Annotated in this window: 83 protein-coding genes, 1 tRNA gene and 5 pseudogenes; 46 read left to right on the forward strand and 43 right to left on the reverse strand. The window is 70.9% G+C overall.

What is annotated here, in order from left to right:
• Positions 1 to 42: 42 nt before the first annotated feature.
• Complete coding sequence (locus tag WD794_06760) at positions 43 to 750, reverse strand: hypothetical protein (protein MEX2290011.1); 708 nt, start codon at positions 748 to 750, stop codon at positions 43 to 45.
• A gap of 190 nt (positions 751 to 940) precedes the next feature.
• Here WD794_06760 and WD794_06765 point away from each other — a divergent pair, with 190 nt between their 5' ends.
• The 4 genes from WD794_06765 to WD794_06780 all read left to right on the forward strand — a co-directional run bounded on the left by WD794_06765 (position 941) and on the right by WD794_06780 (position 9209).
• The gene (locus WD794_06765; protein MEX2290012.1) at positions 941 to 2266 is read left to right on the forward strand and encodes a molybdopterin-dependent oxidoreductase; all 1326 of its coding nucleotides are present in this window, start codon (positions 941 to 943) and stop codon (positions 2264 to 2266) included.
• A complete protein-coding gene (locus WD794_06770) occupies positions 2263 to 2748 on the forward strand; it encodes a hypothetical protein (protein ID MEX2290013.1) in 486 nt (161 codons plus the stop codon). Before WD794_06765 ends, WD794_06770 begins: the two co-directional genes overlap by 4 nt.
• A 314-nt stretch (positions 2749 to 3062) precedes the next feature.
• Positions 3063 to 6569: a replicative DNA helicase gene (gene dnaB / locus WD794_06775; GenBank protein MEX2290014.1), complete on the forward strand. Its 3507-nt coding sequence runs from the start codon at positions 3063 to 3065 to the stop codon at positions 6567 to 6569.
• A 336-nt stretch (positions 6570 to 6905) separates the two neighbouring features.
• Positions 6906 to 9209 carry a DUF6351 family protein gene (locus WD794_06780; protein ID MEX2290015.1) on the forward strand — a complete coding sequence of 768 codons (2304 nt, stop codon included), beginning with the start codon at positions 6906 to 6908 and terminating at the stop codon, positions 9207 to 9209.
• A gap of 185 nt (positions 9210 to 9394) precedes the next feature.
• Here the strand turns inward: WD794_06780 and WD794_06785 are convergent, their stop codons facing one another.
• From WD794_06785 to WD794_06795, 3 genes and pseudogenes are all read right to left on the reverse strand, one after another.
• Positions 9395 to 9493, reverse strand: a complete 99-nt coding sequence (locus tag WD794_06785) for a type II toxin-antitoxin system RelE/ParE family toxin (GenBank protein MEX2290016.1) — start codon at positions 9491 to 9493, stop codon at positions 9395 to 9397.
• A gap of 233 nt (positions 9494 to 9726) precedes the next feature.
• Positions 9727 to 9915, reverse strand: a pseudogene (locus tag WD794_06790) (type II toxin-antitoxin system Phd/YefM family antitoxin).
• 602 nt (positions 9916 to 10517) lie between these two features.
• A complete protein-coding gene (locus WD794_06795; protein ID MEX2290017.1) occupies positions 10518 to 11774 on the reverse strand; it encodes a YibE/F family protein in 1257 nt (418 codons plus the stop codon).
• A gap of 66 nt (positions 11775 to 11840) precedes the next feature.
• Here WD794_06795 and WD794_06800 point away from each other — a divergent pair, with 66 nt between their 5' ends.
• The 5 genes from WD794_06800 (at position 11841) to WD794_06820 (ending at position 16830) form a co-directional block, all read left to right on the forward strand.
• Complete coding sequence (locus WD794_06800; GenBank protein MEX2290018.1) at positions 11841 to 12152, forward strand: EthD family reductase; 312 nt, start codon at positions 11841 to 11843, stop codon at positions 12150 to 12152.
• Positions 12153 to 12275: 123 nt separating this feature from the next.
• A complete protein-coding gene (locus WD794_06805) occupies positions 12276 to 13223 on the forward strand; it encodes a hypothetical protein (protein ID MEX2290019.1) in 948 nt (315 codons plus the stop codon).
• 162 nt (positions 13224 to 13385) lie between these two features.
• Positions 13386 to 14498: a pyruvate dehydrogenase (acetyl-transferring) E1 component subunit alpha gene (gene pdhA, locus WD794_06810; protein ID MEX2290020.1), complete on the forward strand. Its 1113-nt coding sequence runs from the start codon at positions 13386 to 13388 to the stop codon at positions 14496 to 14498.
• Positions 14499 to 14512: 14 nt separating this feature from the next.
• Entirely contained in the window at positions 14513 to 15475 is a 963-nt protein-coding gene (locus WD794_06815; protein ID MEX2290021.1) for an alpha-ketoacid dehydrogenase subunit beta, read from the forward strand.
• Positions 15475 to 16830, forward strand: a complete 1356-nt coding sequence (locus WD794_06820; GenBank protein ID MEX2290022.1) for a dihydrolipoamide acetyltransferase family protein — start codon at positions 15475 to 15477, stop codon at positions 16828 to 16830. The genes WD794_06815 and WD794_06820 overlap by 1 nt, the downstream gene beginning before the upstream one ends.
• A 30-nt stretch (positions 16831 to 16860) precedes the next feature.
• Here WD794_06820 and WD794_06825 read toward each other — a convergent pair whose 3' ends face one another.
• The 3 genes from WD794_06825 to WD794_06835 all read right to left on the reverse strand — a co-directional run bounded on the left by WD794_06825 (position 16861) and on the right by WD794_06835 (position 19448).
• A complete protein-coding gene (locus WD794_06825; GenBank protein ID MEX2290023.1) occupies positions 16861 to 17055 on the reverse strand; it encodes a hypothetical protein in 195 nt (64 codons plus the stop codon).
• 184 nt (positions 17056 to 17239) lie between these two features.
• The gene (locus WD794_06830) at positions 17240 to 17455 is read right to left on the reverse strand and encodes a DUF6458 family protein (protein MEX2290024.1); all 216 of its coding nucleotides are present in this window, start codon (positions 17453 to 17455) and stop codon (positions 17240 to 17242) included.
• Between the two features lie 157 nt (positions 17456 to 17612).
• Entirely contained in the window at positions 17613 to 19448 is a 1836-nt protein-coding gene (locus WD794_06835) for an acyl-CoA dehydrogenase (protein ID MEX2290025.1), read from the reverse strand.
• A 130-nt stretch (positions 19449 to 19578) separates the two neighbouring features.
• On the opposite strand from WD794_06835, the gene WD794_06840 reads away from it, so the two are divergent.
• From WD794_06840 to WD794_06850, 3 genes are all read left to right on the forward strand, one after another.
• Entirely contained in the window at positions 19579 to 20289 is a 711-nt protein-coding gene (locus WD794_06840) for a pirin family protein (GenBank protein MEX2290026.1), read from the forward strand.
• A gap of 109 nt (positions 20290 to 20398) precedes the next feature.
• Positions 20399 to 20767, forward strand: coding sequence for a CrcB family protein (locus WD794_06845; protein ID MEX2290027.1), 369 nt, complete (start codon positions 20399 to 20401; stop codon positions 20765 to 20767).
• Positions 20764 to 21123: a CrcB family protein gene (locus WD794_06850; protein MEX2290028.1), complete on the forward strand. Its 360-nt coding sequence runs from the start codon at positions 20764 to 20766 to the stop codon at positions 21121 to 21123. Before WD794_06845 ends, WD794_06850 begins: the two co-directional genes overlap by 4 nt.
• A 24-nt stretch (positions 21124 to 21147) precedes the next feature.
• Here the strand turns inward: WD794_06850 and WD794_06855 are convergent, their stop codons facing one another.
• The gene (locus WD794_06855; GenBank protein MEX2290029.1) at positions 21148 to 22821 is read right to left on the reverse strand and encodes a VanW family protein; all 1674 of its coding nucleotides are present in this window, start codon (positions 22819 to 22821) and stop codon (positions 21148 to 21150) included.
• A gap of 126 nt (positions 22822 to 22947) precedes the next feature.
• On the opposite strand from WD794_06855, the gene WD794_06860 reads away from it, so the two are divergent.
• From WD794_06860 to WD794_06870, 3 genes are all read left to right on the forward strand, one after another.
• Positions 22948 to 24060: a hypothetical protein gene (locus WD794_06860; GenBank protein MEX2290030.1), complete on the forward strand. Its 1113-nt coding sequence runs from the start codon at positions 22948 to 22950 to the stop codon at positions 24058 to 24060.
• Positions 24061 to 24139: 79 nt separating this feature from the next.
• Positions 24140 to 24898, forward strand: coding sequence for a sulfite exporter TauE/SafE family protein (locus WD794_06865; protein ID MEX2290031.1), 759 nt, complete (start codon positions 24140 to 24142; stop codon positions 24896 to 24898).
• 1196 nt (positions 24899 to 26094) lie between these two features.
• Complete coding sequence (locus WD794_06870) at positions 26095 to 27231, forward strand: MFS transporter (protein ID MEX2290032.1); 1137 nt, start codon at positions 26095 to 26097, stop codon at positions 27229 to 27231.
• Between the two features lie 65 nt (positions 27232 to 27296).
• On the opposite strand, the gene WD794_06875 is transcribed toward WD794_06870, so the two are convergent.
• Positions 27297 to 27370 (reverse strand) — tRNA-Gly (locus WD794_06875).
• 77 nt (positions 27371 to 27447) lie between these two features.
• Between WD794_06875 and WD794_06880 the strand changes: the two are divergent.
• Positions 27448 to 27753 (forward strand): annotated as a pseudogene (locus WD794_06880) (dCTP deaminase).
• Positions 27754 to 28692: 939 nt separating this feature from the next.
• Positions 28693 to 28968 (forward strand): annotated as a pseudogene (dcd, locus tag WD794_06885) (dCTP deaminase).
• Positions 28969 to 29040: 72 nt separating this feature from the next.
• Here dcd and WD794_06890 read toward each other — a convergent pair.
• The 3 genes from WD794_06890 to bluB all read right to left on the reverse strand — a co-directional run bounded on the left by WD794_06890 (position 29041) and on the right by bluB (position 33130).
• A complete protein-coding gene (locus tag WD794_06890) occupies positions 29041 to 31515 on the reverse strand; it encodes a (Fe-S)-binding protein (protein ID MEX2290033.1) in 2475 nt (824 codons plus the stop codon).
• Positions 31516 to 31831: 316 nt separating this feature from the next.
• Complete coding sequence (locus WD794_06895) at positions 31832 to 32413, reverse strand: serpin family protein (GenBank protein MEX2290034.1); 582 nt, start codon at positions 32411 to 32413, stop codon at positions 31832 to 31834.
• A 90-nt stretch (positions 32414 to 32503) separates the two neighbouring features.
• Positions 32504 to 33130, reverse strand: a complete 627-nt coding sequence (gene bluB / locus WD794_06900; GenBank protein MEX2290035.1) for a 5,6-dimethylbenzimidazole synthase — start codon at positions 33128 to 33130, stop codon at positions 32504 to 32506.
• A gap of 328 nt (positions 33131 to 33458) precedes the next feature.
• On the opposite strand from bluB, the gene dnaK reads away from it, so the two are divergent.
• The 7 genes from dnaK to pyrE all read left to right on the forward strand — a co-directional run bounded on the left by dnaK (position 33459) and on the right by pyrE (position 41791).
• Positions 33459 to 35282, forward strand: coding sequence for a molecular chaperone DnaK (dnaK, locus tag WD794_06905; GenBank protein ID MEX2290036.1), 1824 nt, complete (start codon positions 33459 to 33461; stop codon positions 35280 to 35282).
• On the forward strand, positions 35279 to 35932 hold the full coding sequence (grpE, locus tag WD794_06910) for a nucleotide exchange factor GrpE (GenBank protein MEX2290037.1): 654 nt from the start codon (positions 35279 to 35281) through the stop codon (positions 35930 to 35932). The genes dnaK and grpE overlap by 4 nt, the downstream gene beginning before the upstream one ends.
• Positions 35933 to 35947: 15 nt before the next feature.
• Complete coding sequence (dnaJ, locus tag WD794_06915) at positions 35948 to 37084, forward strand: molecular chaperone DnaJ (protein MEX2290038.1); 1137 nt, start codon at positions 35948 to 35950, stop codon at positions 37082 to 37084.
• The gene (locus tag WD794_06920; GenBank protein ID MEX2290039.1) at positions 37084 to 37482 is read left to right on the forward strand and encodes a helix-turn-helix transcriptional regulator; all 399 of its coding nucleotides are present in this window, start codon (positions 37084 to 37086) and stop codon (positions 37480 to 37482) included. Before dnaJ ends, WD794_06920 begins: the two co-directional genes overlap by 1 nt.
• 44 nt (positions 37483 to 37526) lie before the next feature.
• On the forward strand, positions 37527 to 40124 hold the full coding sequence (gene clpB / locus WD794_06925; GenBank protein ID MEX2290040.1) for an ATP-dependent chaperone ClpB: 2598 nt from the start codon (positions 37527 to 37529) through the stop codon (positions 40122 to 40124).
• Positions 40125 to 40240: 116 nt separating this feature from the next.
• Positions 40241 to 41017 (forward strand): SDR family oxidoreductase, encoded by a 777-nt coding sequence (locus WD794_06930; protein ID MEX2290041.1) that lies wholly within the window; start codon positions 40241 to 40243, stop codon positions 41015 to 41017.
• Positions 41018 to 41248: 231 nt separating this feature from the next.
• A complete protein-coding gene (gene pyrE / locus WD794_06935; GenBank protein ID MEX2290042.1) occupies positions 41249 to 41791 on the forward strand; it encodes an orotate phosphoribosyltransferase in 543 nt (180 codons plus the stop codon).
• 73 nt (positions 41792 to 41864) lie between these two features.
• On the opposite strand, the gene WD794_06940 is transcribed toward pyrE, so the two are convergent.
• On the reverse strand, positions 41865 to 42548 hold the full coding sequence (locus tag WD794_06940; GenBank protein ID MEX2290043.1) for a VTT domain-containing protein: 684 nt from the start codon (positions 42546 to 42548) through the stop codon (positions 41865 to 41867).
• Positions 42549 to 42580: 32 nt separating this feature from the next.
• Here WD794_06940 and WD794_06945 point away from each other — a divergent pair, with 32 nt between their 5' ends.
• Entirely contained in the window at positions 42581 to 43987 is a 1407-nt protein-coding gene (locus WD794_06945; protein MEX2290044.1) for an FAD-dependent oxidoreductase, read from the forward strand.
• Positions 43988 to 44069: 82 nt separating this feature from the next.
• Here the strand turns inward: WD794_06945 and WD794_06950 are convergent, their stop codons facing one another.
• Positions 44070 to 46304: a hypothetical protein gene (locus WD794_06950; protein ID MEX2290045.1), complete on the reverse strand. Its 2235-nt coding sequence runs from the start codon at positions 46302 to 46304 to the stop codon at positions 44070 to 44072.
• A gap of 204 nt (positions 46305 to 46508) precedes the next feature.
• Here WD794_06950 and fbaA point away from each other — a divergent pair, with 204 nt between their 5' ends.
• Positions 46509 to 47531 carry a class II fructose-bisphosphate aldolase gene (gene fbaA / locus WD794_06955; protein MEX2290046.1) on the forward strand — a complete coding sequence of 341 codons (1023 nt, stop codon included), beginning with the start codon at positions 46509 to 46511 and terminating at the stop codon, positions 47529 to 47531.
• A gap of 179 nt (positions 47532 to 47710) precedes the next feature.
• A complete protein-coding gene (locus WD794_06960; protein MEX2290047.1) occupies positions 47711 to 48613 on the forward strand; it encodes a transglycosylase family protein in 903 nt (300 codons plus the stop codon).
• Here the strand turns inward: WD794_06960 and WD794_06965 are convergent.
• Positions 48521 to 49201 carry a class I SAM-dependent methyltransferase gene (locus WD794_06965; protein ID MEX2290048.1) on the reverse strand — a complete coding sequence of 227 codons (681 nt, stop codon included), beginning with the start codon at positions 49199 to 49201 and terminating at the stop codon, positions 48521 to 48523. The genes WD794_06960 and WD794_06965 overlap by 93 nt on opposite strands.
• A gap of 31 nt (positions 49202 to 49232) precedes the next feature.
• Here WD794_06965 and WD794_06970 point away from each other — a divergent pair, with 31 nt between their 5' ends.
• Positions 49233 to 49652 carry a DUF3151 domain-containing protein gene (locus WD794_06970; GenBank protein ID MEX2290049.1) on the forward strand — a complete coding sequence of 140 codons (420 nt, stop codon included), beginning with the start codon at positions 49233 to 49235 and terminating at the stop codon, positions 49650 to 49652.
• Positions 49653 to 49790: 138 nt separating this feature from the next.
• Complete coding sequence (locus tag WD794_06975) at positions 49791 to 51005, forward strand: phospholipase D-like domain-containing protein (GenBank protein MEX2290050.1); 1215 nt, start codon at positions 49791 to 49793, stop codon at positions 51003 to 51005.
• A 3-nt stretch (positions 51006 to 51008) separates the two neighbouring features.
• Here WD794_06975 and WD794_06980 read toward each other — a convergent pair whose 3' ends face one another.
• Positions 51009 to 51902 carry a diacylglycerol kinase family protein gene (locus WD794_06980; GenBank protein ID MEX2290051.1) on the reverse strand — a complete coding sequence of 298 codons (894 nt, stop codon included), beginning with the start codon at positions 51900 to 51902 and terminating at the stop codon, positions 51009 to 51011.
• 76 nt (positions 51903 to 51978) lie between these two features.
• Here WD794_06980 and WD794_06985 point away from each other — a divergent pair, with 76 nt between their 5' ends.
• The 4 genes from WD794_06985 (at position 51979) to purB (ending at position 56912) form a co-directional block, all read left to right on the forward strand.
• Entirely contained in the window at positions 51979 to 53280 is a 1302-nt protein-coding gene (locus tag WD794_06985) for an adenylosuccinate synthase (protein MEX2290052.1), read from the forward strand.
• A gap of 120 nt (positions 53281 to 53400) precedes the next feature.
• Positions 53401 to 53928 carry a Uma2 family endonuclease gene (locus WD794_06990; protein ID MEX2290053.1) on the forward strand — a complete coding sequence of 176 codons (528 nt, stop codon included), beginning with the start codon at positions 53401 to 53403 and terminating at the stop codon, positions 53926 to 53928.
• 354 nt (positions 53929 to 54282) lie between these two features.
• Positions 54283 to 55608: a phosphoribosylamine--glycine ligase gene (gene purD, locus WD794_06995; protein ID MEX2290054.1), complete on the forward strand. Its 1326-nt coding sequence runs from the start codon at positions 54283 to 54285 to the stop codon at positions 55606 to 55608.
• Positions 55605 to 56912 (forward strand): adenylosuccinate lyase, encoded by a 1308-nt coding sequence (gene purB, locus WD794_07000; GenBank protein MEX2290055.1) that lies wholly within the window; start codon positions 55605 to 55607, stop codon positions 56910 to 56912. The genes purD and purB overlap by 4 nt, the downstream gene beginning before the upstream one ends.
• A 14-nt stretch (positions 56913 to 56926) precedes the next feature.
• On the opposite strand, the gene WD794_07005 is transcribed toward purB, so the two are convergent.
• The 3 genes from WD794_07005 to WD794_07015 all read right to left on the reverse strand — a co-directional run bounded on the left by WD794_07005 (position 56927) and on the right by WD794_07015 (position 59091).
• Positions 56927 to 57769 (reverse strand): hypothetical protein, encoded by an 843-nt coding sequence (locus WD794_07005; GenBank protein ID MEX2290056.1) that lies wholly within the window; start codon positions 57767 to 57769, stop codon positions 56927 to 56929.
• 40 nt (positions 57770 to 57809) lie between these two features.
• Positions 57810 to 58382, reverse strand: coding sequence for a sigma-70 family RNA polymerase sigma factor (locus tag WD794_07010; GenBank protein ID MEX2290057.1), 573 nt, complete (start codon positions 58380 to 58382; stop codon positions 57810 to 57812).
• A gap of 82 nt (positions 58383 to 58464) precedes the next feature.
• Positions 58465 to 59091, reverse strand: a complete 627-nt coding sequence (locus WD794_07015) for a hypothetical protein (GenBank protein MEX2290058.1) — start codon at positions 59089 to 59091, stop codon at positions 58465 to 58467.
• Between the two features lie 176 nt (positions 59092 to 59267).
• Between WD794_07015 and WD794_07020 the strand changes: the two genes are divergently transcribed.
• From WD794_07020 to WD794_07055, 8 genes are all read left to right on the forward strand, one after another.
• Positions 59268 to 60164, forward strand: a complete 897-nt coding sequence (locus tag WD794_07020) for a phosphoribosylaminoimidazolesuccinocarboxamide synthase (protein MEX2290059.1) — start codon at positions 59268 to 59270, stop codon at positions 60162 to 60164.
• A gap of 25 nt (positions 60165 to 60189) precedes the next feature.
• Positions 60190 to 61566: a glycoside hydrolase family 3 N-terminal domain-containing protein gene (locus tag WD794_07025; GenBank protein ID MEX2290060.1), complete on the forward strand. Its 1377-nt coding sequence runs from the start codon at positions 60190 to 60192 to the stop codon at positions 61564 to 61566.
• Positions 61567 to 61588: 22 nt separating this feature from the next.
• Complete coding sequence (purS, locus tag WD794_07030; protein ID MEX2290061.1) at positions 61589 to 61846, forward strand: phosphoribosylformylglycinamidine synthase subunit PurS; 258 nt, start codon at positions 61589 to 61591, stop codon at positions 61844 to 61846.
• Between the two features lie 35 nt (positions 61847 to 61881).
• Positions 61882 to 62562, forward strand: a complete 681-nt coding sequence (gene purQ, locus WD794_07035) for a phosphoribosylformylglycinamidine synthase subunit PurQ (protein ID MEX2290062.1) — start codon at positions 61882 to 61884, stop codon at positions 62560 to 62562.
• Positions 62563 to 62641: 79 nt separating this feature from the next.
• Positions 62642 to 63187 (forward strand): Uma2 family endonuclease, encoded by a 546-nt coding sequence (locus WD794_07040; GenBank protein MEX2290063.1) that lies wholly within the window; start codon positions 62642 to 62644, stop codon positions 63185 to 63187.
• 23 nt (positions 63188 to 63210) lie between these two features.
• Positions 63211 to 65541, forward strand: coding sequence for a phosphoribosylformylglycinamidine synthase subunit PurL (purL, locus tag WD794_07045; protein ID MEX2290064.1), 2331 nt, complete (start codon positions 63211 to 63213; stop codon positions 65539 to 65541).
• A 167-nt stretch (positions 65542 to 65708) separates the two neighbouring features.
• The gene (locus WD794_07050; GenBank protein ID MEX2290065.1) at positions 65709 to 66248 is read left to right on the forward strand and encodes a Uma2 family endonuclease; all 540 of its coding nucleotides are present in this window, start codon (positions 65709 to 65711) and stop codon (positions 66246 to 66248) included.
• A 98-nt stretch (positions 66249 to 66346) separates the two neighbouring features.
• Complete coding sequence (locus WD794_07055; protein MEX2290066.1) at positions 66347 to 67087, forward strand: sterol carrier family protein; 741 nt, start codon at positions 66347 to 66349, stop codon at positions 67085 to 67087.
• 198 nt (positions 67088 to 67285) lie between these two features.
• Here WD794_07055 and WD794_07060 read toward each other — a convergent pair whose 3' ends face one another.
• Entirely contained in the window at positions 67286 to 67924 is a 639-nt protein-coding gene (locus tag WD794_07060) for a hypothetical protein (protein ID MEX2290067.1), read from the reverse strand.
• A 248-nt stretch (positions 67925 to 68172) separates the two neighbouring features.
• Here WD794_07060 and purF point away from each other — a divergent pair.
• Both purF and purM read left to right on the forward strand, forming a co-directional pair.
• Positions 68173 to 69618 (forward strand): annotated as a pseudogene (gene purF, locus WD794_07065) (amidophosphoribosyltransferase).
• 155 nt (positions 69619 to 69773) lie between these two features.
• The gene (gene purM, locus WD794_07070; GenBank protein ID MEX2290068.1) at positions 69774 to 70823 is read left to right on the forward strand and encodes a phosphoribosylformylglycinamidine cyclo-ligase; all 1050 of its coding nucleotides are present in this window, start codon (positions 69774 to 69776) and stop codon (positions 70821 to 70823) included.
• Between the two features lie 82 nt (positions 70824 to 70905).
• On the opposite strand, the gene WD794_07075 is transcribed toward purM, so the two are convergent.
• Both WD794_07075 and WD794_07080 read right to left on the reverse strand, forming a co-directional pair.
• Entirely contained in the window at positions 70906 to 71109 is a 204-nt protein-coding gene (locus WD794_07075) for a DUF3073 domain-containing protein (GenBank protein MEX2290069.1), read from the reverse strand.
• Positions 71110 to 71306: 197 nt separating this feature from the next.
• Positions 71307 to 72425 carry a Glu/Leu/Phe/Val dehydrogenase dimerization domain-containing protein gene (locus tag WD794_07080; protein ID MEX2290070.1) on the reverse strand — a complete coding sequence of 373 codons (1119 nt, stop codon included), beginning with the start codon at positions 72423 to 72425 and terminating at the stop codon, positions 71307 to 71309.
• A gap of 53 nt (positions 72426 to 72478) precedes the next feature.
• Here WD794_07080 and WD794_07085 point away from each other — a divergent pair, with 53 nt between their 5' ends.
• Both WD794_07085 and bldC read left to right on the forward strand, forming a co-directional pair.
• On the forward strand, positions 72479 to 73330 hold the full coding sequence (locus tag WD794_07085) for a hypothetical protein (GenBank protein MEX2290071.1): 852 nt from the start codon (positions 72479 to 72481) through the stop codon (positions 73328 to 73330).
• A 128-nt stretch (positions 73331 to 73458) separates the two neighbouring features.
• Positions 73459 to 73665: a developmental transcriptional regulator BldC gene (gene bldC / locus WD794_07090; GenBank protein ID MEX2290072.1), complete on the forward strand. Its 207-nt coding sequence runs from the start codon at positions 73459 to 73461 to the stop codon at positions 73663 to 73665.
• Positions 73666 to 73722: 57 nt separating this feature from the next.
• On the opposite strand, the gene WD794_07095 is transcribed toward bldC, so the two are convergent.
• The 13 genes from WD794_07095 to WD794_07155 all read right to left on the reverse strand — a co-directional run bounded on the left by WD794_07095 (position 73723) and on the right by WD794_07155 (position 88217).
• Entirely contained in the window at positions 73723 to 74907 is a 1185-nt protein-coding gene (locus WD794_07095) for a ZIP family metal transporter (protein ID MEX2290073.1), read from the reverse strand.
• Entirely contained in the window at positions 74904 to 75965 is a 1062-nt protein-coding gene (locus WD794_07100) for a multicopper oxidase domain-containing protein (protein ID MEX2290074.1), read from the reverse strand. Before WD794_07100 ends, WD794_07095 begins: the two co-directional genes overlap by 4 nt.
• On the reverse strand, positions 75965 to 76621 hold the full coding sequence (locus WD794_07105) for a metal-dependent transcriptional regulator (protein MEX2290075.1): 657 nt from the start codon (positions 76619 to 76621) through the stop codon (positions 75965 to 75967). The genes WD794_07100 and WD794_07105 overlap by 1 nt, the downstream gene beginning before the upstream one ends.
• A gap of 130 nt (positions 76622 to 76751) precedes the next feature.
• Positions 76752 to 78470 (reverse strand): asparaginase domain-containing protein, encoded by a 1719-nt coding sequence (locus WD794_07110; protein MEX2290076.1) that lies wholly within the window; start codon positions 78468 to 78470, stop codon positions 76752 to 76754.
• Between the two features lie 113 nt (positions 78471 to 78583).
• On the reverse strand, positions 78584 to 79036 hold the full coding sequence (locus tag WD794_07115) for a hypothetical protein (GenBank protein ID MEX2290077.1): 453 nt from the start codon (positions 79034 to 79036) through the stop codon (positions 78584 to 78586).
• A 221-nt stretch (positions 79037 to 79257) separates the two neighbouring features.
• Positions 79258 to 80685, reverse strand: coding sequence for an aldehyde dehydrogenase family protein (locus tag WD794_07120; GenBank protein MEX2290078.1), 1428 nt, complete (start codon positions 80683 to 80685; stop codon positions 79258 to 79260).
• Between the two features lie 61 nt (positions 80686 to 80746).
• Complete coding sequence (locus WD794_07125; protein MEX2290079.1) at positions 80747 to 82492, reverse strand: thiamine pyrophosphate-requiring protein; 1746 nt, start codon at positions 82490 to 82492, stop codon at positions 80747 to 80749.
• A gap of 670 nt (positions 82493 to 83162) precedes the next feature.
• Positions 83163 to 83810 carry an MFS transporter gene (locus WD794_07130; GenBank protein MEX2290080.1) on the reverse strand — a complete coding sequence of 216 codons (648 nt, stop codon included), beginning with the start codon at positions 83808 to 83810 and terminating at the stop codon, positions 83163 to 83165.
• Between the two features lie 180 nt (positions 83811 to 83990).
• Positions 83991 to 84338, reverse strand: coding sequence for a type II toxin-antitoxin system HicB family antitoxin (locus WD794_07135; GenBank protein MEX2290081.1), 348 nt, complete (start codon positions 84336 to 84338; stop codon positions 83991 to 83993).
• A gap of 5 nt (positions 84339 to 84343) precedes the next feature.
• The gene (locus WD794_07140; protein MEX2290082.1) at positions 84344 to 85351 is read right to left on the reverse strand and encodes a zinc-binding dehydrogenase; all 1008 of its coding nucleotides are present in this window, start codon (positions 85349 to 85351) and stop codon (positions 84344 to 84346) included.
• Positions 85352 to 85467: 116 nt separating this feature from the next.
• Positions 85468 to 86676, reverse strand: a complete 1209-nt coding sequence (locus tag WD794_07145) for an FAD-dependent oxidoreductase (protein MEX2290083.1) — start codon at positions 86674 to 86676, stop codon at positions 85468 to 85470.
• Positions 86677 to 86883: a ferredoxin gene (locus tag WD794_07150; GenBank protein MEX2290084.1), complete on the reverse strand. Its 207-nt coding sequence runs from the start codon at positions 86881 to 86883 to the stop codon at positions 86677 to 86679.
• Positions 86880 to 88217 carry a Rieske 2Fe-2S domain-containing protein gene (locus WD794_07155; GenBank protein ID MEX2290085.1) on the reverse strand — a complete coding sequence of 446 codons (1338 nt, stop codon included), beginning with the start codon at positions 88215 to 88217 and terminating at the stop codon, positions 86880 to 86882. The genes WD794_07150 and WD794_07155 overlap by 4 nt, the downstream gene beginning before the upstream one ends.
• A gap of 159 nt (positions 88218 to 88376) precedes the next feature.
• Here WD794_07155 and WD794_07160 point away from each other — a divergent pair, with 159 nt between their 5' ends.
• Positions 88377 to 89165: an IclR family transcriptional regulator gene (locus WD794_07160; protein MEX2290086.1), complete on the forward strand. Its 789-nt coding sequence runs from the start codon at positions 88377 to 88379 to the stop codon at positions 89163 to 89165.
• A 67-nt stretch (positions 89166 to 89232) separates the two neighbouring features.
• Here the strand turns inward: WD794_07160 and WD794_07165 are convergent, their stop codons facing one another.
• From WD794_07165 to WD794_07200, 8 genes and pseudogenes are all read right to left on the reverse strand, one after another.
• Positions 89233 to 90255 carry an amidohydrolase family protein gene (locus WD794_07165; protein MEX2290087.1) on the reverse strand — a complete coding sequence of 341 codons (1023 nt, stop codon included), beginning with the start codon at positions 90253 to 90255 and terminating at the stop codon, positions 89233 to 89235.
• A 293-nt stretch (positions 90256 to 90548) separates the two neighbouring features.
• The gene (locus tag WD794_07170; protein MEX2290088.1) at positions 90549 to 92540 is read right to left on the reverse strand and encodes a TRAP transporter fused permease subunit; all 1992 of its coding nucleotides are present in this window, start codon (positions 92538 to 92540) and stop codon (positions 90549 to 90551) included.
• A gap of 98 nt (positions 92541 to 92638) precedes the next feature.
• On the reverse strand, positions 92639 to 93715 hold the full coding sequence (locus WD794_07175) for a TAXI family TRAP transporter solute-binding subunit (GenBank protein MEX2290089.1): 1077 nt from the start codon (positions 93713 to 93715) through the stop codon (positions 92639 to 92641).
• Between the two features lie 899 nt (positions 93716 to 94614).
• Positions 94615 to 94941, reverse strand: a complete 327-nt coding sequence (locus WD794_07180; protein MEX2290090.1) for a ribbon-helix-helix protein, CopG family — start codon at positions 94939 to 94941, stop codon at positions 94615 to 94617.
• Complete coding sequence (locus WD794_07185; GenBank protein ID MEX2290091.1) at positions 94934 to 95245, reverse strand: transposase; 312 nt, start codon at positions 95243 to 95245, stop codon at positions 94934 to 94936. The genes WD794_07180 and WD794_07185 overlap by 8 nt, the downstream gene beginning before the upstream one ends.
• Positions 95246 to 95516: 271 nt before the next feature.
• On the reverse strand, positions 95517 to 95849 hold the full coding sequence (locus tag WD794_07190; GenBank protein ID MEX2290092.1) for a hypothetical protein: 333 nt from the start codon (positions 95847 to 95849) through the stop codon (positions 95517 to 95519).
• Between the two features lie 101 nt (positions 95850 to 95950).
• Positions 95951 to 96190 (reverse strand): annotated as a pseudogene (locus WD794_07195) (hypothetical protein).
• Complete coding sequence (locus tag WD794_07200) at positions 96187 to 96420, reverse strand: ribbon-helix-helix domain-containing protein (GenBank protein ID MEX2290093.1); 234 nt, start codon at positions 96418 to 96420, stop codon at positions 96187 to 96189. Before WD794_07200 ends, WD794_07195 begins: the two are co-directional and overlap by 4 nt.
• Positions 96421 to 96541: the final 121 nt, after the last annotated feature.

A 96541-nucleotide genomic window follows, 5' to 3' on the forward strand; every position in this document is an offset into this window, starting at 1 on the left:
GGGCAGCAGTGCTGCCCGGCCCTCCGGTGGTCGTTCGTCGGACTAGCTCTGCGGCACGTCGACGGTGATCTCGGCGATGCCGACCTTGAAGAACTCGGCGAGCGCGTCGGTCTCGAAGACCATGTTCAGCGCGTCGGCCGCGGTCTTGGTGAGGCTGACCGTGGTGCCCTCGAGCACCGCGGTGTTGGGCGCGGAGCCCTCGGCGAGCGGCTTGAGCGTGCTGCCGTCCAGGAAGAACAGCGGCACCTCGTCCCCGCTCTCCGGGAACGGCTGGCCGTTCACCAGGACCTTGCCGAACAGCATGCTCTCACCGGGGTCGACCACGAAGTTCCGGAGCGTGACGGTCGTGTCGCCCTTGCTCAGCGTCATGCCACTCTGGAAGTGCTCGATCCGGCCCTGGACGTAGGGCTCGACGCCGGAGGCGGGGTCGTAGTAGGTCACGTTGCCGCCGGTGATGGGGAAGGCCACCTTGCCGGCGGTGCCGTCGAAGGTGGCGTCACCGACGACACCGGGCGCCAGGCCCAGGCCGGTGATGCCCTCGACGAAGCCGGCGTCGAGGGTGACGGCCGTCTGCTGGCCGCTCAGCTGGTCGATCTGGGCGACCGGCTCCTTGCTGACCGACTGCTGGGCTTCGCTGCCGGTGCCGGTGCTCCCGCCGTCGCTCCCGCCGTCGCTCCCGCAGGCGGCGAGGACGAGGGCGAGACTGGTGGACAGGGCCAGGACGGCGGACTTCTTCTTGAGGCTGAGCACGAGGGGTGTCCTCTCGGGTCGGGGGTGAACGATCTGGCGGAGGTTCGTGCCGGGAAGCCGCCCGGTTCATCGCTGTTGCCGGCAAGCCGGTTTCGCCCGCCGTGACGCCGAGCACAGGCGGCACGCGAACCGCTGCGGACCGGGCGCCGAACCTCCCGGGACAGCCGCCGCCCGAACGGATACTGCTTGCATGACCGTTTCCCCCGAGATTGCCGAGCCGGCCGGTGACCGCTCGGGCCTGCTGCGCTCCGGGCCCGGTGGCCCGTTCGATCCGCGTGTGTGGCGCAGCCCGCTGCGCGGCCCGTGGCTCACCTCGGTGCTGGCGCTGGTCCTGCTCGTCGGCCTGCTCGTGATGATCGTGACCGGGCTGCTGTCGTACGCGGCCTACGACCCCCGCCTCGGCGGCAGCAACGACCAGACACCGCAGGCCGAGCTGCTCGCCCGCTACATCTGGTTCGACTGGTTCACCTCACCCAGCTGGCTCTACCGGCTGACCCAGGGCACGCACGTGCTGCTCGGCATCGCCCTGGTGCCGGTGGTGCTGGCCAAGCTCTGGTCGGTCGCGCCGAAGCTGTTCCAGTGGCCGCCGGTGACGTCGGCCGCGCAGGCGCTGGAACGGGTCAGCATCCTGCTCATCGTCGGCAGCATCCTGTTCCTGATGATCACCGGCGTCATGAACATCCAGTACGACTACGCCTGGGGCTTCAGCTTCTACACCGGCCACTTCTACGCGGCGTGGGTGTTCATCGCCGCCTTCGGGGCGCACGTGGCGCTCAAGCTGCCGACGATGGTGTCCGCGTTGCGCAGCCGGTCGTTCCGGCAGGAGCTCCGCATTTCGGCCGACGCGACCGTTCCGGAGCCGCGCGACCTGGTCGGGCTGGTCTCGCCGGACCCCGCGCCGCCGACCATGTCGCGGCGTGGCGCGCTGGCCCTCGTCGGCGGCTCGGCGCTGGTGCTGCTGGGCCTGTCGCTCGGCCAGTCGGTGGATCCGCTGCGCCGCACCGCGCTGCTGTCTCCACGCGGGCAGCGACAGGGCTCCGGCCCCAACGACTTCCAGATCAACACGACGTTCGCCGAGATCGGCGTGGATCCGGCCCAGACCGGAGCGGCCTGGCGACTGCGGCTGACCGGCCCGACCGGGCGCGAGGTCGTGCTGCGGCGCGAGGACCTGCAGGCCATGCCGCTGCACACCGAGGAGCTGCCGATCGCCTGCGTCGAGGGCTGGTCGACCTCGCAGTCCTGGACGGGGGTGCGCCTGCGTGACCTCGCCGCGCTCGTCGACGGGGCGGACGCCGACGCCGTGTTCGTCGAGTCGCTGCAGCGGGGCGGTGCGTTCTCCACCATGTCGCTGACCGGTAAGCAGATCCGCGCCGACAAGACGCTGCTGGCGCTGCAGGTCAACGGCGTCGACCTGTCCCTCGACCACGGCTTCCCCGCCCGGATGATCATCCCGGCGGCTCCCGGCGTACGGAACACCAAGTGGGTCGAGCGCCTGACGTTCGGGTCGGGCGCATGAGCGGGAAGCCGGCGGCGGCCCGCGTGCATCGGGGGTTCACCCGGGCGTACGGCGCGGCGCCGTGGCACCTGCTGGTCCTGCTCGGCTGCTTCGCACTCACGGCCTACACCGTGGGCCGGCTGCTGGACGACCTGCCGGTGCTGGTGCGCATCACGATCTGGTTGGTCGGTGCCGCTGTGGTCTGGGACCTGCTGCTCGGGCCGGCGCTGGCGCTGGCCGACCGGGGACTCCAGCCGCTGCACCGGGTCCGGGTGCGCGGGGTCCGGGCGCTGAACTACGTCCGGGTGCCGGCGCTGCTGTCCGCCCTGCTGCTGGTGGTGTGGGCGCCGCTGATCCTGCAGCGCGCCGCACCGACCTTCGCCGTCAAGTCCGGACTGTCGCCGGACCCCTACCTCGAGCGGTGGGCCGGGGTGACCGCGGCGCTGCTCGTGCTGTCGGCCACGGCGTACGCGCTGGCGGTGCTGCGGGCCGGTCGCCGCTGACGGGAGCCGGCCCGACGACGTTCGCTGCTGACGGGGGACCGGCCCCGGCGACGTTCGCTGTCCACTTTCTCTGTCCACAGGCGGTGCACACAGCTGTGGGCAGGTGGCGCGCGGCGCGCCGCCCCGGATCTCGAGGTTGTCCACAGCTTCGTCCCCAGCCCTCCACAGCGACAGGCCGACTCACCCACACCCCTTCCCCAGCACCCTCCACAGCCGGCCGCGGCAACACGCCGGAGAGCTCTTTTTCCGTCAGTCGTCCCCGGTAGAACTTGCGGCGACGGCGAGGCGCGCCGCGTGCAGAGGGAGGCGAGCGGGTGTCGGAGCGGGTCGTGGAGCTGCCCTCGCAGGCCGGGCGGCCGGCGCAGGAGTTCGAGCGCACCCCGCCGCAGGACATCGCCGCCGAGCAGTCCGTGCTGGGCGGGATGCTGCTCAGCAAGGACGCCATCGCCGACGTCGTCGAGGTCGTGCGGGCCACCGACTTCTACCGGCCGGCCCACCAGATGATCTTCGATGTGGTCGTCGACCTCTACGGCAAGGGTGAGCCGGCCGACCCGATCACCGTCTCTGCGGAGCTGACCCGGCTCGGCGAGATCGGCCGGGTGGGCGGCGCGCCCTACCTGCACACGCTGCTGTCGAGCGTGCCGACCGCGGCCAACGCCGGTTTCTACGCGCGGATCGTCGCCGAGCAGGCCGTCCTGCGGCGGCTCGTCGAGGCCGGCACGCGCATCGTCCAGCTGGGCTACGGCGCGGCCGGAGCGGGTGGCGTCGACGACGTCGTGGACCGCGCGCAGCAGTCGATCTACGACGTCACCGAGCGGCGGTCCTCGGAGGACTACACGCTGCTCGAGGAGTTGATGCAGCCGACGATGGACGAGCTGGAGGCCATCGGCAGCCGCGGTGGGTCGATGTCCGGCGTCCCCACCGGCTTCGCCGACCTCGATGGGCTGACCAACGGCCTGCACCCCGGTCAGCTGATCGTCATCGCCGGCCGGCCGGGGCTCGGCAAGGCGCTCGCCCTGGATACCCCGCTGCCGACTCCCACCGGCTGGACGACCATGGGCCAGGTCCGGGTCGGCGACCTGCTTCTCGGCGCTGACGGGCGCCCGACGCGGGTGACCGGCGCCACCGAGGTCATGCACGACCGGCCGTGCTTCGAGGTCGTCTTCTCCGACGGCACCCGGGTGGTGGCCGACGCCGAGCACCAGTGGCTGACGCACACCCGGGCCTCCCGGCGCGGCCGCAACGCTGCGGCAGCGGTGCGTACCACCGCGCAGATCGCGGAGACGGTGCGCTGCGCGACAGCCGACGCCCGCGCCAACCACTCGGTCACGAACGCTGCCCCGCTGCAGCTGCCGGAGGCCGAGCTGCCGCTGCCGCCGTACGCCCTGGGCGTCTGGCTCGGCGACGGGCACGCGGCGGAGGCGCGGGTGACCACCAACGACCCCGAGATTGTCATGCACCTCGAGGCGGAGGGCCTGGTGGTCACCAAGCAGAGCGGCACGATGCTGTACGGCTTGGCGCTGCCGGTGGAGCCGGTGAAGGAACGAGAGTGCGTCGTGTGCGGCGCCGTTTTCTTGCCGCGGACATCTCAGGTCATCACCTGCGGGCGGTCCTGCGGAGGCCGCGCCAAGGGCTTCGGGGGATCGGCGAGTTGCCCCGACTGCGGAGGAGCGTCCTCCGGCCTCGCACGCTGCGCCGAGTGCCACGCTCACCACGGCACAGCGCAGGCGTTGCTGCGTCAGCTCGGCGTGCTCAACAACAAGCACGTGCCGACTCCCTATCTGCGGGCTTGCGAGGCGCAGCGGCGCGACGTGCTCGCCGGGCTGATGGACACTGACGGCACCGTCACCTCCACCGGCAACCTGCAGTTCGCGGTCACCCACGAAAGGCTGGCGCGGGACGTCCAGGAACTCGTCCTCAGCCTCGGCCACCGCTGCACCATGACCCGCAAGCGGGTGCGAGGCCGCACCGAAGCCTCCTCGATCTGCTTCACGTTGAACTGGACCACCGATGAGCCGGTGTTCCGGCTCGAGCGAAAGCACCTGCTGCACAAGGAGCGCTCTCGTGTGACCGCGGCGCGCACGGGCCGGCGGTGGATCACCTCCGTGACCCCCGTGCCGTCGGTGCCGGTCCGCTGCGTGGAGGTCGACAGCGCCGACCACCTCTACTTGGCGACCCGCGGGATGGTTCCCACACATAACTCCACGATGGGCCTCGACATCGCGCGAGCCGCATCGGTGAAGCACGGCCTGCCCAGCGCGATCTTCTCACTCGAGATGAGCAAGACCGAGATCACCATGCGCCTGCTGTCGGCCGAGGCGCGCGTCCCGCTGCACCACATGCGCTCGGGCACGATGACCGACGACGACTGGGCGCGGCTGGCCCGCCGGATGGGCGAGGTCGCCGAGGCACCGCTCTACATCGACGACTCGCCGAACCTCACCATGATGGAGATCCGGTCGAAGGCCCGGCGGCTGCGGCAGCGCAACGACCTGAAGCTCGTGGTCATCGACTACCTCCAGCTGATGACCGGCAACAAGAAGGCCGAGAGCCGGCAGCAGGAGGTCTCCGAGCTGTCACGTTCGTTGAAGCTGCTGGCCAAGGAGCTCGAGATCCCGGTCATCGCGATGAGCCAGCTGAACCGCGGCGCCGAGCAGCGCACCGACAAGAAGCCGCAGATCGCCGACCTGCGTGAGTCCGGCTGCCTGCCGGCCTCGACGCGGGTCCTGCGCGCCGACACCGGCGGCGAGGTCACGCTCGGCGAGCTGTTCCGCTCCGGCGCGCGCGACGTGCCGGTGTGGAGCCTGGACGACTCGCTGCGCTACGTGCGGCGGCATCTCACCCATGTCTTCTCCACCGGCCGCAAGCCGGTCTTCCGCCTGCGGCTGGCCTCGGGCAAGCAGGTGACGGCGACGGCCAACCACCCCTTCCTGACCTACGACGGGTGGCGCCCACTGGCCGACCTGTCCACCGGGAGTCGGGTGGCGGTGCCGCGGCACCTTCCTGCACCGGAGCTGGAGGCCGCCTGGTCCGACGAGCAGGTGGTCGAGCACGCCCGGCGCACCGCGGCGCTCGGCGAGCAGAGCCGGGCCGCCGCGGAGACCGTGGCGCACCTGCCGAAACGGCAGATCCGGCTGTTCCTGCGCTCCTTGTGGCAGCTGCGCGGTTCGCTGGGTGGAGTCGAGCTGCCCACGCTGTACGCCGACGCCGAGCTGCTCGACGACGTCGCCAGGCTCCTGCTCCGGTTCGGTATCTCGACGCGGATGCCCCCGGCGCGTGACCGGCTCGTCGTGGCGGAGACCGCCGACCGCATGCGCTTTGTCGTCGAGGTCGCTGTGGCCGTCTTCCCCGAGCCACCGAAGCCGGCGCCGGCCCGCGCCGCCCTCGACACCGTCCCCAGCCACGTCTGGCAGCGGGTGCGCAGTGCGCTGTCGGCGCGCCAGCCGGTCGCCGCCGGATCGGTGCACCTGGCGGGGGTCGCCGGTGCACTGGGCTCCGCCGACCTCGACCTCGAGGCGACCAACGACGTGCTCTGGGAGGAGGTCGTCGCGATCGAGCCGCTGGGCGAGCAGCAGGTCTTCGACGCGACCGTCCTCGGCACCCACAACTTCGTCGCCGACGGCGTAGCCGTGCACAACTCCATCGAGCAGGACGCCGACATGGTGATCCTGCTGCACCGCGAGGACGCCTACGAGAAGGAGAGCCCGCGTGCCGGTGAGGCCGACTTCATCGTGGCCAAGCACCGCAACGGCCCGACCGCGACGATCACCGTCGCCTTCCAGGGCCACTACAGCCGCTTCGTCGACATGAACCCGGGCTGATGAGCAGGAGCCGGCGACGCAGGGCCGTCCTGCGCCGGATCGTCGGGTTGCCCGTCGGCGCACGGCGCGGACGGCGCCGTATCGGCGCGCACACCCAGGCGCCGGTGGTAGTGGTGCCGCAGGCGGTCAGCCGCAGCTGGTCGCCGCGCCAGTCGGTCCTGCCGCGCTGAGGGGACTGCCGCGCTGAGGGGACTGCCGCGCCCAGGGCGGCCGGCGCGCTGCTCCCAGCACGTTGCGGGCAGTCCGTCCGCTCCGCCGGGCAGGAACCCTCACTTTCAGGGCGAAAAGGTGTCCCGTCACCGTCACCGTGATCGGTTCGTCGTCAGGAGAAGACCCATGCCCCGCGTCCCCTTCCGCAGCCGGTACCTACCTGCCGCGGTTGCCGTCCTGATGCTGACAGGAGGCACCGTGGCGCTGGGCTCCGGTGCCGCTGTTGCGGCAGCGGACGCTGCACCCGGTCAGCTGTCGATCGTGTCGCTGTCCAACCGGCCGGACTTGCTCACGGCGGGAGACGCGCTGCTCGAGGTGAAGCTGCCGGCTGGGGTGAAGCCTGAGGAGGTTCGCGTCGACCTCGCTGGACGGGACGTGACCGCCTCGTTCGCCCGGCGTCCCGACGGCCGGTTCTACGGCCGCGTCGAAGGGCTCGAACTCGGCACGACCGTCGTCGCCGCGCGGGCCGGAGGAAGGGGCGCCCGCCTCCCCCTGACGAACCACCCGCGGGGCGGGCCGGTCTTCTCCGGTCCCCAGATCCAGCCGTGGGTGTGCACCACGCAGGCAGCCGGCCTGGGTGAGCCGCAGGACGCCCAGTGCAACGGGAACACGACCTACACCTTCACGTACAAGGACACCGTCACCGGCCGGTTCACCAGCTACGACCCGGACGACCCGCCGCCGGCGGCTCGGGTGGCGACGACGACCACGGACACCGGAGTCACCGTGCCCTACATCGTCCGGGACGAGCGGGGCACCCTGGACCGCGGCATCTATGACATCGCCGTGCTCTTCGACCCGAGCAAGCCGTTCGAGCCGTGGGCGCCGCAGCCGGGCTGGAACGGCAAGCTGGGGTTCAAGTTCGGCGCCGCCTGCAACCCGGGGCACACCCAGGGCGCCGCGGTCAGCCCGCTCGACGACATGATGCTGTCCCGCGGCTTTGCTGTCGCGGTCTCCTCCGCCAACGTCTTCGGCAACGTGTGCAACCACGTGGTCGCCGCCGAGTCGGTCATGATGGTCAAGGAGCGCCTGGTGGAGCGCTACGGCGAGATCCGTTACACGATCGGCTCCGGGTGCTCCGGCGGCTCCGAGGCGCAGAACACCATCGCGGAGAACTACCCGGGCCTGCTCGATGGGATCCTGCCGACCTGCACCTTCGCCGACGCGTGGACGCCGGCTCTGCTGGACAAGTTCGACTGCCCGCTGTTCAACCGCTACTTCAACACCGTCTCCCCTCACCTGTGGGCAGTCGAGCAGCAGCGGGCTGCCGTGCTGGGCGGCGCCGCCAGCTCGGCCATCTGCGCCGAGGCGGGGTATGCCTTCGCGGCGGCGACGTGGGATCCCAGCACCGGCTGTGGCCTGGACGCCGAGGCGGTCTACGAACGGGAAACCAACCCGGGGGGCGTGCGGTGCACCCTCCAGGACTACAACGCCAACGCTCTCGGCCACCGGCCGGACGGGTTCGGCAACGGCGTCAACGACCATGTCGGGCTGGAATGGGGCCGCAAGGCGCTCGACGACGGAGTGATCCTGGCGGAGCAGTTCGTCGACCTGAACGAGAAGATCGGTGGCTTCGACATCGACTTCGAGCACCAGGCGGAGCGGACCGCCGGCGACGTGGCCGGAATCACCCACATGTACCGGACCGGCCAGCTCACCTACGGCGAGAACCTGGCCAAGGTGCCGTCGATCGACGCTCGATCCGACGACACCTACGACTTCCACAGCAACGTCCACCGAGACATCCTCCGGGCCCGCATGGTGCGGTCCGTCGGCAACCACGACAGTCAGGCGTACTGGACGGAGACCAACGCCGGGGCGTTCGGTGCCCCGGTCTTCACGGCGACACGGTCGTTCGAGGCGATGGACCGCTGGCTGGCCGCGATAGAGGCCGACACCAGCGCGGACCCGCTCGAGGTCAAGGTCGTGCGCAACAAGCCGGCGGACGTGAGCGACCAGTGCTTCACGGCTGGGGAACCTGTCGACAGCGGTGCCGCCTGCGAGACCGCCTACACCGACAACATCCTGCCGCGACAGGTGGCGGGGATGCCGCTGTCCGGCGACGTGCTGAAGTGCCAGCTCGAGCCGCTGCGCCGGGACGACTACTCCGTCACGTTCACCGACGAGCAGTGGTCCCGGCTCCAGGCGGCTTTCCCGGCTGGCGTCTGTGACTTCTCCAAGCCGAGCGTGGGCTTCCGGAAGCCGGTCGCGGGAGCGGCGTGGCTGAGTCTGGCCAGTGGGCCCGGGGGGACCCCGCTGCCCGCCGCGCCGGTGTCGACAGCCTTCGGCGGGAAGTCCGGCGCGGCCGGCGGCACCGCAGGCTCGCCGACCGCCCAGCGGCTGCCCGCCACCGGTCTGCTGACCGCAGTGCCCCTACTGGCCGTCGCCATGCTGCTGGGCGCAGGCGCCGCCCGGCGCCGCGGCCGGTGACGCGGAGATCGCCCGTGAAGCGCTGCTGAGGGAGATGAGCGATCCGGCTGATGGCCGGCTGCGCGGCCCGAGAAGGTGCGGGTCGCCAGGGCGCTGCGGGAGCTACCGCAGGTGCAGGGGAGTTCGGGGTCCCCTCTGCCCGCATCGCGACGAACGCGCGCCAAAGCTGTTCGCTACAACCGCTCTCATCGGTACACCTCGCGGCGGTGGCCCACGCGGACGCCTTGCACGAGCAGGACCTCGTCGTGCACTTCGTACACGATGCGGTAGTCCCCGACGCGCACGCGAAAGGTGCTGGTTCTCCTGACATCGCCACCCGGCCGGGCGGGCGAGACGTCTGGCCAAGGGGGTCGATGGCGGCCCGCACGCGTTGCTGCTCCCTGCGTGGCAGCGCCTCGATGGTCTTGATCGTTCGTCGGGCGAGCTGCACCCGATAGTTGCTCCCCGGCGCGGTCCACGCCAGTCGGAGATCGGCCTTGACCTGCTCCCAGGGAACGTAGTCGTCATCCCTGCGGGCCGCCTCGAGCTCTACCCGGTCCAGCACGTCCTCGGCGAGGTCAGACAGGCGTGCATGGTCGTCGACGTCGACGAGGACAGCTACGCGCCGACCCCGCCGGGTGAGCACGACAGGCTCGTGCGAGGTACGGGCTCGGTCGATCGCGTCAGCCAGGCGGGTCCGTGCTTCGCTGACCGTCATCTCGCTCATGTACGAACCATGCAATCGCGCGCACTGGCGCGCAATCCCGCGAAGAGGTCAGCGGTAAGGAGGAAGAGGCCCATCGGGCGTGTTCCTCGTTGCCGTCCTTGCAGCCAAGGCCTCTTCGCTCGTCCGTGGGGTGTTCGCTGATGTCCACAGCAAGTCGGACAACCTCGTCCTGATCTGTGACCGCACCACGCGCTCGTGGCTGCGGGCGGACAGCGGGTCGTTGGACGATTCGCTCGGTCGGGCGACAGTCCCGCCCGCGATCGCCCTTGGATCGACGCGCCGCACCGCGGCGCAAGCGGTTGCGGTAGGTGGGCTGCGGCTGCGGTGGGTCGGGCTGCGCAGGGGCGTGGGCAGTCGCGTCGGCATGTGCCGCGCATCGCGGTGTACACCGCAGGTCAACTTTTCCCGATTGTTGACCTGTCGTGTACACCGCCCGACAGGACACATGTCCCCGGAGCGGCATCCGCGTCCATGACCACGGATCCCGACGTCAGCTGCCCTGCTGAGCTGAGTGACGTGGCGCCCGGTGCCTTTCCGTACGGAGGGGGCGTCCGTGGGCCCTCGAGCCGACCGCGAGTCGGCCGGTCCGGAACAGCGCCCTGTCAGCGCACCCGGTCGACCCGGACCGTCAGCGCGGCGAGCGCCGTGGTCAGTGGGACGGCCGCGACCAGGCCGATCGAGCCGACCAGCGTGCGGACCACCTCCTGGGCGACGACCTCGCTGGTCAGCACGTCCTGCACGCTGGAGCCGGCCAGGCTGTAGACGACCAGCAGCGGCAGCGATGCCCCGACGTAGGCGAGCACGAGTGTGTTGACCGTCGACGCGATGTGGTCGCGGCCGATCCTGATGCCGGAGCGGTAGAGGTCACGGGCGCTGGCCGCCGGGTTGGCCAGGTGCAACTCCCAGACCGCGGAGGACTGGGTGACCGTCACGTCGTCGAGGACGCCCAGTGAGCCGATGACGATGCCGGCGAGCAGCAGTCCGCGCAGGTCGACCGTCCCGACCGTTGCACTGATCAGACTCGTCTCGTCCGACCCGAGGCCGGTCAGGGCGCTCGCGCGTACGAACACCTCGGCCAGCACGACGGTGAGCAGCAGGCTTGCCAGGGTGCCCAGCACCGCGATCGAGGTCTGAACGCGGACGCCGTGCGCCAGGTAGAGCACGACGAACATGACGGCTGCGGAGCCGACGAGAGCGACGAGCAGCGCATTCGAGCCGGCCAGCAGCGCCGGCAGCACGAAGGTGGTCAGCACCAGCAGGCTCAGGCCGAGGCCGAACAGCGCCCGCAGGCCGGTCCACCGTCCGAGCGCGACGACGGCGACCGCGAACAGCGCGGCGAGCAGCAGCAGCGGCCGGCGCCGCTCGACGTCCGCGAAGGCGTACTGCTCACCCGGCGCGGCGGTCGGCTCGTACGACAGCAGAACACGCCCCGTTTCCGGGAACGGCGTCACGGGGGTGGAGAGGGAGTCGAGGACGAAGGAGTCGCCCTCGTCCGGGCCGGACAGCAGCCGGACCGTGGCGGCGATGCATTCGGTCTGACCGACGCCCGGGATGTCGTCCGACGGGGGAACGACGGGGACGAGCTCGTCCTGCCCGTCGGCGGGCGTGCGCTCCGGACACGGCACCACCTCCCGCGTGAGCAACTCGGCCCGAACCAGGTCTGTCTGCGGCCCGAGCCCCGCCGGGAACCGATCGACCTCGGCACCGCGCGGCAGCAGGACGACGAGCGCGACGGCGGTCAGCACCATCAGTGGGACGAGCACCGCTGCCAGCAACCGGCGCAGCCGCCGGCGAGCCAGAGCGGCTGCACTGCCGGCCTCCGGTGCGGTGTCGTGCGCCTGCGCACCGTGGCTGTGCACGTGTCTCCTCCGTTCGTGGTGGTGCCTGATCCTTGCCGACGCCCGAGCAGGCGTAGCCTCCGGGCGGTGATAAAGTTGACTGTCCTGTACACCCCACCCGCCCAGGTCGACGAGTTCGACGCCCACTACACCTCGGTCCACCTGCCCCTGGCCGCCGCGCTGCCCGACCTGCTGCGCGCCGAGACGTCGGTGGTCGTGGCCACGCCCGACAACAGCCCGGCGCCCTACCACCGGATCGCCGAGCTGTACTACGCCGACGCCGAGACGATGGGTGATTCCCTCGCTTCGGAGCAGGGCCGCAGGACGGCTGCCGACGCGATGGACATCGCCGCGCGTACCGGCTCCACGGTCACCATGTTGATCAGCAGCCTGGACTAGCGACCAGGGCGCCACGTAAGAGGCCATGCACGTTGGGTAGCCGGATGACCACAGACTGTGTCATACTCGGAGGCAGCCGACGGGCAGCGTGGGACGGGGACGGACGTGGAGCAACGGGCACGGGTGAGGGTCGTCGGGACGCCGCGCGCCGTTCTCGTGGCTGCCACCGGAGCGCTGGTGGCCCTCACCTCGGCCGCCACCGCCTTCGTCGTCCTCACCGGTACGGCCGGGGTGGTCCGCCCGGACGCGACCTTCATGCCGCTCCCGCCCTTTGCGGCACCCTCGGACCAGCCCGTCGTTCTGCTGCCTCCGGGTGCCCTCGGCACGGCGCCGCGTGATGCCGGTCGCTCCGGCGGCGCCACGGGCCGTACGACCGGGACGACCGATGTGGCGGTCGGGCAGCGCCAGCCCCAGCCCCAGCCGCAGTTGCAGTTGCAGTTGCAGTTGCCACTGCTGTCTCCCCGGCTGCTGACCGTGCTACCGGCTCTGACGCCGGGCAGCCGGCCACTTGCACCGCCCGAGGCGACAGGGCAGGTTCGTGATCTGCGCGCTGTCGCGGCCCGCGACACCGGCACGGCTGCCGACGCTGCTCCAGATGTCCCGGTCGAGGTCGTGGAGCCGGTGGAGAGTTCTCTGCTCGGGTCGACCGAGCAGGCGCCCGTCGCTGCGCTGCGCGTCGGTCCGGCCGCTCCGCCGTCGGACGGGGATGCGGACTTCGACGTGGCTGCGGCCGTGCGCGGCACAGAGGCGCAGACCACAGGGGCGCACACCGCCGGTCCGAACCAGCCGGCGAAGGCGAAGGCCGTCAAGGTCCACAAGCGGGCCAAGGTCCACAAGCAGGCCAAGGCCCTCGAGCGGTCCGCGACCGGGCAGACCCCCAAGGCCCGGAAGTCCACGAAGGCCCGCACCACCACGAAGGCCCGCACCACCACGAAGGCCCGCACCACCGGGAAGCCCGAGAAGCCGGGCCGAGCCGAGAAGTCCGCCAGGACCCAGCCGGCGTCGAAGCCGCAGAAGGCCGGCAAGGCGCAGCAGCCGGCGACGACCGGCAGGTCCGCCAAGAGCCGCTGAACCTGTCAGACTGCCCGTGCACCACCCGGCACCGCCGCACGCCCACCCCGCGAGCGGCTGGTCCCGCCCCGTCCGGTCACCCCGAGACGGCGCACGAGCGCGACGAGGAGAGCTGTGGCCCTGACCGACCTGCCGTCGAACCTGCCCGATGCGGTCACGCCGGTGAGCGTTGCCGCGACGAGCACCACCGCGGGCGCCGAGCTGGTGCAGCTGCTCACTCCCGAGGGGGAGCGGGTGCACCATCCCGACTACGACGTCGACCTCACCGACGAGGAATACCGCCATCTCTACCGGGACCTGGTCCTCGTCCGGCGCATCGACGTCGAGGCCACCGCCCTGCAGCGCCAGGGAGAGCTCGGACTCTGGGCTGCCCTGCTCGGCCAGGAGGCCGCCCAGGTCGGCTCGGGCCGGGCGATGCGCCCCAGGGACTTCGCCTTCCCGACCTACCGCGAGCACGGCGTCGCCTGGTGCAAGGGGGTCGATCCGCTGACCCTGCTCGGGCTCTTCCGTGGCGCGAGCAACGGCGGCTGGGACCCGCAGGAGAAGCGCTTCAACCTCTACTCGATCGTGATCGGCAGCCAGACGCTGCACGCGACCGGCTACGCCATGGGCATCACCAAGGACGGCGCGGTCGGCGGTGCCGACGGCGAGGCCGCCATCGCCTACTTCGGCGACGGCGCCAGCAGCCAGGGTGACGTCAACGAAGCCTTCGTCTGGGCCAGCGTCTACAACGCCCCGGTCGTGTTCTTCTGCCAGAACAACCAGTGGGGCATCTCCACCCCGACGACCAGCCAGAGCCGCATCCCGCTCTACAAGCGCGCGGAGGGCTTCGGCTTCCCCGGCGTCCGGGTCGATGGCAACGACGTTCTGGCGTCGTACGCCGTGACGCGCAAGGCGTTGGACGCCGCGCGCAGCGGGCAGGGCCCGACGCTGGTCGAGGCGTTCACCTACCGGATGGGGGCGCACACCACCTCGGACGACCCGACGCGCTACCGGCTGGCCAGCGACCTCGAGGCCTGGAAACTCAAGGACCCGCTGGAGCGGATGAAGTCCTTCCTCTACAAGTCCCAGCTGGTCGACAGCGCCTTCTTCGCGCAGCTGGACAGCGACGCCGACGCGCTGGCGGCACGCATCCGCAAGGGGTGCCTGGAGATGCCCGACCCGGAGCCGCTGTCGATCTTCGACGACGTCTACGTGGAGACGACCCCGCTGCTCGAGGAGCAGCGGGAGACCTTCCGTGCCTACCTGTCCGGGTTTGCGGAGGGCGAGCGCTGATGGCGCAGATGACGATGGCCAGGGCGCTCAACGAGGGTCTGCGCGTGGCCATGGAAAAGGACCCGACGGTGCTGCTGATGGGCGAGGACATCGGCCGCCTGGGCGGCGTCTTCCGTGTCACCGACGGGCTGCAGAAGGACTTCGGGGAGGCCCGCGTCTTCGACACGCCGCTCGCCGAGTCGGCCATCGTCGGGACCGCGATCGGCCTGGCCATCCGCGGCTACCGCCCGGTGTGCGAGATCCAGTTCGACGGCTTCATCTACCCCGCCTACGACCAGATCGTCAGCCAGCTCGCCAAGATCCACGCGCGGAGCAAGGGCAGCGTCCCCATGCCGGTGACGATCCGGGTGCCCTTCGGCGGTGGCATCGGCGCGGTGGAACACCACAGCGAGAGCCCGGAGGCGTACTTCGCGCACACCGCAGGCCTGAAGGTCGTCACCTGCTCCAACCCCGTCGACGCCCACTTCATGATCCAGCAGGCGGTCGCGAGTGACGACCCGGTGCTGTTCTTCGAGCCCAAGCGCCGCTACTGGGAGAAGGCCGAGGTCGACGTCGCCATGACGCCCGGCCCGCTGTGGCAGGCCCGCGTCGTCCGCGAGGGCAGCGACGCGACCCTGCTCGCGTACGGCCCGATGGTGAAGACCTGCCTGGACGCCGCCGCCGCCGCCGCCGAGAACGACGGCCGCAGCCTCGAGGTCGTCGACCTGCGCACGCTGTCCCCGCTGGACTTCGCGACCGTCCGCGAGTCGGTACGCCGCACCCGCCGGTGCGTGATCGTGCACGAGGCGCCGTCCAACGTCGGGCTCGGCGCCGAGATCGCGGCCCGGCTGGGCGAGGAGCTCTACTACGAGATGGAGGCCCCGGCGCTCCGGGTCACCGGCTTCGACACCCCCTACCCGCCCTCGCGGGTGGAGGAGGACTACCTGCCGGACCTCGACCGGATCCTGCACGCCGTCGACCGCTCCCTCGCCTTCTGATGTCCCGGCTGAAGCAGTTCATGCTGCCCGACCTCGGCGAGGGCCTCACCGAGGGCGAGATCCTGCGATGGATGGTGCAGCCCGGCGACAGGGTCGAGATCAACCAGGTGATCGTCGAGGTGGAGACCGCCAAGGCCGCAGTCGAGCTTCCGTCGCCGTACGCCGGTGTCGTGCACTCGATCCACCATGAGGTGGGCACCACGGTCGATGTCGGTGCATCGATCATCACCGTCGACACCGAGCCGGCGGCGGAGCCGTTCCCCGACGTCACCGGTCCGCAGGGCGCGTTGATCGGCGAGCTGGGGCCGGGCGGCCGTACGGCGACGCTCGTCGGCTACGGGCCCAAGGCGGGCGCGGCCACCCGGCGTCCACGCTCGGATGCTGCGGCGCCGGTCACGGCTGCGCCCGGTGCAATGGGACGCCCAGCGCCCGCGCGGGTGTCGGCCGCGCAGGTCGGGCAGACGGCGGCCAGAGCGGCCGGCGGCGTCCCGGTGCTCGCCAAGCCGCCCGTCCGCAAGCTGGCGAAGGAGCTCGGGGTCGACCTCGGACTGCTGTCCGGCACCGGCTCGGGCGGGACCGTCACCCGCGCCGATGTCGAGGGTGCCGCGGACACGGCCCGGGCGGTGCAGCCGGGCGCTGACCGCGACCCGGCCACCCGTGAACGGCGGATCGCGGTGAAGGGGGTCCGCAAGCACACGGCCGCAGCCATGGTCGAGAGCGCGTTCACGGCGCCGCACGTCACGGAGTTCCTCACCCTGGACATGACGCCGACGATGGAGCTGCGCAGCCGGGTACAGGCGATGCCGGACTTCGCCGGAACCGCCGTGACGCCCCTGCTGTTCGTCGCGAAGGCGCTGCTGCTCGCGGTCTCCCGCAACCCGGAGATCAACGCGAGCTGGGACGAGGTGGCGCAGGAGATCGTGGTCAAGGACTACGTCCACCTCGGCATCGCCGCGGCCACCCCCCGCGGTTTGCTGGTCCCGAACATCAAGGACGCCGACCAGCTCTCCCTGCCCGAGCTGGCGCGCGCGCTGCAGGAGCTGACCGAGACGGCACGGGCCGGCCGGACCGCACCGGCCGACATGACCGGCGGCACCATCACCATCACCAATGTGGGCGCCTTCGGTGTCGACAGCGGCACACCCATCCTCAACCCGGGCGAGTCGGCGATCCTGTGCTTCGGGGTGGTCCGCCCGACACCCTGGGTCGTCGACGGTCAGATCTGCATCCGGCAGGTGACGCAGCTGTCGCTGTCCTTCGACCACCGCAACGTGGACGGCGCACTCGGCTCGCAGTTCCTGGCCGACATCGCCCGGGTGCTGTCGGAGCCCGCCACCGGACTCGTCTGGGGCTGAGCCCGGCCCCATGCCGTCAGTGGGCCGGTGTCAGGTCGTCCAGAGGCTGGTGACCACCCCACGGTCGTCGGGGTCGCGAATGGCTGCCCGCGTATCGCGGGCGCGGATCTCGTCCTTCAGCTGCCTCATCGGCGGCGCCAACTGTGCGCCGAGGCCCTCGAGGTAGTGCAGCCGGCGCAGCGTGCCGTCCTCTTCCGGGGTGACCCGTTCCAGCACGGACAGCACAGCGGGCCTCGTCTCGTCGTCGCGACCGCCCAGGATAGGGCCGGACAGCCGCCGCCGGCAGCGGCCGATCGGGTGACGGCGCCGGCTGGACCGGAAAGGTCCCGCGCGGACCCGTGGCCGTTCCCGGAAGCCACGAAGGCCCGCCCCTTCGCGGGGCGGGCGCTCGTGCAACCGGTGGTCCGGGCTAGTAGACGTCGCGCTCGCGCGTGACGACCCGCTCCTCGCCGACCGTGGTGTCGCGGCGGCCGAAGACGAGCATGGTGAGCAGCAACCCGATGGCACCGGAGATCATCAGGATGACCCCGATGACGTTGATGTCGAGGCCGCTCACGTCGAAGTTCACCGCGAACGTGAGGATCGCGCCGACGGCGAGCAGGAAGACGCTGACGCCGATGCCCATGGTTCCTCCTTGGGGGTCGAGCGGCAGCAAGGACGCGCCGCGCTGAAGGCGATCTACCCCCACCTGCCGGGCGGACACCCGCCGGACGGGTGAGCTTGCCGTGTGCAACCCGTCCAGCGTTACCCGCCTCGCCCACAACCTGTCCGGCGTACGGAGGTCAGAACGCGGCCTCGTCGACCTCCATCAGGGACAGGTCCGTGGCCTCGGTGACGGTGCGCCTGGCGGCCAGTTCGGGCAGGACGGACGCGGCGAACCAGCGGGCGGCGGCGACCTTGCCCTGGTAGAACGCCGTGTCACGGGCGGCGGCGGTGGGCAGCTTCTCGAGCGCGACGACGGCCTGGCGCATGAGCAGCCAGGCGACCACGAGGTCGCCGCAGCTCATCAGCAGGCGGGTGGTGTTGAGCCCGACCTTGTAGATGTTCTGGACGTCGTCCGCCGAGGACATCAGGTCCTGCACCAGGTGCCCGTACATGGCCTGCACGTCCTCGAGGCCCCGGGCCAACAGCTCGCGCTCCTTGGTCAGGGAGTCGCCGCCGTCGGCCTTGGCGAAGTCCTGGATGTCGCCGAACAGCTTGCCGAGCGCGGTGCCCTTGTCCCGGACGATCTTGCGGAAGAAGAAGTCCATCCCCTGGATCGACGTGGTGCCCTCGTAGAGGGTGTCGATCTTGGAGTCGCGGATGTACTGCTCGATCGGGTAGTCCTGCGTGAACCCGGAGCCGCCGAAGACCTGCAGCGACGTGGCGAGCAGCTCGTAGGCCTTCTCCGAGCCGTAGCCCTTGACGATCGGGAGCAGCAGGTCGTTCAGGCGCACGGCGAGGTCGTCGACCTCGCCGGCGTGCGTGCTGAGCTCGACCGTGTCCTGCAGGCTCGCGGTGTAGAAGACCAGCGCGCGCAGGCCCTCCGCCCAGGCCTTCTGGCGCATCAGCATCAGGCGCACGTCGGGGTGGTGCGTGATGGTCACGCGCGGCGCGGTCTTGTCGGTCAGCTGGGTCAGGTCGGCGCCCTGGACGCGCTGCCTGGCGTACTCCAGCGCGTTGAGGTAGCCGGTCGACAGGGTCGAGATGGCCTTGGCACCGACGAACATGCGGGCGTTCTCGATGACCTGGAACATCTGCGCGATGCCGTCGTGGACGTCGCCCACCAGCGTGCCGACCGCGGGGTCCTTCTCGCCGAAGGTGACCTCGCAGGTGGTGGAGACCTTCAGGCCCATCTTCTTCTCGACGTTGGTCACGACGACGCCGTTGCGGTCGCCGAGCTTCCCGGTGTCGAGGTCGACGTGGTACTTGCTGACGAGGAACAGCGACAGGCCCTTGGTGCCCGGGCCGCCCGCCCCCTCGACGCCGACGGGGCGGGCGAGCACGAGGTGGAAGATGTTCTCCGGCCAGTCCCACTCGGCGGAGGTGATGAAGCGCTTCACGCCCTCCAGGTGCCAGCTGCCGTCGTCCTGCAGGCGGGCCGTGGTACGGCCGGCGCCCACGTCGGAGCCGGCGTCCGGCTCGGTGAGCACCATCGTCGCGCCCCACTGCCGATCGATCGCGAGCTCGGCGAACCGCTTCTGCTCGTCGGTGCCGTTGCGGTGCAGGATGGCGGCGAAGCCGGCGCCGGAGCCGAACATGTAGATCGCCGGATTCGCGCCCAGCAGCATCTCGTTGCAGGCCCAGCGCAGCGAGGGCGGAGCGCCGATGCCGCCGAGCGACTCCGGCAGGTCGAGCTTGTCCCAGCCGCCGTCGGCGTACGCCTGGTAGCTCTTCAGGAAGCTCGCCGGCAGGGCGACCGTGCCCGTCTCCTTGTCGAAGACCGGGGGGTTGCGGTCGGAGTCGGTGAAGCTCGCGGCCAGGTCCTCGGTGGCGAGGCGCTCCACCTCCCTCAGGACGTCGCGGGCACTGTCCTTGTCGAGCTGGCGGAACGGACCGGTGCCGAGCGTCGCATCGGTTCCGAACACCTCGAAGAGGTTGAACTCGATGTCGCGCAGGTTGCTCTTGTAATGACCCATCTGCTGCGGGGCTCCCTGTGTCGGCCGCGGAGTTACCGGCGGGTAGTGCCCAGGATGCTACCGACGGGTAACACATGCAAGCCCCCGACCGGGTGGAAGGACCGCGACGGGGCGGGTGTTGCCGGTCGGCATGACCGTCGACGTCCGTCGCGCGGACCAGCGGTTCGTCACCCGCGGCCAGGCGCTGGAGAGCCGGCACAGCTTCTCCTTCGGCCGGCACTACGACCCGGGCAACACGTCGTACGGCCTGCTGCTCCTGCACGACGAGCACCTCCTGCAGCCGGGCGCCGGCTTCCCGTCGCACCCGCACCGCGACCTCGAGATCGTCAGCTGGGTGCTCGAGGGTGCGCTGGTGCACGAGAATTCCTCCGGCGGCTCCGGCAGACTGGGGCCCGGGTCGGTGCAGGTCACGAGTGCTGGCTCCGGCATCCGGCACGCCGAGACGGCCGCGCGCGACGGCGGCACCCGGTTCGTCCAGATGTGGCTGCCGCCCGACGTAGCCGGCCGGCGGCCGTCCCACGAGCAGCGCCGGATGGACCTGCCGCCGGGGCTGCTCGTCCCCGTCGCCTCCGGTCGGCCGGGGCACGCGAAGGCGGTACGGATCGGCACCGGGCAGGCCGCGCTGCACGCCGCGAGGCTGGAGCCGGGGCAGGCGGTCGCGCTGCCGGCCGCCCCGTACCTGCACCTGTACGTCGCCCGGGGGAGCGTCCGGCTGGCGGCTGCCGGCGGCCTCGCGCAGGGCGATACGGCGCGAATGACCACGACGGACGGCCCGCGCGTGGTCGCGTCCACCGCAGCCGAGCTGCTCGTGTGGGAGATGCACGCCGCCATCGGGGCCTGAGTCGCCCGCCGGGCCTTCCTGCGCCGCCTGCTCGCCCAGCTCTCCAGCGGAGGTCGGTACTGGGGCATCCTGGGCGGATGCTGCCCACCGGTGCCTCCGCCCCGCGCCGGTGACCCTGCCCGCCGTCGTGCTGGTGGCCGCAGGCGGCGTGGCCGGCGCGCTCGCCCGGGCCGGCGTGGGTGCGGCGCTGCCGCACGAGCCGGGCAGCTGGGCCTGGTCGACGCTGCTGGTCAACGCCGTGGGGGCGGCGGCGCTGTGTGCGCTGCTGGTCAGTGGCCCGTCGGGGCGGACCCGGCTGCTCGTCGGCACCGGCCTGCTCGGCGGGTTCACCACCTTCTCGGGCCTGGCCGTGGACGCGGTGCTGCTCGTCGAGGCCGGCCGGCCACTGGCCGCAGCGGCGTACGTCGGTGCGGGCGTCGGCACGCTGCTCGCCGGGGCAGGAGCGGGGCTGCTCGTCGCGCGTGCGGTGCGGCGGTGAGCCTCACCGCCGCCGTCGCCCTGGGTGCCGCCCTCGGCGCACCGAGCCGTTATCTGCTCGACGGCGCCGTCCGCCGGTGGTGCGGGACGCGGCTGCCGTGGGGGACGCTGGCGGTCAACCTGCTGGGGAGCGCGGCGGCCGGGTTGGTGGCCGGCCTGCGACCCGGCGCGCTGTGGGTCAGCCTGCTCGCCGTGGGCTTTCTCGGCGCCTTCACGACGGCGTCCACGCTGGCCTGGGAGCTGGTGGAGCTCACGCAGCGTGGCGCTCTTCGCTCCGCCGGGCTGCTGCTGGTGCTGCACCTGCTGCCGGGCCTGGCGCTGGCCGGAGTCGGGCTGGCCGCGGGACTGGCACTGTGACGACTGCCCGGGGTCGCCGTTGCGTCAGTGCCGCGGCTCCGGGTCGTAGGACGTCCGGAAGACCCGCCGGCCCCCGACCCCGTCGCCGCCCGTGACGGTCCGGGTCACCGCGATCCGGAAGCCGCCGCCCGTACGCGCCTCGCGCGGCCCGTGCGAGGCACTCACCTGCCGGCCGCCGTTGTCGCCGTACAACGCCACCGTGACCGAGCCGGCCGTCGAGGAGGTCTGCACCGAGATGCCGTTGACCGTGTCGTTGCGGAAGCGGACGTCCAGCGCGCCGAAGTAGACGGTCGACTCGCGGCCGGGGGGATAGCGGCTGATGAAGAAGCTGTGCGGCTTGTGCTCGAGGATCGGCAGGCCGGCGAAGAACGCCGCGTTGAACAGCGTGGTGGCGAACTGTGACACCCCGCCGCCGACCTCGTCGATCAACTCGCCGTCGACGATCGCGCCGTCGGCGACGAAGCCGCGGGCCTTGGTACGACGCCCGGCCGTGTCGTTGAGGCTGAAGACGGCATCCGGGGCGACGTAGGCGCCGTCGACCAGCTCGGCGATCCGTCGGATGTTGGCCGCCCTCGGCTGGCCGGCCGTGAAGTACGTCGTGAAGGTGCCGATCAGCGTGCGCACTCCTGCGGCCTGCGCGCCTGCGGTGGTCAGCTGCGGCTCCACCGTCTGCAGCGGGAGCCACGCCTGCAGGCTGCGGTCGCCGGTCAGCACGAGGTCCGAGAGCATCGCCGTGGCGGCAGCGACGTCGACCGCCAGACCGGTCGAGCCGGGGACGACCCGGACCTCGGCCGGTTGCGGTGTCCAGCTGTAGTCGCCCTTGGCGTCGACCACCGGCGGCGGGGCCGGGATCTCGAAGCCGGCCTCGACGGCCGGCACGTCGAGGGCCTTCGCCTTCTGGGTGACCAACGTGTTCAGCGCGGGCTGGTCGACCTGCAGGCTCAGCGTCCCGCTCACCAGCTGTGCGGACAGCAGCGGCCCCACCTCACCCGGCAGGAGGCGCAGGGACGTCTCCCCCGTCGTCAGGGAGTAGGGGCCGCCCAACGCGCGGCGGGCCCGGGTGACGACCCGCTCGACGTCCGCTGCGCCGGTCGGCGGATCCTGCTCGGTCACGGGCACCGTGATCGGGCCTGCCCGCCCCTCCCGCAGTGCAGCCGCCACCGACCGGTCGGTCTCGACGCGGTCCAGCGTGCGCCCCGGCTGCGGCATCCGGGCCGCCACGGTGGTGCCGCGGACGGTGAAGCCACCCGGGTCGGGGAGCCGGTCCACGGTCGTCGCGAATTCGTCCAGCCGCGCGTCCAGCGCGGCCTGGTCGACGTCCACCGCGAGCTCGACGGCGCGGCCGGTCTCGCCGCCCAGCGCACCGAGCAGCGGCCCGAGGACGGCCGCGAGCGGACCGGTGCGTCCCGCGGACAGCGCCCGGTCGACGGTGGTGTCGACGTCCACGACCGCGAGCGACCGGTCGATCTCGCCCGCCACGTCGTCGGCGCGGACGGCCAGCACGCCCGAGGTGTGCTGGGCGCCAAGCTCGGCCACGGCGCGGCGCAGGTCGGCCCGGTCGAGGCCGCCGACCCCGGCGCCCGCGACGGTGGTGCCCGGCAGCGCCTGGGCGGTGCGGGTCAGGACGACAGCGCCGCCGCCGACCACTGCCGTCGCCAGAGCAGTCGCGCACACCGCGACCACGATCTTGCCGCGCACGCGGACCTCCTCGCTCTCGAAGACAGACGCTGTGGAGGGCGCCAGCGTTGCCGATGTGGGCGTGACGGTCTGATGACGATCGAACGGCAGGCGTGCCTCTTGCCCCGGTGGGTAGCGTCTGCAGGGATGCGCCCCCGTCGCCCGTTGCTGCTCGCCGTCGCCGCTCTGCTGGTGACGGCGTCCCCTGCTGCGGCCGCAAGCGGGATCACCTCGCCAGGGGCGGACGAGGTCGTCACGTCCGATCGCCTGGTCCTGCTGCGAGCCACCGTGGACGGCCCGGCGCTGGGCCCCAGCGAGCTCACGCTGCAGGGGCCGGGGGACGCGGCCGCCGAGGTGGTCGCGGTGCACGCTTCGCCGCAGGGCGGCGAGCTGGCGTACGACTTCGACACCGCGTGCGCGCGCCGCGCGTGCGTGGGACGGGTGCCGGCGGCGAACGGCTCCTGGACCGTCCGGTTGTCGGGTGCCGCCTCCGACGAGCGGTCGTTCGTGCTGCGCATCCCGCCTGCCGCGCCGACCGAGGTCGCCGCCGACAGCTCCGAGTCAGGTGCGTTGCTGCGCTGGCGCCAGGGGGCCGAGCCGGACCTGACGGGCTACGCCGTGGAGGACGCGGCGGGCACACCGGTGCTGTCCGACATCGGGCTGGAGGCCTGCGACGCCGAGGGCACCTGCCGCGCCGAGCTACCGGAGAAGGACGGCGCCTGGGCGGTGCGGGCCTTCCGGTCCACCTGCCCCGGCTGCAGCCGGACACTGCGTTCACCGCCCTCCGAGGTGGTCCGGGTCGGCGCCGCCTCCGGCACAGCAGTGCCGGGCCCGGCCGGTCCGGCCGCTCCGGGATCCTCGACCGGTCCGTCCGATCGCCCGGCCGGCCCCCAGGGTCCCGCCCAGAAGGATGCCTTCCGGCAGGCGTACGGCGCCGGCAGGCCGGTGGCGCTCGCCGCCCCGTCGGCCGGTGGATCGACGCCCGCGGGCGGTCAGCCGGCATCCGTCGCGCCGCCGCCGGACGGGTCGTACGACCCGGCACTGGACTACGCCACGCCGCCGGAGGCGCCGCGGCCGGCCCTGTCACGGGCGCAGGACGCCGTGGAGGGGGCGGTGCCTGGTAGCCGGCTGCAGCTGATCGTGCTGTCCGTCGTGATGATCGGGTCGTCCCTCTGGCTGCGCCGGTGGGCGCGCCGGGCCGCGCCGGTGCCGGTGGCCGGGTCGCACGGTGCGGGGCGTTCCCCGCGGGAGGACGAGTAGCCCGCTCCCGCGTACCGCGGTCACCTGCGCTCGTGCGGCCCTGTGCAGCAGCGCGGCCGCGGGGTCAGCCGGCGGCCAGGTGACGCCCGAGACGGCCGGCCTGCTCGCCGGCGCCGGTCTGCTCGCCGGAGGGGTCAATGCGCTCGCCGGCGGCGGATCGCTCATCTCCTTCCCCGCGCTGCTCGCGGCCGGCTATCCGCCGGTCACCGCGAACGTCACCAACACCGTCGCGCTGTTCCCCGGTTACGCCGGGAGCGTGGCGGGTGGCCGGCGGGAGCTGTCCGGGCAGGGCGGACGGGTCGCTGCCTTCGGGGTGGTCAGCGTCGTGGGGGCGGTGCTCGGCGCCGTGCTGCTGCTGACCACGCCGGGCGAGGTCTTCCGGGCCGTCGTGCCGTTCCTCATCCTGCTCGCCTGCGCGCTGCTGCTGGCCCAGCCCCGGCTGGCCCGGCTGGTGCAGCGCCGGACCGCCGGCGCACCCGGCGAGCGCTCACCGATGCTCCAGCTGAGCGTGCTGCTGGCCGCCGTCTACGGTGCCTACTTCGGGGCCGGCCTGGGCGTCCTGCTGCTCGGCGTCCTCGGCATCTTCCTGGGCGACCAGCTGCGCCGGATCAACGCGCTGAAGAACGTCCTGTCGCTGGTCGTCAACGCCGTGGCGCTGGTCGCCTTCGGCCTGTTCGGTCCGGTCGCCTGGGAGGCGGTACTCGTGGTGGCCACGGCGTCGCTGACCGGCGGCTATCTCGGCGCCCGGCTGGCCGGCCGGATTCCGTCGGGGCTCCTGCGCACCGTGGTGGTGCTCTACGGCGCCGTCGTCGCGGTGGTGCTGCTGGCCGGCAGCTGAGCCGGGAGGAGCCGCACAGGGCCTGCGGGCTCCATGCCGGCCATCGCGGCGGGCTGAGGGCGAGGCCGCCGATCTTCTCCGTTCGGTGCTGCTGGCTGTTGTCCCGACCTCGGCGTGGTCGGCGCGCCGGACCGCGTCGGCGACGAGCGGCCAGAGCCGCTGCCACCGCCCGACGATCTTGTCCGACGGGACGGCGTGGCCGCCGCCCGCGACACAGTTGATCTTCTGGATGCTGGATTCGCAGCAGACGCCCCGGCGTGTCCGCTGCCGATCCAGCACCGAAAGATCACCAGGCGTGAAGATCTTGGCGGCAACGCCCGTTAGCTATCCGCCGTCCGCCGGATCGTCTCCTGGCCCGTACGTGACGCCGGGACCGGAACGCGGATGGCGCGGGGGCGGGTCCCAGTGGGGCCCCGACAGCACGAAGGCGTCCCGCTCCTCGGACACGCTGGTTACGGCCACCACTGACCACTGCTGACCATCCCAGTGTTCCAGCTGCCACGGACCGACGTACCAAGTGACGCCGTTTTCGGCCACCACCGGGTTGTCGATCGCACGGTGTGCGCCGAGCGGCGGTGCGCAGGGGTACCCCGACGGATGAAGTGGTTGTCCCACGCCTGGCACAGCGACAGACGCTAGCGATCGACCGGTAGTCCGGCCAGCGCCAGAAGGCGCTTGCGGTCGCTCCTAGCCTTCCTGCCGCCCCTCGAAGTAGCCGCCAGTACCGTGCGTTGCTGAGGTCGGCAACGACGATGCCGCTGCCTCCCGCCGGAGGCCGGGTGCCGCCGGTCATGGATGTCAGGGTTCCGCCGAAGATCTTGGTCTCGTGTCGGCCCGGACCCGGCACGACAAACACGCCGTAGCGGCTGCCCGCTCGCTCGACGTGCTGCCACAGACGAGAGCCGCTAGCTAGTACCGTGCGCCCCGCCAAGATCTTCACGCCTGGTGATCTTTTGGTTGCTGGATCGGCAGCGGACACGCCGGCGCGTCTGCTGCGAATCCAGCATCCAGAAGATCAACTGCCGACGAGCCGCCGGACCTCGTAGGTGCGCACAGCGGCAGCTCGACGCTGGGCCCTAGCGGCGACATCCGAGAGCCGTTCTTGTGCGCGGCTCCGGCACCGCCGCAGAACCGCCAGTAGGGCTCGTCGGGGAACGAGGGGCTCAGCCTGCGCCACCGGCGTCTTGGAGAACTGGTTGGCTGCACGGGTGCGGCACCGCGAGCGGTGGGCTGTCAGCGCCCTCTTCTTCACCAACGGCGCGCTGTTCGCCTCGTTGCTTCCGCGCTTGCCGGAGATCAAGTCTTCGCTCGACCTGTCAGCCGGGCAGCTGGGTCTGGCCCTGCTGGGCATCGGGCTCGGCGGGCTGATCGGGAGCCTGGCAACCAGGCGGTTGCTGCCGAAGGCGCGCAGCCGCTGGGCGGCGGTCGGCTCGACGGTCGTGCTGGCGGCGGGGCTGCCGCTGGTGGGGCTGGCCCCGTCCGGCGGGGTCCTGTTCGCGATCCTCGTCGCGTACGGCGTCGCCGACGCCGTCACCGACGTGTCGATGAACGTGGCCGGCGTCGAGGTGCAACGACGCCTGGGCCGCACCGTGCTCAACTCGATGCACGGCATCTGGAGCATCGCTGCCGTCGTCGGCGGTGTCACGGGCAGCGGGGCAGCTGCACTGGGGTTGTCGCTGGTCGTGCACCTGGGAATGGTTGCCGCGGTCTGCGCCCTGGTGGGACTCCTGGCCGCGCCTTGGGTGCCGAGCGTGAGCGGCGAGGGAGCGCGGAATCCCGGAGCGGCACCCGCCCGCTTTTCCCCGGCGCTCGTCCTGCTCTGCGCACTCGCTGTCCTGGCGGCCCTCGTGGAAGCGGCCCCGTACTCCTGGAGCGCCGTGTACCTGGCGGAGCAGACGGGGGCTGACCCGGGTACGGCCGGGCTGGGCTTCACTGCCTTCGTCACGGGAATGGTGATGGTGCGGCTCGTGGGGGACAAGCTCGTCGATCGCTGGGGCCCCGTTCTCGTCGTGCGTGTCGGTGGCCTGGCCGGTGCGGTTGCTCTGGTGAGTGCGCTGTTGCTCGGTGGGACGGCCGCGGGCATCGTCGCCTTTGCCGTGATGGGCCTGGGGTCAGCCGCCGTCTTCCCGGCGATGATCACCGCCGCCGGCGCTCTGCCTGGCCAAGCCGTCCAGGCCATGAACATGGCCACCCGGGTCGGCTTCCTGGCGGCTCCGCCGCTCGTCGGGCTCGTCGCCGACGGCGTCGGTCTCACGCTGGCCCTCGGCGTGCTCATCGTTCCTGCAGCCCTGGGGCTGGCGATCTTCGCCGGCGCCGTTGCGACCGCACGGTGACGCGCGGGCGATAGGTGTAGATGTGTCGGGATCCTCACGCTTGAGTCTGACCTGCGGCGATGTGGTGGAGCGGGCGACGGGAATCGAACCCGCGTTCTCAGCTTGGGAAGCTGATGTTCTGCCGCTGAACTACGCCCGCAGCGGTACGACCCGGACTCTACTCGTCGGCCGTCCTGTCGGGCGCGGGCCGTCGCAGCCGGCCGATAGGGTCCGGGGATGCTGCTGAGCGATCGCGACCTCAAGGCCGCCCTCGCGTCGGGCCGCCTCGGCCTCACGCCCTACGACGAGGCGATGGTGCAGCCGAGCAGCATCGACGTCCGGCTGGACCGCTACTTCCGGGTCTTCGCCAACCACCGCTACACCCACATCGACCCGGCGGCGGCGCAGGACGACCTGACCGAGCGGCTCGAGCCGGACGGCGAGGAGCCGTTCATCCTGCACCCTGGGGAGTTCGTGCTCGGGTCGACGCTGGAGGTCATCTCGCTGGGGGACGACCTCGCTGCGCGCCTGGAGGGGAAGGCGCTGGCGCTCGACACCGAGGTGCCCACTCCGCGGGGCTGGACCACGATGGAGCACCTCGAGGTCGGTGACGAGGTGTTCGACGAGCAGGGACGACCGACGAGGGTCGTGGGCACGACGGACCCGATGGACAACCGGTCCTGCTACGAGGTGCTGCTGTCCGATGGCACGTCGTTCATCGCCGATGCCTCCCATGGGTGGGTGACGCGCACCAAGGCCGAGCGGGTGCGAGGGCAGGCTGGCAACAGTCGCACGACGGAGCAGCTGGCCTCGACGCTGCGGGTCGGTCGCGAGTGGAACCACCACATCGCGCTCGCCGGTCCGGCGCAGTACGCGGAGCGCGGGGACCTGCCCATCGACCCGTACGTCCTGGGCGCATGGCTGGGCGGGGCCACCTCGTCGTCGGCGACGATCACGACCGCCGACCAGCAGGTCATCGACGAGGTCCGCGGGGCGGGCGGCGAAGGTCACCGCGCGAGCACGCCGTACGGCTGGCGGAAGCACGTGCCGGACGCGTACCTCACGGCCGGCTACAAGCAGCGGCTGGCGCTGCTCCAGGGGCTGATGGACAGCGCAGGCTACGTCGACGAGGTCGGCCGCTGTGAGTTCGTGAGCATGCTCGAGCACCTCTCGGATGCGGTGGTGGAGGTGGCCGCATCTTTGGGACTGCGGCCGGTCAAGCGCAAGAAGCGGGTGACGCTCAGCGGCATCGAGCAGTCGCCTGGCTACCAGGTGACGTTCACCCCCCACCTGCCGGTGTTCCGGCTCGAGCGCAAGCTGGCGCGGCTTGCGCCGACGCGGCGGCAGTCGCCTGCCGTTCGTGTGACAAGCCGCCCGGTGGTGGCGGTGCGACCGGTGCCGAGCGTTCCCGTCCGCTGCATCCAGGTCGCGGCGCCCAGCGGGATGTTCCTGGTCGGCCGGACCTTCGTCCCGACCCACAACTCCTCGCTCGGCCGGCTCGGCCTCCTGACGCACTCCACCGCGGGGTTCATCGACCCGGGGTTCAGCGGGCACGTGACGCTGGAGCTGTCGAACGTCGCGAACCTGCCGATCAAGCTCTACCCGGGGATGAAGATCGGGCAGATCTGCGTTCTGCCGCTGTCGTCACCCGCCGAGCACCCGTACGGCTCGAGCGTCTACGGCAGCCGCTACCAGGACCAGCGCGGCCCCACACCGAGCCGGTCGCACCTGCGCTTCAGCCGGACGCCGACGCAGTAGCCCCGGCGCGTACGACAGCGGCCGCCCTCCCGGCGGGGAGAGCGGCCGCTGCGGCGTCGGACGCTGCGCTAGCTAGTCCTTCGGCTCCGGGGCGTGCGGGCTGCCCGGGCCCTGGCCCTCGCTGGCCCCGCCGGGCGCGTCGCCGGGGGTGCCGGTGCCCATGCCGGAGCTGTCGCCGGGCACCTCGGACAGGGTCGCGCCGGAGGACGCCGGGTCGCTGACGGTCGTGGCATCCGGGATGCCGCCGACCTGGGCGAGCTGGCCCTGGTCGGCACCAGCGCTGGCGCCGGCCGAGGCCTCGACCGGCGTCGCGCCCTGGCTCGTGTCGGCGCCGACCAGCGCCGGCGCCTTCAGCGAGCGGGCCAGGATCTGGCTGACGTCCAGGACCTGCACGCCCTCCTTGGCGGTGCCCTCCTGCTGCTTGGCGGTGACGGCGTCGCTCAGCATGACGATGCAGAACGGGCAGGCCGTCGAGATCAGGTCCGCGTCGGTGGTGAGCGCCTCGTCGGTGCGCTCGACGTTGACCCGCTTGCCGATCTTCTCCTCCATCCACATCCGGGCCCCACCGGCACCGCAGCAGAAGCCGCGCTCCTTGCAGCGCGACATCTCGACGGTCGAGAAGCCCGGGATGGCGTCGAGGATCTCGCGCGGCGGGGTGTAGACCCGGTTGTGCCGGCCCAGGTAGCACGGGTCGTGATAGGTCACCTTCTCGTCGACCGGCGTGACCGGGACCAGATGGCCGTCCTCGACGAGCTTGCCGAGCAGCTGGGTGTGGTGCACCACCTCGTAGTCGCCGCCGAGCTGCGGGTACTCGTTGGCCAGGGTGTTGAAGCAGTGCGGGCAGGTCGCCACGATCTTGACGTGGTGCTCGCGGCCGGCGCCGACCTCGTTGAGCGTCTCGACGTTCTGCTGGGCGAGCATCTGGAAGACGAACTCGTTGCCCAGGCGGCGGGCCGGGTCACCGGTGCAGGCCTCGTTGCCGCCGAGAATGGCGAACTCCACGCCCGCGGTGTGCAGCAGCTCGGCGAAGGCGCGGGTGACCTTCTTCGCCCGGTCCTCGAGCCCGCCGGCGCAGCCGACCCAGAACAGGTACTCCACCTCGTCCGGGATCGTGTCCTCGACGATGCGCACCTCGAAGGGCAGGCCCTGTGTCCACTCGGTGCGGGTGCTGTTGTTGAGCCCCCACGGGTTGCCCTTGTTCTCCAGGTTGCGCAGCATCACGCCGGCCTCGGACGGGAAGGCCGACTCGATCAGCACCTGGTAGCGGCGCATGTCCAGGATGTGGTCCACGTGCTCGATGTCGACCGGGCACTGCTCGACGCACGCGCCGCAGGTCGTACAGCTCCAGAGCACGTCCGGGTCGATGACGCCGCCCTCCTCGGCGGTGCCGACGAGCGGGCGTACGGCCTGGTCGTGGTTGGTGCCCTTGACCCGGGCGTAGCCGTCCTCGGGCACGTCGTGCCCGGTGTCGGTGCCGGCGTCCTGGAAGTTCGGGACGTGGTCCTCGGGAGCCGTCTGGGTGCCCAGGATGTACGGCGCCTTGGCGAACAGGTGGTCGCGCAGGTTCATGATCAGCAGCTTCGGCGACAGCGGCTTGCCGGTGTTCCACGCCGGGCACTGCGACTGGCAGCGGCCGCACTCGGTGCAGGTCGCCATGTCGAGCATGGCGCTCCAGGTGAAGTCCTCGACCTTGGCAACGCCGAAGGTGTCGACCTCGGGGTCGGCCTCCTCCAGCTCGAGCACCTTGCCGTTGCTCATCATCGGCGGCAGCCCGCCGAGGGCGATGCCGCCGGGGTTGCGCTTGGTCAGCACGTTGATCGGCGCGAGGAAGATGTGCAGGTGCTTGGAGTAGGTGACCATCACCAGGAAGCCCATGACGACGGCGATCTGGCCGATCACCATGACGTCCTCGATGCGCTCGTTGACCGTGTGGCCGAGGGGCGCGAGCGGCAGCGACAGCAGGTAGGAGAAGAACGGGGCCATGGGAGTGGCCTGCCACGGCGAGACGCCGGTGTTGAGCTGCGCGGCCCGGATCCCGAACAGCGTGAAGACGACCAGGAAGATCATGCCGAGCACGACCCACGCGGCGGTGGTGTGCGAGCCGTAGAAGCGCGAGTCGCGGCCCATCTGCTTGGGCTCGGACCGCAGCCGGATGATCGCGAAGGCGATCAGGCCGAGCAGCACGGCCACGGCAAACAAGTCCTCGAGGAAGCCGAGCGCGCGGGTCCTGCCGATGACCGGGATGTGGAAGTCGACGTCGAACAGGGCCCCGAAGGCCTCGATGATCGTGAACGTGAGGATGAGGAAGCCCCAGAACACGAAGAAGTGCGCCAGGCCGGGGACGTTCCACTTCAGCAGGCGGGCCTGGCCGAAGACCTCGACCACCTGGGCGACCAGCCGCTTGGGCCAGTCGTCCAGCCGACCCGGTGCGGGCTGCCCGGCCGCGATCATCCGGTAGAGGAAGAGCACCCGGCGCCCGGCGACGGCCAGGGCGACGACAGTGATCAGCAGACCGAGCACCAGGCGCACGATCATGTGCGTTTCCACGGGACCTCCGGGTACGGGCGGCGCACCGTGCGCACCGCGGCCTCGGGAAGCCTACGACCCGCCCCGGACCGCTTGCTACCGACGGGTAACCAGAGGGACGTACGCGTTCCTGCGCCAGTGTCCCCGCCGGGCCCGCCCGGGGCGCACCCGCCCCCAGCCGACTCCGTGCGCCGACACCCGACGTCCTCGCTCGCGAGGTTGCGCCTCACGGGTCGGTCAGCACTGCCAGCATCTGCGCGTCCGACGGCCCGAGCACCTCAGCGTGGGTCTGCTACGCGTCCCAGGAACAGCACGGCGCCGGTCGACTCATCCTGGATCACGAACAGGAACGGCCGGTCCACGGTGACCGTCGGCCCGGCTGCCTGCCATCGCGCCTCCGGAGGCCGCGGCCGGACGGCAGCGACTCGTCGTAGTGCATCGTCGGTACGTCCACCCGTGTGCCGTCCGCCAGCAGGAACGGCTGGTTGCTGGTGCGTGCGGGCGGGAACGGGAACTTCCAGTCCGCCTGGAGGTGCAGGGCGTTGGCGAGGACGAGCCGGGTGTCGGGCCGGATCGACCCCTGCGGGAAGAGCTCCTCGATCTTCTGCCGGGTCGCCTCGGCCACCCACGCGTTGACGGCCGCCCGTGCCCCCTCCGGGTTGCCGGAGATGTCGAGCTGGGCCAGCGCGACGCCGTAGTGCCCGGTCAGCGTCTGGACGTAGTCGTCCAGCAGCTCCAGGCCGCCGTCGGCCCAGACGCGGTTGGCGATGTCGATGTCGACGCCGTCGGTGCTGCCCCGGGAACGCAGCTCGCGGTCGAGGGCGTTGCCGAGCTCGTGCAGCCGGTGTGTGCAGGCTGCCGGGCCCGAGCGCGAGGTCGCCCTCCTCCTCGGCGGCCACCGTGCGGTAGAGGTCGACAGCGAAGGCCAGCTGTGCCGTCGTGAAGTCGCGGAGTTCGGCCGGTGAGGTGGCCGGCGCCGTCCGCTCGCTGTCGGCGCCGAGCGCCGCGCTCAGCCGCCGTACTGATTGCGGTGGATGGCCTCCTTCAGTGGTCGTCGCCTGCGCCAGCCGTGACGTTCGAGGTCAGGCGCTTCTTCGAGGTGACTGACGGGGCCGAGGCACAGGTACGCGACGGGCCGAAGGGGCACCGGGATGCCGAGAAGATCGCTGAGGAACGGCTCCCGGTAGAAGGACACCCAGCCGACGCCCATTCCTTCTGCTGTCGCGGCCAGCCAGAGGTTCTGGATGGCGAGACAGGTCGAGTACAGGCCCGCATCGGCGATGGCATGGCGACCGAGCACAGCCGGCGATCCGCGCTGCGGATCGTAGGTGACGACGATCCCGAGGCTGGCGTCGAGGATGCCCTCGATCTTGATCCGCGAGAACGTGTCCCGCTGGGCGTCCGAGAGGGTGGCGCTGAAGGTCTCCCGCTCGTGTGCCACATGCCGCTGGAACCGCTGCCGCAGGGACACGTCATCGATCACGATGAAGTCCCAGGGTTGCGTCAGTCCCACGCTCGGCGCAGCATGCGCGGCGGACAGCACTCGGCCAAGGACGCCGCTGTGGACTGGTGCCCCGGTGAACTCCGCTCGGACATCGCGGCGTCGGTTGATCACGTCATAGAGGTCGCTGGACACAGACTGCTCCCGTCGTCTGGCTGCCTGCGCAGCCGTCGCGCGAGGCCGATCTTCCCCGGTCGCCGCTACAGCGCGAGGTCGAGGATGCGCGCGGCAACCTGCAGGACGACGACGGTCAGCGGGCCGGCCAGCAGCAGCGCGAGCACGATGGCGAGAACGCGCATGCGCCAGTTGGGACCGCCGCGACTGTTCCGCATCTCCGTGAGCACCTCACGAGAGTGGCACAGGCCACTTTCTTGAGTCGGGAACACTCAGCCCGGTTTGACGATTGAGGCGAGAGACAGTACCCTGAGTGCCAGGCACTCAATCCGTACGAAGGAGCTTCTTCATGGCACGCGCCGTCGGTATCGACCTCGGTACCACCAACTCCTGCGTCAGCGTCCTCGAGGGCGGCGAGCCCAGCGTGATCGCCAACGCCGAGGGTGCCCGCACCACCCCCTCCATCGTCGCCTTCGCCAAGAACGGCGAGGTGCTCATCGGCGAGGTCGCCAAGCGCCAGGCGGTCACCAACGTCGAGCGCACCATCCGGTCCGTCAAGCGGCACATCGGCACGGACTGGAAGACCGCCATCGACGGCAAGGACTTCACCCCCCAGCAGATCAGCGCCTTCGTGCTGCAGAAGCTCAAGCGTGACGCCGAGAGCTACCTCGGCGAGCCGGTCACCGACGCGGTCATCACCGTGCCCGCCTACTTCTCCGACGCCGAGCGCCAGGCGACCAAGGAGGCGGGCGAGATCGCCGGCCTCAACGTGCTGCGCATCGTCAACGAGCCCACCGCGGCGGCGCTGGCGTACGGCCTGGACAAGGGCGAGAAGGAGCAGACCATCCTGGTCTTCGACCTCGGTGGCGGCACCTTCGACGTCTCGCTGCTCGAGATCGGTGACGGCGTCATCGAGGTCAAGGCGACCTCGGGTGACAACAAGCTCGGCGGTGACGACTGGGACCAGCGCGTCGTCGAGCACCTGGTCAAGCAGTTCCAGCTGTCCAACAACGGCATCGACCTGTCCGGCGACAAGATGGCCATGCAGCGGCTGCGCGAGGCGGCCGAGAAGGCCAAGATCGAGTTGTCGGCCAGCCAGAGCACCGGCATCAACCTGCCCTACATCACGGCCAGCCCCGAGGGCCCGCTGCACCTGGACGTGACGATCACGCGGGCGGAGTTCCAGCGGATGACCCAGGACCTGCTCGACCGCTGCAAGGGCCCGTTCCAGCAGGCCATCAAGGACGCCGGCATCTCGCTCAGCGCGATCGACCACGTCGTGCTCGTCGGCGGTTCGACCCGGATGCCGGCAGTGTCCGAGTTGGTCCGCGAGCTCACCGGCAAGGAGCCCAACAAGGGCGTCAATCCCGACGAGGTCGTCGCCGTCGGCGCCGCGCTGCAGGCCGGTGTGCTCAAGGGTGAGGTCAAGGACGTCCTACTGCTCGATGTCACCCCGCTGTCCCTGGGGATCGAGACCAAGGGCGGGATCATGACCAAGCTGATCGAGCGCAACACCACCATCCCGACCAAGCGCTCGGAGGTGTTCACCACCGCCGACGACAACCAGCCGTCCGTGCAGATCCAGGTCTTCCAGGGCGAGCGCGAGATGGCGCAGTACAACAAGAAGCTCGGCATGTTCGAGCTGACCGGACTGCCGCCGGCGCCGCGCGGCGTGCCGCAGATCGAGGTCACCTTCGACATCGACGCCAACGGCATCGTGCACGTCTCCGCCAAGGATCTGGGGACGGGCAAGGAACAGCGGATGACCATCTCCGGCGGCAGCGCGCTGCCCAAGGACGAGGTCGAGCGGATGATGCGCGAGGCGGAGGAGTACGCCGAGGAGGACAAGAAGCGCCGCGACGAGGCCGAGACCCGCAACTCCGCGGAGCAGCTGGTCTTCACGACCGAGAAGTTCCTCGGTGAGAACGGCGACAAGCTGCCCGCCGAGGGCAAGGCCGAGGTCGAGACCGAGCTGACCGACCTCAAGTCCGCGCTCGGTGGCAGCGACATCGCCGCGATCAAGTCCGCGGCGGAGAAGGTCGCCACCAAGAGCCAGGAACTCGGCGGGGCGCTGTACGCGCAGCAGGCCGCCGAGGCGCCCGATGCTCCCGGTGCGGCTCCCGAGGACGACGGGGTCGTCGACGCCGAGGTCGTGGAGGACGAGCACAAGTGAGTGACCGCGACGAGGGCTGGGACCTCGACCCCGACCGGGTGGTGGTGCGCGACCGGCGGCGGCTGGACCCGGAGTCCGGCGAGGTGCGTAAGACAGCGGCCGGTCCCGCGGCGCCGGCTCCGGCAGCCGAGCCCGGGACCAGCACCGACGCCGGGACCAGCACCGACGCCGGGACCAGCGCCGAGGGCGGTTCCGCGGCCGACGGCGGAACCGACCGGGTCGCCGAGCTGACGGCCGACCTGCAACGCGTGTCGGCGGAGTACGCCAACTACCGCAAGCGGGTGGACCGTGACCGGGTGGCGGTGGTCGAGATGGCGACGGCCGGGCTGCTGTCCGGGCTGCTGCCGGTGCTCGACGACATCGACCGGGCCCGTCAGCACGGCGACCTCACCGGCGCCTTCGCTGCGGTGGCCGATTCGCTGGCGCAGCTGACCGGCAAGCTCGGGCTCGAGCAGTTCGGAGAGCCGGGTGACCCCTTCGACCCCGCGGTGCACGAGGCGCTCATGCAGGCCGAGCCCGATCCGCAGGCCAGCGTCGCCACCTGTGCCGCGGTGCTGCAGAAGGGCTACCGGCTGTCCGCCGGCCGGGTCCTGCGCCCGGCGCGGGTCTCGGTCGCCGAGCCGTCGGCCGTAGCACCTGACGGAACCTGAGAGGAGGGGGACGCCGTGAGCGCACGCGACTACGTGGAGAAGGACTACTACGCCGCTCTCGGCGTCCCCAAGGATGCCAGCGCGGCCGACATCAAGAAGGCCTACCGCAAGCTGGCCCGGGACCTGCACCCCGACACCAACCCGGGTGGCGAGGAGCGGTTCAAGGAGGTGTCGGAGGCCTATGACGTACTGTCCGACACCGCCAGACGCAAGGAGTACGACGAGGCGCGCAGTCTGTTCGGCAGCCTCGGCGGAGTCGGTGGACGCGCGGCGGGCGGCTACGCCGGCGGTGGCACACCCGGCTTCGATCTCGGCGACCTGTTCGCCCGGGCCGGTGGACAGGCCACCGGTGGCTTCGGCGACGTGCTCGGCGGTCTGTTCGGCAACACCCGCGGCACGGCGGGCCGCGCCCCGCGCCGAGGCGCCGACGTCGAGGCCGATGTCACGCTGGCGTTCCTCGACGCGGTGCGCGGCGCGACGGTGCCACTGAACCTGACGACGACCGGCCCGTGCGGGACCTGCGGGGGTTCCGGTGCCGCCCCGGGGACCGCGCCGCACGCCTGCGCGACGTGCCAGGGCGCCGGCGTGACCTCCCGCAGTCAGGGGGGTTTCGCCTTCAGCGAGCCCTGTCGGGCCTGCCGGGGCAGCGGCCGCACGGTCGACACCCCCTGCCCGACCTGCGCCGGCGCGGGCCGCTCGGTGCAGACCAAGACGCTCAACGTCCGCATCCCCGCCGGGGTCACCGACGGGCAGAAGGTGCGGCTTGCCGGCCGAGGCGGCTCGGGGGAGCGCGGCGGCCCCGCCGGTGACCTGCTGGTGAACGTGCACGTCTCGCTCCACCGGTGGTTCGGCCGCAAGGACGACCACCTGACGGTGACCGTCCCGGTCACCTTTCCCGAGGCCGCCCTCGGCGCGAACGTCAGCGTCCCGACCCTCGACGGCCCGGTCACGCTGAAGATCCCCCCGGGCACGACGACCGGCCGCACGTTCCGTGTCCGCGGTCGCGGGGTCCCCGGCAAGGGCGATTTGCTCGTGACGGTCGAGGTCGCCGTACCGCAGAAACTCAGCGGCGAGGCGAAGAAGGCGCTCGAGGCCTTCGCCGCCGCAGCGCCCGAGGACCCACGGGCGCACCTCGGCGAGGAGGTCTCGTGATGGAGGAGGACCGGCCCGTCTTCGTCATCTCGGTCGCTGCCGAGCTGTCCGGGATGCACCCGCAGACGTTGCGGCAGTACGACCGGCTCGGCCTGGTGACACCTGGTCGCGCGGGCGGCGGCGGTCGCCGCTACTCCTCGCGCGACGTCGCCCTGCTGCGCGAGGTGCAGCGGCTCTCCCAGGAGGAGGGCGTCAACCTCGCCGGCATCAAGCGGGTCATCGAGCTGGAGAACCAGGTCGAGGCGCTGCAGTCCCGGCTGGCCGAGCTGACCGGGGAGCTGGCCGCGACGCAGACGGCGCTGGCGAATGCTCGCGGCGACGCGTTGGCCAGCATGCGTCGGGATCTGGTCCCCGTGCGCGACGCGGCGCTGGTGGTCTGGAAGCCACAGAAGCGCTAGGCGCGCAAGCACGAGCACAGGTCACGAGACGAGAGGAGAGCCGCGTGGACGCTGAGCGCCTGACCACCAAGAGCCAGGAGGCCGTGTCGACGGCCGTCCGGCGGGCCGCCGCCGAGGGTCATCCCGAGGTCGCGCCCGTCCATCTGCTGCTCGCCCTGCTCGACCAGGGCGACGGCATCGCGCCGGCGCTGCTGCAGGCGGTCGGCGCCGACCCGGCGCAGGTCCGCAGCCGGGCCGAGGTGCTGCTCGCCGCGCTGCCCCAGGCCAGCGGCGCGAACGTCGCCGCGCCGGGGCTGTCCCGCGCGTTGATGGCGGTCATGAACGTCGCCCAGAGCAAGGCCAAGGAGGTCGGTGACGACTACGTGTCGACCGAGCACCTCCTGGTCGGGCTGGCCGACTCCGGTGGTGACGTCGCCGAGCTGCTCAAGCAGCAGCAGGCGCTGCCCAAGGCGCTGGTGGACGCGTTCGCCAAGGTCCGCGGCGGGATGCGCCGGGTCACCACGCAGGACCCCGAGTCGACCTACAAGGCGCTGGAGAAGTACGGCGTCGACCTCACCGACCGGGCGCGCCGCGGCGAGCTCGACCCTGTCGTCGGCCGGGACACCGAGATCCGCCGCGTCATCCAGGTGCTCAGCCGCCGTACGAAGAACAATCCGGTGCTGATCGGTGAGCCGGGCGTCGGGAAGACGGCGGTCGTCGAAGGGCTCGCCCAGCGGGTCGTCGACGGCGACGTGCCGGAGAGCCTGCGGGGTAAGAGCATCGTCGCGCTGGACCTGGCCGCGATGGTGGCCGGAGCGCAGTACCGCGGGCAGTTCGAGGAGCGACTCAAGGCGGTGCTCGAGGAGATCAAGGCCTCCGAGGGGCAGGTCGTCACCTTCCTCGACGAGATGCACACCGTCGTCGGCGCCGGCCGGGCAGAGGGGTCGATGGACGCCGGCAACATGCTCAAGCCGATGCTCGCCCGGGGCGAGTTGCGGATGGTCGGGGCCACCACGCTGGACGAGTTCCGCACCAACATCGAGAAGGACCCGGCGCTGGAGCGGCGTTTCCAGCAGGTCCTCGTCGGCGAGCCGTCGGTCGAGGACACCGTCGCCATCCTGCGCGGCCTCAAGCGCCGCTACGAGGCGCACCACAAGGTGGAGATCGCCGACTCGGCCCTGGTCGCCGCCGCGACGCTGTCCGACCGCTACATCCCCGCCCGCTTCCTGCCGGACAAGGCGATCGACCTGGTCGACGAGGCCGCCTCCCGGCTGCGGATGGAGATCGACAGCAAGCCGGTCGAGATCGACGAGCTGCAGCGCGCCGTGGACCGGATGAAGATGGAGGAGCTGGCGCTCGAGCGGGAGACCGACGAGGCGTCGGTGGAGCGGCTGGAGCAATTGCGGCGCGAGATGGCCGATCGTTCAGCGGATCTGGCTGCTCTGACTGCGCGCTGGGATCACGAGCAGTCCGGCCTCAACCGGGTCGGCGAGCTCAAGCAGCAGCTCGACGCTCTGCGCACGGAGGTCGAGAAGGCCCAGCGCGAGGGCGATCTCACCACCGCGTCGCGGCTGTCGTACGCCGAGATCCCCGCGCTGGAGAAGGAGCTGGCCGAGGCGAGCGCAGCAGCCGAGAGCGCCGACCGGATGGTCGAGGAGCAGGTCGGCCCGGACGACATCGCCCAGGTCGTCAGCGCGTGGACCGGCATCCCGGCCGGCCGGATGCTCGAGGGCGAGACCGCCAAGCTGCTGCGCATGGAGGAGGAGCTGGGACGGCGGCTGGTCGGCCAGGTCGAGGCGGTGCGGGCCGTCTCCGATGCCGTACGCCGCGCCCGGACCGGGATCTCCGACCCGGACCGGCCGACCGGCTCGTTCCTGTTCCTCGGGCCGACCGGCGTCGGCAAGACCGAGCTGGCCAAGGCGCTGGCGGAGTTCCTGTTCGACGACGAGCGCGCGATGACCCGCATCGACATGAGCGAGTACGGCGAGAAGCACTCGGTGGCCAGGCTGGTCGGCGCGCCGCCCGGCTACGTGGGCTACGAGTCGGGCGGCCAGCTCACCGAGGTGGTCCGCCGCCGGCCGTACGCCGTGGTGCTTCTCGACGAGGTCGAGAAGGCGCATCCGGACGTCTTCGACGTGCTGCTGCAGGTGCTCGACGACGGCCGGCTGACCGATGGCCAGGGTCGGACGGTCGACTTCCGGAACACGATCCTGGTGCTCACATCGAATCTGGGCAGCGCCTTCGTCAGCGACCCGTTGCTCACGTCCGACCAGCGCAGGGACAAGGTGCTGGGCGTCGTCCGCTCGGCGTTCAAGCCGGAATTCCTCAACCGGCTCGACGAGGTCGTGGTCTTCGACGCGCTCGGGACAGCAGAGCTGGCCCGGATCGTCGACCTGCAGGTCGCCCTGCTCGCCAGGCGGCTGCTCGACCGGCGGCTCACGCTGACTGTCACGGAGGCGGCGCGCGAGTGGCTGACGCTGACCGGCTACGACCCCGTCTACGGCGCCCGGCCGCTGCGCCGGCTGGTGCAGAAGGCGATCGGGGACACTCTCGCCCGGGCGCTGCTCGCAGGCGAGGTGCGTGACGGGGACGAGGTGGTGGTGGACCGGGCCGAGGACGGCAACGGGCTGACCGTCGCGCCGGCGGTGCGCGCCGAGGTGTAAGCCCTGCCTTGCGCCCCCCCTGCTTGCGTCATGCTCAGCGGAGCACTGCGCCGCGGGTGGAGCATGACGCAAGGGGGTGGCGGTGGCGGCGGGGCTGGCTAGCTAGCCTGCGGGGCATGACCACTGCACTCGTCACAGGTGCGACGGCCGGCATCGGTGCCGCCTTCGCCCGCCAGCTCGCCGGCCGCGGGCACGACCTGGTCCTGGTCGCCCGTGATGCCGCCCGGTTGGAGAGCAAGGCTGAGCAGCTGCGGTCCTACGGCGTGCAGGTCGAGGTCCTGCCGGCCGACCTCGCCGACGACGAGGGCTGCGCCGTCGTCGAGAAGCGCTGCGCCGCCGGAATCGACCTGCTGGTGAACAACGCCGGCCTCGGGACCACGGGCGCGTTCCACGAGGTCGACCTGGCCGATGAGGAGCACCTGCTGAGGCTGAACGTGCGGGCCGTGCTGCGGCTCACGCACGCGGCGCTCGCGCCCATGGTCGTCCGCCGTAGCGGCGCGGTCGTCAACGTCGGCAGCGTCGCCGGCTTCGCCCCCGGCACCCGCTCCGCCACCTACAGCGCGTCCAAGGCCTGGGTCACCAACTTCAGCGAGTCGCTGCACCTGCAGTACTCCGCACAGGGTGTGAAGGTGCTCGCCCTGTGTCCGGGCTTCACCCGCACCGAGTTCCACAGCCGCGGGCAGATGGACACCAGCGGCATCCCGGAGCCGATGTGGCTGGCTGCCGACGACGTCGTGCGTACCGCGCTCACCGACCTGGGCAAGGGGAAGTCGCTGAGCGTGCCGGGCGCGCAGTACAAGGCGATCGTCGCCGCCACCCGGATGATCCCGGCGAGCGTCCAGCGCAGCGTCGTGCGCGGGCTGCAGAGCCGCTTCCCCGGCCGCAACCCCTGAGCGAGCACCGTGATCCCAGGCCTGCCGGAGGAGTTCGAGCGGCGGCTGCTCGGCACCTGAGCCGCCTGAACCCGGTGCCACAGCCGCCCGGCGGCCGGCGCCTGAACCCGGTGCCACAGCCGCCCTGCCACCGGCGCCTGAGCCGCCTGAACCGGGTGCCACAGCCGCCCGGCCGCCGGGTACTCAAGACAGCGAGAACGGCTGCGGCGCGGCTCGCCTAGGGTCGACGCCGTGACCGACCGCGAGCAGTTGCTGTCCCTCGTCCGCGACCTCGCCGTGGTGCACGGGCGGGTCACGCTGTCCTCCGGCCGCGAGGCCGACTATTACGTCGATCTGCGCCGCATCACGCTGTCCGGCCTGGCCGCGCCCTTGGTGGGCCGCCAGCTGCTCGAGCTCACCGCCGATCTGGACTACGACGCGGTCGGCGGCCTCACCATGGGTGCCGACCCGATCGCCGCCGCGATGCTGCACGCAGCAGCCGCGCAGGGCCGGCGGCTGGACGCGTTCGTGGTGCGCAAGCAGGCCAAGGCGCACGGCCTGCAGCGCCGCGTCGAGGGACCGGACATCGCGGGGCGGCGGGTGCTCGTCGTCGAGGACACCACCACCACCGGCGGTTCGCCGCTGACCGCACTGGCCGCGGTGCGCGAGGCGGGGGCCACCCCCGTGGCGGTGGCGACGATCGCCGACCGGGACACCGGCGCCGGCCAGAAGATCGAGGCCGAGGGGGTGCCGTACCGCCATCTCTACTCGCTGCAGGACCTCGACCTGGGCTGAGCCTGCCTCGTGATCCACGCGAAGTTCAAGGTGGATCCGGTGCGGGAAACCACCTCGAGGTTCGCGTGGATCACTACTCGATCGGGATGTCCTCCGGCAGCTCGCGCCGCTCGGCCGGCGGCCCTGACCGCTGGGTGCGCCGCGCGCGGAGCACCTCGACCACGATCGGCAGCACCGACAGCGCGACGATGCCGAGGATCATCGCCTCGATGTTGTCCGCGACGAAGGCGATCTGCCCGAGGAAGTAGCCGAGCAGCACGACGCCCGCACCCCACAGCAGGCCGCCGATCACGTTGTAGGTCAGGAACGTGCGGTAGCGCATCCGCCCGACGCCCGCGCAGACCGGCGCGAAGGTCCGCACGATCGGCACGAAGCGGGCGATGACGATCGTCCGGGCGCCGTACTTCTCGAAGTACGCATAGGCCTTGTCGACGTACTCCTGCTGGAAGAAGCGCGAGTCGGGACGGTTGAAGACGTGCGGCCCGGCCTTCTTGCCGATGTAGTAGCCGACCTGGTCGCCGGCGATCGCTGCGATCGGTACGGTCAGCAGCACCAGCCACAGCGGCAGGACGTCCTGGGTGTTGATGAGCAGCCCGGCGGTGAACAGCAGCGAGTCACCCGGCAGGAAGAAGCCCACCAGCAGGCCGCTCTCGACGAAGACGACGAGCAGCAGCACGACCAGTCCGGCCTTGACCAGGGCGTCCGGCGACAGCCACTCGGGGCCCAGGGCGAGCGGGACGGAGGAGGCGGCGAGCATCGCGCCAGGCTAGCCGCCGGTACCGTCCACCCATGGCACGCGAGCGGCTGGTGGTCATCGGCGGCGACGCCGCGGGCATGAGCGCGGCCAGTCAGGCCCGTAAGCGCCGGGGCGAGAGCGACCTGGAGATCGTCGCGTTCGAGCGCGGCCGCGCCACCTCGTACTCCGCCTGCGGAATCCCGTACTGGATCGGCGGGGTGGTCGGCAGCGAGGCGGAGCTGATCTCGCGCAGTCCGGAGCAGCACCGGGCCAACGGCATCGACGTCCGGCTGTGCACCGAGGTCGTGGCGATCGACCTGGCCGGCCGCCGCGTGACGGCGCGCGACCTGCTCACCGGCCGGGAGTACGACGAGCCGTACGACGCGCTGGTCTACGCCACGGGCAGCGTGCCGATGCGCCCGACGGCTGAGGGCTTCCAGGCCCCCGGGGTCTACGGCGTGCAGGTGCTCGACGACGGTGAGGACCTCATCGCCGAGTTGGACAGCGGCCGGGTCGAGCGTGTGGTCGTCGTCGGTGGCGGCTACATCGGCCTGGAGCTGGCCGAGGCGTGCAAGGTCCGCGGTCTCGACGTCACCGTCGTGAACCGGTCGCCGACACCGATCGGCACCTTCGACCCCGACATCGGGGAGTTCATCCGCGACGCCGTCGCCGGACTCGGCATCACCCTGGTCTTCGGCCAGCCGGCCACCCGCGTCGAGACGGGGACCGACGGCCGGGCGGTCGCCGTCCACACCGCCGACGGCCGCCGGCTGCCGGCCGACCTGGTCATCCTCGGGCTGGGAGTGCGCCCCAACGTCGACCTCGCCCAGGCCGCCGGCATCCCGCTGGGCTCCTCGGGTGGGATCCGGGTCGACAACCGGATGCGCACGGACGTGCCCGGCGTCTGGTCGGCCGGCGACTGCGTCGAGACCTGGCACCGGCTGTCCGGCCAGCGGATGGTCGTCGCGCTCGGCACGCACGCCAACAAGCAGGGCCGGGTCGTCGGCATCAACCTGGGCGGCGGCTACGCCACCTTCCCGGGGGTCGTCGGTACCGCGGTCACCAAGGTGTGTGACCTGGAGGTCGCCCGCACGGGCCTGTCGGAGGCCGAGGCGGAGGCGGCCGGCTACCGCTTCGTCACCGCGCACGTCGACTCGACCACCCGCGCCGGCTACTTCCCGGGCGCCGAGCCGATCCGGGTGAAGCTGACCGCCGAGAAGCGCACGGGCAAGCTGCTCGGCGCCCAGCTCGCCGGGCGCGAGGGGGCGGCCAAACGGATCGACGTGCTCGCCACCGCCATCTGGAACCAGATGAGCGTCGACGAGGTGCTCGGCCTCGACCTGTCCTACGCGCCGCCGTTCGCGCCGGTCTGGGACCCGGTGCTCATCGCGGCGCGCAAGGCCTTTGAGGTGGTCGAGGCCGACATCGCCCGGGACGTCCGCGACGGCAACCACGGCTGAACTCCAGATCCCTTGCGTCATGCTCTCCGGAGCACCGAGGTGCGCGCAGAGCATGACGCAAGGGGGAGCGGGAGCGGGCTAGTTAGCCGATCATGTAGCCGGCCAGGTCACCGATCAGGTTGACCTGCCCGGCGCCGTTGCGGATCCGGATCCGGCCGTCGGTGCCGACCTTGACGATGGACAGGTTGGCCCGCGTGGTGCTCTTGCTCAGGTTGAGGTTGCTCACCGTCGGCACCGTGGCCGCGCCGACCGGGTAGGCCCGCACGTCGGTGCTGGCGGTGACGCCGGTGCCGGTGAGGTTGAGCACGGCCGCGGTCGCCCCGGCCGGGACGCCCCGGTGGGGCGTCGACCCCGGTGCCGCGGCCACCTTGAGGTCCACGAAGCCCTCCGCGGTGACCGGGATCGGGGCGCCGCCGACCCCGCTGCGGGTGTCGAGGAAGCGGGCCGGCGAGACCGGCACGAAGCGTCCCGTCGCACCGGGGGAGTAGTAGCCGGCCAGGTCGGCGATCAGGTTGACCGTGCCACCGAGGTTGCGCAGCCGCACCTTCCCGCCCTCGCCCACGGCGACCGTCACGAGGTTCGGCACGGTCTGCCCGGCCCGGACGTTGAGGTTGCTCACCGTCGGCACCGACCCGTCAGTCGGAGTCGGGTAGACGCGGATGTCGGTCGCGGACGTCGCTCCGGTGACCGTGACGTTCAGGACGACGGCCCGCGCGTCGGCCGGGACGCTGATCGTGCGGCCGTCGGCGGTGGACAGCGCCCCGGTGACCCGCAGGTCGAGGAAGCCCTCCGGACCGACCTTGCCGGCCGGCGCGCCGACGGCCGGCGAGCGGGTGTCCAGGATGCGGCTCGGGTCGACGGCGGCGAACCCTGCGCCCCGGTTGCCGGGCACGTAGTAGCCGGCGATGTCGGCGATGAGGTGCACGGTGCCGCCGCTGTTGCGCAGGGTCACGCCGCCGTTGCCGCCGATCGCGACCGTCACGAGGTTCGGGACGGTCGAGCCGGCTCCGGCATTCAGGTTGCTGGCGCCCGGCACGGGGGTCCCGCTCGGATAGGCCCGGACGTCGGTCGAGGCGGTCGTGCCGGTGACCGTCACGTTGAGCACCACCGCGGTGGCGTCCGCCGGCACGGCCGTCGGCGCCGTCTGCAGCCCTCGGACGGCCAGCTCGACGGTGCCTGCAGGCCCGATCTTGCCGGTCGGCGCGCCGAGCCCCTCGCGGGTGTCCAGGACCCGCTTGGGCGTCACCGGCACGTACGTCGACTCGGTACCCGCAGAGACGGCGACCGGCTTCGGGCCCTGCACGTGCACCTGCGCCTCGTCGCCGGGTGTGGCGGTGACCCGGCCGGCCCGTACGCCGTTCCGGTCGACGGCCCACAGGTCCCCGGGCGGGAAGGCATCGGTGGAGGAGTAGCCGTAGACGTCGTAGACGATGCTCTCGCCGTCGGGGGTCCAGGCGGGGTATTCCGCGACGCTCGGTGCGCTGCCCGGACGGGTGGCCGCCAGCACCCGCCCGGTGCCGCCGGTGGCCGGGACGGTGGCGATCTGGGCGACGTCCTGGCCGCGGGCCGTGTCGCTGTCCCGCACCGTGACGGTGGCGTAGGCGATGGTGCTGCCGTCGGGGGACCAGGCGGGTGAGTAGCCGCTCGGTCCGAGCGGGGTGCGACCGCCGGAGCCGTCGGCGTTCACGACGGTCAACGGGCCGCTGTCGTCGGTGCTGCCGTCCGCGACCGCGGCGAAGACGATCTTCTTGCCGTCCGGGCTCCAGTCGGCGGTGTAGCCGTCCTCAGCGCCGGTCAGCGGGGCCGCGGTGCCGCCGGCCGCCGCGACGGTGAACACGGTGGTGTCGACCGCCTGGGTCGAGTCGGCGCCGGTGGTCACGCTGATCCGGGTGAAGACCAGCCTCGTCCCGTCGGGCGACCAGGCCGGGCTGACGTCGAGGGAGAAGCTGTTCTCGGACTGGGGGGGCTCGGTGAGCCGGCGGAACCCGCTGCCGTCCCGGTTCACGACGGCGATGCCCTCGACGAGGTTCACCCCGCCGGCCCGGTCCGTGGACAGCGCGATCCGGCCGCCGTCCGGCGAGAGTTCGGGCTCGTCGTAGATCCACTCGTTCGTGGTGTCGGCCGGCAGCACGGTCGTCAGCCGGCGGCTCTCCAGGTCGCGGAGCACGACGCTGTAGATGCCGTCGTTGTTCTCGTCGAAGGTGTAGACGATCTCGTTGGCGGTGGTGCTCGCCGAGGCGGGCGTCGCCAGCGCGATCGGCGCGAGCAGCGCGAGCAGCGCGGCGCCGACCACGCCGCGGCGGGAGGGGGATGTCATGCCTGTCCTTCCGGGAAGGGCGCCGGCGGCTGCCGATGCTCTGGTGTACCAGCCGCAGCCGTATCCGTCAGGCAGCCACGCGAACAGTGACCAGTTCGCCATCCCGCGCCCGGGCCGGCCGCAGGCAAGGCGGCGCCGGATTCTCTGGCATGCTCGCGAGCGGCGAGCCGACCGCCCTGCCGAGCCCGACCGAGGAGACCGACCGTGCCGATCGCCACACCCGACGCCTACGCCGAGATGCTCGACCGGGCCAAGGTCGGCCGTTTCGCCTATCCGGCGATCAACGTCACCAGCTCGCAGACGCTCGTCGCGGCGCTGCGCGGCTTCGCGGAGGCGCAGTCCGACGGCATCGTGCAGATCTCCACCGGCGGGGCCGAGTACCTGTCCGGCAGCACCGTCAAGGACATGGTGCTCGGCGCGCAGTCGCTCGCGGAGTACGCCCACCAGGTCGCGAAGGCCTACGACGTGCAGATCGCGTTGCACACCGACCACTGCCCCAAGGACAAGCTCGACAGCTACATGCGCCCGCTGATCGCGATCAGCCAGGAGCGGGTCGCCGCCGGCCGCGAGCCGTTGTTCCAGTCGCACATGTGGGACGGCTCGGCCATCGAGCTCGAGGAGAACCTGTCGATCGCGAAGGAGCTGCTCGAGCAGTGCGCGGCCGCCCGGATGGTGATGGAGCTGGAGATCGGGGTCGTCGGCGGCGAGGAGGACGGCGTCGAGAACGCCATCAACGAGAAGCTGTACACCACGCCCGGGGACGCGCTGCGTACCGCGGAGGTGCTCGGCACCGGCGAGAACGGCCGCTACCTGCTGGCGGCGACCTTCGGCAACGTGCACGGCGTCTACAAGCCCGGCAACGTCAAGCTCGCGCCGTCCATCCTGAAGGACATCCAGGACGCCGTCGGCGCGAAGACCGGTGCCGACAAGCCCTTCGACCTGGTCTTCCACGGCGGGTCCGGCTCGCTGCTGGAGGAGATCCGGGAGGCGCTGGACCACGGCGTCGTGAAGATGAACGTCGACACCGACACCCAGTACGCCTTCACCCGACCCGTCGCACATCACATGTTCACGCAGTACGAGGGTGTCCTGAAGGTCGACGGCGAGGTCGGCAACAAGAAGCTGTACGACCCGCGTGCCTGGGGCAAGGCGGCCGAAACGAGCATGGCCGCCCGGGTGGTACGTGCCTGTGCGGACCTCCGGAGCACCGGCACCCGCATCAGTTGAGGCAGGCCCTACCCCTCTCGTCATCGATCCGTTATGTTTCACCGGTCACGCCGCTCGGCGTGGTGCCGCCTCCCTTCCGCCGAGTCCTGCCCCGGGGAGCCGGCCTCCCCGTCGTGCCGGGGGCAGGAGCGGGGGACCCACAGGTTGACCCGCAGGCGTGAGGAGAGGAACCCCTGCCTGTGTCCGACCTGCTGTCCCTGGCCCTTTTCCCGCGCAAGACCGCCCGGCACGCCAAGCCCTCGAAGGCGGTCCCGGTCATGATGGCCGGTGGCATGACCGCGGCCTTCGCCGCCACCGACGCCGCAGTGGTCGCCTCGTCGGCCTCGGCCGGCGGGACGATGGCGCAGTTCGAGCGGCTCGCCTCCTGCGAGAGCGGCGGCCGCTGGGACATCAACACCGGCAACGGCTACTACGGCGGGCTCCAGTTCAACCTGGCCACCTGGCGCGGGGTCGGCATGAGTGGCTACCCGCACCAGGCCAGCAGGTCCACCCAGATCGCGGCCGGGCAGAAGCTGCACAGCCAGCGTGGCTGGTCCCCCTGGCCGGCCTGCTCCCGCAAGCTCGGGCTGGCCGGCGACGGCGGCTCCACGGCCACGTCCTCCACCACGCAGCCGACGCTTTCGTCTGCCGAGCGCCGGGCCGCAGCGCAGCGGGCCAGCCGCAAGCGGGCGGCTGTCGTGGCCCAGGCCCAGGCCCAGGCCCAGGCGCGCGCCGCGCGGATCGCCGCGATCCGTGCCCTCGAGGTGACGGCGCCGCCTCGTTTCGACGGCCACGTCCTGACGGTCGAGGACCGCTCGACCTACCGGATCGCCGTCAAGCACTGGCAGCGCCGGATGGCGGCCCGTGGTTGGACGATCACCGTGGATGGCCACTTCGGGCCACAGACCGCCCGGGCCGCCGCGGCGTTCGCCCGCGAGAAGCAGGTCTCGACTCCCCGCGGCACGGTGGACCAGCAGCTGTGGGACCTGGCCTGGACCTCCGCGGTCGTGCTAGCCGGCCCGGACGGCCACCAGCAGCCCGTAGCCGAGCGCGCCCGTTTCGACCGCCCGCGCGCAGTCGCGGGCGGTCGAAGCCTGCCGTAGGGCACCCACCAGGGCCAGCCGGCGGGCCAGCCGGCGGCACAGCGCGAGCGCGTCGGCGGCCCGGTCCTCGGTCCGCACCACCCGCAGACCGGCCCCCTCGAGCAGTGCGACGTAACCCGGCATCGTCCGGGCGGTCGTCAACGCGTCGACCGCCGCCACCACCCCCGGTGCGGCCAGATCGCGGCGCAGCAGCACGTCGGTGACCGCCACGGCGCCGCCCGGCCGCAGCACCCGCGCCATCTCGGCCAGCGCCCGGGCCGGATCGTCGAAGGTCGAGACCGCGCACTCGCAGACGACGGCGTCGTACGCCCCGCTCGCCAGGGGCAGGGCCGCCGCGTCCCCGAGCACGGCCGGCTGCCGATGTGCCCGCGCCCGTTCCACCGCCGCCGGCTCGAGGTCTACACCGACCCCGAGCAACCCGTGCGCGGCCAGCAGGCGCAGCGTCGCACCGTCGCCGCACGCCACGTCGGCCACCAGCGCGCCGGTCGGCAGGGCCAGCCGCCCGAGGACGTGCCGGGTCAGTGCCTCGCCGCCCGGATGGGCGGTGCCGCCGAGCAGCCGGCGCACCGTCGTACGTGCGTAGTTCACGCCGCCACAGTGCCTCAGGCAGACTGGCGGCATGAGCATCACCGGCAAAGACCTGCTGGGCGGCCCGCCGCCCACCCTGCTGCCCGAGGAGCCGGGTCCGCGCGACCTGCTCGAGCGAGGCGGTGACCCGACCGATGTCGCGGCGGCGCACCCGGCCAGCTCGCTGGCGTGGGCGGTGCTGGCCGAACAGGCCTATGCCCGCGGCGCCTTCGTCGCGAGCTACGCCTACGCCCGTACCGGCTACCACCGAGGGCTGGACGCGCTGCGCCGCGCAGGGTGGAAGGGCTACGGCCCGGTGCCCTGGTCGCACGAGCCGAACCGCGGCTTCCTGCGTGCGCTGCACGCGCTCGGCCGGGCCGCGGGGGCGATCGGCGAGGACGACGAGGCCGCCCGGGTCCGGCAGTTCCTGTCCGAGAGCGACCCGGCCGCGGTGGACGCCCTGGACAGCTGAGCCTGGCCGAGACAGCCGGTCCGTTCCGGCGATGCGCGTCAGGGGCAGGCAGACTGCGGAGGCCGTCACCCGGGTGGCGCAGCGCTGCGTGTGCGCGAGCGGGTAGGTGCGGTTCCGACGACCGGAGGTGGCAGGCGGATGGAGCGGGCGGCTGCGGCGTCCCCGGTGGTGGACACCGTCAGACAGGAGCGGGTCCGCGACCTCCGCCGGCGGCTGGAGGCGCTGCTGGGCATCCCGGCCAGCGAGGGTAACGACCTGACCCTGCTGCGCAACGGAGACCAGATCTTCCCGGCCATGCTCGCGGCGATCCGGTCCTCCACACGCACCATCGACTTCCTGACCTTCGTCTACTGGCGCGGTGACATCGCACAGGAGTTCGCGCACGCGCTGGCGGAACGGTCGCGCAGCGGCGTGGTCGTCCGGGTGCTACTCGACGCCATCGGCGGCCGGCTCATCGACACCGCCCTGATCGACCACATGACCGACTGCGGTGTCCGGGTCGAGTGGTTCCGCAAGCCGCTGTCGCTCGGTCAGCTCACCTCGCCGCTCAAGCAGAACCACCGGACCCACCGCAAGGTGCTCATCTGTGACGAGCGGGTCGGCTTCACCGGCGGGGTCGGTATCGCGCAGGAGTGGTGTGGCGACGCCCGGGACGAGACCGAGTGGCGGGACACCCACGTCCGGGTGATCGGTCCCGCGGTGGACGGCCTGTCCGCGTCCTTCGCGCAGAACTGGGCCGAGACCGGTCACCCGCTGATCGAGGTGTGCCGCACCTTCCCGGAGCACACGTTCGCCGAGGGCGGCGCGGTCGTGCAGGTCGCCCGCGGCAGCGCCAGCGTCGGCTGGAACGACATGGCCACCGTCTTCCGCGTCATGATCGAGTCCGCGCAGGAGCGGCTGCGGATGATGACCGCCTACTTCGTGCCTGACGCGTGCTTCCAGTCGCTGCTGCTCGAGGCGGTCGCCCGGGGCGTGCAGGTCGACATCATGCTGCCGGGCCCGTACGCCGACAAGCGGGTCTGCCAGCTGGCCAGCGAGTCGCTCTACGCCGACCTCACCGACGGGGGGGTGCGCATCTGGGCGTTCCAGCCGTCGATGCTGCACGCCAAGGTCACGACGGTGGACGGCATCGCCGGTGTCATCGGCTCGGCCAACATGAACCGGCGATCGATGCAGCACGACGAGGAGGTCGTGCTCACCGTCCTGGACCAGGACGTGGCCCGGCAGCTCGAGGGCGACTTCGACCGTGACCTCGAGCGCTGCGTGCGGATCGAGCCGCGCCGGTGGGCCGACCGCCCCCTGCACCAGAAGGCGCAGGAGAAGGCCACCACCCTCGTCCACCGCTTCCTCTGACGGCTACGGGCGCAGCAGGGACCAGCATGCGGGCTCGACGGTCCAGGTGCGGCGGGTGACCTGCTCCCCCAGCTCGCCGTCGGCGTTGACCGCGACGGGCTCACCGCTGACGGTGACCGACCGGCCGCGAGCATGGCGCACATCCGGGTCGTGCAGGTGCGTGCCCGCCGTCAGCGCCTTGCCGTACCGCACCCGCGCCAGCGGCCCGATCGCCCGGGACACCAGCACGTCCAGCAGCCCGTCGTCCGGGCGCGCGCCCGGCAGCAGCACCGTGCCGCCGCCGATGCTGGGGCCGTTGCCGATGCCCACCATGAGCGCGCGCCGGTGGTCGTCGGCCAGCACCCGCCCGTCGACCTCCACACGCAGCCGCCAGCCGGTGGACCGGAGCCCGGCGGCGACGGCGCCGAACGGATAGGCCAGCAGGCCCAGCAGCGGCTTGAGCCGGCCTGCGCGGGCGCCGGCCTCCGCCCCGACGCCGACGTGCACGGCGTTCACCACGATCCCGTCGGCGTCGTCGACCAGCAGGTCCATCGGTACGGGTCGGCCGGTCAGCACCAGCCGCGCCGCCTCGGCCGGGTCCAGCGGCAGGTCCAGGGCGCGGGCCAGATCGTTGCCGGTGCCCAGCGGCACCAGCGCGATCGGTCGCTCGGCCAGCTCGCCGCGAGCCCTCAACCGGCGGACCGCGAGGTGCAGGCTCCCGTCGCCCCCGGCCACCACCAGCCGGCGGTCGCCGCAGTTGTCCAGCGCCCGGTCCAGCTCCTCGGACGTCCCGGTCGAGACCACCTGCACTGGGCCCGCCTCGGCCAGGACGGCCCGGGCCGCCTCGACCGCCTCGTCCTCGGTGCTGCCGGCGCGGTCGCTGGCGAGCAGCAGGTGTCCCTCGGAGGATCGGCTCATGTCGGCTAACCTTCCCCCGCAAGAGCCCCGCGCGCGCTTTGCGCCCGGGGCTGTGTCGTGCCGACAGGAGCCAACCATGCCCGCACTCGTGCTCGTGGGTGCCCAATGGGGCGACGAGGGCAAGGGCAAGGCCACCGACCAGCTCGGCGGCTCGGTCGACTACGTGGTCAAGTTCAACGGCGGCAACAACGCCGGGCACACCGTCGTCATCGGCGACGACACCTACGCGCTGCACCTGCTGCCCAGCGGCATCCTGTCACCAGGCTGCGTCCCGGTGATCGGCAACGGCGTCGTCGTCGACCTCTCGGTGCTGTTCGAGGAGATCGACGCGCTCGAGGCCCGCGGGGTGTCCTGCGCGAAGCTGCTGCTGTCCGCCGACGCGCACCTGATCGCGTCGTACAACCGGACCTTGGACCGGGTCGCCGAGCGCTTCCTCGGCAACCGCAAGATCGGCACGACCGGCCGCGGCATCGGTCCCACCTACGCCGACAAGATGAACCGCATCGGCATCCGCGTGCAGGACCTGTTCGACGAGGGCATCCTGCGGCAGAAGGTCGCGGGTGCTCTGGAGCTGAAGAACCAGGTGCTGGTCAAGGTCTACAACCGCAAGGCCGTGGCGGTCGACGAGGTCGTCGAGGAGCTGCTGTCCTACGTCGACCGGGTCCGGCCGATGGTGGCCGACACCTCGCTGCTGCTCAATGCGGCGCTCGACCGGGGCGAGACGGTGCTGCTCGAGGGCGGGCAGGCCACGCTGCTCGACGTCGACCACGGCACCTACCCGTTCGTCACGTCGTCGTCGGCGACGGCCGGCGGGGCCTGCACCGGGAGTGGGATCGGTCCGCGTCGGGTCGACAAGGTGATCGCGGTGGTGAAGGCCTATACGACGCGCGTGGGTGAAGGTCCCTTCCCCACCGAGCTCGCTGGTGCCGGTCAGGATGGCGAGGACGGCGAGCGTTTGCGCGCGAACGGCCACGAGTACGGCACCACCACCGGCCGGCCGCGCCGGTGCGGCTGGTACGACGCGGTCATCGCCCGCTATGCCTCGCGCGTCAACGGGGTCACCGACTTCGTGCTCACCAAGCTGGACGTCCTGACCGGCTGGGAGAAGATCCCGGTCTGCGTGGCGTACGAGGTGGACGGCCGTCGCTTCGACGAGATGCCGATGTCACAGAGCGACTTCCACCACGCGAAGCCGGTGTACGAGCTGTTCGACGGGTGGGACGAGGACATCACCGGTGCGCGCACCTTCGACGACCTGCCCAGGACGGCGCAGGCGTACGTGACGGCGCTGGAGCAGCTCAGTGGCGCGCCGTTCGCCTCCATCGGGGTGGGTCCCGACCGGGAGCAGACCCTCGAGCTGCGGCCGCTGCTCGGGTGAGGCTGCTGCGACGTCCGGACCGACGTGGGCGACGGTGCTGTGGACGGCGCTCGCGGTGTGGACGACGCTGATGCGGCGCCGCCGGCGTGCCCTACCGTCGATTCCGTGGCAGGAGCAGCGATGACGACGATCATCCGCGGTCCCCGGCCGCCGGAGCTCGAGCAGTACCTCGAGCGCCGCCGCAGAGCCGGTGCGGACCGCTTCGACGAGGTGTGGGAGGGGCGGTACGTCGTGGCGCCCGACCCGCACTCCAACCACGGCGTGGTGCAGGGGGAGCTCTTCGCGCTCCTGAAGCCGGCAGCGCGGCGTCTCGGCGTACGGGCAGTCGTCACCTTCAACCTGGGCGCCCCGGACGACTTCCGCATCCCCGACGCCGGGCTGCTGCCCGGCCCCCCAGGGGTCTGGCACGACACGGCGCTGCTGGTCGTCGAGGTGCTCTCGCCCGACGACATGACCTTCGACAAGCTCGGCTTCTACACCGCGCGCGGCGTGCGGGAGCTGCTGGTCGTCGACTGGCAGGACCGCTCGGTGCGCTGCTTCGCGCTGCAGGACGGGCAGGCCGAGCGGAACCGCTCGGACGTCCTCGGGATGACGACGGCGGAGGTGGCAGGCGCGATCGACTGGCCGCCCCGGGACTGCCCCGCCTGACGGGCCGACAGTCTGGGCGCACGTGTAAGGCCGCCCGGTGACGGTGACTGCTTGGTCATGGGGACAGCGCGCCGCTCCACAATGGGCTGTGTGCTGTCGGGCGGTGTACACCACAGGTCAAGCATCAGGAAAAGTTGACCCCTGCTGTACAGCCGCTGCGCGGCACATGTCGATGCGCGAGTCGCTGACCCGACACTCCAGCGCAAGCATCCGGCTGATTCGCGCTGCTCCGGTCAGCCGCCCGTTCGATCTCGGCGCCAGCAGCGCCTGATCCATGAACAGGGCTGGCACCGAGAACGCCGGACAGCGCGTCCGGCGAGTGGTGGATCGCGCCTGCACGTTAGCGTCGATCTCGTGAAGATCCTCGTCCTCGGCTCCGGTGCCCGCGAGCACGCCCTGCTCCGTGCGCTCTCGCGTGACCCTGCCGTGACCGACCTCGTCTGTGCCCCCGGGAACGCCGGCACCGGTTCGCTGGCCGAGAACCGCCCGCTGACCGTGGACGACGGAGCGGCCGTCACCGCCCTCGCACAGGAGGTCGGTGCCGACCTCGTGGTCGTCGGCCCGGAGGTCCCGCTGGTCGCGGGGGTGGCCGATGCCCTGCGGGATGCCGGCATCGCCTGCTTCGGCCCGTCGGCGCAGGCAGCCCGGATCGAGGGCAGCAAGAGCTTCGCCAAGCAGGTGATGCGCGCGGCCGGCGTCGCCACCGCCGCGGCCGAGCTGTTCACCGACGCGGGACAGTGCGCCGAGTACCTGGCCGCCGCACCGGCGCCGTACGTCGTCAAGGCCGACGGGCTGGCCGCCGGCAAGGGCGTGCACGTCGGCAGCGACCTCGCGGCGGCGCAGGCGTTCGCCCGTGACGTGCTCTCCTCGGTCGGCTCCGCCGTCGTCGTGGAGGCCTTCCTCGACGGGCCCGAGGTGTCGCTGTTCGCCCTCTGCGACGGGACGACCGTCGTGCCGTTGCTGCCGGCCCAGGACTTCAAGCGGGTCGGCGACGGCGACGAGGGTCCGAACACCGGAGGGATGGGGGCGTACGCGCCGCTGCCCTGGCTCCCGGCCGGCACCGTCGAGCAGGTGCACCGCGAGGTGCTCCAGCCGGTCGTGGACGAGATGGCACGCCGCGGCACCCCGTTCACCGGACTGCTCTACGCCGGGCTCGCGTTGACGTCGAGCGGACCGCAGGTGATCGAGTTCAACTGCCGCTTCGGCGATCCGGAGACGCAGGTGGTGCTCGCGTTGCTGGAGACGCCACTGGCGGGGGTGCTGCACGCCTGCGCGACCGGGCGGCTCTCCACGGTGGGGCCGCTGCAGTGGCGGGCCGGGGCCGCGGTGACGGTCGTGGTGGCCGCTGAGGGCTACCCGGCGTCACCGGTCAACGGTGACGAGGTCGCGGTGCGGGACGTGCCGCCGGAGGTCGACGTGCTGCACGCCGGGACCCGCCGCGAGGGCGACCGCGTCGTCTCCTCGGGAGGGCGGGTGCTGTCGGTGACGGCTGTCGGGCCGACGCTGGACGAGGCACGCCGCCGCGCCTACGGCGGGATCGCGGCGGTCGATCTGCGCGGTGCGCACTGGCGTACCGACATCGCTCTGCGGGCGACGGCGGGCCAGGTCCTCGTCCCCGGACCGGCCGGCGATGGGACAGTGGTGCCCCGCCGCCCGCCCCACCGAGGAGTCCCGCTGTGATCGAGCGCTACACCTTGCCCGAGATGGGGCGGGTCTGGAGCGAGGCCCACAAGTACGAGCTGTGGTGCGCGGTCGAGGTGCTCGTCCTGGAGGCGCACGCCGCTGCGGGCGTGGTGCCGGCCGACAGTGTGGCGCCGGTCCGGGCCGCAGCCCCACCCACCCCCGAGGCGGTCGCGGAGATCGAGGCGGTGACCCAGCATGACGTCATCGCGTTCCTGTCGGCGTGGGCGGACAACACCGAGCCGCGGGAGGCCGCGGCGTACGTCCACTTCGGGATGACGAGCAGCGACCTGCTGGACACGGCGCTCGCGCTGCAGCTGGTCGAGGCGAGCGACATCCTGCTGGCCAAGTGCGACGCCTTGGTGGCGGCGCTGCGCGACCTCGGCCTCGAGCACCGGGACACCGTCAAGGTGGGTCGCACGCACGGCATCCACGCGGAGCCCACGACCTGGGGCCACCGGGTCGCCGACCTGGCCTTTGCGATGGCCCGCAGTCGCGACCGGCTCCGGCGCGCCCGGGAGGCCGTCGCCGTCGCGAAGATCAGCGGTGCGGTCGGGACGTACTCCAACATCGACCCTTCCGTGGAACAGGCCGTCGCCGCAGAGCTGGGGCTGACGCCGGCGCCCGCCGCCACCCAGGTCGTGATCCGCGACGGCGTCAGCGAGTGGGTCGGCGCGCTCGCGGTGATCGCCACCGTCTGCGAGGCCTTCGCGCTCGAGGTGCGGCACGGGCAGCGGACGGAGGTGCGCGAGTTGTGGGAGCCGTTCGGCAAGGGGCAGAAGGGTTCCAGCGCGATGCCGCACAAGAAGAACCCGATCGCCAGCGAGCGCATCGCCGGCATGGCCCGCATCGTGCGCGCGCAGGTCGTCCCGGTGATGGAGGGCATCCCGCTCTGGCACGAGCGCGACATCAGCCACAGCTCCACCGAGCGCGTCGCCCTGCCCGACGCGAGCATCGCCACCGACTACCTGCTCCACCTGACCACCCGTCTGGTGACCGGGCTGGTCGTCGACGCCGACCGGATGCGGGCCAACCTGGAGAGCAGCGGCGGGCTCATCTACACCAGCACGGTGCTGCTCGAGTTGGTGGAGGGCGGCCTCAGCAGGGAAGACGCCTACGCCTTCGTACAGCGCGCGGCGATGCGCACCTGGGAGACCGGAACCCCGTTCCGGGAGACGCTGAGTGCCGAGGCGCAGGCCGCCGGACAGCAGCTCGACGAGGCGCGCCTGGACGAGGTCTGCCGTCCGGAGCGCTACCTCGAGCACCTCGCCCCGGTCTTCGCGCGGTTGACGGCGCTGAGCTAGCGCGCACCGGTCCGCTACGGCTCAGGATTTCTCGGCGCCGGGTCGACCACCATCTCGCCCGACGGGATGCGTTCGGTGCTCGCGGTGTCGCCCGTGCCCGCGCTGCCGTCGCTGCTCGCGGTGTCGCCCGTGCCGTCAGAGGTGCGGCCGCCACGCGGGGCCGGTTCGCTCCCCGGCTGGCCGGGCGCGGCCGTCGGACGTCCGGGGGGCTGAACCGGCGTGGAGCCCGGCTGGCCGGTTCGCCCGGGTGTGGGCTGCTCGGGCGGAGACTGACCCGGCGCGGGCTGCCCGGGGCGCTCCTCGTGCGGGGAGGGCACCTCCTGCGGGGCCGGCGGCGGCGTGGCGGCGCGCACCGGCGCGTCGAGCGGGGCAGGTGCGGGATCGGGCGTGTCCCCGGGGACGGGCCGGCCGGGCGTGGGGAGCTCGCTCGGGGGAGCGGGCTCCGGAGCCGCGGGTGGTGCCGTGCGCGGGGCCACGTCGAACGGCGTCAGCGTGCGAATCACGCTCGTGACGCCGTCCTGCAGGGGGCCTGGCAGGACACCGGCGGCGGCCGCGCTGGTCACCCCGGCGAGTGCGACGCCCGAGCCGGTGAGGACCTTGAGGGCCAGCGAGAAGCCGGCCACCGCCGTGAGGCGTCGTCGCACCCGTGGTGGTCCGGGAACGACCGCCGGTCCGGCCGGCGGGGCGGAGGCCGGGTCGAAGCCGTCGCGCAGCAGGGCGGCCAGCGCCGTCGTCGGCGTGGGTGATTCGTCACCGAGCGCGCGCACCTCGGACAGCAGGGCGGCGAGTGGCCCGAGATCCGGCTGCTGTTCGACCGGGCGGCCGCGCAGCAGCCGCTCGGCGGTGGCGTCGTCCATGTGGTGTCGTCTCATCTCGTAGGGGCATCGTCGACGGCGTTCACAGGGGTACGCCCTGCGCCTGCACGATTTTCGCGGCGGCAGCGAGGCCCCGTCGCTGCAGCTGCTTGACGGCGCCCGGGGTCTTGCCCAGCTGCGCCGCGACCTGTTCGACGGTGAGGTCGCCGAGCACGCGTAGCAGGAGGACCTCGCGCTGGTCGGGAACGAGCTGGTCGAGGACGCCGCGGGCCCACTGCTCACCCATCCGGTCCAGGGAGCGGTCCTCGGCGCTGGCCTCTGTACGGGGATCGTCCGCCGGGTCGTAGAACGATGTCTGCACGCGGCGCCCCCGCCGGCGCAGGTCGTCCACGACGCGCCGGGCGGCGATGGTGAACAGCCAGCCGCGGAAGTCGGCCTCCCCACCGGTGAACCGGTCCAGCGACGTGAAGGCGGAGGTGAAGATCTCACTGACGAGGTCGTCGACCTCGGCGGAGGTGCGGGCCCGGACGTAACCGCCGACCGGGCCGGCGTAGCCGTGAAACAGCGCGGTCAGCGCCCACCCCTCGCCGAGGCGGGCGGCAAGGAGCACCTCGTCGAACTGGGAGATCCCGCTCCCGGACCGCGCTGCGCTCATCGTCTGCCGGCCTGCCCGGCGCGCAGGCGACCGCACCCCGGGCCAGGAGAGCCCAGGGTGCGGTCAGGTGGTGCCGGAGGAATCAGCGGCGGGAAGTGGCGCGCTCCTCCGCCGGGGTGCCGGCGGGGGCGGACCCGCCGGCGGGAGCGTCGTCGGCCGTGCCGCGTCCGGCGTCGCCGTTGCCGGCGCCGCCCTCGGCGCGCTCCTCACCGCTGGTCTGGCTGCCGGACTCCACGGTGGACGCCTGCTCCCGCTCGGCCTGGCCCTCGGCCGCCTTCTGCTCGCCCGTGGCGGCGTTCGCCTGACCCTCGGTAGCCCTGTCCTGCCCGGCCTTCGCCTGCTCTGGAAGCTCGCGGTCCCGGGCCTCGGCCGAGATCTCGCTGCCGGTGACGCCACCCTGCTTCGCGCGCTCCGCGACCGACTGGCCGAAGGCGGCCTGCGGGGCGGGACTGCCCTCGGACTCCACCTCGGTGGGGTCCTGCTCGGTCTCGACTGCCTTGGCCTCGACAGCCTCGGTCTCGACCTGTCCGCCGGGAACCTGCTCCTCCGAGACCTGCTCGACGGCCGGCTTCTCGGCCTTCTCGGGCAGCACCGGCACCACGCCGGCGGCGCCGCCGACGGCGACGACGGAGGCGGCCGTGGCAGCACCCACGCCGATCTTCGCCGCGGTGGTGAGGGCGGCGACCTTCGCCAGAATCAGCTCGAACATCAGGCTCTCCTCTCCCGGACTGGGCCGGGACGTGTGTCGTGGGGGGCGCGGACGGCGCCTTCGTACCGGACATCGCCGGGGACGGCACGAGGGGTACGGGGTGGCGGCGACATCTTCCAGCGGCAAGCCGGTCGGCCGGGTCGCGACCCGCCCCGGCTCGCTGTCAGACTCTCACCGTGACCGACCTGCCCCTGCCCCTGCTCGCCCGCGGCAAGGTCCGGGAGCTGTACGAGGTCGATGCCGAGCACCTGCTGCTCGTTGCCAGTGACCGGCTGTCGGCGTACGACGTCGTGCTGCCGACCGGTGTGCCGGACAAGGGGGCGGTGCTCACCGGGCTGTCCGTGTGGTGGTTCGGGCAGCTCGCCGACCTGGTGCCGAACCACCTGGTCACGGCGCGTACGAGCGAGTTCCCCGCCGTGCTGCAGCCGTACGCCGAGGCGCTGCGCGGCCGGTCGATGCTCTGCCGGCGCCTCGACATGGTCCCGGTCGAGTGCGTCGCCCGCGGCTACCTCACCGGGTCCGGCCTGAAGGACTACCGGACGACCGGCGGGATCTGCGGTGAACCACTGCCGGCCGGGCTCGACGACGGCTCGAAACTGCCGGAGCCGGTGTTCACGCCGGCCACCAAGGCCGCGGCCGGCGACCACGACGAGAACGTCTCCTACGCCGCGGTGGAGGCGGCCGTCGGCGCCGACCTGGCCGCGGAACTGCGCCGGGTGACGCTGGCCGTCTACACCCGCGGTGCGGAGCTGGCCGGCACCCGCGGCATCCTGCTCGCCGACACCAAGCTCGAGCTGGGACACGACCCCGCCGGCGGGCTGACGCTCGGCGACGAGGTGCTGACCCCCGACTCCTCGCGCTTCTGGCCGGCCGACGGCTGGGCTCCCGGTCGACCTCAGCCGTCCTACGACAAGCAGTACGTCCGCGACTGGCTCGACAGCAGCGGCTGGGACCGCAGCGCGCCCGGCCCCGAGCTGCCGGACGAGGTGGTGGACCGGACCCGGACCAAGTACGTCGAGGCGTACGAGCGGCTGACCGGCAGCTCCTTCGACGGCTGGCTGCGCGACGCCTGACCGGCGGGCTGTCACAGTGGTGCGCATGCGCCGCCTGCTGCCTCTCCTCGCCCTGCTGGTCCCGCTGCTCGCCGCGCCGCCCGCGCAGGCCGCCGGTCCCACCGGTGACCCGTCGACGTGGACCGACCGGCAGCTGGCCGCCCAGCTGGTGCTGGCCGGCTACGACATGAGCCGAACCGACGACGCGCTGCCCTGGGTGCGCAACGGCGTCGGCGGAGTGGTGCTGTTCGGTCGGCCGCCGGCCGATCTCGGTGTCCGGCTGAAGCGGCTGCGCGCTGCGGGCAACGTCGTGCCGCTGGTCGCCTCGGACGAGGAGGGCGGCCGGGTGCAGCGGCTGCGCGCCCTGCTCGGCCCGCTGCCCTCGGCGGAGGAGCTCGGCCGCACCCGCAGCCCGGCGCAGGTCCGCAGCCTGGCCGCGTCGTACGGCACGAAGATGGCTCGGCTCGGGGTCGACATGGACCTCGCGCCGGTGACCGACCTCGGCATCCGCGGTTGGTACATCGAGCAGACCGACCGCGCCTTCTCGGCCGACCCCGCGGCGGTCGGCGCGTACGCGGGGGCGTGGCAGGCCGGGATGCGCGCCGCACGGGTCGCGCCGGTGGCCAAGCACTGGCCCGGGCACGGCCAGGCGGCCAACACCCACGACCGGGCCGCGACGACCCCGCACCTGTCCACGCTGGAGAAGCGGGACCTGCTGCCCTTCGCCGACCTGCTCCGGGCGGGGGTGCCGGCGGTCATGGTCGGCCACCTCAACGTGCCGGGCCTGACCGAGCAGGGGCTGCCGGCGACGCTGTCGCCCAACGCCTACCGCTACCTGCGCGAACGGGCCGGCTCCCAGCGGCTGCTCATGACCGACTCGCTGTCGATGGGGGCGATCTCGGTCGGGATGCGGCTGACCCCGGCGCAGGCGGCCGTGCGTGCGCTGTCCGCCGGCGCCGACATGGTGCTGGTCGACCCGGGACCGGGCCCCGGGCCGATCGTGGACGCGGTCGGGACCGCCATCACCCGCGGCAGCTACCCACGGGCCGCCGCGCTGGCGTCGGTGCGGCGCGTGCTGGCGGTCAAGCGGACGACCGACGTGCCGCTGCCGATGATCTCGCTCGCTCCCGCTCAGGGCACCACGGGCGCCTCGCTCACCCCGACGCTGTCCGGCATCGCCCGCGACCGGGTCGGCGGGACGCTCACTGCCCGCTTCCACGTACGCACCGCGGGCTTGGCCGGCTGGAACGTCGCCAACGCGGCTGCCGTCGCGGTGCCGGCGGGCTCCCGGGCGAGCTACCGGCTCGGGGAGGGACGGCTGCGGCCGGCCACGACGTACGAGTGGAGCGTGCGGGCCTGCAACGCGGCGGGCGTCTGCGCGCCGCCCGGGCCGGTGCTCCGCTTCACCACCCGCGCGTCGTGAGCGGACCGCTAACCTGACGCCCATGGCTGTCCACCGGGTCGTCGTCGACGTGATGCTCAAGCCCGAGATCCTCGACCCGGCCGGGCAGGCGGTGCTCAACGCACTGCCGGCGCTGGGCCTGCCGCCGGCCGCCGGGCTCCGGATCGGCAAGCACGTCGAGCTCGATCTCGAGGCTGACGACGCGCAGGCCGCGCGGGAGCTGGCCACCACGATGGCCGAGGTGCTGCTCGCCAACCCGGTGATCGAGGACTTCCGGGTCCGTCCCGCCCACGAGAACTGACCTGCCGGTCAGCCTCCCCCGGTAGCCTCGGCGGTGTGACGGCTCGCATCGGCGTGGTGACCTTTCCCGGCAGCCTGGACGATCGCGACGCCCAGCGTGCGGTGCGGCTGGCCGGCGCCGAGCCGGTCGCCCTCTGGCACGCCGAGGCCGACCTGCAGGGCGTCGACGCGGTGATCCTGCCGGGCGGCTTCTCCTACGGCGACTACCTGCGGGCGGGCGCGATCGCCCGCTTCGCCCCGGCGATGACCAGCGTCGTCGAGTCGGCCGGTCGCGGCCTGCCGGTGCTCGGCATCTGCAACGGCTTCCAGGTGCTGTGCGAGAGCGGGCTGCTGCCCGGCGCGCTGACCCGCAACGCGCACCTGCACTTCGTGAACCGCGACCAGCGGCTGCGGATCGAGAACGCCGACTCGGCCTGGACCAGCGGCTTCGAGTCGGGCCAGGAGATCGTGGTCCCGGTCAAGAACGGCGAGGGCAACTACGTCGCCGCGACGGAGGTGCTCGAGGAGCTGGAGGCCGCCGGCCGCGTCGTCGCGCGCTACCTCGGCAGCAACCCCAACGGCAGCGCCCGCGACATCGCCGGCATCCGTAACGAGCGGGGCAACGTCGTCGGGATCATGCCGCACCCCGAGCACGCCGTGGAGGAGCTCATCGGCACCGCCGGCACCGACGGGCTCGGCTTCTTCACCTCGGTGCTGACGGCGCTCGTCGAGGTGTAGTCCACAGGTCTCGCACGCGGTGCTGACGTCGGGCGGCCGCGGCGGCACGGTCGTGACATGCCGACGCGCGAGGAGCACCATGAGCGCCATGCCGACGCTGCCGGTCCGGCTCGACGGGTGGACCGTTGCTGACCTGTACGACCTGCCCGACGACGGGATGCGGTACGAGCTCGTCGACGGGGCGCTCGTCGTGAGCCCTCCACCCGTGCTGCGGCACGACCACACCGTGGCGCAGCTCGTGCTGCTGCTGGCCCCGGCGCTGCCGGAGCCCTGGGTCGTGGTCGCCGGCGGAGGGCTCCGCTTCGACGACCGCAACTACCGCCAGCCGGACCTGCAGGTGGTGCGTCGTGCGGCGCTCGCTCAGGAGCTCGCCGCTCCCGGTGACGTGCTGCTCGCCGTCGAGGTGATGAGCCCGAGCAGCGTCAGCGCCGACCGAGTCAGCAAGCCGGCGCAGTACGCCGCGGCCGGGATCCCGTACTTCTGGCGGGTCGAGCTGCGCGATCCGGTCCTCGTCACGCACGCCCTGGAAGGCACCGTCTACCGCGAGAGCGGCAGGTTCCCCGAGGAGGTGGTCGTCGACGAGCCGCTCCCCCTGCACTTCCCGCTCGCGCAGCTGCTGGGCTGACCCACGCCGGTAGCCTCGACCGGGTGAGCACCTACGCCCCCCAGAACGACTCCGCGGGGCCGCTGCCCGCCGGCCGCGCGTCCGTGGACACCGTCGAGCGGGCCGCCGCGACGCCCGACCTCGAGCAGCCCTACCGCGAGCTCGGCCTGAAGGACGACGAGTACGCCGCGATCCGCGAGGTGCTCGGCCGCCGGCCGACGCAGACCGAGCTGGCGATGTACTCGATCATGTGGAGCGAGCACTGCTCCTACAAGAGCTCCAAGGTGCACCTGCGCCAGTTCGGCGAACTCCCCAAGGGCGACCGGATGCTCGTCGGCATGGGCGAGAACGCCGGCGTCGTCGACGTCGGCGAGGGCCTGGCCGTCACCTTCAAGGTCGAGTCGCACAACCACCCGAGCTACGTCGAGCCCTACCAGGGCGCGGCGACCGGCATCGGCGGCATCGTCCGCGACATTCTCACGATGGGCGCCCGGCCGATCCTGGTGATGGACCCGCTGCGCGTCGGCGACGCCGACCACCCGGACACCGCCCGCGTCCTGCCCGGCATCGTCGCCGGCATCGGCGGCTACGGGAACTGCCTGGGGCTGCCCAACATCGGCGGTGAGGTCGTCTTCGACCCCAGCTACCAGGGCAACCCGCTCGTCAACGCGCTCTGCCTCGGCGTCATGCCGGTCGACCGCATCCAGCTCAGCGCTGCCCGCGGCGTCGGCAACGTCGTGGTGCTGCTCGGCGCCAAGACCGGTCGCGACGGCATCGGCGGCGTGTCGGTGCTCGCCTCCGCCACCTTCGACGCGGACGGCCCTGCACGTCGTCCGAGCGTGCAGGTCGGCGACCCGTTCACCGAGAAGCTGCTCATCGAGGCCTGCCTCGAGATGTACGACGCGAAGCTGGTCGAGGGGATCCAGGACCTCGGCGGCGCCGGCCTGACCTGCGCGCTGACGGAGACCTCCGCCGCCGGGAGGTCGGGGATGAGGGCACACCTGGACCGGGTGCCGCTGCGTGAGGCCTCGATGGAGCCGCACGAGGTGCTGGCGAGCGAGTCGCAGGAGCGGATGCTGGCCATCGTCACGCCGGACAACCTGCCGGCCGTGCTCTCCATCGCCGAGAAGTGGGGCGTGCTGGCGACCGCGATCGGCGAGGTGACCGAAGGAGACCGGCTGGTCGTCGAGTGGCACGGCGAGGTCGTCGTCGACGTCCCGCCCGGCTCGCTCGCCGACGACGGCCCGGTCTATGCGCGGCCTTACGACCGCCCGGCCGACCAGGACGCTCTGGCGGCCGGTCCGCTGCCGGCCTACCCCTCGACCGAGGAGTTGGGGGACCTGCTGCTGCGCATGGTCGCCTCACCGAACCTGTGCAGCCGCCGCTGGGTGGTCGAGCAGTACGACCGGATCGTGCTCGGCGACACCGTGCTGGCCTGGCCCGAGGACGCGGGCGTCGTGCGGCTGTCGGAGTCGGGGCTCGGGATCGCGCTGGCCACCGACGGCAACGGCCGCTACACCCGCCTGGATCCGTACGCCGGTGCGCAGCTCGCGCTGGCCGAGGCCTACCGCAACGTCGCCGCGACCGGGGCGGTCCCGATCGCGGTGACCAACTGCCTGAACTTCGGCAGCCCGGAGGACCCGGCGGTGATGTGGCAGTTCGCCGAGGCCACCCGTGGCCTGGCCGACGGCTGCCGCGCGCTGGCCACGCCGGTGACGGGCGGCAACGTCAGCTTCTACAACTCCACCGCAGGTACCGCGATCAACCCGACACCCGTCGTCGGCGTGCTGGGGCTGCTCGACGACGTGGCGCGGCGCACACCGATGGGCTTCGCCGCCGAGGGCGAGTCGGTGCTGCTGCTCGGGGAGACGCGCAACGAGCTGGGCGGCTCGGAGTGGGCCTGGGCCGAGCACCGGCACCTCGGCGGCCGGCCACCGGTGGCCGACCTGGAGCGGGAGAAACTGCTGGCGGAGGTGCTCGTCGCCGGTTCACGGGACGGGATGCTGTCCAGCGCGCACGACCTGTCCGACGGCGGCCTGGCGCAGGCGCTCGTCGAGTCGTGCCTGTCGCACGGCATCGGGGCGCGCATCGTGCTGCCGGCGGCCTCCGGGAGCGGGGGGCTCGAGCCGTTCGTACAGCTGTTCAGCGAGTCGGCCGGGCGCTGCCTGGTGAGCGTGCCGCGCTCGGAAGAGCTGCGCTTCACCGAGATGTGCGACGCCCGTGGCCTGCCCTGTAGCCGGATCGGTGTGACCGACGGCGCCGGTGGCCCGGCCCGGCTCGACGTGCAGGACGTCCTGTCGCTGCCGATCGAGCAGCTGCGTGAGGCCTACGAGGGCACCCTGCCGCGGCTGTTCGGCCCGCTCGCCGGCGCCTGACCTGAGCCTTGCGTCATGCTGGGCGCGCCAGCAGGTGCTCCTCTCAGCATGACGCAGGCTTCCCGCGGAGACAGGGTTCTCCACAACCCCGCGGCGTCGTGCCCCTGTCGGGCCATCCGCAGGGCACGGTGGTGACATGCCGACCGCCGAGGAGCACCATGACAGCCGTGACCACTCTCCCCTTCCGTCCCGACGGTTGGACGGTCGAGGACCTCGAGCTGCTGCCCGATGATCCTCCGTTCCGCTACGAGCTCGTCGACGGGACGCTCCTGGTGAGCCCGCCGCCGCCGAACGCGCACAACCTGTTCGCCAACGAGCTCGGCTATCTGCTGCGCGGCACGGTCAGCCGGGACTGGCGCGTCCTGGCCCCTGGCGCCGTCGAGTTCGATGTGCGCAACTGGCGGTCTCCCGACCTGCTCGTCGTCCGGCGTGAAGCGCTGCAGCGCAAGTACGCCCAGCCGGGCGAGGCCCTGCTCGCGGTCGAGGTCATGAGCCCGAGCAGCGTCAGCACCGACCGCGTCGCCAAGCCGGCGCAGTTCGCATCCGCCGGCATCCCGCACTTCTGGCGCTTCGAGCCGGACGAGCAGGTGCTCTGGACGTATCGCCTCGACGGCGACGTCTACCGCGAGAGCGAGCGGTTCACCGACGACGTGGACGTGGGCGAACCGGTGCCGCTGCGTTTCCGGCTCGCCGACCTGGTCGCCTGAGGCCTGCGAGAGCGACGCCTGACCAGTAGCGTCCGCTGACCCGGAACATCACCCGCGGGCCACGAGCAGGCGTCAGAAGAGGAAGTAGCGTCGCTCCGGTGCCCGCACCGCGACCTGTGCCGTACGACGATGTCCGCGCCGCGCTGGACGCGCAGTGGGACCTGCTCGTCGGCGCGTTCGTCGACGCAGATCCGGCGCAGCCGAGCAGGTGCGCGGGCTGGACCGGGCGTGATCTGCACGCGCACCTGACGTCCATCACGTCCGGGCTGGCGAGGGTGGCCGGCTCTCGTGCGCCGGAGCCGCCGCCTACCGGCATTGACGCCTGGGCCCAGGCGCTGCCGAGCCTGGCCACGGTCATCGACGAGGACGCCCGCAGCGGCCAGGCCGATCTCGCCGGGGCGGTGGCTTCGGCTCGCGCAGCGCTGGAGGGCGCGGACCCTGCACGCGTCGTGAAGCAGCGGACGGGCGTGCACCGGCTGGCGGACGCCGTGCTGTTCCGTCTCGTCGAGGGGGTGGTCCACGGGCGCGACCTGCCCGTCCCTGTGCCGCCGGACAAGGCGGCCCTCAAGATCGTCGTCAAGACGCTGGCCGCCCTGCTCGCCGGGCGGGCGCCTGGTCGGCACGTCGAGCTGAGGATCCCGCCGTACGCGGCGGTGCAGTGCGTCGCTGGTCCGGCCCATACCCGTGGAACGCCGCCCAACGTCGTCGAAGCCGAGCCCCTGGGGTTCCTGGAGGTGTGCGCCGGCCGCACCGGGTGGGCCGAGGCAGTCGCGGCCGGGCTCGTCCGCACCTGGGGCGACCGCGCCGACCTGTCGCCATGGTTGCCGCTGCTGCGCTAGGACGAAGGCGTCCTCACTGCTGCTGAGCCCTGTCTTGAGAACCCGTTGCCGGGTTTGGCCGGGGCGACGCCGGCGCCGCCGATGGCGAGGGCGGTGACGCTGAGTGCGACGACGGCGCGCTTCATCTCGTTCCTCCGGGCTGAGCAGGCGGAGTCGAAGGCCCCGGGCAGCAGCCCGAGGCCTTCGACGATGCGATGTCTAGCGAGCTGCCAGCTGGGCGAAGGCAGCCGCCATGCGCAGGTTGGCTGAGGCGCCGTCCGCGCCGTCCGGGTTGTTGTGGATCTTCACGTTCCCGCGGCCCAGCCGGAGCAGGTCCTCGGCGTCGTCCTCCTCGTCCTCCGGGTTGTCGGCGCACGCCTCGGCGGTGATGCGGACCAGGATCAGGTCGTCCTCGGCGTTGCCGCCCTGGCCGTTGTCCGTCACGTCGACGGTGAAGAACGTCGCCGGGTCGTCCCGGAGGTGGCCGCCGAAGCGCGCCGAGCCCTCGGTGAGCGCCTCGTTGTACTGGCCGTCGTCCTCCGCCTCCTCGTTGGCCATCGCCTCGCCACCGGAGATCAGGCAGGTCACGACGCCGTGGAACTTCTCGGTGGGCGCCGACGCGTTGCCGGACTGGCCGCGCGGGACGTACTGGAACTGGCCGCGTGCGGCGTCGTCGCGGTCGCCGGCGATCTCCTGGGCGTTGAAGCCCACGGTGTCACCGGCGCCGCCGCCGGAGCCGTCCGCGATGATCTGGCCGCCGCCGGTGACCTTGAAACCGGAGGGCCTCTCGGCCTGGGCCACGCCGGTTGCGCCGACGGCCAGGGCCAGTACGGCACCGCTGATGAGAGTGCGCTTCACAGTAAATCCTCCAGGACGAGATCCAGGCACCGACGACAGGGCCGCGTCGCAGCCCGGTGCATGGCCCGAACGTTCGCCGAGGGCAGCCGATGCACCTGCCTGTCGTCGGGACAAACCTGGCCATACAGCGAGATTTGACTATCTGTACCCGAAGCCTGACCGCACGTGACGGACAGCCCATGGTCGCGTCGCCCGTACACTCCACGTCGACGGCCATCGTTCTCCCTGCCCTCTCAGGAGCCCCCCGCGTGCCTCCCGCACCCGACGAGCTCGACCCGCTCCAGCCGGAACGCCCGATCGGCGAGGAGTGCGGCGTCTTCGGCGTCTGGGCTCCCGGTGAGGACGTCGCCAAGCTGACCTACTACGGCCTCTACGCCCTGCAGCACCGTGGCCAGGAGGCGGCCGGCATGGCCGTGTCCGACGGGAGCGCGGTCGTCGTCTACAAGGAGCTGGGTCTGGTCGCGCAGGTGTTCGACGAGCCCACGCTGAGCAGCATGACCGGCCATCTGGCGATCGGGCACACCCGCTACTCCACGACCGGCAGCGGGACCTGGGAGAACGCCCAGCCGGCGTTCCGCCACCTCCCGACCGGCGGCAGCCTGGCCCTGGGCCACAACGGCAACCTCACCAACACCTCGGCGCTGGCCGTCCGGGTCGCCGAGCTCGACCCGCGCGCCGGCGCGATGGGCGCCACCACCGACTCCGACCTCATCACGACCCTGCTCGCGGCCCAGCCCGACGTGTCGCTCGAGCAGGCGGCGATGCAGGTGCTGCCCGTGCTCCAGGGCGCCTTCTGCCTCACCTTCATGGACGAGCACACGCTGTTCGCCGCGCGCGACCGGCACGGCGTGCGCCCCCTCGTGCTGGGCCGGTCCGAGAACGGCTGGGTGGTGGCCAGCGAGACCGCGGCGCTGGACATCGTCGGCGCGAGCTTCGTGCGCGAGGTCGAGCCGGGGGAGCTGCTCGCCATCGACGAGCACGGCGTGCGGTCGCAGCGCTTCGCCGAGCCGACGCCCAAGGGCTGCCTGTTCGAGTACGTCTACCTGGCCCGCCCCGACACCACCATCGCCGGTCAGTCGGTCTACACCACCCGGGTGCAGGTCGGCCGCACCCTCGCCTTCGAGTCGCCGGTCGAGGCCGACCTCGTCATCCCGGTCCCGGAGTCGGGCACCCCCGGCGCGATCGGCTTCGCCGAGCAGAGCGGCATCCCGTACGGCATGGGGCTGGTCAAGAACTCCTACGTCGGCCGCACCTTCATCCAGCCCAGCCAGACGATCCGCCAGCTCGGCATCCGGCTCAAGCTCAACCCGCTGCGCGACGTCGTGCGGGGCAAGCGGCTCGTGGTCGTCGACGACTCGATCGTGCGCGGCAACACCCAGCGGGCGCTGGTGCGGATGCTGCGGGAGGCCGGGGCGAGGGAGGTGCACGTGCGGATCTCCAGCCCGCCGCTGATGTGGCCGTGCTTCTACGGCATCGACTTCGCGACCCGGGCCGAGCTGATCGCCAGCGGGCTCGGTGTCGACGAGGTCCGGGCCAGCATCGGTGCGGACAGCCTGGCCTACGTGTCGCTGGACGGGCTGACAGCCGCGAGCGCGCAGCCGGCCGACAAGCTGTGCCGCGCGTGCTTCGACGGCGTCTACCCGATCGAGGTGCCGCAGCGGGACCTGATCGGCAAGCACGTCCTCGAGGGCCTCGCCAAGGGTGTGGCCCGCAGTGCCCAGCTCGACCACGACAGCAGTTACGACCACGCCGCGACCGGACAGGTGGTCGTACACAACGGGGTCGGACCCGCCGATCCGCTGGACGCGGTCCTGGAAGGGCAGGGCGCCTCCGACGCCCTCACGCGCCCGTGAGCGACGCGTCGTCCTACGCCGCGGCCGGGGTCGACATCGAGGCCGGCGACCGCGCGGTCGAGCTGATGAAGGGCCGGATCACCGGCGCCGACCGGCCGGAGGTCGTCGGGGGGCTCGGGGGCTTCGCCGGGCTGTTCCGGCTGGACACGAACAAGTGGAAGAACCCGCTGCTGGCCAGCTCCACCGACGGGGTCGGCACCAAGCTGGCGATCGCGCAGGCGCTCGACAAGCACGACACGGTCGGGATCGACCTGGTCGGCATGGTCGTCGACGACCTGGTGGTCTGCGGCGCCGAGCCGCTGTTCCTACAGGACTACATCGCCTGCGGGCAGGTGGTGCCGGAGCGAATCGCCGAGATCGTCGCCGGCATCGCGGCCGGCTGCGCGCTGGCCGGCTGCGCGCTGGTCGGTGGCGAGACCGCCGAGCACCCGGGTCTCATGCCGGCGGACCACTACGACATCGCCGGCACCGGTGTGGGTGTGGTCGAGGAGGATCTCGTTCTCGGCCCGGACCGGATGCGCGCCGGCGACGTCGTCCTGGCGATGGCCTCCAGCGGGCTGCACAGCAACGGCTTCTCGCTGGTGCGCCACGTCCTGCTGCAGGGTGCTCGGCTGCGCCTGGAGGCCATCGTCGACGAGCTCGGCGGTCCGCTCGGTGAGCACCTGCTCACGCCGACCCGGATCTACGCGCTGGACTGCCTGTCGCTGGTCGCCGAGACCGAGGTGCACGGCTTCAGCCACGTCACCGGCGGCGGGCTGGCCTCCAACCTGGCGCGGGTGCTGCCGGGTCACCTGTCGGCGATCGTCGACCGCACAAGCTGGCGGCCGCAGCCGGTCTTCGACCTGGTGCAGTCCCGCGGCCGGGTGGAGCAGGCCGAGATGGAGCGGACCTTCAACATGGGCGTCGGGATGGTCGCGCTGGTCGCCCCGGCCGACGTCGACCGGGCGCTCGCGCTGCTCACGGCGCGGCACGTGCCGGCCTGGGTGGCCGGCGAGGTCGTCGACGGCGACGGCACGGTCACCCTGACGGGCTCGCACCCGGCCTGATGCGGCTGGCCTGTATCGCTCGGCCCGGGCACGAGGAAGGGGCGGCCGGCCGGCCGCCCCCGTCGCGCATTGCCGGCCGGCGCTAGCGCGCCGCGGAATCCTCGTCGTCGTCCTCGGTGGCGTAGGGGTCGACGAAGTCGTCGTCCTCCTCCGTCACCGCCGACGGCGAGGACGTCGGTGCACCAGCCAGCTCCGCCTTCAGGCGGTCCGGGTCGAGGCTGCCGGTGCTGTACTTCAGCTCACGAGCGACCTTCGTCTGCTTTGCCTTGGCACGGCCGCGCCCCATGGCTCGACCCCTTCGCGACGGCGGGGCGGCGAGGCCCCGGTTGGTGACGATCATGACCCGACGGCGCGTCCCGGCGTGTACGTGCGGGAACGTGCCCGCGCCCCACGGTACAGGGTTTGCTGCACGGACGCGCCCGCCCGGAACGGGCGCCCGGCAGTCGTTGCCACCGAGCGGGCCGCGCCTTGGACCTCAGCGGGTCAGGGGCGGCCCGGCACGAACAGGCCGCGCCGGTCGGTGGCTCCGGCCATCCGCTGCTCGGCGAACCGGTCGGCAGCGACCGCCGGCGGCACCCCGTCGGCCTCGGCCAGCCGGAACACCTGCAGCGTCGTGTCGTAGATCCGCGCCGCCTGGGCCTTGGCCCGCTCGAAGCGGAACCCCCCGGAGCGCGCGTGCAACGCCTCGTCGGCGACCTGGCACAGCCCGCCTGCGTTGGCGACGTAGTCGGGGGCGTACACGATGCCGCGCGCGGCCAGCGACGTCTGGACTCCCGGGTGCTCGAGCTGGTTGTTCGCCGCGCCACAGACGATCTTCGCCTGCAGGACCGGCACGAGCGCCTCACTGACCGAGCCGCCGAGGGCGCAGGGGGCGTAGACGTCGACGTCCGCGGCCCGCAACGCGTCCACGTCCAGGACCTCGACGGCCGGGAACGCCGCCCGGACCCGCGCCAGCGCGGCCGCGCTGACGTCGCTGACCACGACCGAGGCGCCGTCCCTGACCAGGTGCCCGACGAGGTGGTGGCCGACCTTGCCGACCCCCTCCACGGCGATCCGCCTGCCCCGCAGCGTCGGGGCGCCCCAGGTGTACTCGGCCGCGGCGTGCATCGACTGGAAGACCCCGAAGGCCGTCAGGACGGCGCTGTCACCCGCACCGCCGTTCTCCGGTGAGCGGCCGGTGGCGAAATCGGTCTGCGTCGCGATGACGTCCATGTCCTGGACGTCGGTGCCGATGTCGCAGGCGGTGTAGTAGCGACCGCCCAGCGCCTGCACGAAGCGCCCGTACGCCCGCAGCAGCGCATCGCTCTTGTCGCGAGCCGGATCCGCGAGGATCACCGCCTTGCCACCGCCGAGGTCGATCCCGACACAGGCGGCCTTGTAGGCCATCGCCTTGCTGAGCTTGAGCACGTCCTCGACGGCGTCGTCCTCGCCGGTGTAGGGGTAGCAGCGGGTTCCGCCGAGCGCCGGGCCGAGTGCCGTCGAGTAGATCGCGATGATCGCCCGCAGGCCGCTGGCCCGGTCCTGGCAGAACACGACCTGCTCGTGGGCGGCGATGCCGTCCGACGGCGACGCAAGACGGTCGGTCCGGTCGAAGACGCCCACGCGGGCAGCGTAGCGAGCACCGCAGAGGCCGCGGCCGTGCGAGCATCCGTGGCGTGACGGGGCATCTGGCCTTCCTGCGGGTGTACGAGCCGCTGGTCGCCTTCGACAGCGCCGAGCGGCAGCGATGGGAGGCCTACCTCGCGGCCTCGACCGCACCGGACACCACGGCGGGCCCGGAACTCGAACGCGTGGCCTGCCTGCGCGCGCTCGCCGGCAGGACCGGCTCCCCGCTTCCGGTCCTGCCCGACCACGCGTACGTCACCGAGGTCGACGGGGTGACGCTGTTGTGCCCGTGGAGCACCCGGCTGCGTTCCCTCGAGGCGCTCGAGGACTTCCTGGCGGACGTGCCGGGGCAGCTGGTGGAGGCCTGGGTCCCGCGCGCGGCGGCCGACGGCGTGAGCGAGCAGCTCGTCGCCTGGCGGCGGGCCCATCCGGGCGAGCGCGCCCATCAGGTCTGCTCGACCTGGCACGTGCCGCTGCGCTGGTTCGTGCTGGTCGACCCCGTTGAGCGGGCGGTGCAGCTCGGCAGCGGGCCCTCGGGCGTGCGCAGCCGGCTCATGGGGCGCAGCCTGGTCTACCGGACGCCGATGTCACGGGCTCGACGCCGGGTGGCCCGGGCGCTGGCGGTTCTGCGCAGCACCGTCGAGGGCGGCACCGTCCTGGCGGGCTTGGAGGACCTGGGCCGCTGGCTCGAGGAGTTCCACCCGCGCTCGCTGGTCGAGCTGGACTACGGCGGCCTGGTGCACCTGCTCGACGACGCCGAGCTCAGCTCGGACGAGTCGGCGCGTGACGTCGCGCTGGTCCTGGCGGCGTTGGCGGAGGGGAATGCGGAACGGGCTGCCGTGGCCTACGAACGGGTGTCGGCCCGGATGAAGGCGCTACAGGCGGTCGACTCGGCCAACTGAGCCGCCCGACGCCGGCTGACTATGACTATGCGCAAGATGGCCCGGACGAGCCATGTCGCTCAGCGACGGAATCGCCCACGATCGTCCTGTGCGGGCAGAGTGTCCGCCGCTCGAGAGGACGACCCGCCATGAGCACCCGCACCCCTGACTCCGAGGCCCTGCTCACCCCGGCCGAGGTCGCCACCATGTTCCGCGTGGACCCCAAAACGGTCACCCGCTGGGCCAAGTCCGGCAAGCTGACGTCGATCCGGACCCTGGGCGGCCACCGGCGCTACCGCGAGGCCGAGGTCCGCGGACTGCTTGCCGGCATCCCGGCGCCGCGCCCGCAGCAGTAGCCCGCCCGCGTGTCCTGGTCCACTCACGGAGGGTTGCCAGGCGGCTGACCTGACCAGTCAGGCGGGCACGAACAGACCCGTCGCGTACATCAGCAGGATGCCACCCGCGACCCCGCCCACCGCCAGCGGGTCGAGTGCGGCGTCGGCCCGGCGTCGTACGGCCGGCAGGACCTGCACGATGACCTGGACGATCGCGCCGACGCCGATGCCCAACAAGAACGCCGAGAGCTCGGCGTTGTTGATGGCCGCACCGATCAGTGCGCCCGGTACCGCTGGTCCGCCCGCGAGTAGCCCGAGCCCCAGCAGCCTCAGCCGCGAGGGCCGGTCGTCGGTCAACGGAGCGACCACGGCGATGCCCTCGGTCGTGTTGTGCAGCGCGAATCCGACCACCAGGGCTGCACCAAGGGCGAGCTCACCCACGGCGTACGCCGAGCCGATCGCCAGTCCCTCGCCAAGGTTGTGCAGCCCGATTCCCAACGCGATCATGAAGGCGAGCCGGAGGCCGGAGGTATCCCGGTAGGCCGTCTGACGCTGACTGCGCAGCCACCGATCGACCCCGTCGAGCAGCAGGAAGCCGAGCGCCGCCCCGACCACGACCAGTGCCGCGCCACCGAACGCGCCGCCGGCCGCCTCGGCGAGCTGGACGCCCTCGGCTGTCGCGTCGATCGCCAAGAAGGCCAGCAGTCCGACCGTCACCGCCAGCAGCAGGCGCACCACGGCACGACCCGTCCGGCGCAGCACCGGCAGAAGCAGCATGCCGAGCAGCACCGGCACGATGCCGACGTAGGTGCCCAGCAGCGCCATCAGCCCGAAGAACTCCGGCCCGGCGCGCGTGGTGGCCACGGCTACGTCGATGTTGTGCTCGACCACGGCGCCGCTGCTGGTCACCAGGGAGATCAGGTACGGCTGCCCGTCCTGCCACGGGTAGTTCAGCCGTAGCCTGTCACTCCGCAGGCGCTCGATCGGCTCGCTCGCACCCGTCGCGTCCACGTAGGCGTCGTTGACGAACACCTGGGCGATGTGCACCGGGTCCGGACCGGTGTTGCGCACGGTCACCTCGATGGTCCCGGGCGAAAGCACCGTGCGCTCGACGGCGAGCTCCTCGACCGGGGGGCCGCTGCGCTCGGGCAAGGTCGGGCCGGCTATCAGCGCGAGACCGGCCAGCGCCCCCCCGAGAACGAGGACAGCGGCCAGCCCGAGCAGCCACCCGGGCACGCGGGTGCGCGTGGCGACGGCCCTCATGGCTCCACCGCGAAGAAGCCCATCCAGCCCAGGTCTGCGAATTCGGTCTTGTGCGCGTGGAACATGAACATGCCTGGGCTCGGGAACCGCACCTCGCAGATCCCCCGCTGCCCCTGCCCCAGCACGACCGTGTCGGTGAACTCGCTGGACGACAGACGGGTGCCGGTCGGGTAGTAGTCGAAGAAGTTGCCGTGCAGGTGGAAGCTGTTGATCGGGTCGTACTCCAGGATGTTCACCAGGTAGATCCGGACGAGCTCCCCCCGCTTCACCCGTACCGGCTCGTCCATGTAGTGGAACGGGATGCCGTTCACGGCGTAGAGCTGGTTGCCCTCGCCGTCGAACGTGGTGTTGTAGCCGTGCATCACCATGATCATCTCGTCAGCCGCGGGTCGGCCCTGCTTCGGATCGATGATGAAGGTGCCGTACATGCCCCGGGCGATGTGCTCGGCCAGCGGGCCCACGTGGCAGTGATAGAGGTGGAGTCCGAACGGCTCGGCGTCGAACTCGTACGTCAACGTCCCGCCCGGCTCGATCACTCCGGGCCCGACACCTGGGACCCCGTCCACCTCCGCCGGGTGGATCCCGTGGAAGTGCATGGTGTGCGGATGCGCGGAGTCGTTGGTGAAGTGCACCCGTAGCCGGTCGCCCTCAGTGCAGCGCAGCGTCGGGCCCGGCACGCGTGAGTTGAACGTCCACGCGGGAAACCGCACCCCTGGAGCCACCTCGAGGTCCTCGTCGGCGGCGACCACCTCCCACTCCCGGAGCACTTGCCCATCGGGCATCAAGGACGTGGTGCCGTAGTCGAAGTCGCGCAACAGCTCGGTCGGGTGGAACCCGTTGGCCGCGTGGTCGACGGTGCCGCCGCGCCGGAACGTGGCACCGTTCACGCCACCTCCGTGCCCGCCGTGGGCAGCAGCTGCGCCGCGGTGCCCGTGTCCGGTGGTGGCCTCTGCGGCCGACGAATCCAGGAGCCTCGTGGCTCCGAGGGCCAGTCCTGCCGACCCCGCTGCTCCGCCGAGCAGGAACCCGCGACGTGAAGGGCGAACCTCGCCGGTCATCAGACTGCCCGTCCGTGCACGACCTGTACCAGGCCCGTACCGAGCGCGTGCCGCCGGCCGCCGACGCTGACCCACAGCGGCCCGCCGAACGGCGCCCACTCCAGGATCTCCAGCACCGTCCCCGGTCGAATGTCCCGCTCAGCCAGATGCCGAAGGACCCCGCAGTCGCGGTCGCTGACCCTTTCCACGAGGAAGAGTTGGCCGGGCACCGCGGACTGCAGCGGGCTGGCCCAGTCCTCGACGTGCTCCCCGGACCGCGGAGGGATCGGGTCTCCGTGCGGATCGTGCGTGGGATGCCCCAGCAGGAGGTCGATCCGCTCCTCGAGCCGGACGCTGATGGCGTGTTCCAGGACTTCGGCCTCGTCGTGCACCTCGTCCCACGGGACACCGAGCACCTCGTTCAGAAACGCCTCGAGCAATCGGTGGCGGCGCACGACCCCCAGCGCGTGCCGTCGCCCGTGCTGGGTCAGCTCCACCCCGTGACCAGGGGTGCGTCGGACCAGGCCAGACGCCTCCAGCCGCTTGATCATGGCAGACACCGTCGGTGCCGCCAACTCCATGCGCTGGGCGAGTGACGTCGTTGTCGCCACGCGAGCGTCTGTCGAGAGGTGGAAGACCGTCTTGAGGTAGTCCTCCACCGCCTCGCTGTGCCTCATGGCGCAGCACGCCTGCTGGCGACGGGGTGCGAGAGCGGCAGCCATGCCCCGGGACCTTAGACATGTCTAATGACCTCCGCAAGCCTCGTCTTGCGACCCGTCGCCGATGCAGCCGCACAGTCGCCCGTGCTCAGTGTGTGTCGAACACCTGCTGGAAGGCGGCGAGGTGGGCAGTGACGGCTTCCCTCTCCCGCGCCGTCGGTCGTAGCGGGTTTGCGGAAGGTGGCGTCGAACCGAACCGCAGCAGGCAGGCCATCAGCAGCATCCGAGCCTTGGTGGCTGTCAGGTTGGACCCCGCAAGCAGCATGCTGCCGGGGGCTGCCGGAACCATCCCCTCCGCGTTGCCCCTGCCAACGCACACGACAGGCATCCCGGAGAAGACGGCTGCCTGCAAGGCCGCTGTCATCGACTCGTCCGCCCGGCCGAAGGGCGAGTTCCCCTCCAGCACGAAACCAGCGAGTGGGAAACGCTTGAGGTTGCGGGCCACTCGCGATGCGATCTCCACCTCTTGAGCGGGGTCGTCGCTGTAGTCCTCCATCGCGTAACGGGCGTACTTCGACAGCGTCACCTTAGGGATCGCGCTGGCGAGAAGCCGGCCATCGCCGTCCTTGACCGGGACATCCACTAGAGAGATCTCCCCTCCTGCGGCCCGCACGCCAGTGACGGCACTGGGGAGCCGGCTGAGGTTCACAGCGGAGCGGTAGGTGTGGAGCCTGCTCGGTCGGAAGGTCAGCATCGGGTCGCCGGGGGCGCCGATGGTGGCGACGATGCCGCCATGACCGCCTGTGGCGACGTAACCTCCCGGGCGGGCGTCGGCCTTCTGCACGTCCCTGGCGGTGAAAACCTGCTCTTCCTGGACCATGACCGGCCCGATGCAGTCCCGCCCCTGGTCATCACTCCAGATGTTCGACCGGATGTAGGCGACGCTATCGACGATGTTCCGGTCGCCGTCGTTGGAGAGCGCCCCATGCGGACGCTGGGAGGAGTTGCCACACAGGGGAATCGTCGTGTCGATGAGCAGGCTCAGCCAGTAGGTCGTCTCCTCCGCGACCGGGCTGCCCTCCAGCCAGATCGCGCCGTCATAGGCCTGCGTTCGCAGGGTCTCCTGGACCACGTTGGTCAGCTTGGCCAGGGTGGGCATAGCGGGACCGTGAGCCAGGTGGCGGGGGCTGTAGTAGTAGAAGTCCTCCCCACGTTCCTCCGGCGGGATATCTCCCTCCCCCAGGTCGGTGCGCTCTGCCGCCGGGAGACCGCGTGTGTAGCCGCCCGACGGCGCAGCTCGGATGAAGGTGAAGTCAGCGTTGCGCGAGAGCAGCCGGTTCTGCCCGGTGTCGTCCAGTCCGAAGCGGTCGATCTCCTCGAGAAGGCGTGACGCGTCGGGGAAGAAGGTCTGCCTGGCCCGGGCCGCATTGGCGCCAGGCTGACTGCATGAGCCGTCCCAGGCGCTGCCGTCAGCCTGTCGTGCCATGTACGGCAAGAGGTAGAGGCCGTCGCTGGGAGACAGCACCGCCTCGTGCACGGGCACGTCCTCCGGCGACTGCTGCTCGCGGTGGAAGGTCCCCGCACCGTCCACCCAGCCGTCCGGCGGGGCGTACAGCTCGGCCGCGTCACGCTCCAGCGGGTGAGCGCTGAAGGCCTCGATGTAGACCGTGACCGGAGCGGCGAGCCGCTGAGCGCGCAGGCCGTCGAAGCCGGCGCCCTTCAACGGGAGCCCGCGTCGGCTACGGGCCTGGTCACTGGTGATCAGCGGTTCGGTGTTCTGGATCGTGGCGGTAGCGCCGGAGAACACTGCGATGCGCAGCCGGTCGGGGAGGTACGGAGGTGGCGTTGCTGCGTCGTCACGTGTCAAAGGAGCTCCTCAAGGTGAGCGGCCGGTTTGGCCGCAGATCGAGCTGAACCGGGACCCCGCCCCTGAGACAGGAGGTTGGGCTGGAGGCAGAAGGACACGTGTCGTGCACCGACTCAACCCGCACCGGTGGCGACCGGGACGACGGCTTCGGTACCCAGGCTCAGGTGACGCGGCCGGGCGAAGAACGACACTGCCAAGAAGCCGAGGATGAGCACGGCGGCAGGAAGCAGCAGGGGCTGTCCCATCGCTGGGGAGAAGCCCTCGTGTAGGCCTGCTGGGAGCTGCCCGGCTGCTGCTCTGCTCGGCGCCGCGTGGAGCACACCGGTCAGCTCCGCTGTGAGCCGTGCCTGCATGACCACCGCCATCGACGCGCTTCCGAGCACGGAACCGACCAGCCGCGTGGTGTTGTAGACAGCGGCTCCGGCCCCTGCGTGGTGCATCGGCAGGTTGCGTGTCGCGGTCGTGCTCAGCGGCGACCAGACGAAGGCGTTCGCCACCCCGAGCAAGGAGATGGGCAACAGCAGCTCCCAGACTGCCGAGCCGGGCGTCATGACGCGCTCAGCCACCGGTCGGGAAGCAGAGCCGACCGAAACCCGCGATGGATCTCGGGTGCGCCCGGTCGACGAGCTTGCCCACGAACGGCGCCAGCACGCTTGAGACAAGGCCATCGGCATGAGCAGCAGCGCAGCGTCGACGGGCGGCAAGCCCAGGACAGACTGCGCGTTTCGCCGTCGGGTGTGCGCGCGCCTTCACGTGGCAGCCTCTGAGGCGTAGCCTGCGGCGGAGGTCAACCCCGCGGGCCGCTGATCGACTTGATGTTGAGGTACGCCGCGAGGCTGGCGTCGCCGCCGACTCCGCTGTCCTTGTAGCCGTACAAGGGAATCCGCTCCGACCGCTGCTCCCCGTTGATCAGGACGCTGCCGGTCTCCATGCGACGCGCGATGTCCTTCGCACGGTCCAGGTCCCGACTGAAGACGCTGCCGCCCAGTCCGTAGGACGAATCGTTGGCCAGTCGCACGGCGTCATCGTCGTTGTCGTACGGAACGATCACGAGCAAGGGACCGAAGACCTCCTCGCGGAAGATGCGCATCTCGGGGGTGACGTCGATGAACACGGTGGGCTCGACGTAGAACCCGACCGGCAGGTGCGCAGGTCGGCCCCCTCCCAGCAGCAAGCGCGCTCCCTCGTCTAGCCCTGACTGAATGTAGCCCTCGACACGGGCTCGTTGAGCGGCTGATACGAGCGGGCCGAATTCACTCCTCGGGTCCATCGGGTCGCCCACCGCCGCACGACCGATCGTCTCGAGCACGACGTCCACGACCTCCTCGACGTTGTTCCGATATATGAGGATCCGGGTGCACGAGTAGCAGACCTGTCCTGTGTTGGGCAGGCAGGTTCCGATGAGCGAACGCGCGAACACGTCGAGCGGAGCGTCGTCGAGCAGCACGGCTGCCGACTTGCCACCGAGCTCAGCCGTGACCGGCTTGAGCATCTGGCCGCAGCTGGCAGCCACCGCCCGACCCGCGGCGGTGGACCCGGTGAAGGACACCTTGTCGATCCCGGGGTCCCCGACCACGTGCTGACCGGTTCCGCGCCCTCCCGTCACGACGTTGACTACTCCAGGCGGAACTCCCACCTCGTTCAGCATCTCGGACAGCAGGAAGGCGTCCATGGACGTCTCCGGCGACGGCTTCCACACCACGGTGCAGCCGGCGAGCAGGGCAGGTGCCAGCTTCTGGGCCGCAAGCGTCTGCGGTGCGTTCCAGGGAACGATAGCGCCCACGACACCCATCGGCTCCCGGCGCACGATCGCGCTGGAGCCGCTCCCCGTGTCGACCACGCTCTCCCAAGGAAAGGACCGGGACAGCTCACCGTGATACCGGTAGATGTCTATCGGCCGGGCGGCGTTGGACTGCCTCGAGCGGGAGATCACGGTTCCGTTGTGCCGGCTCACCAGGGCGGCCATGTCGTCCCTGCGGCCGTCGAAGACCCCCGCCAGGGCCGTCAGGTAGGCACCTCTTCGCTCTGGAGTCGTGTTCCTCCACTCCGGCAGTGCGTCACGTGCGGCGCCGACTGCTCGCGCCACGTCGGCGGCATTGCTGTCGACGACGCTGCCGATCTGCTCCTCGGTAGCCGGGTTGATGAGCCGCACGATCTCTGCCGAGCTCGCAGAGACGTACTCGCCGCCGATAAAGAGTTTCGGTGAGTCATTCATCAGTGTCCCTCTACGCTGCTTCAGCTGATCACAGGTCACGCCGCCCGAGCGCCGGCGTGGGCTACCCAAGAGGCCCCGGGACGCGCACAGCGATCACCGCGGGCGTGCCGGTGCGGATCTGCTCCAGGCCGCGTTCCAAGGCCGGCACCAGCTGGGCCAGCGTCGTCACTTCCTCCCCGTAGCTGTTCGCGGCCTCGGCCAGCTTCGCGAAGTTCGGAGGCGGCTCGAAGGAGCCCCCGTCGTAGTTGCCGCTGGAGACGGCGTAGCCCTTCGGGTAGGTGGCCCGCAGGCTCGTCGTGCCAGTGCTGTACGTCCCGTTCACGAAGACGACGGACAGATAGGGGGCGCGGTGATGAGCGGCGCTCCACAGCGCAAGCAGCGGGTTACCGAACATGAAGTAGCCGTCGCCGGAGGCGTGAATGACGTCCTGATCGGGGGCAGCCAGCTTCACTCCGAGGGAGGCACCTCCGCCCCATCCCCCTGACGTGCTGCCGCTGCGGAAGTAGGTGTTGTCCTGGCTGCGCCGCGAGTAGGTGTGGACGTAGCCGCCGTTGCTCAACCCGTCGTTGAGGACGATCGCGTCGTCTCGGAGCAGCCGCCCCAGCTCGTACGCGACCACGCGCCCCGTCAGCTGCCCCTTCTGAATGTCCGACACCGCCAGTGCGTCATCGTGCTGGTCGATCTGGCGCTTACGCTCCTTCAGCCCGGCTCGGCGCTCGGCGATCCGCTCCCGACGCCCCGGCGTGAGCATCTCCCTCGCAGCGTCGTGGACGGCTTTTGCCACGGAAGCGACCGAAGCGGTCAGCCAGAGGTCGGCGCGCTGCTCCACCGTCTTGTAACGCGACAGAACCGGGTCGCTCGAGACCCACGCGACGCTGGCGTCACCACGAGGCGCGGTGAGTCCCGGTGCGAAGGGAACGATGGCGTCCATGACGAGGACGACATCTGCGTCGGCCAAGGACGGTCCTGTCCCGTACGCCCAGTGTGTGGCCGGAAAGTTCATCCTGTCGGCGCGGTCGCCGTCTGTGACCGGTATCGCCAAAAGCTCGGCAAGCCGGAGGAGCTCATGATGGGCATCCGGCTCCCGACCGGACCTCTCCGTGCAGATCAGGGGATGGCGGGAGTCGACCAGCCAACGCGCGATCTCTTCAGCGTCGCCAGGCGCCGGCCAGGCCGGCCGCGCGACCCCTAGCTGGTCTCTGGTGGGGAAGCTGGCCGTGCCCCCGGTGCGAATCATGGCTGTCTCACGAGGGATCGCCAGGTAGACGGGCCCGGAGGGACCGCTCATCGCGACCTGGAGCAGGCGGCTGACCATCAGCCCGGGGTTGTCCTGATGCTCCATCCGGTGGTCCATCTTCGTGAACTGCCGCACGATCTCCCCCTGGTCACGCGGCTCCTGCACCCACTGCACGTCATGGTTGCGCCCTCCCGGCATGGAGCCGGGAAAGGCCCGTGGGCCGGTGCCTGCGGTCATCAGCACCGGGTAGTCGCCCCGCCATGCCGTGTGAATCCCGGCGCCCTGGTGGAGGGTGCCGGCATCGACGTGGACCGCGGTCGCCGCCGGCTGGCGCCGGAACATCGCGTTCCCCAGCGCTGCGTTGAGAGCGACGCTCTCGTGCGGGACGGTGATGAGCCGAGGAGCCGGCGTTCCCTTGGCGTGCGCCTTGGCCACGGCTTCTTGGTAGAAGTTCAGCTCCGAGCCCGACACGAAGAAGATGTTGTCTACGCCGCCGAGCTTCATGGCCGCGACGATCGCGTCGCCCCACTCGTCGGCTTCTATGCGTGTCCACCAGGCTTCTGAACTCATCGACGCTTCTTTCGGAGAGGGTCGTGCGCCGTCTGCTGATCCGCGTGCGTCGCGCGGTTCTGAGAATACATCTATCATTCAGCGATACGGAGAACTATCCTGGCGACGTGACATGAGCCTGAGCCGTCCCTCGGCACGTCCACCTCTGAGACAGGTGTCAGCATCCGCTTCCCGGACGACGCCAGCGGGGCATCCCGGGAGGGCGTTCCGATGTCCCGATGTTGCCGCGGCCAGCAAATCGATCGGTAGAAGAGACCGATGCCGAGCCCACCAGGACGGCGAGGAACATGAAGACCCCGCCCGCGCCTGCAGCCGAGGCGAGGAGCCCCGCCGCGCCGGGAAGTAGAACCTGCCCCAGCCTCGTCGCGCCGATCCTCAGACTGAGTGCTGTTGCGCGGGAGTGCGGCTCGACGAGACCGGCTACCAACGACATGGTCAAGGGTTGGCCAAGACCCAGGACGAAACCGACCGCGAGTATCAGGAGCAGTAGCGGGACAGCCGACTCTGCAAAAGAAAGGGCCGCAAAGGCGGCCGCGGTGCTCACCATGCTCAGCAGCAACAGCCGACGGCGGCCGATGAGCGCGGACAACCGGGCGACCATGAGTCGCGAGACGAGAGACGCGAAGGCGCGAGCAGCCATCCGATTGTCGAGGGGGATATTCCCTCCTCCTCACCGTAGAACGGCAGGAAGATAGTGAGGAGATCGACCGCTACCAGAAGCGCGAGACTCGCGACCATCGCCGCCGGCATGCCGCGGCAGGAGAGGATCAACCATACGCCGTCGCGCCTCTCCTCGTGCTGCCCGTCCACGTGATCGTCCGGGTGCGAGCACCCGAAGCAGCAGGAGAACGCCGAGAGCGGCGAGAACGACAGCCGAGAACAACCCGGATGACGGGCCACCGGGCTGCCACGCCTCGGTGGTGTACACGGCCACGGGCGGCCCGATGAACTGGCCGGCGGAAACCGCGACCGTGAACCACCCGAAGACGCGGTCATGCTGGTGCTCCGAAGCCCGTCTGGCGAGCAGCCCCTGAACGGCAACGATGGTCGCCAGCATGCCCAGCCCCAGGACGACATTTGACAGCGCCAGGCCGGCGAGACCGGAGGATTGCCACAGGCCGAGCGCCCCCAGAGCCTGCGTGACTGCGCCAAGGCGGAGGAAGAAGCGGGCACGGGTACCGTCCACGCCCCGACCGATCGGGACGGCGAACAACAAGGGGACGACGGCGAAGCTTGATGCCAGCAGCCCGATCTGAAAGCCGCTGGCTTCCAGCTCGAGAGGCCGGTGCGTCGTCATCGGTCGCGCGGCGAAGATCACGGCGTGCGTGATCGTGGAGGCGCCAGCAGCTGGAGCAGCCACCTGTTGGCGGAGCTTGTCATCGCCACATGCGGTGGCTCCCTCACTGTTGCGTCGTGGTGGCCTCACCGTGGTGGAGCCCAGGAAGGAACGTGCGCCCACGCGACGTGCGGCCTGCGAAGGAGCTTCGTGGAAAGATGATCAGTCCGCGCGAGCCTTCAGCACCTGGTGTGCCAGCGTCTCCGCGGCAAGTCCGGAGGACCCCCCCATGAGAGGGGGACGTGGGACTGGGGGCTCCTCCCCCCGAGAGAGCATGTCCACGATGAGGGCAACCCGTAGATCCTCCAGGTCGTCCATCGCCTCGATGACCGTAGCGGCTTCCACATGGCAGCCCGGGAGCTCGGGATAGGCCGCGCTGCGAACCCAGACGCCGTTGTCGTCCACCGTGGAAGAGAAGACAGCCACGTAGGGGACGGCGAGGTAGCGAGCAACAGTCTGTGTATCCAGCTCGGGCCGGCCGTTGCTGCCGCCGAAAGACGCGCCTTGCATGCTGCTCACTCTCCAGGTCTCCAGGGATCCACCGTCACGTGGATGCTGTTGTGGTCGGTTTCTCCGCCCGTGGCTCGGATCGCACGGTCGACATCCTCGAGGCCGAAGATGTGGCTGCACATGTCCTCGAGGGGGTACCTGCCGGAAGCGATGGTGGCGATCGCCCATTTCACCGAGGCGTAGCTGTGTCCTCGTACGCCCCTGATGGACGCCGACTTCCACTGCATCGCCTTCAAGGGCAGCCCGTCCACGCTGCCCGCCGCCGTCGAGATCAGGACGTTCCCTCGCTGCGCCACCATCGACAGCGCCGGAGCGAGTGTCGCGGTGTCTCCCAGGGCGGTGTCGATCACGAGGTCCGTCGATGCAGCGGCCTTGAGTTCTTCCAGAACTGGCTGGTTGACCGGATCTTGCGTGTTGATGGTGAGATCGGCTCCCAGCCGACGGGCCATCTCGAGCCGAAGAGCGTCTCGTTCAAGACCCAGCACCGTGATGTGCTTGGCGCCGGAGATCTTCGCTGCCAAGACGCAAGCAAGACCCTGCTGACCAGGGCCGATCACCACCACAGACTTGTCGGGCCCAGCTGCACCCTCGACGTAGGCCCACTCATAGCCGTTGGAGATCGGCAGCGCCAGCGCCAGCTGTTCGGCCGGGACGCCCTCTGGAACCTTGTGGAGCACCGTGTTCGGGTGCAGGTAGAGGTACTGGCTGTAACCACCCCACAAGGAGGGCGCGACAGAGATCGGAGTGCTCCCGTACCGGGTGCCCCCGCTTCGCGAATCGGTGGCGGCGCAGAAGCGGAAGTCGGTCGTGCGGCATCGGTCGCACCGCCCGCAAGGGAGGTATTCCTCCACGGCGACGCGGTCGCCCTCCTGGACACCCCACCGCTGCGCGGCATCGGGTCCGATGTCGACGATACGGCCGACGTTCTCGTGGCCCAGCACACGAGGTGGGGCGTCCCGTGCATAGGAGCCGACGTCCGTGCCGCAGACGCCGGCTGCCTCGACGCGCAGCACCCCGGAGTCACGCTCTGCACGCGGCATCGGGAACTCTCGGAGCTCGCTGCTGCCCGGTGAGACAGCGACACTGGCAAGTACTGCGCCCATCGTCTCGCCCTTTCCTTCGGTTCTGGCTAGTCGCTGGCTTGCACTGGTTCGAGCAGGGATCTGGCCGATGCACGACTGGCGACCATGCGTCGGTACCGGCCGAGCAGCGACGGCCGGTTCACGCACAGGCCGCCCATGATGCGGTCGCCTTCTACGTACAAGGCGGCAAACTTCCGGTCTGCAGGGGTACCGTCCACGATGTGCGCGTCTCCCCGCGGGCGGCCGACGAATTGAAGCTTTGCGTCGTACTGGTCGGACCAGAAGTACGGTACCGATTCATAGGGAGCGGCCTCGCCGGGTCCGGCGAGCAGGCTCCTCGCGACGGCATCCGCCTGCTCCACGGCGTTACTCCAGTGCTCCACGCGCATGACCTCGCCGAATAGGGGGTTGAGCCACCTCGCCACGTCACCCGCCGCCGCGACGCCGTTCGCACCCACTGCGAGGCACGTCTGGTCCAGGAGGACACCGTTGCTGATGTCGAGGCCACTGCCTTTCAGCCATCCGACCTCCGGTGCCGCGCCCACAGCGACGATGACGATGTCAGCCGCCACGGCGCTGCCGTCGGCCATCAGCAGCGTCTCGTCATGGATCTCCGTGACCGCGGCGTTGGTCTTCAACGTCGTCCCGTGATCGTGGTGCATGCCCACGAGCTCGCTGGCCATGGCCGTGCCGAGCACTGGCTCCATCGGGAAGGCCGCGGCTTCGATGAGTGTCACGTCGAGACCCAGTTGCCGGCAGCTCGCCGCCACCTCGCAGCCGATGAAGCCGCCGCCCACCACGGCAACACGTGGACGCTGACTCAGCGCCGCTCTCAGCCGAAGGCTGTCCTCTGTCGTCCGCAACACGAAGACCCTGTCGGAGTCACCCGTCAGCGCTCGCGGCTGTCGGGGCGTGGCACCGGTGGCGATGACCAGGCCGTCGAAGCTGAGCCTGTCCCCGTTGTGCAGGACGACCTCTCGGCTGCCGAGGTCCAGCTCCACAGCTCGGTGGTTGAGCACGAGTTCGGCGTTCAGGTCAGGCTGCACGCGAAGGCGGAAGCCCTCGATCGATTCACCGAGCAGGACGGCCTTGGACAGAGGCGGACGGTCGTACGGTGGGAAGTGCTCTTCGGCTCCCACGAGGACGATCTCGCCGTCGAACCCCTCCCGCCGCAGAGCCTCGACCGAGCGGACGCCGGCCAGGGAAGCGCCGACCACCACGATCCGGCGGATGTCGTTGCTCAGGTCAGGCGACATTCACGTCGCCGAGATGTCGCCGTCGAGGCGCAGAGCGTCCACGGGACAGCGGCGTACGGCTTCCTCGACAGCGGGCCGCATGGCCTCGGGCGGATCGTCCATCAGCAGGTGAACCACGGCGTCATCACCCACGGTGAACACCTCGGGCGCCGACTCTTCGCACTGCCCGTGACCCTGACACCGCGGTAGATCAACGTGGATCTTCAAGAGTTCGTCCCCACGTCGGTGGATACCTGGTAGTCGTCGTAGAGGTGCTGCGACGCCTGCCTGGCCTTATGGGTCGCCTCCACCCAAGACGTCTCCTTCGGCAGGACCGCAGTCGTCGAGCGGACCCGGTGCGAGCGGGCATCCAAGCCAGCCGGCGGGATCTGGGAGTCGGCGAGAGCCCTCGCCTCGGCGAGCAGACGCTTGCGAGCGGCGATAATCCCGGCGTCAGCGCTGCCGAGGTTCTCCTGCTCGCGGTCGACGATCGGTCCCATGCTCTCCTGCATCGCGACGTCCTGCATGGCGATGCCGGCAATCCCGCTCATCGAGACGCCTGCCTTCTGCAGCGGCCGGCTCACCAGGTAGTCGTTGTCCGGCGTCTGCACCGGATCGAAGGAGCCGGGGAGCATCTCGGCGTGAATGTGGCCGCCACCGCGGTAGTAATCAGACTCGTACTTGTGCAGGGGCCGCTCCGGGACGTAGCTGATGCTCCACGCCCAGCAGGACTCGTCATCGATGGGCACCCAGGCGTGGGCTGCGATCGGCTCTTCCTCATCGCGGGGGACGATGGTGTACCAAGGCATCAGCCACTGGGTGATACGCCAGTAGTACTCACCGTCCTGCGTCTCCCGACGCGCGCCCATCAGCAAGCCGTAGTCCGTCGGCTCGATGTAGAACTTCGGTGCGCCTGTGGACAGGTGCTTGCGTCCACCGTGGTTCTGGTGGGTCCACCACGGGCTCCACAGAGGGGCGTCGGAGTGCAGGAAGGACACGTGACTGGAGTCGAGGCCGCCCTCCATCGCCTGTGCGTACGAGCTCTTCTGCCGTCGCTTCGAGACGAAGCGATGGGACTCCGGCAGCAGCGCCCACTCGAGTTGGGGCAGCTCCGGCTCGGCGTCAGCGGAACCCATGTAGACCCAGACGATCCCACCCAGCTCGCGCGCGGGGTAGGAGGTCAGCTTGATGTGCTCCTTGAACCGACTGGTGGACGGCTCGTTCGGCATGTCCAAGCACTTGCCATTGATGTCGTACTTCCACCCGTGATAGGAGCAGCGAAGGCCCACACTTCCATCCGGGGATTTCTCGCCCTCGTTTCGCCCGAAGTACAGCGAGGCCCGGCGGTGGGCACAGAACTCCTGGAGAACGCCGATCTCGCCGTTGTGGTTTCGGAACGCGACCAGGCGCTCCCCCATGAGCGTGACCCGCACGGGCGGAGAGCCTGGATCCGGCATCTCCTCCGACAACAGCGTTGGCGCCCAGTAGCGCCGCATCATCTCGCCCATCGGGGTTCCGGGGCCGACCTGCGTAAGCAGGCCGCTATCTGCGCTCGAAAGCATGACGCGTCTCCTCTGTGGTCCTTTGTGCGTGACTCCGATGAGCTAAGGCCTAGCATCACAGTGCGATAGTCTGATAATCACGGCTTGCTGCGTACGGTACCAGCAGCAGTCAACCCGTCACTGGAGTCATCCGAACCCACCACAGCAGGAGCGCCCGAAATGCCAGTTGCTGAGACGTCACGCCCCGCGGGTTCGGACAGCGCTCGACGTATCCTCGACATCCTCTTTTCCTTCACGGAAGACGCCCCGAGGCGCAACGTCAAGGAGCTGTCCAAACTTCTTGACATCCCGGTTCCCTCCATGCACCGGTATGTAGCCCTGCTTCGTGACATGGGAGTGCTCGCCGACACCACGAAGGGGACCTACCAGCTGACGCCACGGGTGCTGCTGCTGAGCCGGGCGGCCAGCCGGGCCAACACGATTCTTGAAGCCGCTCGGCCGTATCTGGCCGGCCTCGCTGCCGATCTAGACGAGACCGTGCTGCTCGTCCAGCTGATCGGCAGCAATCCGGTCTGTGCCGATCGGTATGAGTCGTCACGACTCCTGCGCTTGTCGTTTCAGCCCGGCCAGTCACTGCCCAGGCTTCGGGGGGCCAGCGTCAAGGTGTTGCTGGGCTCGCTGCCGCCCGCGGAGCGAGAAGCCTACCTACGGCGCGCCGGTGCATCGGAGCATCCGCCCGGATCAGGTGCCGATTGGGAGAAGGAGCTGCGCTTGGCGGGCGAACGGGGCTGGGCGGTGAGCAGAGAGGAAGCGGAGGAGGGGGTCTGGGCAGCAGCAGCCGCGATCACCGAGAGGAACCGCGTGGTCGGCACGGTCACGGTTCCGTGCCCGGCCTTCCGGCTCACGGAGTCGGCGCAGGAAGAGATTCTGGAGCAGGTGAAGAAGACCGCCGCGCACGTCTCCAAGGAGCTTGAAGGAAGAACGTTCCTCTACCAGCCGGGCGGATGAGGTCCTCCGCCACATCCGCCCCGGCCGTGTGCGCTGTGCAAGCAGCTTCACCAGCCAGATGGTCAGATCAGACTGAGTCGAGACCGAGGAGCTTCGTGATGTTCCCACGGAAAATGGCGTCCTGATCGGCTTCTGACAGCCCGATCTCCTGGAGGTTACGGATGGTGGCCCGGATGTAGCCGGGCCCCTTCTCCGGGTCGTAGGGACTGTCCGAGGCGAACAGAACATGGTCAACGCCGTAGAAGTCGATCGAACACCGCAGCGCATGTGCGGCCCCGAACATCGCCGTGTCGGCGTACATCATCTTGAAGTAGTCGAGGTGGGGCTTCGAGAGGGGATAGCCCTGCACGTCCTCCCGCTGCGACTCAGGAGTCCTCGCTCCCAACTGGTCCCATCCCGGCCCCACGCGTCCGGAGAAGTGCGGCACCATGCTCCCACCGTGATGGATCAGCATCTTCAGTTCCGGGTTCCGCTCCAGCACGCCGGAAAAGACAATCCGCGCCATGAAAGCCGAGAGATCGTACTCCCAGCCGAAGGTCCACCAGATCTCGAACTTCGAGCGCTCTTCTGTCGGATAGTCCGCCCATGCCGAACTCCGGCACGGGTGGACCTGCAGGAGCTTCCCGTGTTCGGCGACACGGGCGTAGAACGGATCGAACTTGGCTGCGTCCATCGCACCGCCGTGGACGTGTGTGTAGATCTGCGCCCCCAGGGCGCCCAGCTCCTCCACGGCGTAGTCGAGCTCACGCACGGCCGCGTCGGGATCGTCCATCGGAACACATGCCGTGAAGCCTGCGAAGCGGTCGGGATGCTTCGCCACGAGCTCCGCCATCGCCTCGTTCCCGATCCGAGACATCTCCTTGGAAATGGCGGGTGAACCCAAGTCCTCGACCGGCGGGGCCGCGATGTTGATGATCTGACGGTACTCGCCGAACTCGTCCATCTGCTGGAACCGGACGTCCATGTCGACAAGAGAAGGAATGTTGGACACGCGCTTGCGCAGGTTGGCGGCGTGCGTCGACGTGTTCAACTCGAAGAACCGGTCGTAATAGGGGCGAGGCATGATGTGGCAGAAAGCGTCGATTTTCATCGCTGCTCCTTCTCTTCGGGGATACCTGGGATTTCTTGACGGCCCTATGTCCGCACCGTTGCGGTTGACCGGTCTCGTCACAGAGGCAGAGGCCACGGCACCTTCGTGACCACGCTGCGACTGGCAGCGGCCGCTCGTGGCGAGCGCACCGAACGGTTCTTTGCGCTTGCAGAACAGCTAGGGCGTCGGCCATCGTCACCCAGCGATAATCACCCTATCACTATTGACTGCCCTGCGGACCGCCGGGTCAACCTGCGGTACAGGCTGGAGAAGCTTGACCCGGGGCCGCCTGGCTATGGGCCGCGAAGGCTGCTGGCGTGTTCGATCGTGTCAGGCGGGTTCTCCCGAGACCCCTCCGAGGCAGCCGGCTCGAGGTCCCTCGCGTCCTTCTCCGGCTGCCCGTTCCGACGCGTCCCCCGGCCAAAGCGCCACCAGAGGACGGTGACCCCCAGCAGGACAGCTCCGGCAAAGGCAGACTTGATGCCGTGGACGAGGAAGAGAAGCCCGGCAACGGCCACCAGCGCCCTTTCCACAGCATCCATCCGCCAGAAGAAGTAGCCCTGGAACCCAGCGGAGAGCAGCACGACAGCGATCATGGCGAACGCGACGCCGAGCACGATCTCGCCACCGGGCGCTCCGCCGTTGAGGATCAGGGCTGGGTTGAGCGCGAAGGCGACCGGGACGAAGAACACGCCCGCACCCAGGAGCATCGCTTCGCCGCCAGTGCGCCAGATCTTCCCCCCGCTGATTGCACAAGCAACGAAGACGGCGTTGCAGACCGGAGGGGTGAGGAACGACGCCAAGCCCCAATAGATGACGTACAGGTGTGCCTGGACTGGCGTCAGGCCCGCCATCACGAGGGCTGGCGCCGTCAGCACGACGAGCGTCAGGTACAGCGGGACCATGTCCAGGCCCATTCCGAGGATGAGGCTCGCGATCCCCACCAACAGCAGCGCGAGGTAGATGTTGCCGCCACTGAGGTCACTGATGAAGGAGGCGACCTTCACGCCGAGCCCGGACAGGGTCAAGGTCCCGAGGAGCATGCCCACAGAAGCGGTGACGGCACCGACGATCGTCCAGCTCCGGGTGGCGCCTACCAGCGAATGCCAGACGACAAGAGGGGTCAGCCACTGGCTGCGGTCCCGCGTGAGGAAGGACGAGAACAGAACAGCCCCGATCGCGCCCACGCCCGCAAGCTCGGGCGGGAGCCCCTTGACCAACAGGAGGTAGATCAGCACGCCCAGCGGGACGAGATGCCGCCAGCCGCTCGTGAACGCCGTACGAAAGGCCGGTATCTCGTGAGCAGGCAGACCGACCAGGTTGAGCCGGCGTGCGCGGAAATGCACCGAGAACATCAGGATGGAGAAGTACATCACGGCTGGAATGAGGGCCGCCGCGATAACATAGGAGTACGGCAGGCCCAGGAAGTCCGCCATGATGAAGGCGACGGCGCCCATGACCGGCGGAAGGATCATGCCGCCGGTGGAAGCGGCGGCCTCCACTGCACCAGCCGAGCTCGGCGTGAACCCGGTCCGCATCATCATCGGAATCGTCATGGGGCCGGACGTGCCGACGTTGCCCGACGGCGAGCCGCTGATCATCCCGAAGGCCGCACTGCTGACGACGGCGGCCTTGGCCGGTCCACCACTGGTACGTCCGGAAACGGAGGTGGCGACATCCATCAGCCACTGACCGCCGCCGGCCCTCTGCAGCAGCTGCCCAAAGATGAGGAAGACGATGATGATGGTCGTGGCGATCCCGAACGGGACCCCGAAGATGCCGTTTCCGCCGACGTAGATGGCGTATGTCAATCGCTCCAGGGAGAAGCCGCCGCCACGCAGCGCGCCCGGTAAGTGCTGCTGCCAGTACGTGGCCGACATGATGAGCACGATGAAGACCGGCAGCACCCAGCCGATCATCCGTACGAGGCACGCCAGCAACGACGCAGCGAGAGCCAGGGCCAACAATACGCCCACGGTGTCGAGGTAGCCGTAAACGCTGTACTGGACTATGCGGTCGTCGTAGTGCAGCGCCACGTACCCGGCCCCGATGATGCCCGCTACACCCAAGGGGATGACGTGCCAGGCCACCCGAGCCCGATCCTCGCCATCCCGGAAGACCAGACCGAGATAGATGATCGTGATGAGGATCGTGAGGCTGGCAGCCCGGTAGAGGGAAGTGTCCAGGGGTATTTCGAGCAGAACCGGCAGGCCACTGACGACAAAGAGGCTGAACAAGCCGTACAGTCCGGCGAGCAGATTCGCCAGCGACTTCGCAGGGTGCATGTGTTCCTTCTCAGCGTCTACGGCCTGGGGAGGATTTCTTTGCGGTCACTGGCCACGGACACGCGCATGTACAGGCTCTGCTAGCTCGCGGCGACCTGCTACAGCAGCGAGTCCTGCTGCTCCTGCAGTTCCTTGCTCCAGGAGCCGGTCTCCTCGAAGTACCGCACTGCGCCCGGGTGGAAGGGCACCGTCAGCTCACGGTCCAGGGTGTTCTCGACGTTCCAGAACTTGCCGTTCGGCACGTCACTGGCGAGGCTGTCGTTGTTCTCGAAGAGTGCCTTGGTCATCTCGTAGACCGACTCCTCCGACAGGTCGGCCTTGACGGCGAGGTAGGTCGCGGCAGACACCGTCACCACGTCGTCCGGCTGACGGTCGCCGTAAGTGCCGGCCGGAATCGTGGCCGCCGAGAAGGCGGCGCCCATCTCCTCCAGCATCGCGTCGATTTCCTCCGACATGTCGACCCAACGAACGTCCGTGTTCTGTGCGAGTTCTTTGAAGTTCGGGGCGCCGGTCGAACCAGGCAGCACCACGCCAGCCACGGTCCCTTGCTTGAGTGCGTCAAGGGCCTCATCTGTGTCGGAGGTCGCGATGATTTTCACGGAGTCTGGGTCCACGCCGTAGGCGTTCAACATGGCCGTCGTGAACTTCTCGACGGAGCTGAGAGCGGGACGCTCTCCGACGATGCGCTTGCCTTCCAGGTCAGCCGGCGTCTCGACTCCAGAGTCCTTCCGGACGATCAACTGGGTGTTCGAGCCGAATCCGGCGGCCATCACCCGTACGTCGAGTGCGTCTTCGAAGGAGCCCTCGCCCTTGAATCCTTCGGTCAAGGCCTCTGAGCTGGTCATGCCGAGGTCGGCGTGTCCCTCACCCATAGCCCGAACAGTGGCATCCGAGCCACCCACGGACTGCACAGAGACATCTACCGCCGTGTTGTCCGAAAGAATCTTACTCATGGCGACTGCCGTCGTGTAGTAGGCGCTGCCCACGGAAGACGTCCCGAAGACCACCGAGCTTCTTTCGGTGGAACCGCCAGCGGCGTCGTCGGCCGAGCCGGAGTCTCCGCCCCCGCAGCCAGATAGGGCGATCAAACTCATCGCCATGAGCCCCGCCAGCAAGCCAGTCGACCGGAGGGGGGAACGAGGCACGCGCTGCAACACGAGAGAAACAGGCTTCACGGTAGATCCTCTGCTCAGAATGGACGTGTGGAACCGGCTGCGACCTGTGGCATAGGCGGGTTCAAGAGCGATAGAGTCAGCAACGAGAACCTGCACAACGCAATCGATGGCTGCCGGCCGTTGCTGTCTGCCGGGTGCGCTGCCTCTCGTCCAAGCAGGTCGACGCGGCTGGCTGGCTCCTTTCCGGGACCCATGAATGCCTCTCCCGTAGGAGTGCCACGTGTCAGTGCTGGGCCTGCTGTGCGTCAGTCTCCAGGTTCGGTCCGGCACCTCTTCCTCGACCTCGATATCACCCGTCGATTACCTGAATATCACTCATCTGCTGAGAGTGTCAACGGTCACAGCCGGTGAACTACACGTGAGATCGCGTGACTCATGCTGCCCTTGGTCGTCGTGCACGGCCGTCCTTTGCCACTGTCCGGGCGTACGAGCAGGACCACTTGTTTCTTGCTGGCGCGCTCGGGCCTCGGCGAACTGCTCCTCGACGATGGCCGCGATTGTGGGGTCGCGGGGCTGCATGACGCCCCAGGTGAAGGCGCCCGTCCGCGCCGGTACGGCGCCGTTCGCAGTAGGACTTGGCTGACAGCCTGGCTGCCATTGCCGCCAGGCGTACCCGGCGCGCTCCGAACTTCCGCGTGTACCTGCAGGTCAAACGGCATGTAGGGGGTGGTCAGGGACGGGATCGAACCGCCGACCCCACGCTTTTCAGAGCCGCAGGCGGGTGTTTGTAGAAGACCGCTGACGTCCATAACCGCAGGTCAGCGCCATGATCATGTGCGAGGCCGTTCGCCGGAAAGTGCAGAAATCCGCGCAGTTGGCTGCCAACTTGGCTGCCAGGCTGAAGCCTGTCCCGGGCTGTCCCGGGCTGTCCCGGGCTGTCCCGGGCTGCCCCGGTGGCTTCACGCCCGGTGCAGTTCCTCGCGCGCCACGCGACGAGCGATGCTCTCCACGTCCGCCGTGGTGAGCTGCTCAGGGGGCTCCTGGACTGCCTGCCGCAACAGCCGGCGAACCAGCGCCGAGGTCGGGACGTGGGCCTCTGCGGCCTGCCGCCGCAGCTGCGCGTCGAGCTCACGGTCGATGCGCAGGTGCAGGGGCACATCGAGCGCCGCCGCCTTCTCCGTGCCCTCGGCCTGGGCTGCCTCGGCCTCTTCCTGCGCAACCTCTGCCCGGATCGCACGGTGGCGTACCCGGCGTGCTCCTCGGGCACCGTCGGTGGTCTCAGTCATTCCGCGACTCCTTGCTGTCGAGGTAGTGCCGCAGATCGGCACCGCGGGCTATCCACGCCGTGACACCGGAACCGTCGTACGGGTCGACGATCACCGTGAGCACGGCCCCGGCGCTCGACGAATGTCCAATCAGCCGCGTGTACCCGGCGCGGCTCTTCGGGTCAGGTTGGTGGACGAGACCGTCCGGGTCCGCCGCCGCTTCCAGCGTCCAAGCCGGCTCCAGGTCGACGGCGCCGGGGTAGCGGGCAGAGCGAGTCCGGATGTGCTCGGCGTCCTCACTGTCCCACCAGAGGCTGTCGGCCACGACTCAATGTAGCGCGTTGGCACACGCCCGTCTGCAGGTCGTCCACCTCGGAGCCGGTGAGGCCTCGGGCTGCCCCGATCGGCCGTGACACACCGACTTACCAAATGGCGCAGAACCGCGCTTCTGCATCGTTCGCGAGGAGCACCTATCCGTCGTGGCGCTCTTCTTTAGCCGCCGCTCCTCGCCGGCGGCGCTTGTGACGACGGTCGATGATGGCCACTGTTCCAAGCAGCACAAGGCACACGCCACCGACGTAGAAGGGAACCTCTACTCAGGCGGGCAGATTCTGTGCCCTCACCAACACGACGCCGAGCACTCCGGCTAAGCCGAGAGCCAGCAACCAACCCCGTTCGCCACGCGTCATCGGGTCGAGCCGACCGCGCTCGACCTGAGCGTCGAGGCCCTTGAACCTGAGGACCGTGAAGCCTACGAATGCCATAACGGCGACGGGCCCGACAACGACAGCCGGTACTAGCCCGGTCGCCGCTGACGCGATAGCGACCCCCAGCACAGCCAGCAGCGCAAGCGCGTAGCCGAGGTGTCGCCACTCCTTGCGGTCCAGGTTGCGCAACGCCCTCTCGCGGGCTTCGTCGCTTTTGCTCATGAGCCGACGCTAGTTCCAGCTCTGGCTCGATGAGCTGTAACCGCGCTTCTCGCCGGACGCTGGTGCCGCGCTGTCCGCCGCAGTTGGTGCGTGCGGCAGGGCAGCAGGTCGAGGTACTTCTTGCGGCAGGGCATGGCGTGGATGACCAGTTCGGCACCGTCCTCGAAGATCAGCACGACGGTCTCCAGCAAGCGTGCAGCGGTGTCGAAGCCGAGCCGTAACTCGCGGTGCGGTGGGCCGTCGTCGTCGTCAAGAGGTTCGATCCACAGCGGATACTCGGCAGCCTGGACGGCGTCGGGTTGCGAGACACCGTGCTTGAGGGCGCTCGGGTGGACCCTCACGCAGTCAGCTGCGCCAGCGCCGCCCGGATGGCCTCTGATCGGCTCAAGTGGTTCTTCGCGGCTAGGGCGTCGAGGGCGTCGAGCTCGTCGGCGGTCAGCCGCACGGCCACGACCTGCATCGGTGCGGCGCCACGACCGGGCCGTCCGCGACCACGGCGCTTGAGCGCGTCTGCGTCGTAGCCGGCGTCGGCCTCGTCGGCCCACGCCTGGATCTGCTGCTCGCTCACCATTGGGAAATCGTATGACGAAAAACCGGGGGAATGGCTAGAGCCAGTCTGTACCGGCACAAGAGCTGGGTCCGTGACCCGAGCAGAAGACCGGTTCTGCTCGTCCGGGGGGGGGGGGGGGGGG

It is taken from the genome of Mycobacteriales bacterium, assembly GCA_040902655.1.
Taxonomy (GTDB): Bacteria; Actinomycetota; Actinomycetes; order Mycobacteriales; family SCTD01; genus SCTD01.

Excerpts from the sequence above, each read along its gene's own strand:
- WD794_07005 (MEX2290056.1), bottom strand. The coding sequence starts at position 57,769 with ATGGACGACGCCACCGCCGAGCGGCTGCTGCGCGGCCGCCCGGTCGAA.
- WD794_06830 (MEX2290024.1), bottom strand. The coding sequence starts at position 17,455 with ATGGGCATCGGCGTCAGCGTCTTCCTGCTCGCCGTCGGCGCGATCCTC.
- WD794_07135 (MEX2290081.1), bottom strand. The coding sequence starts at position 84,338 with ATGCAAGGCGCGTCTTTCGGCGGCAGCAACGGCCGGCCCGAGCTGGAT.
- dnaK (MEX2290036.1), top strand. The coding sequence starts at position 33,459 with ATGGCACGCGCCGTCGGTATCGACCTCGGTACCACCAACTCCTGCGTC.
- WD794_06930 (MEX2290041.1), top strand. The coding sequence starts at position 40,241 with ATGACCACTGCACTCGTCACAGGTGCGACGGCCGGCATCGGTGCCGCC.
- WD794_07010 (MEX2290057.1), bottom strand. The coding sequence starts at position 58,382 with ATGAGCGCAGCGCGGTCCGGGAGCGGGATCTCCCAGTTCGACGAGGTG.
- WD794_06780 (MEX2290015.1), top strand. The coding sequence starts at position 6,906 with ATGCCCCGCGTCCCCTTCCGCAGCCGGTACCTACCTGCCGCGGTTGCC.
- WD794_07165 (MEX2290087.1), bottom strand. The coding sequence starts at position 90,255 with ATGAAAATCGACGCTTTCTGCCACATCATGCCTCGCCCCTATTACGAC.
- WD794_07160 (MEX2290086.1), top strand. The coding sequence starts at position 88,377 with ATGCCAGTTGCTGAGACGTCACGCCCCGCGGGTTCGGACAGCGCTCGA.
- WD794_07105 (MEX2290075.1), bottom strand. The coding sequence starts at position 76,621 with ATGAGGCACAGCGAGGCGGTGGAGGACTACCTCAAGACGGTCTTCCAC.
- WD794_07015 (MEX2290058.1), bottom strand. The coding sequence starts at position 59,091 with ATGTTCGAGCTGATTCTGGCGAAGGTCGCCGCCCTCACCACCGCGGCG.
- WD794_07040 (MEX2290063.1), top strand. The coding sequence starts at position 62,642 with ATGAGCGCCATGCCGACGCTGCCGGTCCGGCTCGACGGGTGGACCGTT.
- WD794_07180 (MEX2290090.1), bottom strand. The coding sequence starts at position 94,941 with ATGACTGAGACCACCGACGGTGCCCGAGGAGCACGCCGGGTACGCCAC.
- WD794_06765 (MEX2290012.1), top strand. The coding sequence starts at position 941 with ATGACCGTTTCCCCCGAGATTGCCGAGCCGGCCGGTGACCGCTCGGGC.
- WD794_06990 (MEX2290053.1), top strand. The coding sequence starts at position 53,401 with ATGACGACGATCATCCGCGGTCCCCGGCCGCCGGAGCTCGAGCAGTAC.
- WD794_07125 (MEX2290079.1), bottom strand. The coding sequence starts at position 82,492 with ATGAGTTCAGAAGCCTGGTGGACACGCATAGAAGCCGACGAGTGGGGC.
- WD794_06975 (MEX2290050.1), top strand. The coding sequence starts at position 49,791 with ATGGAGCGGGCGGCTGCGGCGTCCCCGGTGGTGGACACCGTCAGACAG.
- WD794_06820 (MEX2290022.1), top strand. The coding sequence starts at position 15,475 with ATGTCCCGGCTGAAGCAGTTCATGCTGCCCGACCTCGGCGAGGGCCTC.
- WD794_06940 (MEX2290043.1), bottom strand. The coding sequence starts at position 42,548 with ATGCTCGCCGCCTCCTCCGTCCCGCTCGCCCTGGGCCCCGAGTGGCTG.
- WD794_06835 (MEX2290025.1), bottom strand. The coding sequence starts at position 19,448 with ATGGGTCATTACAAGAGCAACCTGCGCGACATCGAGTTCAACCTCTTC.
- WD794_07170 (MEX2290088.1), bottom strand. The coding sequence starts at position 92,540 with ATGCACCCTGCGAAGTCGCTGGCGAATCTGCTCGCCGGACTGTACGGC.
- WD794_06840 (MEX2290026.1), top strand. The coding sequence starts at position 19,579 with ATGACCGTCGACGTCCGTCGCGCGGACCAGCGGTTCGTCACCCGCGGC.
- WD794_06770 (MEX2290013.1), top strand. The coding sequence starts at position 2,263 with ATGAGCGGGAAGCCGGCGGCGGCCCGCGTGCATCGGGGGTTCACCCGG.
- WD794_07095 (MEX2290073.1), bottom strand. The coding sequence starts at position 74,907 with ATGAGGGCCGTCGCCACGCGCACCCGCGTGCCCGGGTGGCTGCTCGGG.
- WD794_06980 (MEX2290051.1), bottom strand. The coding sequence starts at position 51,902 with ATGAGCCGATCCTCCGAGGGACACCTGCTGCTCGCCAGCGACCGCGCC.
- WD794_07200 (MEX2290093.1), bottom strand. The coding sequence starts at position 96,420 with ATGGTGAGCGAGCAGCAGATCCAGGCGTGGGCCGACGAGGCCGACGCC.
- WD794_07075 (MEX2290069.1), bottom strand. The coding sequence starts at position 71,109 with ATGGGGCGCGGCCGTGCCAAGGCAAAGCAGACGAAGGTCGCTCGTGAG.
- WD794_06945 (MEX2290044.1), top strand. The coding sequence starts at position 42,581 with ATGGCACGCGAGCGGCTGGTGGTCATCGGCGGCGACGCCGCGGGCATG.
- WD794_07155 (MEX2290085.1), bottom strand. The coding sequence starts at position 88,217 with ATGCTTTCGAGCGCAGATAGCGGCCTGCTTACGCAGGTCGGCCCCGGA.
- bldC (MEX2290072.1), top strand. The coding sequence starts at position 73,459 with ATGAGCACCCGCACCCCTGACTCCGAGGCCCTGCTCACCCCGGCCGAG.
- WD794_06970 (MEX2290049.1), top strand. The coding sequence starts at position 49,233 with ATGAGCATCACCGGCAAAGACCTGCTGGGCGGCCCGCCGCCCACCCTG.
- WD794_07025 (MEX2290060.1), top strand. The coding sequence starts at position 60,190 with ATGCGCCGCCTGCTGCCTCTCCTCGCCCTGCTGGTCCCGCTGCTCGCC.
- WD794_07100 (MEX2290074.1), bottom strand. The coding sequence starts at position 75,965 with ATGACCGGCGAGGTTCGCCCTTCACGTCGCGGGTTCCTGCTCGGCGGA.
- WD794_07190 (MEX2290092.1), bottom strand. The coding sequence starts at position 95,849 with ATGAGCAAAAGCGACGAAGCCCGCGAGAGGGCGTTGCGCAACCTGGAC.
- WD794_06985 (MEX2290052.1), top strand. The coding sequence starts at position 51,979 with ATGCCCGCACTCGTGCTCGTGGGTGCCCAATGGGGCGACGAGGGCAAG.
- WD794_06860 (MEX2290030.1), top strand. The coding sequence starts at position 22,948 with ATGCGCCCCCGTCGCCCGTTGCTGCTCGCCGTCGCCGCTCTGCTGGTG.
- WD794_06920 (MEX2290039.1), top strand. The coding sequence starts at position 37,084 with ATGGAGGAGGACCGGCCCGTCTTCGTCATCTCGGTCGCTGCCGAGCTG.
- purS (MEX2290061.1), top strand. The coding sequence starts at position 61,589 with ATGGCTGTCCACCGGGTCGTCGTCGACGTGATGCTCAAGCCCGAGATC.
- WD794_07120 (MEX2290078.1), bottom strand. The coding sequence starts at position 80,685 with ATGAATGACTCACCGAAACTCTTTATCGGCGGCGAGTACGTCTCTGCG.
- WD794_06950 (MEX2290045.1), bottom strand. The coding sequence starts at position 46,304 with ATGACATCCCCCTCCCGCCGCGGCGTGGTCGGCGCCGCGCTGCTCGCG.
- WD794_06815 (MEX2290021.1), top strand. The coding sequence starts at position 14,513 with ATGGCCAGGGCGCTCAACGAGGGTCTGCGCGTGGCCATGGAAAAGGAC.
- WD794_07145 (MEX2290083.1), bottom strand. The coding sequence starts at position 86,676 with ATGTCGCCTGACCTGAGCAACGACATCCGCCGGATCGTGGTGGTCGGC.